At 44.5% G+C, this 115343-nt stretch carries 108 protein-coding genes, 1 pseudogene and 1 riboswitch (2 of these 110 cut by a window edge); of the genes and pseudogenes, 78 read left to right on the top strand and 31 right to left on the bottom strand.

Going from position 1 to position 115343, the window contains the following annotated elements:
• A protein-coding gene (gene gpsA, locus BM736_RS16615) for an NAD(P)H-dependent glycerol-3-phosphate dehydrogenase (RefSeq protein WP_076414193.1) crosses the window boundary here: on the top strand, positions 1–40 show its final stretch. It extends 980 nt beyond the left edge of the window; 40 of the gene's 1020 nt are visible here — the last part of the coding sequence; the start codon falls outside the window, past its left edge; the stop codon is at positions 38–40.
• 118 nt (positions 41–158) lie between these two features.
• Entirely contained in the window at positions 159–1343 is a 1185-nt protein-coding gene (locus BM736_RS16610) for an NAD(P)/FAD-dependent oxidoreductase (RefSeq protein ID WP_076414191.1), read from the top strand.
• Here the strand turns inward: BM736_RS16610 and BM736_RS16605 are convergent.
• Both BM736_RS16605 and BM736_RS16600 read right to left on the bottom strand, forming a co-directional pair.
• Entirely contained in the window at positions 1340–2392 is a 1053-nt protein-coding gene (locus tag BM736_RS16605) for an AraC family transcriptional regulator (RefSeq protein ID WP_256717926.1), read from the bottom strand. The genes BM736_RS16610 and BM736_RS16605 overlap by 4 nt on opposite strands.
• A complete protein-coding gene (locus tag BM736_RS16600) occupies positions 2374–3264 on the bottom strand; it encodes a diguanylate cyclase domain-containing protein (RefSeq protein WP_076414189.1) in 891 nt (296 codons plus the stop codon). The genes BM736_RS16605 and BM736_RS16600 overlap by 19 nt, the downstream gene beginning before the upstream one ends.
• 396 nt (positions 3265–3660) lie before the next feature.
• On the opposite strand from BM736_RS16600, the gene BM736_RS16595 reads away from it, so the two are divergent.
• The 7 genes and pseudogenes from BM736_RS16595 (at position 3661) to BM736_RS16570 (ending at position 13339) form a co-directional block, all read left to right on the top strand.
• Entirely contained in the window at positions 3661–6399 is a 2739-nt protein-coding gene (locus BM736_RS16595; protein ID WP_076414242.1) for a TonB-dependent receptor, read from the top strand.
• An 11-nt stretch (positions 6400–6410) separates the two neighbouring features.
• Complete coding sequence (locus tag BM736_RS16590) at positions 6411–8261, top strand: phytase (RefSeq protein WP_083700244.1); 1851 nt, start codon at positions 6411–6413, stop codon at positions 8259–8261.
• A gap of 233 nt (positions 8262–8494) precedes the next feature.
• Positions 8495–9811 carry an anaerobic C4-dicarboxylate transporter gene (locus BM736_RS16585; RefSeq protein WP_076414185.1) on the top strand — a complete coding sequence of 439 codons (1317 nt, stop codon included), beginning with the start codon at positions 8495–8497 and terminating at the stop codon, positions 9809–9811.
• Positions 9812–9975: 164 nt separating this feature from the next.
• Positions 9976–10449, top strand: a complete 474-nt coding sequence (locus BM736_RS16580; protein ID WP_076414183.1) for an NlpC/P60 family protein — start codon at positions 9976–9978, stop codon at positions 10447–10449.
• 184 nt (positions 10450–10633) lie between these two features.
• Positions 10634–11167 carry a molybdopterin adenylyltransferase gene (gene mog / locus BM736_RS16575; RefSeq protein WP_076414181.1) on the top strand — a complete coding sequence of 178 codons (534 nt, stop codon included), beginning with the start codon at positions 10634–10636 and terminating at the stop codon, positions 11165–11167.
• Between the two features lie 54 nt (positions 11168–11221).
• Positions 11222–11317: pseudogene (locus BM736_RS25315) on the top strand (molybdopterin adenylyltransferase); the annotation flags it as partial.
• 363 nt (positions 11318–11680) lie between these two features.
• Complete coding sequence (locus BM736_RS16570; RefSeq protein WP_076414179.1) at positions 11681–13339, top strand: methyl-accepting chemotaxis protein; 1659 nt, start codon at positions 11681–11683, stop codon at positions 13337–13339.
• Between the two features lie 33 nt (positions 13340–13372).
• On the opposite strand, the gene BM736_RS16565 is transcribed toward BM736_RS16570, so the two are convergent.
• Entirely contained in the window at positions 13373–13552 is a 180-nt protein-coding gene (locus BM736_RS16565; RefSeq protein WP_076414177.1) for a hypothetical protein, read from the bottom strand.
• A 195-nt stretch (positions 13553–13747) separates the two neighbouring features.
• On the opposite strand from BM736_RS16565, the gene BM736_RS16560 reads away from it, so the two are divergent.
• Positions 13748–14761: a GlxA family transcriptional regulator gene (locus BM736_RS16560; RefSeq protein WP_076414176.1), complete on the top strand. Its 1014-nt coding sequence runs from the start codon at positions 13748–13750 to the stop codon at positions 14759–14761.
• A 56-nt stretch (positions 14762–14817) separates the two neighbouring features.
• Here BM736_RS16560 and BM736_RS16555 read toward each other — a convergent pair whose 3' ends face one another.
• The 5 genes from BM736_RS16555 to BM736_RS16535 form a co-directional block, all read right to left on the bottom strand.
• On the bottom strand, positions 14818–15054 hold the full coding sequence (locus tag BM736_RS16555; protein ID WP_076414174.1) for a hypothetical protein: 237 nt from the start codon (positions 15052–15054) through the stop codon (positions 14818–14820).
• A 57-nt stretch (positions 15055–15111) separates the two neighbouring features.
• On the bottom strand, positions 15112–15363 hold the full coding sequence (locus BM736_RS16550) for a superinfection immunity protein (RefSeq protein WP_076414173.1): 252 nt from the start codon (positions 15361–15363) through the stop codon (positions 15112–15114).
• 76 nt (positions 15364–15439) lie between these two features.
• On the bottom strand, positions 15440–16600 hold the full coding sequence (locus tag BM736_RS16545) for an ABC transporter permease (protein WP_076414240.1): 1161 nt from the start codon (positions 16598–16600) through the stop codon (positions 15440–15442).
• A gap of 76 nt (positions 16601–16676) precedes the next feature.
• Complete coding sequence (locus tag BM736_RS16540; protein ID WP_076414171.1) at positions 16677–17411, bottom strand: ATP-binding cassette domain-containing protein; 735 nt, start codon at positions 17409–17411, stop codon at positions 16677–16679.
• Entirely contained in the window at positions 17404–18975 is a 1572-nt protein-coding gene (locus BM736_RS16535) for an alpha/beta hydrolase (protein ID WP_076414169.1), read from the bottom strand. Before BM736_RS16535 ends, BM736_RS16540 begins: the two co-directional genes overlap by 8 nt.
• A gap of 91 nt (positions 18976–19066) precedes the next feature.
• Between BM736_RS16535 and BM736_RS16530 the strand changes: the two genes are divergently transcribed.
• The 5 genes from BM736_RS16530 (at position 19067) to BM736_RS16510 (ending at position 24326) form a co-directional block, all read left to right on the top strand.
• Positions 19067–19435, top strand: a complete 369-nt coding sequence (locus BM736_RS16530; protein WP_076414167.1) for a GntR family transcriptional regulator — start codon at positions 19067–19069, stop codon at positions 19433–19435.
• Between the two features lie 36 nt (positions 19436–19471).
• Complete coding sequence (locus tag BM736_RS16525; protein WP_076414165.1) at positions 19472–20338, top strand: ABC transporter ATP-binding protein; 867 nt, start codon at positions 19472–19474, stop codon at positions 20336–20338.
• Positions 20335–21660, top strand: a complete 1326-nt coding sequence (locus BM736_RS16520) for a hypothetical protein (RefSeq protein WP_076414163.1) — start codon at positions 20335–20337, stop codon at positions 21658–21660. The genes BM736_RS16525 and BM736_RS16520 overlap by 4 nt, the downstream gene beginning before the upstream one ends.
• Positions 21661–21787: 127 nt before the next feature.
• Positions 21788–23584, top strand: a complete 1797-nt coding sequence (locus BM736_RS16515) for a long-chain fatty acid--CoA ligase (protein ID WP_076414161.1) — start codon at positions 21788–21790, stop codon at positions 23582–23584.
• Positions 23585–23921: 337 nt separating this feature from the next.
• Complete coding sequence (locus tag BM736_RS16510) at positions 23922–24326, top strand: thioesterase family protein (protein WP_076414159.1); 405 nt, start codon at positions 23922–23924, stop codon at positions 24324–24326.
• 24 nt (positions 24327–24350) lie between these two features.
• Here the strand turns inward: BM736_RS16510 and BM736_RS16505 are convergent, their stop codons facing one another.
• Both BM736_RS16505 and BM736_RS16500 read right to left on the bottom strand, forming a co-directional pair.
• Positions 24351–24611: a GNAT family N-acetyltransferase gene (locus BM736_RS16505; protein WP_076414158.1), complete on the bottom strand. Its 261-nt coding sequence runs from the start codon at positions 24609–24611 to the stop codon at positions 24351–24353.
• The gene (locus tag BM736_RS16500; protein ID WP_076414156.1) at positions 24612–25055 is read right to left on the bottom strand and encodes a thioesterase family protein; all 444 of its coding nucleotides are present in this window, start codon (positions 25053–25055) and stop codon (positions 24612–24614) included. It abuts the gene before it with no gap.
• 139 nt (positions 25056–25194) lie between these two features.
• On the opposite strand from BM736_RS16500, the gene BM736_RS16495 reads away from it, so the two are divergent.
• Positions 25195–25968, top strand: a complete 774-nt coding sequence (locus BM736_RS16495) for a DUF4344 domain-containing metallopeptidase (RefSeq protein ID WP_076414154.1) — start codon at positions 25195–25197, stop codon at positions 25966–25968.
• Between the two features lie 65 nt (positions 25969–26033).
• On the opposite strand, the gene mtnC is transcribed toward BM736_RS16495, so the two are convergent.
• Positions 26034–26711, bottom strand: coding sequence for an acireductone synthase (gene mtnC / locus BM736_RS16490; RefSeq protein WP_076414152.1), 678 nt, complete (start codon positions 26709–26711; stop codon positions 26034–26036).
• A gap of 255 nt (positions 26712–26966) precedes the next feature.
• Here mtnC and BM736_RS16485 point away from each other — a divergent pair, with 255 nt between their 5' ends.
• Positions 26967–28166, top strand: coding sequence for an alpha/beta hydrolase-fold protein (locus BM736_RS16485; RefSeq protein ID WP_076414150.1), 1200 nt, complete (start codon positions 26967–26969; stop codon positions 28164–28166).
• 57 nt (positions 28167–28223) lie between these two features.
• Here BM736_RS16485 and BM736_RS16480 read toward each other — a convergent pair whose 3' ends face one another.
• Positions 28224–28730, bottom strand: coding sequence for a hypothetical protein (locus tag BM736_RS16480; RefSeq protein WP_076414148.1), 507 nt, complete (start codon positions 28728–28730; stop codon positions 28224–28226).
• Positions 28731–28873: 143 nt separating this feature from the next.
• On the opposite strand from BM736_RS16480, the gene BM736_RS16475 reads away from it, so the two are divergent.
• From BM736_RS16475 to BM736_RS16455, 5 genes are all read left to right on the top strand, one after another.
• Entirely contained in the window at positions 28874–30148 is a 1275-nt protein-coding gene (locus BM736_RS16475; RefSeq protein WP_083700241.1) for an efflux RND transporter periplasmic adaptor subunit, read from the top strand.
• On the top strand, positions 30141–30848 hold the full coding sequence (locus BM736_RS16470; RefSeq protein ID WP_076414145.1) for an ABC transporter ATP-binding protein: 708 nt from the start codon (positions 30141–30143) through the stop codon (positions 30846–30848). Before BM736_RS16475 ends, BM736_RS16470 begins: the two co-directional genes overlap by 8 nt.
• Positions 30838–33216, top strand: coding sequence for an FtsX-like permease family protein (locus BM736_RS16465; RefSeq protein WP_076414143.1), 2379 nt, complete (start codon positions 30838–30840; stop codon positions 33214–33216). The genes BM736_RS16470 and BM736_RS16465 overlap by 11 nt, the downstream gene beginning before the upstream one ends.
• A 170-nt stretch (positions 33217–33386) precedes the next feature.
• Positions 33387–33860 carry a hypothetical protein gene (locus BM736_RS16460; RefSeq protein ID WP_076414142.1) on the top strand — a complete coding sequence of 158 codons (474 nt, stop codon included), beginning with the start codon at positions 33387–33389 and terminating at the stop codon, positions 33858–33860.
• 191 nt (positions 33861–34051) lie between these two features.
• The gene (locus BM736_RS16455; protein WP_076414238.1) at positions 34052–34615 is read left to right on the top strand and encodes a porin family protein; all 564 of its coding nucleotides are present in this window, start codon (positions 34052–34054) and stop codon (positions 34613–34615) included.
• Between the two features lie 853 nt (positions 34616–35468).
• On the opposite strand, the gene hutI is transcribed toward BM736_RS16455, so the two are convergent.
• Entirely contained in the window at positions 35469–36695 is a 1227-nt protein-coding gene (gene hutI, locus BM736_RS16450) for an imidazolonepropionase (RefSeq protein WP_076414140.1), read from the bottom strand.
• A gap of 219 nt (positions 36696–36914) precedes the next feature.
• Here hutI and hutC point away from each other — a divergent pair, with 219 nt between their 5' ends.
• From hutC to hutH, 3 genes are all read left to right on the top strand, one after another.
• Positions 36915–37616 carry a histidine utilization repressor gene (gene hutC, locus BM736_RS16445; RefSeq protein ID WP_076414139.1) on the top strand — a complete coding sequence of 234 codons (702 nt, stop codon included), beginning with the start codon at positions 36915–36917 and terminating at the stop codon, positions 37614–37616.
• A gap of 109 nt (positions 37617–37725) precedes the next feature.
• Positions 37726–39396, top strand: a complete 1671-nt coding sequence (gene hutU / locus BM736_RS16440) for a urocanate hydratase (protein ID WP_076414138.1) — start codon at positions 37726–37728, stop codon at positions 39394–39396.
• Positions 39397–39398: 2 nt separating this feature from the next.
• On the top strand, positions 39399–40931 hold the full coding sequence (hutH, locus tag BM736_RS16435) for a histidine ammonia-lyase (RefSeq protein ID WP_076414136.1): 1533 nt from the start codon (positions 39399–39401) through the stop codon (positions 40929–40931).
• A 128-nt stretch (positions 40932–41059) separates the two neighbouring features.
• Here the strand turns inward: hutH and BM736_RS16430 are convergent, their stop codons facing one another.
• Positions 41060–41725 (bottom strand): DUF3157 family protein, encoded by a 666-nt coding sequence (locus tag BM736_RS16430; RefSeq protein WP_076414134.1) that lies wholly within the window; start codon positions 41723–41725, stop codon positions 41060–41062.
• Positions 41726–41934: 209 nt separating this feature from the next.
• On the bottom strand, positions 41935–42471 hold the full coding sequence (locus BM736_RS16425; RefSeq protein ID WP_076414132.1) for a hypothetical protein: 537 nt from the start codon (positions 42469–42471) through the stop codon (positions 41935–41937).
• A gap of 194 nt (positions 42472–42665) precedes the next feature.
• Here BM736_RS16425 and BM736_RS16420 point away from each other — a divergent pair, with 194 nt between their 5' ends.
• A complete protein-coding gene (locus tag BM736_RS16420; RefSeq protein ID WP_076414130.1) occupies positions 42666–43931 on the top strand; it encodes a mechanosensitive ion channel family protein in 1266 nt (421 codons plus the stop codon).
• An 87-nt stretch (positions 43932–44018) separates the two neighbouring features.
• Here BM736_RS16420 and BM736_RS16415 read toward each other — a convergent pair whose 3' ends face one another.
• The gene (locus BM736_RS16415) at positions 44019–44645 is read right to left on the bottom strand and encodes a LysE family translocator (protein ID WP_076414128.1); all 627 of its coding nucleotides are present in this window, start codon (positions 44643–44645) and stop codon (positions 44019–44021) included.
• Between the two features lie 121 nt (positions 44646–44766).
• Entirely contained in the window at positions 44767–45318 is a 552-nt protein-coding gene (locus BM736_RS16410; protein WP_076414125.1) for a lysophospholipid acyltransferase family protein, read from the bottom strand.
• A 118-nt stretch (positions 45319–45436) separates the two neighbouring features.
• On the opposite strand from BM736_RS16410, the gene BM736_RS16405 reads away from it, so the two are divergent.
• Complete coding sequence (locus BM736_RS16405) at positions 45437–45859, top strand: SgcJ/EcaC family oxidoreductase (RefSeq protein WP_076414124.1); 423 nt, start codon at positions 45437–45439, stop codon at positions 45857–45859.
• Between the two features lie 57 nt (positions 45860–45916).
• Here BM736_RS16405 and BM736_RS16400 read toward each other — a convergent pair whose 3' ends face one another.
• The 3 genes from BM736_RS16400 to BM736_RS16395 form a co-directional block, all read right to left on the bottom strand.
• On the bottom strand, positions 45917–46684 hold the full coding sequence (locus BM736_RS16400; RefSeq protein ID WP_076414122.1) for an NRDE family protein: 768 nt from the start codon (positions 46682–46684) through the stop codon (positions 45917–45919).
• A gap of 37 nt (positions 46685–46721) precedes the next feature.
• Positions 46722–46844, bottom strand: a complete 123-nt coding sequence (locus BM736_RS25035; protein ID WP_256717916.1) for an NRDE family protein — start codon at positions 46842–46844, stop codon at positions 46722–46724.
• A gap of 323 nt (positions 46845–47167) precedes the next feature.
• Entirely contained in the window at positions 47168–48721 is a 1554-nt protein-coding gene (locus tag BM736_RS16395) for a metal transporter (RefSeq protein ID WP_076414121.1), read from the bottom strand.
• 294 nt (positions 48722–49015) lie between these two features.
• On the opposite strand from BM736_RS16395, the gene BM736_RS16390 reads away from it, so the two are divergent.
• The 3 genes from BM736_RS16390 (at position 49016) to BM736_RS16380 (ending at position 55474) form a co-directional block, all read left to right on the top strand.
• Complete coding sequence (locus BM736_RS16390) at positions 49016–49621, top strand: YhgN family NAAT transporter (RefSeq protein WP_076414119.1); 606 nt, start codon at positions 49016–49018, stop codon at positions 49619–49621.
• A gap of 327 nt (positions 49622–49948) precedes the next feature.
• Complete coding sequence (locus BM736_RS16385; protein WP_076414117.1) at positions 49949–52102, top strand: trehalase family glycosidase; 2154 nt, start codon at positions 49949–49951, stop codon at positions 52100–52102.
• 456 nt (positions 52103–52558) lie between these two features.
• Positions 52559–55474 carry an immune inhibitor A domain-containing protein gene (locus BM736_RS16380; RefSeq protein WP_076414115.1) on the top strand — a complete coding sequence of 972 codons (2916 nt, stop codon included), beginning with the start codon at positions 52559–52561 and terminating at the stop codon, positions 55472–55474.
• A 72-nt stretch (positions 55475–55546) separates the two neighbouring features.
• On the opposite strand, the gene BM736_RS16375 is transcribed toward BM736_RS16380, so the two are convergent.
• On the bottom strand, positions 55547–56110 hold the full coding sequence (locus BM736_RS16375) for a chorismate lyase (protein WP_076414113.1): 564 nt from the start codon (positions 56108–56110) through the stop codon (positions 55547–55549).
• 101 nt (positions 56111–56211) lie between these two features.
• Here BM736_RS16375 and BM736_RS16370 point away from each other — a divergent pair, with 101 nt between their 5' ends.
• From BM736_RS16370 to BM736_RS16350, 5 genes are all read left to right on the top strand, one after another.
• A complete protein-coding gene (locus BM736_RS16370; protein WP_256717915.1) occupies positions 56212–56664 on the top strand; it encodes a flagellar basal body-associated protein FliL in 453 nt (150 codons plus the stop codon).
• 49 nt (positions 56665–56713) lie between these two features.
• Positions 56714–57889, top strand: coding sequence for a 23S rRNA (adenine(1618)-N(6))-methyltransferase RlmF (gene rlmF / locus BM736_RS16365; protein WP_076414111.1), 1176 nt, complete (start codon positions 56714–56716; stop codon positions 57887–57889).
• 48 nt (positions 57890–57937) lie between these two features.
• Positions 57938–58378 carry a GNAT family N-acetyltransferase gene (locus tag BM736_RS16360; RefSeq protein WP_076414109.1) on the top strand — a complete coding sequence of 147 codons (441 nt, stop codon included), beginning with the start codon at positions 57938–57940 and terminating at the stop codon, positions 58376–58378.
• Between the two features lie 206 nt (positions 58379–58584).
• Positions 58585–59124 (top strand): prepilin-type N-terminal cleavage/methylation domain-containing protein, encoded by a 540-nt coding sequence (locus BM736_RS16355; RefSeq protein WP_076414107.1) that lies wholly within the window; start codon positions 58585–58587, stop codon positions 59122–59124.
• A 418-nt stretch (positions 59125–59542) separates the two neighbouring features.
• Entirely contained in the window at positions 59543–60253 is a 711-nt protein-coding gene (locus BM736_RS16350) for an HAD family hydrolase (RefSeq protein WP_076414104.1), read from the top strand.
• Positions 60254–60743: 490 nt separating this feature from the next.
• Here BM736_RS16350 and BM736_RS16345 read toward each other — a convergent pair whose 3' ends face one another.
• Positions 60744–61649: a helix-turn-helix transcriptional regulator gene (locus BM736_RS16345; protein WP_076414102.1), complete on the bottom strand. Its 906-nt coding sequence runs from the start codon at positions 61647–61649 to the stop codon at positions 60744–60746.
• Between the two features lie 61 nt (positions 61650–61710).
• Positions 61711–62556 carry a formate dehydrogenase accessory sulfurtransferase FdhD gene (locus BM736_RS16340; protein ID WP_076414100.1) on the bottom strand — a complete coding sequence of 282 codons (846 nt, stop codon included), beginning with the start codon at positions 62554–62556 and terminating at the stop codon, positions 61711–61713.
• 331 nt (positions 62557–62887) lie between these two features.
• Between BM736_RS16340 and BM736_RS16335 the strand changes: the two genes are divergently transcribed.
• The 16 genes from BM736_RS16335 (at position 62888) to BM736_RS16260 (ending at position 82707) form a co-directional block, all read left to right on the top strand.
• Complete coding sequence (locus tag BM736_RS16335; protein WP_076414098.1) at positions 62888–63358, top strand: DUF3305 domain-containing protein; 471 nt, start codon at positions 62888–62890, stop codon at positions 63356–63358.
• On the top strand, positions 63358–63999 hold the full coding sequence (locus BM736_RS16330; RefSeq protein WP_076414096.1) for a DUF3306 domain-containing protein: 642 nt from the start codon (positions 63358–63360) through the stop codon (positions 63997–63999). Before BM736_RS16335 ends, BM736_RS16330 begins: the two co-directional genes overlap by 1 nt.
• Positions 64000–64240: 241 nt before the next feature.
• Positions 64241–65914 (top strand): 4Fe-4S binding protein, encoded by a 1674-nt coding sequence (locus tag BM736_RS16325; RefSeq protein ID WP_076414234.1) that lies wholly within the window; start codon positions 64241–64243, stop codon positions 65912–65914.
• A 10-nt stretch (positions 65915–65924) separates the two neighbouring features.
• Positions 65925–66641 carry a molecular chaperone gene (locus BM736_RS16320; RefSeq protein WP_076414094.1) on the top strand — a complete coding sequence of 239 codons (717 nt, stop codon included), beginning with the start codon at positions 65925–65927 and terminating at the stop codon, positions 66639–66641.
• A gap of 135 nt (positions 66642–66776) precedes the next feature.
• A complete protein-coding gene (locus BM736_RS16315) occupies positions 66777–66977 on the top strand; it encodes a twin-arginine translocation signal domain-containing protein (protein WP_076414092.1) in 201 nt (66 codons plus the stop codon).
• A gap of 62 nt (positions 66978–67039) precedes the next feature.
• The gene (locus BM736_RS16310) at positions 67040–69889 is read left to right on the top strand and encodes a formate dehydrogenase subunit alpha (protein WP_076414090.1); all 2850 of its coding nucleotides are present in this window, start codon (positions 67040–67042) and stop codon (positions 69887–69889) included.
• A 26-nt stretch (positions 69890–69915) separates the two neighbouring features.
• Positions 69916–70506: a formate dehydrogenase FDH3 subunit beta gene (gene fdh3B / locus BM736_RS16305; RefSeq protein ID WP_076414088.1), complete on the top strand. Its 591-nt coding sequence runs from the start codon at positions 69916–69918 to the stop codon at positions 70504–70506.
• A gap of 58 nt (positions 70507–70564) precedes the next feature.
• Complete coding sequence (locus tag BM736_RS16300) at positions 70565–71578, top strand: formate dehydrogenase subunit gamma (protein WP_076414086.1); 1014 nt, start codon at positions 70565–70567, stop codon at positions 71576–71578.
• Between the two features lie 745 nt (positions 71579–72323).
• Positions 72324–72521, top strand: coding sequence for a formate dehydrogenase (locus tag BM736_RS16295; RefSeq protein ID WP_076414084.1), 198 nt, complete (start codon positions 72324–72326; stop codon positions 72519–72521).
• A gap of 18 nt (positions 72522–72539) precedes the next feature.
• Positions 72540–75407: a formate dehydrogenase subunit alpha gene (locus BM736_RS16290; RefSeq protein ID WP_076414082.1), complete on the top strand. Its 2868-nt coding sequence runs from the start codon at positions 72540–72542 to the stop codon at positions 75405–75407.
• Between the two features lie 29 nt (positions 75408–75436).
• Positions 75437–76006: a formate dehydrogenase FDH3 subunit beta gene (fdh3B, locus tag BM736_RS16285; RefSeq protein WP_076414080.1), complete on the top strand. Its 570-nt coding sequence runs from the start codon at positions 75437–75439 to the stop codon at positions 76004–76006.
• A 99-nt stretch (positions 76007–76105) separates the two neighbouring features.
• Positions 76106–77092 carry a formate dehydrogenase subunit gamma gene (locus BM736_RS16280; protein ID WP_076414078.1) on the top strand — a complete coding sequence of 329 codons (987 nt, stop codon included), beginning with the start codon at positions 76106–76108 and terminating at the stop codon, positions 77090–77092.
• Between the two features lie 891 nt (positions 77093–77983).
• Positions 77984–78181 carry a formate dehydrogenase gene (locus BM736_RS16275; RefSeq protein WP_076414076.1) on the top strand — a complete coding sequence of 66 codons (198 nt, stop codon included), beginning with the start codon at positions 77984–77986 and terminating at the stop codon, positions 78179–78181.
• Positions 78182–78199: 18 nt separating this feature from the next.
• Positions 78200–81055 carry a formate dehydrogenase subunit alpha gene (locus BM736_RS16270; protein ID WP_076414074.1) on the top strand — a complete coding sequence of 952 codons (2856 nt, stop codon included), beginning with the start codon at positions 78200–78202 and terminating at the stop codon, positions 81053–81055.
• An 18-nt stretch (positions 81056–81073) separates the two neighbouring features.
• Positions 81074–81643: a formate dehydrogenase FDH3 subunit beta gene (fdh3B, locus tag BM736_RS16265; protein WP_076414072.1), complete on the top strand. Its 570-nt coding sequence runs from the start codon at positions 81074–81076 to the stop codon at positions 81641–81643.
• An 86-nt stretch (positions 81644–81729) separates the two neighbouring features.
• Positions 81730–82707: a formate dehydrogenase subunit gamma gene (locus tag BM736_RS16260; RefSeq protein ID WP_076414070.1), complete on the top strand. Its 978-nt coding sequence runs from the start codon at positions 81730–81732 to the stop codon at positions 82705–82707.
• Between the two features lie 673 nt (positions 82708–83380).
• Here the strand turns inward: BM736_RS16260 and BM736_RS16255 are convergent.
• From BM736_RS16255 to BM736_RS16245, 3 genes are read right to left on the bottom strand one after another with little or no spacing between them, the layout of a single operon-like run.
• On the bottom strand, positions 83381–84337 hold the full coding sequence (locus BM736_RS16255; RefSeq protein WP_076414068.1) for a glutathione S-transferase family protein: 957 nt from the start codon (positions 84335–84337) through the stop codon (positions 83381–83383).
• Positions 84337–84945 (bottom strand): FMN-dependent NADH-azoreductase, encoded by a 609-nt coding sequence (locus BM736_RS16250; RefSeq protein ID WP_076414066.1) that lies wholly within the window; start codon positions 84943–84945, stop codon positions 84337–84339. Before BM736_RS16250 ends, BM736_RS16255 begins: the two co-directional genes overlap by 1 nt.
• A gap of 40 nt (positions 84946–84985) precedes the next feature.
• Positions 84986–85441, bottom strand: coding sequence for a DoxX family protein (locus BM736_RS16245; RefSeq protein ID WP_076414064.1), 456 nt, complete (start codon positions 85439–85441; stop codon positions 84986–84988).
• A 125-nt stretch (positions 85442–85566) separates the two neighbouring features.
• Here BM736_RS16245 and BM736_RS16240 point away from each other — a divergent pair, with 125 nt between their 5' ends.
• Entirely contained in the window at positions 85567–86463 is an 897-nt protein-coding gene (locus BM736_RS16240; RefSeq protein ID WP_076414062.1) for a LysR substrate-binding domain-containing protein, read from the top strand.
• Between the two features lie 160 nt (positions 86464–86623).
• Positions 86624–87859, top strand: a complete 1236-nt coding sequence (locus BM736_RS16235) for a MalY/PatB family protein (RefSeq protein ID WP_076414060.1) — start codon at positions 86624–86626, stop codon at positions 87857–87859.
• A gap of 122 nt (positions 87860–87981) precedes the next feature.
• Here the strand turns inward: BM736_RS16235 and BM736_RS16230 are convergent, their stop codons facing one another.
• On the bottom strand, positions 87982–89145 hold the full coding sequence (locus BM736_RS16230) for an iron-containing alcohol dehydrogenase (RefSeq protein ID WP_076414058.1): 1164 nt from the start codon (positions 89143–89145) through the stop codon (positions 87982–87984).
• Positions 89146–89340: 195 nt separating this feature from the next.
• Here BM736_RS16230 and BM736_RS16225 point away from each other — a divergent pair, with 195 nt between their 5' ends.
• The 3 genes from BM736_RS16225 to BM736_RS16215 all read left to right on the top strand — a co-directional run bounded on the left by BM736_RS16225 (position 89341) and on the right by BM736_RS16215 (position 92548).
• Positions 89341–90216 (top strand): AraC family transcriptional regulator, encoded by an 876-nt coding sequence (locus tag BM736_RS16225; RefSeq protein ID WP_076414056.1) that lies wholly within the window; start codon positions 89341–89343, stop codon positions 90214–90216.
• Between the two features lie 251 nt (positions 90217–90467).
• Positions 90468–91805: a coproporphyrinogen III oxidase family protein gene (locus tag BM736_RS16220; RefSeq protein WP_076414054.1), complete on the top strand. Its 1338-nt coding sequence runs from the start codon at positions 90468–90470 to the stop codon at positions 91803–91805.
• A 194-nt stretch (positions 91806–91999) separates the two neighbouring features.
• Complete coding sequence (locus BM736_RS16215) at positions 92000–92548, top strand: sugar O-acetyltransferase (protein ID WP_143562414.1); 549 nt, start codon at positions 92000–92002, stop codon at positions 92546–92548.
• A gap of 249 nt (positions 92549–92797) precedes the next feature.
• Here BM736_RS16215 and BM736_RS16210 read toward each other — a convergent pair whose 3' ends face one another.
• Positions 92798–93040: a hypothetical protein gene (locus tag BM736_RS16210; protein ID WP_076414052.1), complete on the bottom strand. Its 243-nt coding sequence runs from the start codon at positions 93038–93040 to the stop codon at positions 92798–92800.
• A 336-nt stretch (positions 93041–93376) separates the two neighbouring features.
• Between BM736_RS16210 and BM736_RS16205 the strand changes: the two genes are divergently transcribed.
• From BM736_RS16205 to BM736_RS16165, 8 genes are all read left to right on the top strand, one after another.
• On the top strand, positions 93377–93655 hold the full coding sequence (locus BM736_RS16205) for a putative quinol monooxygenase (protein WP_076414050.1): 279 nt from the start codon (positions 93377–93379) through the stop codon (positions 93653–93655).
• A 41-nt stretch (positions 93656–93696) separates the two neighbouring features.
• Complete coding sequence (locus tag BM736_RS16200) at positions 93697–94257, top strand: GNAT family N-acetyltransferase (RefSeq protein WP_076414048.1); 561 nt, start codon at positions 93697–93699, stop codon at positions 94255–94257.
• Positions 94250–94690, top strand: coding sequence for a GNAT family N-acetyltransferase (locus BM736_RS16195; protein WP_256717912.1), 441 nt, complete (start codon positions 94250–94252; stop codon positions 94688–94690). The genes BM736_RS16200 and BM736_RS16195 overlap by 8 nt, the downstream gene beginning before the upstream one ends.
• A gap of 484 nt (positions 94691–95174) precedes the next feature.
• On the top strand, positions 95175–96011 hold the full coding sequence (locus BM736_RS16185; RefSeq protein ID WP_076414046.1) for a PfkB family carbohydrate kinase: 837 nt from the start codon (positions 95175–95177) through the stop codon (positions 96009–96011).
• A 333-nt stretch (positions 96012–96344) separates the two neighbouring features.
• On the top strand, positions 96345–97802 hold the full coding sequence (locus BM736_RS16180) for a diguanylate cyclase (protein WP_076414044.1): 1458 nt from the start codon (positions 96345–96347) through the stop codon (positions 97800–97802).
• A gap of 14 nt (positions 97803–97816) precedes the next feature.
• Positions 97817–98329, top strand: a complete 513-nt coding sequence (locus tag BM736_RS16175) for a GNAT family N-acetyltransferase (protein WP_076414042.1) — start codon at positions 97817–97819, stop codon at positions 98327–98329.
• Positions 98330–98339: 10 nt separating this feature from the next.
• Complete coding sequence (locus BM736_RS16170; RefSeq protein WP_076414227.1) at positions 98340–99032, top strand: MOSC domain-containing protein; 693 nt, start codon at positions 98340–98342, stop codon at positions 99030–99032.
• 107 nt (positions 99033–99139) lie between these two features.
• Positions 99140–99466: a DUF4870 domain-containing protein gene (locus BM736_RS16165; protein ID WP_076414225.1), complete on the top strand. Its 327-nt coding sequence runs from the start codon at positions 99140–99142 to the stop codon at positions 99464–99466.
• 109 nt (positions 99467–99575) lie between these two features.
• Here BM736_RS16165 and BM736_RS16160 read toward each other — a convergent pair whose 3' ends face one another.
• Both BM736_RS16160 and BM736_RS16155 read right to left on the bottom strand, forming a co-directional pair.
• Complete coding sequence (locus tag BM736_RS16160) at positions 99576–101486, bottom strand: methyl-accepting chemotaxis protein (RefSeq protein WP_076414040.1); 1911 nt, start codon at positions 101484–101486, stop codon at positions 99576–99578.
• A 364-nt stretch (positions 101487–101850) separates the two neighbouring features.
• On the bottom strand, positions 101851–103500 hold the full coding sequence (locus tag BM736_RS16155) for an electron transfer flavoprotein-ubiquinone oxidoreductase (protein ID WP_076414038.1): 1650 nt from the start codon (positions 103498–103500) through the stop codon (positions 101851–101853).
• 224 nt (positions 103501–103724) lie between these two features.
• A riboswitch (molybdenum cofactor riboswitch) is annotated at positions 103725–103859 on the top strand.
• Between BM736_RS16155 and moaA the strand changes: the two genes are divergently transcribed.
• The 14 genes from moaA (at position 103847) to BM736_RS16085 (ending at position 113702) form a co-directional block, all read left to right on the top strand.
• A complete protein-coding gene (gene moaA, locus BM736_RS16150; RefSeq protein WP_076414036.1) occupies positions 103847–104827 on the top strand; it encodes a GTP 3',8-cyclase MoaA in 981 nt (326 codons plus the stop codon). (Overlaps the previous riboswitch by 13 nt.)
• Positions 104828–105051: 224 nt before the next feature.
• Positions 105052–105579 carry a molybdenum cofactor biosynthesis protein B gene (moaB, locus tag BM736_RS16145; RefSeq protein ID WP_076414034.1) on the top strand — a complete coding sequence of 176 codons (528 nt, stop codon included), beginning with the start codon at positions 105052–105054 and terminating at the stop codon, positions 105577–105579.
• Between the two features lie 138 nt (positions 105580–105717).
• Positions 105718–106194, top strand: coding sequence for a cyclic pyranopterin monophosphate synthase MoaC (gene moaC / locus BM736_RS16140; protein ID WP_076414032.1), 477 nt, complete (start codon positions 105718–105720; stop codon positions 106192–106194).
• A gap of 27 nt (positions 106195–106221) precedes the next feature.
• Positions 106222–106473, top strand: a complete 252-nt coding sequence (moaD, locus tag BM736_RS16135; RefSeq protein ID WP_076414030.1) for a molybdopterin synthase sulfur carrier subunit — start codon at positions 106222–106224, stop codon at positions 106471–106473.
• 1 nt (position 106474) lies between these two features.
• Positions 106475–106942, top strand: coding sequence for a molybdopterin synthase catalytic subunit MoaE (moaE, locus tag BM736_RS16130; RefSeq protein WP_076414028.1), 468 nt, complete (start codon positions 106475–106477; stop codon positions 106940–106942).
• Positions 106943–106977: 35 nt separating this feature from the next.
• Entirely contained in the window at positions 106978–107796 is an 819-nt protein-coding gene (modA, locus tag BM736_RS16125; protein WP_076414026.1) for a molybdate ABC transporter substrate-binding protein, read from the top strand.
• A gap of 3 nt (positions 107797–107799) precedes the next feature.
• Positions 107800–108480, top strand: a complete 681-nt coding sequence (gene modB, locus BM736_RS16120; RefSeq protein WP_076414024.1) for a molybdate ABC transporter permease subunit — start codon at positions 107800–107802, stop codon at positions 108478–108480.
• A gap of 39 nt (positions 108481–108519) precedes the next feature.
• Positions 108520–109638 (top strand): ABC transporter ATP-binding protein, encoded by a 1119-nt coding sequence (locus tag BM736_RS16115; protein ID WP_076414022.1) that lies wholly within the window; start codon positions 108520–108522, stop codon positions 109636–109638.
• 129 nt (positions 109639–109767) lie between these two features.
• Positions 109768–110118, top strand: a complete 351-nt coding sequence (locus tag BM736_RS16110; RefSeq protein ID WP_076414223.1) for a NirD/YgiW/YdeI family stress tolerance protein — start codon at positions 109768–109770, stop codon at positions 110116–110118.
• Positions 110119–110276: 158 nt separating this feature from the next.
• On the top strand, positions 110277–110813 hold the full coding sequence (locus tag BM736_RS16105) for a PepSY domain-containing protein (RefSeq protein WP_076414020.1): 537 nt from the start codon (positions 110277–110279) through the stop codon (positions 110811–110813).
• A gap of 9 nt (positions 110814–110822) precedes the next feature.
• Positions 110823–111500 carry a response regulator transcription factor gene (locus BM736_RS16100; protein WP_076414018.1) on the top strand — a complete coding sequence of 226 codons (678 nt, stop codon included), beginning with the start codon at positions 110823–110825 and terminating at the stop codon, positions 111498–111500.
• Positions 111501–111582: 82 nt separating this feature from the next.
• Positions 111583–112806, top strand: coding sequence for a HAMP domain-containing sensor histidine kinase (locus BM736_RS16095; RefSeq protein WP_179079069.1), 1224 nt, complete (start codon positions 111583–111585; stop codon positions 112804–112806).
• Positions 112807–112840: 34 nt separating this feature from the next.
• The gene (locus BM736_RS16090; RefSeq protein ID WP_076414219.1) at positions 112841–113515 is read left to right on the top strand and encodes a TIGR01621 family pseudouridine synthase; all 675 of its coding nucleotides are present in this window, start codon (positions 112841–112843) and stop codon (positions 113513–113515) included.
• 22 nt (positions 113516–113537) lie between these two features.
• Entirely contained in the window at positions 113538–113702 is a 165-nt protein-coding gene (locus BM736_RS16085; RefSeq protein WP_076414016.1) for a YqaE/Pmp3 family membrane protein, read from the top strand.
• Positions 113703–113779: 77 nt separating this feature from the next.
• Here the strand turns inward: BM736_RS16085 and BM736_RS16080 are convergent, their stop codons facing one another.
• Positions 113780–115343 carry the 3' portion of a TonB-dependent receptor gene (locus BM736_RS16080; protein WP_076414014.1) on the bottom strand. The gene runs 593 nt beyond the window's last position, so only the last 1564 of its 2157 coding nucleotides appear in the window; the start codon falls outside the window, past its right edge; it ends in the stop codon at positions 113780–113782.

Below are 115343 nucleotides of genomic sequence, written 5' to 3'. Positions count from 1 at the left end.
GGCCAGAGAGAAAAAATCTGAGACTGAGGATAACGATTAATCCATTTCTTCAGTTTATGAGAAACAGTAAAAAGGGTGCTAAAATAGCGCCCTTATTTTTTGGTGGTTTTTAAGTAAACGAGCGCCCATAGGCTGCGTGAGTTGTTGAGGTAGAGCAAGTGAAACATCATGATGTAATCATTATCGGAGCAGGTGCGGCTGGACTTATGTGTGCAGCATCAGCGGGTTACCGTGGACGTGATGTACTCGTACTCGACAATGCTAAGCAAGCTGGACGTAAGATATTGATCAGTGGCGGCGGCCGCTGTAACTTCACCAATCAAAAAGTAGAGCCTCTTAACTTTATCTGCAGTAATGGTCACTTTGTTAAATCTGCACTTGCAAGATATCGCAGCAGTGATTTTATAGAGCTGGTTGAGCGACATGGCATTGAGTATCACGAGCGTGATCACGGTCAGTTGTTCTGTAATGATTCAGCGAAAGAGATCGTTACTATGCTGAAGACTGAATGCGAATGGGCTGGAGCTAAAATTCAGCTTAAGACAGAGATTAGTCAGATCGTTAAATTAGAAAACGGTCAGTTTGAATTGTCGACAGATAAAGAGACCTACACCTGTGAATCTTTAGTGATTGCTACAGGTGGCCTCTCAATGCCTAAACTTGGTGCCAGTCCCTATGGTTACCATATTGCTAAACAGTTCGGCCTTAAAGTGCTGCCAACGAGTGCTGGTTTAGTGCCTTTTACCTGGCACAGTGAGCAAAAGCAGAAGTTTGAGCCACTCTCTGGTATCGCTATACCTAGTACAATTACTGCAAAAGATGGCACTCAATTTAGCGAAGCTCTGCTGTTCACTCACCGAGGCCTATCAGGTCCTGCCATTTTGCAGATATCTAATTTCTGGAATCCAGGTGAGTCCATTAGTATTAATCTACTGCCCGGCATCGATGCCCGTGCAGCGATAGAGCTAGTGTTAGCCAATCACCCTAAACAGAGCTTGAGGAATACCCTTGCACACTGGCTGCCAAAGCGGTTAGTTGAAGCTCTTTTTGATGAAGCTTTGCTTAACAAGGCGATGAATCAGCTGGTACATAAAGAGCTAGAACAGCTAGCCGTCGATCTTGAATCGTGGGAGATCTTGATGAATGGCACTGAAGGTTACCGTACAGCAGAGGTGACCTTAGGTGGTGTCGATACTGACGAGTTGTCATCGAAAACCATGGAAGCGAAATCTGTATCAGGGCTCTTTTTCATTGGTGAGGTGATGGATGTCAGCGGTTGGTTGGGAGGGTTTAACTTCCAATGGGCTTGGTCATCGGGTGTTGCCGCAGGACAAGCTGTTTAACTGTTCACTTTTGATAACCAATCTGTAAAGTAGCCTGGTAATTGTCCAGTCCAGCGCTTGAATGAGCGTCTAAAGTTATTGCTGTCTGCAAATTGTAGCTGCTCTGCCACCGCAGTGTTGCTCTCGCCATCTATTGCTAATAGGTAAAGTGCTTGATGAAGGTTCGCTTCATCCTGAAGCTGTTGAAAACTGGTGTTGTACTCTTTTAAACGCCTCTTGAGCGTTGCAGGGCTTATCGTCAGTTTTTCAGCGATATCCGGAAGCGAAGCATGCTGGCCTTTGGTTTGTCTTATCATAGAGCGGATAGCGGCAGGTATACCTATTTTGTACTCTGCGTCTTGTAACTGGGAGCTAGCTTGCCTGTCTGCGAGCTTATACCCGTGTGAGTTCGCCATTTCAAAGCTTTGTTTCTGTAGGTTTTTCTCATAACTGATTGTACATATGGGTTGCTGAAACTTGAGCATATTACCCAAATACTTATGATATTGGTCGATATTTGAAGGCGCTGGGTAAGGTAGCGCAAACTCGGCGTGTAAGGCTTGATGTTTGAGGTGTTTGTAGCTGGATACCAAGCTGGAAAGGGTAAGCTCGATAAAGAAGCGTTGATGAGTGTGCGCTCCGATATCCAGTGTGAAGAGGAGGTGCTGTTTTGTCTCTGTTTGCCAGCGCCACCCCTGTAGCCAAGGCTGACTCAGCCAGTGATACTTTTGCCAATGAGACTCTAGTTGGCTTAAGTCACGACAGCATAGTAAACCATTGGTCATTAAACCACTTTGATTGGGTAGCCACTGTTGACCGAGTAAAAAGGCTAAATCCTCCCCTGGCCATAATTTTTGTGCATTGGCGATCAGCTTAAGCAGCTGCAGCGGGCTGATTTTATGCTGGGCTTTGAGATCCTCAATAAAGATCCCTGTTCCCGATAGCAGTTCAGTGAGGCTAAGTCGTCTTTGTTCAAAGAGTGAGATGAGATTCGATACCAGTAACTGGCTGTCGATGCATTTGTCACTGGCATAGGCGACGGCAAGCAAGGCTAAACGGCCTTTGGCCAATGACGGGCTTGTTTCACCTTTTCCATCTGCAGATTAATCTCAGCAATCAAGGTTTCGGCATCGCTATTTTTATCTGCAGCACTCTGGCGTTGCCAATGCAGCTCTGCGCTGCTTGCTCGATATCCGAGTAAGGCTAAGTTGTGGATGAGTTCACTGGTAATGGCTGTCGCTAAAGCCGGTGAGCATTCTGGCAGCATAAGGATGAACCTATCACCGGCGTAGCGACAGACTAGATCTTGTGAGCGTAATTGAGTTGCGATTAATTGGGCGACTTCGGTTAAGATCTTATCCCCTCGTGTTAACCCGTGCTTTTGGTTTACTGCGGTAAAGTTATCGAGATCTATCATGATGAGCGCTAAGTGATTAACTTGCTTTAAACTCTTACTCAGTTGATGACGCATTGCGCTAGCCGCGTATATTTGTGTGACATGATCAACCAGTTGGTGCTGACGGTAGAACTGCTCTCTGGTTCTGAGCTGCTCATTTATCCTTGTCTGCTCCTCACGCCATAACCACAAACCATAGGTAAGTGTGAGCAAGCCTAAAGGAGTGGGGATTTTTTCCAATAAGTTAAACCACAATGGCAGGCTGGCATTGACAAAAAATTCGTCTAGCAGATCCATAAAGCAACCTAAGCTGTAGGCTAGCAGACCAATCAGTAAGAGTTGCGTCACCTTGCCACCGGGACGTGCTAATAGCACTAAGACAAGCCAACTGATCCCTAGTAGCAGAAGAGCACCTTCAGTGAAGACATCGAGCCAGTCAATCTCTACTAACAGTTTGGTTTGTGCCTGCAGTAAACAAAGGCTTACTAAACCAGTCGATACAATGCAGGATGAAAATAAGATTTTGACTCTGAGTGATCTATTCATGCGTTTAGTTAATCAGCCATTATTACAAACAATGTGACTAGATTAGTGGGCATTTATGACGGCTTAGTGATCGGTTGGGCAGTCATATTAGCTCAGTGGATCCTACTTAATTGCGGAAGGTATTTTTAATATTGGCTCATAAAGTGGTGGCTTGTTACATTTATGGTTTGTATAAATTCAGTTTAATCAATTACTTATAAAGTCTCTGTTGGTTGCTTATTACTCATGTACAGCGATGCAGCGGCTTTATCACCTCAGTCATACGAGCTCACATCGCTAGATCAATTGCATTTATGGCCGTGTTTTGCAGCTGGTTTGAAAACAGCGTCACGGAACTGTCATCTCTCTGCCTTAGGTTTGCCTGCAATTCAGGTAATTAACCAAGGACTAGAACTAATGAAGCAGTTAAGCTCGCTTTCTCCTCTGTATGTCGCGCTATTAGCGACTAGCTTATGTATGCCTTCGGCAGCGTGGGCAGGGCGGATTGAAGGTGCCATTAAAGACGCTAATACTCAACTCCCACTGCAGGGGGCGCTGATCAGTATTGAAGAGCTGAACCTTAGGCTCGAATCTAATCGTGATGGCCGTTTTTTCTTTCCAAAGGTCCATGCGGGTGAGTACACCTTAGTTGCCAACTATTTAGGTGGGCAAACCTATAGAGAGCGAATCACAGTAACTGAAACAGGGATCGTCAATACCCAGATCCAGCTTCAGGGCAAAGGTATCGAACACATTCAGGTTGTCGGTCAACGTGGTGCCCTAAGTAAGTCGCTTAACCGTCAAAGAGCAGCGGATAACTTAGTCAGCGTACTGAGCGCCGATGCCTTAGGGAACTTCCCCGACACCAATATCAGTGAAGCGTTGCAGCGAGTGCCTGGGATTTCAGTAGAGCGTGATCAGGGGGAGGGGCGCTTTGTTCGTATTCGAGGTATGGCTCCGGATTACAATGCCGTTTCGATGAATGGTACCCGTTTACCTTCACCCGAAAGCGATCGCCGTGCGGTTGCACTGGATGTTGTCCCTGCAGACCTTTTGCAATCGGTTGAGGTCTCTAAGACCCTGACGCCAGATATGGATGCAGATTCTCTCGGTGGCGCCATCGAGGTTAAGAGCTTATCGGCCTTCGACCGTGATGATACTTATATGAATGTTAGCGCCGAAGGTTCCTATGATGAGATGACTGAAAGCACTAACCCTAAGTTGGCGGCGAGCTATAGTGATATTTTTGATGACACCTTCGGCGTCGCTGTAGCTGCCAGTTGGTATCAGCGTGATTTTGGCTCTGACAATGTTGAAACTGGCGGAAAATGGGACTTTGATGATCCAGCCTTGCTTGAAGAGGTTGAGCAAAGGGACTATCAGATCAACCGCGAACGACTAGGTTTAGGTGTGAATCTAGATTTTCGGCCAAATGATAATAATGACCTTTATCTAAGAACACTTTATAGCAGCTTTGTTGATAAAGAGAGCCGCAATGCAAACGAGATAAAGTGGGATGAGCCAACATTAGCTGAGAGTCCTGGAGCTGTTGAGGCGACGCGTTCACTTAAGTCTCGTGAGGAGAAGCAAGATATCGCCTCTGTGGTGTTCGGCGGTGAATCAAGGTTTGATAAATGGAGCTTGGACTATCAAGCCAGTTGGAGTCAGGCCAGTGCCGATAAGCCTAGGTATATCGGCGGGGCAGACTTTGAGGGGGAGTTTGATGATGTGGCCTATCAAAATTCAAGAATCCCACATATATCTGCAGCGGATGACTTTTATAGTGCCGATGAGTACTTGCTCGATAAGGTTGAAATTGCTGAATCGAGTGCGGTAGACACTATGGTTTCTGCTCAGTTCGACCTTAGTAAAGCTGGGTCAATTCAGCAGATGCCAGTGGAAATTCAGTTCGGTGCTAAGTACACGGCTCGCCAGAAAGAAAACCGTGAAGATATTTGGATATATGAAGATTTTAACGAGCAAGGGATCACCGACGATGCGTTACTGATGAGCGCCTTTGCTGGTGGTGAGCCAAATTACAATTTAGGACGCTTTGGCCCCTCAATCGATGCGGCACCAGTCTGGGCCTTAGTTAACAGCATGGACAGTGAGCAAGCCAAAGATGATATCGAGTCGCAGATTAATGATTTTGATATCGATGAAGATATTACAGCCGCCTACCTGATGGGGCATATTGATATTGATAACCTTAGGGTGTTAGCAGGCGTTAGATTTGAACATACGGCCATGAGAGCCCAAGGGACAGGCTTTGATGAGAGTCAGGATGATTTTTTCTCGAGTGACACAGATAAAGATTATCAACATTGGCTACCCGGTATACACCTGAATTATAAGTTGAGTGATAAGACGGTCATGCGGGCATCGTGGAGCAATACCATAGTCAGGCCGACCTTTGGTCAGCTAGCGCCAGGCTTTTTAATCGAGCAAGACGATGATGAACTTGAAGCTAGTTTTGGTAACCCAGATCTTGAAGCGCTGGAGTCGATGAATTGGGATTTAAGTATTGAACATTATATGGGGGGGCTCGGAGTCATTTCAGCCAGTGGTTTCTATAAAGATATTAGTAATTTTATCTATGAGGCCGATTTAGCAGGTTATGGAAAATACCAGGGCTTTGATAAGGCAGAAACGTTCACTAATGGTGATGACGCCGAGATCTTAGGTGTTGAACTGGCCTATGTGCAAGAGTTTGGCTTTATGCCTGAGGCGTGGCGCGGGCTTATCTTTACCACTAACCTGACCTTAAGCGACTCAACGGCCAATATTAGTTGGCAGGATGCAGGCACACAGGAGCGCGAGATCCCTCTACCTAGCCAGTCTGAGATGACGGCAAATGCATCTTTTGGCTATGAAAACAGCTATGTGAGTTTCAGACTATCGGCCGCTTATAAATCAGAATACCTCATAGAGGTCACCGAACTTGATGATGCTAACTTCGACCTCTACCAAGATGCGCATACGCAATGGGATTTTGTGGCGAAAAGCTATCTTACCGAAGATATCACCTTGTACTTTAAAGGCATTAACCTCACCGACGAACCTTTTTATGCCTATACAGGCCATAGCCGCTATAACGCGCAATACGAAGAGTATGGCCGCACGTTTCAGCTAGGTATTCAGTTCATCAACATGTAGAGCACAGAAAAATGAAAATAATAAAACCAGTTAATCCCCCTATGGCAAGTTGGTGCACCTTGATGCTGTCAGCTGCCTTGATGATAAATCCAGCCTTAGCTGACGAGGAAACAAGGGGAGTGGGCCCATTGGCGGGCAGTGAAATGGCAAAGTGGCAGCATGGTTTCGTGTTTGCCAGCGAGCAGCAAGGCTTGGTGCTTGAAAATAATAACAAGCTCACCAGCATAATGCCGGGTCAGTTTGAATACCTGAGTATCTTTGAAAATATTGGACTCACTTACGATACCCAAGTGGATCAAGTGCAGGGCATTAATCTGAGTCTGACCAATGCTTATCGCTTCCCCTTGCTACCTAAGCGGTCATTTCAGGTTGAGTGGTTGTGCTTACAGCCAAGAGCTGTTGATAACAATCTATATGCCTGGATTGGTGATGATGAAGGGCGTGCAGAGCAGTGGTTACTCATGTCAGGCAAGCAGTGGCAACCGCAACTGATGCGTGGCCTATCTGTCACTTTGGGGGCAGTAAAGTGCGCTGTCGATACTCGTGAGCAGCTATATGTCATAGATAATCAACAGGGGCTTTGGCGTTACCCAGCTGCACCTCATATGCCTGCCGAATCTGAGTTGGTAACAGCGCTGCCTGATAACCAATTAACAGGTCTGGTTTTCCATGACAATCAGCTTGTCATGCTCGATGAAGAGGGGCAGATTTTTAATCAGCAGGGTGAGGTTATTGCTAATCCTTTTGATGATCTGCAATCGCTGGAGAGCCTGTATATAGATGGTGACAGTGTTTGGGCATACTCAGATCATAATGATCGCTTCTATATGCGAAAGTGGCAGGGAGTGGCTAATAAAGCGCTAAGTTCAGGCGCTAGTGCTTCACAAACTCAAATTATCGAAGTGCCGACAGAGGTCGAAAGTGATATTGCAGATCGAGCCGGCGATACCATGGATGATCCCGCAATTTGGGTGCATCCCAGTGAACCTGAAAAAAGCCGTATTCTCGGGACGAATAAGCGTTGGGGTTTGCTGAGCTTTAATATGCAGGGACAACAAATACAGCAGATTGGGGCTGGTCGGGTTAATAATGTCGATATTAGGCAAGGTGTGCAGTTGGGGGGAGAAAGCCGAGACTTAGCCATAGCCAGTAATCGAGACCGCAATAGCCTGAGTATTTTCGACATCAATGAGCAGGGCGAGCTGACTCAGTTAACCGAACAAGCCACTAGTTTGAATGATATCTATGGCCTCTGCTTATACCAGCCTAAAGAGGATGAGCTATTTGTTTTTGTTAATGAAAAGTCGGGTGTTATTGCGCAAATTGCATTGCAATGGCAAGACAATCATTTAAAGGCGACCGAAGTAGCAACGTATCGCGTGCCGAGTCAGCCAGAGGGGTGTGTGGCGGATGATAAGCGGCATAAACTCTTTCTTGGTGAAGAAAATGAGGGGATTTGGTTGTTCGATTTGGCGGATGCCAACCCGCAAGCATCTGCCAAGATGATCATTAAAGCTGGTGGGCCACTGGTTGCTGATATAGAAGGGCTTTCTCTGTATCAGCCTGGTGATGAGGCTGGCTACTTAGTGGTGTCCAGTCAAGGTAATGATAGTTACTTACTCTATGATAGTGCGCCGCCATTTGCATATGTTGATCGCTTCAGAATTGGAGTTAACGCCCAACAAGGCCATGACGGTAGCGCTGAAACGGATGGTTTAGATGTCACATCAAGTGCCGTTGGTAGTGGTGTATGGGCCCAAGGCATGATGGTGGTACAAGATGGCCGTAATCGTATGCCAGATGAGAATCAAAATTTTAAATGGGTGCCCTGGAGTGCTATTACGTCTGCGTTAAAGCTGTAGAAAATGGCAGGGTAAGGTTCATTGTTAATGGTCTTATCCTGCTTAGTTCACACTTCTAATCATGGGGTTAGCTTTTAACTGATCCTTATCTCTTTCCTGAAATTCATCTCTACCTAGCCCCAGTATTGCCATGTATAACTTTAATATACAGGGATGTCATAAAAAAACTAACTCACTAAGGAAGGCGTACCCTATGCGCTAGTACTGCGCGATCGTTTAAAAGGAGATTTGTGATGTTCTTCGTTCATATGATGTTACTGTTGGCGGTGATCTTTGTGGGGATCCGTCATGGTGGAATAGCCTTTGGCCTCTTGGGTGGCTTAGGGGTTTCAATATTGGCGTTTGTGTTTGGTATTGCGCCGGGCTCACCGCCGATAAACGTGATGCTGATTATCTTGGCCGTGGTTGCCGCTTCTGCAACACTTGAAGCAACTGGCGGGCTTAAGTTACTGGTTCGTTTTGCCGAACGTTTGTTGCGTAAACACCCAGAACATATCGTCTTTCTAGGGCCTTTATGTACTTACTCTCTTACTGTGTTAGTCGGTACAGGTCACTCTGTTTATCCACTGCTTCCTGTGATTTATGATGTGGCTTACAAAAAAGGTATCCGTCCAGAGCGGCCTCTTGCCATCGCCACTGTGGCATCTCAGATGGGCATCACCGCCAGCCCAATTGCTGCTGCCGCCGCTGTGGTTATCGCGACCTCAATGGAAAATAATTTAGATATTGGTTTGATTGATGTCTTGATGGTGACGATACCTTCTACCTTGATTGGTGTGCTCGTTGCTTCTGCTTGGAGCTTAAAGCGTGGTAAAGATCTCGATAAAGACCCTGAGTTTCAAGCACGTTTAAAGGATGATGAGTTTAGGGAGAGTTTGATTGACCCTGAAATTGAATCTAGTGATAAACAAGCGGTAGAGAAAACCGCTAAACGTGGTTTAACGGTATTTTTGTTGGGGATCTTATCGGTCATTATCATTGCCATGTTTAACAAGCAGTTGCTGCCAGAAGGTGTGGGAATGTCGGTGGCGATACAGTTTATGATGCTGTCTGTGGGCGGTATTATTTTACTGAGTACCAATATCTCACCTAAAAAGATCGTCAACAGCAATGTATTCACTGCCGGGATGACGGCGGTGATCATTATCTTTGGTATCGCTTGGCTCAGTGACACGATTATCGGTCATCATAAAACCTATTTGGTCTCTATGGTGAGCGATCTTGTTAACCTCTACCCTTGGACCTTTGCGATAGCGATGTTTGTGGTATCTGTTTTCTTGAAGAGTCAGGCAGCGGTATTAACTATCATGTTGCCGCTTGGTTTCTCATTAGGTATTCTGGCCCCAGTATTAATCGGCGTATTGCCTGCTTGCTATGCTTACTTTTTCTTCCCGTTCTACCCAAGTGATCTCGCTGCAATAAGTTTTGATCGCTCAGGTACAACAAAGATTGGTAAATATGTCCTCAACCATAGCTTTATTATGCCTGGGTTTATCGGGGTGCTTACTGCGACTGTGATTGGTTACTTCCTCTCAATTACTATTAATTAGTTATCCATTAGATTTGTCCTTGCCAGCAAGCCGGGGAGTGGGTTGAACTCCCTGGTTTGTTTTGATGGCAATGACAAATCATCAGCACTTCACTTTCTGTTAATGTCTCGAGTGTTAATATAGCCGCTACTATTGATACTACTTCACTCATTTCGAGGCTAGCCTTGCTTAGAACTCTTTTTTGTCTCACCGTTTTTGCTCTCTTAGCTGGATGTTCTAGCCAACTCCCTGAGCAGCCGAGTAGAGGCTCTGCTAACCATAGTGCTTATAGTCAAAGCTTAGAAAAAAAGCTGCTGGCTTATCATAGTGAGTGGAAAGGCACGCCTTATCGTTATGGCGGTATGAGCAAGCGTGGTGTTGATTGCTCTGGCTTTGTATTACTTGCGTATAAAAGTATTTTAGGAAAACAGTTACCGCGTACAACCGAGAAGCAAAAAGATATTGGCCATAAGGTGTCGAAGAAAAACCTGAAAACAGGTGACTTGGTCTTTTTTAAAACAGGCTGGTCGACTCGTCATGTCGGTATCTATCTGAGCGACTCGAGATTTATGCATGCTTCAACGAGCCAAGGTGTGATGATCTCTCGTTTAGATAACAGTTACTGGAAGAGTAAATATTGGCTTTCAAGGGGCTTGTAGCCACTCTGATAAGTGACTAAATATCATCTTATTCGTCCCAAGTGGCTAGCTTGCTCTCTTTTTCACCATAGAGAGTGCAATTATCAAGTTTAACTTTAGCTGTTTATGCTACTTTATAGCCCATATTGAGCTGACTAGTTAGCTCTGGAACCTATATTGCCTACTTGATGTAGAGGAGAAGATAATGAGCAAAGCAAAAATCGGTATTGTTACCGTCAGTGATAGAGCCAGTGCTGGTGTTTATGAAGACCTTTCTGGTAAGGCGATTATCGATGTTCTTAATGAATACCTTACCTCAGAGTGGGAGCCTGTTTATGAGGTTATTCCAGATGAAACTGATGTTATCTCGGCAACACTAATTAAGATGGCTGATGAGCAAAACTGTAGTCTTATTGTCACTACAGGTGGCACAGGCCCAGCTAAGCGCGATGTGACTCCAGAAGCTACTGAAGCTGTTTGCGATCGTATGATGCCAGGTTTTGGTGAGCTAATGCGCGCTGAGTCTTTGAAGTTTGTTCCTACGGCCATTCTTTCTCGCCAGACAGCGGGTCTTCGCGGCGATTCATTGATTGTAAACCTGCCAGGCAAGCCAAAGTCGATTCGTGAGTGTCTGGATGCAGTATTCCCCGCTATTCCTTACTGTATCGATCTGATGGATGGACCTTTTCTTGAGTGTGATGAGTCAGTCATCAAGCCATTCAGACCTAAAGCTAAGTAAACTGCTTAAGTAGTATTCGGTAAACAGTAGAGTGTGTTTAGATACACGCTCTATTTTCCAGCTATCCCTTACTGTATCGATCTGATGGACGGACCTTTCCTTGAATGTGATGAGTCAGTCATCAAGCCATTCAGACCTAAAGCTAAGTAAACTGCATTAGTTGTATTCGGTAAACAGTAGAGTGTGTTTAGATGCACGCTCTATTTTTCCCCTGCCATTAGCCTTAAAAAGAGCTCAATACCCTGTTTTATTCTCTCTATTACTCCTATCTAGACATTATCTCGACAACAAGCTAAATCACTCAGCATACAGTGAAAATCTAATAAACTAACTCTTTATAAGTATGCTTTTATATAAGTACGAGCTAATAAGTGAGCGATTTATATATTTTCACATCTTTTTAGCTGTTTCGTACAAATAAGTATCATCTGTTTTACTTTATTTGTTTTACTCTTAGCTAGCAAATGATGGCCTATACTTTTTTGAGGCTGATTGAGTTTTTAGGAGAATGGAATGGCGTTTTTATCTTCATGGAGCATCAAACGTAAGTTGATGACAGTGATGTTAGTTTTTGGTTTGGCAGGGGTGACGATTCTAGTAGACGTTATTATTAATACTAATTTTGTGACTGATAAGTTTAATGAGTACGATCAGGCTGGTGTAAATAGCCAAAAATATATCTTATCTATTAGTCGAGACATGAATTACGTTTCTCGGTTGTCACGCAGCATCATGTTGGGGGATGACTTCAGCAAAAATTACTCCCTGTTAGATACGCGTATTAGTGATATTTATGGCCATTTCGATAACCTTGAATCTTCTTTAAAGCTTGTAACTGATACCGATGCCAGAAATAACCTTAATCGATTAGTTGGCAACTCTAAAAATGCGACTAAGACATTTCTTGAAGATGGCCGCGCTCGTATGTTGCAACTTAAATCTGTCGATCGTACCCCTGAAGTTTTACAGCAAGCTTGGGAGTCGTATCGAAAAGGTGCCAGTCCATTTGCTAATAAGGCAAGAAGCAGCTTTAAAGAGTTAGTGCAGGCGGAAGATAGCTCAAGAGATGCGATTCAGCAGGCTGCTATCGCCTCTATGGCTGATATGAAGGTACAGTTGATTGTCATTACTATTGCCTCATTTGCTTTAGGTGGTTTGATACTGCTGCTTGTGATGCGCACTATGATTCATTCAGTACAAACACTTACTCGTTCGATAGATGAAATCGAGAAAAACTCAGACCTTACTCGAAGAATTGATATTACATCTGGAGATGAGTTCGGAACATTATCACGCGCATTTAACCTGATGCTTGATAAGTTTCAGGCCAGTATTAATAGTGTGTCTAATACTTCGCAGCAACTGGCACTATCAGCGCAAGGCATGGCTGAGGTAACCTCTGTGACGGCAACTTCGGTACAAACTCAGAGACAAGAGCTTGATATGGTGGCTACAGCCATGAACGAGATGACGGCCACTGTTGTTGAGGTTGCTAAAAATGCTAATGATGCAGCCGATGCTGCTAATCAAACAGATAGCCAATCAAAAGATGGCATGAACGTCGTCAATAATACTGTTGAAACCATAGTGGGTTTAGCGGCCGAGATTGAGAGTGCTGCCGAGGTGATTCAAAACCTCGAAACAGACAGCAACCAAATTGGCACTATTCTCGATGTGATTAAGGGGATCGCTGAGCAGACTAACTTGCTGGCATTAAATGCGGCCATTGAAGCTGCAAGAGCGGGTGAGCAAGGCCGAGGCTTTGCGGTTGTTGCCGATGAGGTGAGAACTTTAGCCAGCCGGACTCAGGAATCTACCGAAGAAATTCAGGCTATGATCGAGAAACTCCAGGGTGGGGCTAAAACAGCGGTAAATGTGATGTCAGATAGTCGCAAATATGCCGATGACAGTGTGAGCCATGCTAAGTCAGCAGGTGAAGCGCTACATATGATCACTGAGTCTATCGGTACTATTACTGAGATGAATACTCAAATTGCTACAGCAGCGGAGGAGCAATCTGCAGTGTCAGAGGAAATTAACGCTAATATCGTTAATATTAATCATGCCGCTGAAGAAGCTGCCGAAGGGGCAAACTCAACCTCTACCGAAAGTGAGCGCCTGGCCGAGATGGCTCAAGAGCTGCAACAGCTGGTTCAGCAGTTTAAGATCTAATGTTTAAGATATCATTGATATCGCAGTCGCTTTTTATGCACCCTTCTTGATGATCTGATAGGCGCTATACCCAGTAAATATGAGTAAGCTGGGTATAGCGACTAAATGAGCAAAGATATTTGGCTCGGTAGTAAAGTGCAGCCAAAATAGTAAAGTCCAACTTATTCCTAGATAACTCAAACTCAATGTTAGGTGCTTCTTTGCTTGAGACATAGTCTTCTCCCACTACTCGTTATTAATTTTGCTGCATTTAAAGCTGATGAATGTTGTTCTCAACATCAGGCTTAACTTCTGTTGATAAGTATAAAAACTAGACAAACTCAATAAAAGTGTCATTATTGACAAAATAAAGGTCAAAAGTGACATTTGCCTTAATCGTTAGATAATGACTGCTCGAAGGAGTTAGAGATGAAGAAGATTGTTATTTTGGCTGCGGGTAATGTTGTCGCTGGTGGTGTGGTCAGTTTTCTTGATGTCTTTAGTTTCACTAATGCCTATTGGCGCAGGATGAATCCAGATGCGAATGAAGATCTGTTTCATTGTCATGTGGTATCTCCTGACGGTAAGCCTGTAAATACCAATCAGCATATCCAAATTCCCGCTATTGGTTTTGATAAGCCAGAAGATATCTTAGATGCCGATGCTGTGATTCTAGCTTCTGCTTTTGTTACCGGTAGAGAGGAGTTTCAACTTTATCTCAATGACTTTATGCCTCTGTTTGAGCCTTTGAGGTTATTTGCTGACAGTGGCAAGCCAGTAGCGGCTTACTGTTCAGGTACCTTAATGCTGGCAGCCTCTGGTGTGCTCAACCATAGAACTGCAACAACAGTATGGTGGCTCAAAGAGATGTTCGAACGTAATTTTCCCCAGGTAAAGCTCTGTATGGATAAGTTGGTTATCTCTGATGAACATATTCATACCGCAGGGGCAACCACGTCTAATTTAAGCTTAGCCTTGCATATCATAGGCATTCTTGTTGGTGAGCAAGTTGCACAGCAGATGGCAAAAATTTTGTTGATCGACCCAAACCGCTCTTCACAACAGCCTTTTATGTCGATGGATCTGTCTGTTGGAATTAACAGCCATAAAGATGAGCTGGTTATGAGCATTCAAAACTGGATGCAATCACATATGGCGCAGAGCTTTCTACTAGATGATATTGCAGAGAAGTTTGCTGTGGGCAAGCGGACTATGATCAGGCGGTTTAAGAAGGCGCTCAATGAAACGCCCGCTAGTTATATGCAAAGGCTGAGAGTCGATGAGGCAAAACGATTACTTGAAACAACAGAGCTTGCACTGGAGCAGATAGTCGATCGAGTTGGCTATGAAGATGTGAGTTCATTTAGAAAGCTGTTTATTCAGCTGACGAGTCTATCGCCTAGGGCTTATAGAGAGAAATTTAATACCCACGCCTGCTGTTGATGCTATGGTCTGGTCAGCAGGATGGGTAGTGATGAGCAATATGAGAGGAAGCTAAGCTAGAGGGCATTAATTTCCCGTTTGAGATCATAGCTGTTATCGGTAACGATTTTCTCAAGGGTCTGTACTCTAACTTCTAGGTGGCGATTTTGCTTCCTTAGCAGTTCGAGTTCATCTTGATTGATGTCAGCCTTGGTTACTTTTTTTAGCTTGAGGTATTGTTTAAACCCCTCAGTAAATGTCACGCAGGCAATTGAAGCGATCATGACAATCATGATGATGAGTTCTTTTTCCATGTCGAATACTCCTTATGTTTCTCTTGACCTAGTTGCAGTCTAAGAGCTGTTGATCATTTAAGATGAGGCTTTTTCCTGTTTAGCGTACTTGTCGATAACCTTGCCCGTAGTCGCCCAGACAATGACGCCTCCCCAAGCGATAAGGGAAAACCCTGCTGGAATACAGGCAAGCAGAATTAGCTTGAAATGTTTACGGTTAAACATGAGCGCGAGCATTGCAGGTAGAAACCAGAGAAGCAGGACTGCTGCTGCAACTAGTGCAATAAAAGCATAATTTTCGCTGGCCAATACCTTATCGATAAATTCCATTTTTACTCTCCTTGTGATCTTATGGTGATTGATATCAGCCCAGTGCAATTTATGCCCTGGGCATTATCCTGTTTATCTATAAACCGAAGACGATTTTCTCACTCTTTAATGAGCGCTCCATACCGAAGGTCAGTCCTACGGCAATGATTAAAGTGGTCAGTGAAGAGAGGAGTAGCTGCAACATAGGGATCTCGCGGCCTTTGATAAAGGCGATGAGTGCTTGTTGCTGCCCCGATACGGGTAACCACTGTAGGGTGTCTGGTGCAATATTGTAGCTGGCTGCCATGGATAGCATCATAGGGACTATGAGGACTAACGTTAGGTATGACTGCGCCTCTTTAAAGGTCTTAGCCATAAAGGATACGAATAGCTGTAGGCTGGCAGCCATCATAGCAATAGGTAATCCAATCAACAGCATAAGTAAAATAAAGTCTGTGCTGATACTGACGGTAAACCCTAGCTCCTGCCAAGGTACGAAAGCATAGGATATTTTGGATATTATTAGCGTTAACAGCAGACCGAGCATAGCAAATACCGTTACGGCAAATACCTTAGCTAAAACGATACTGCGGGTTGATACTGGATGGCTAAGAAGCAGAGATAACGAATTACGCTCACGTTCACCAGCACTTGTATCGATAGCTAGATTCATTCCAGAGATAAATACCGCATAGATCATCGTCATGGTCGCGACACCTAATATCACGCCACCTTTAGAGTCTGGCGTAGCTTCATCTTCGACATTGACTTTAATCGGCTGGACAACTCTAGGGTCGATGCCTCTGGCAATTAGACGTAAGCTGCCCATCTCTGCACTGTACGTTTGCAGGTTGCGTTCGAGCCTACGAATGGAGTTTTGTAGTTTCTCGTTAGAGTTATCGGCAATAAGGGTGATTTCAGCGCTTAACCCTTTTGCCATCAGGGCTGCGTAGTCATCGCTAATCACTAGGCGGATATCTTTAATATCCAGCTTTTTACCATCTTCATCGGTTGCCTGGCTATCACCATGAGTTATTCCCTGGCTTGATAGGTACTTGATTAAGTCAGGGGCATTGTTGCCATTTTCAATCTTAATATTAAGATCTTCCGGGCTAGACATCTGACCGATCAGCAGCATAAACATGCCGCACATCATCAAGGGCGTACCGATAGCATAATAGAGGCCAGCCATTACCGAACGCTTATCTCTAGCTGCATCGATAAGCTCCTTACGGACCATAGTTATTATCTTATTCATCATGCTGCTGTACCTCTATAGCTTCCTGCTAACCCGTTAAACCTACACACAAATCTATATGTAATCATTGTGTTCATCATGCTGCTATTCCTTCATCCGTGCCGATCAATTTAATAAACGCATCCTCTAATGAGTCTTTGCCTGTTTGTTGGCAAAGCTCTTCTGGGCTGCCTATGGCAACAACTTTTCCTTCTGCCATGACGATGACTTGATCACACAGTGCGGCAACCTCCTGCATGACATGACTAGAGAACAACACACAATGGCCTTGATCTTTCAGTGCTTTTAACAAGTCCCTTAGCACTCGTGTACTCATTACATCTAAGCCTCGGGTTGGCTCATCGAGTATGATATTGGTTGGCTGGTGGACAATGGCTTGCGCTAATGCTGTTTTCATACGTTGGCCTTGTGAAAAGCCCTTACAGCGGCGATCAGCAATATCATCCATATGCAGTTGAGTTAGTACATTCGCTGTCGCGGCTTTAGCATCTTTGCGAGACAGACCGTTAAGCTCTGCAAAGTAACTGATATATTCTCTTGGCGTTAAGCGCTCATAAAGACCAAATGGGTCTGGGAACAAACCCAGTTGCTGCTTGGCTGCTATTGGTGATTTAGCCACATCGATACCATCAATCTCAGCAATACCTTTGTCAGCCTGTAATAGTCCGAAAACCGTTCTTAAACAGGTTGTTTTACCTGCACCATTTGGCCCGAGTAACCCGGTAATCTGGCCATCTTTCGCTTCGAAGCTGAGATCATTGAGTGCCTGAACATCGCCGATATGTTTTGATAGGTTAGATACTTTAATCATGACTCGCTCCTTGTGTAGCTACTGCTTGGTCCGTTGAGGGGATCGCTTCAACGGTACTCGCATTGAGGTAGAAATTACGACTTACGTCCTTGTTTAGGCACTCGCCATCAATCTCGGTTACGCTACCTGTTTCGACAAGCTCTGCGATAAGGTCATTACCACATGATTGATGCGCAACACCGTGAGTGGCATAGGGAGCAATAAAGTGTTTAGCCTTGGTGAGCTTTTCCATGGCTAACTCACCCCAGCTTGGTGGCGTAGCTGGATCGAGCTCTCCCGACAATACCAATGTCGGAATATCACTACTGATAGGCTCAGAGAATGACTTATCTACCGCAGGCATATTCCAAATCGCACATGACTGCTCGAATGTCGTTACCATCTCCTTGCCAAAGTAGGTCGCATTAGCTGCATCTCGCTCAGCGGTTGTTAGACGCTGCCAGTCTTCACCACAGATCACAGAGGCATGCATTCCCATGGCGATACCTGTGCTATCAATTGTGAGCGCATACAGGCCTAAAATTGGCTGGAAGTTATCTTTGGCAGCTTCACTGATTGCATGGGGAATAAGTGCGCGGACATTAGGCATATAAAGGGCCATTCTTATCGCCCCCATAAACTTTGCACGGGTCATCGTTAATTGTGTCGCTTCACCTGTTAGCGGGTCACGTACCTGACTGATAGTGGGCGCTATGGTGAGTTTGGCATCAATACTCTCAAGGTCAGTTTTTAAGTGAGGAAACTGTGCCCCACAAAGTGAATTACTATTACAGTCCTCAATGAGTAGGTCGAAGGCGCGGCTGATGGCATTACCTATTGCCAACACACTTTGCTGCATAGGAACAACACCATCGATGGTGACCGTGGATAATACCTCTGGATAGTGACGCTGATACAGCTGAGCCATACGTGTGCCATATGAGATGCCATAAATATCTAGTTTTTTATAACCAAGGTGCTTACGTACAGCCTCAAAATCTTCAAGTGCATTTAAGCTACCATATTGGGTAACATCGGCGTCGAGCTCATCTAGGCAAGCTTGGGTTTCTGTCGCTACATCAAAGTCAGCTTCATTGATTGCTAGGGCGCTCTCAAAACCGTCACCTTCACAGTTCAAGATATTAGAGCGGCCAGTGCCTCGCTGATCGATCAACAAGATATCTTTATTCTGGCGGACTTTACTAAACATGCGATTAAAACCTGCCGCATTATCTATTGCCGATTGACCGGGTCCACCTGCTATGGCCAAAAACGCTTCTGAGTGGTCGCTATTTTTGATTGCTGGTAGTACAAGGTAATGAATTTTTATCTGCTTACCATCTGGTTTTGCTGCATTTTCAGGAACAGAAATAAAGCCACAGTTAAGCTGTTCTGACAGGCCGTCTACATAGCAGGCGCTATCTTTCTGGAGCGGTTCATCTTTAGCAGGTGAAGCTGCAAAAGCGGGCAGGCTGAGAAGCATGCTGCTAATAATAAGTGTGCTGACAAGCGTCATGAGTGGCTTTTCCTTAACTAATTTTATGGTCTCAGAGGTTTCAGACCTTTCTGGCTTTCCATATAGCATACTGCCTATTCCTTACTTGAATATTATTCAATCTATGCTAGATTATTACTGTATCGGTGTATCAATGTATTAATACAGTATCTAAAGGCTAATGTTAGAACTAATAAATGTCAACCCCAGTAGTGGCGAACCCATATATCGGCAATTAAGCGAACAGATCGTGCGTTTGATTGTGGGTGGCCAACTAGAAACTGATCAGGTATTACCTTCTGTAAGGCAGATGGCTGAGCATCTATCAGTAAACCCTATGACGGTATCGCGAGCTGTGCAGCAGCTTGTGGAGCAAGGCTGGTTGGAGAGGCGCCGTGGGCAACCGACAAGAGTGGCTAAGCGTGAAAGCTGTGAACCAACCTCCAGCGCTCAGTTGTTAAAACCCCAAGTTGATGACCTTTTGTCGCAGGCAAAACAGTTAGGTATAAGTCAGCAAGAGCTTAAAAAATTGATCGACAGCTGTTGGTAATACAGTAGAGCAGAATTAGCATAAAGGATTGAGCAGATGGATATGAATGAAGCCCCCATACTTGAGTTTAACAAGGTAACCAAACACTTTATTGCCAAGGGTGAAGTTGATAAAACTGCCATCAAGGAACTCAGCATTAAGCTCTATCCTGGTATGGTTGTTGGGCTGTTAGGGCAAAATGGAGCGGGTAAATCTACTTTAATGCGTTGTGCGCTTGGCATTATCGAGGCGAGTTTTGGTGAAATCACCATTTTAGGTGAATCAGTCAGTCAACTCAGCTCTAAAGCTAAGTCTCAAATAGGTTATGTCCCTCAACAACCTTTCGGCTATGAGGGTTTTAGCGTTGCTAGGGCTTTAGATCTACACCGTAGTTTTTATCCTGAGTGGGATATTGAGTTAGAGAGGGAGTGGTTACAGCGCTTCGACTTAGATACAAAGCAACAGGTACAGCGACTCTCTGTGGGTCAGCGTCAATCTCTAGCGCTAATTATGGCGATGGCTTACCGCCCCAAACTGCTTATTTTAGATGAGCCTGTAGCCAGTTTAGACCCTATCGCAAGACGTAAGTTTATGGCCGATCTGTTTGACTTGGCACTCGAGTCGGGCTCAGCAGTTTTATTTTCATCTCATATCACCTCAGACTTAGAGCGCGTAGCCAGTCACTTAGCTTTGATGAAAGAGGGCGAACTGCTGCTCTTTAAAGAGATTGACTCAGTAAGAGAGGAAGTTAAGCTGCTCACTCTGCCTACAGGTGAAGTACTCCCTATAGAGTTAAATGTCCTAAACCGTACAGCTGATAAGGTGCTGGTGGATAACTTCTGCTCAAAAATCTGTCCAAGCGATAGTAAGATTCAAGTGGAGTCGATGAACCTTGAGCAGTTGTTTATGGAGTTTCACCGATGAGCACTTTTTATCAAAATCAGCGAGTGAAAGAGGGAGGAGGTGTTAGTGCAAGTTTATCCCTGTTAACTCGCCGCCTGTCCGGTGCGACTCGACTATGGTTTTATGATGTGGGTTGTGCCAGCTTCATGGGGGCTGCGTTATTGGGCTTGTTGATGCTCATTCCCATTTTTTTGTTTGAAAAGTTTGTTGTTGTCCCGCTCATTATCAGTATGATCCAAGTGTCTGTCTCTGTTGCAGTTGCTTGGCAACTGAACCGCTTATCGGCGACGGAGTGGTCATGCTTGGTCCCTGAATATCGGCATAATATCTATTTTCAATCTGTGCTTATTTGGGGCGTTAGCCTACTATTGGGTTCAGGCCTCTGCCTCTATATTGATACTCAAGGTGCACTTTCGCAGTTAGCTATTGCCACCACATTAGGGCTTGGTTTTATCTACTTATGCCTGATAAAACCATCGACTTACTATCTATCTATTGTGCTCTACCTCTCCCTTGTCACGATTGAAACTGTGACGAGTGTTATACCGCCAGTCCTATTGCTACTCCTGCCAGTTATCTCCCTCGTATTAGCTTGGATGATTTGGCAAAAGGTTCTAGTGAGTGGCTGGCATCCAGATGCGAGAACTATCTATCACAATGCCTTAGAGATGGGTGGGGTTTGGTTACCCAGCCAAAATTCCTACCGTTATATTGCAAAACTTGAATCAAGTCTCCACCCATTAAACTTTTTTATGGGGCCGCTATTGAGCATGCTGATCATTGCTATGCCTCTATTTACCATTGCAGTTGCTTTGATCGCTTATTTGTTTGGACTAGATGTGCCTGTGCTATTTTTATTGGTGCAGTTCAGTGGCGTAGCTTGCGTCATGGTGCACTGGAGCAGAATACAGAGATGGCAAGCTGTTGAGGCCTTGTATATGTTGCCAGGCTTTAATGGCAAACAGGGAATGATAGATGCCTTTAATCGAGCTCAATGTAAGCTGTTATTGCTGTTAACCCTCATTATGGTGGTGACGGCTGCGGCGGTTTCTCTGGTTAACCCTGCTATTACAACAGCTATCTGGCTTCACTTTGTGCTGAGCTCCATTTTTGGTTGTGGCTTTATTTTAGGTGCAGGTAGTGCATGTAAAACGACATTACAGTTGTCGGCGACTATGCTGATTATTATTGCCCATTCAGCTTGGGTTTCGAGTAGTTTACGCCTGTTGACTGAAGAATCTCATGTTTGGCCTTGGTTAGCTGGTGACCTGATTTTTGTTGTTATATCTATGCTAACACTATGGTTTGGCAGCAAAAGGTTGTGGAAAGGTGATCTGGTCTAACCACTTTAGTTATAAAAAACTGTGCGCCAGATAACAAAATTTGAGCAAATGCTCTTATTTTTTTGAGGCTGTTCTAGTAAAATGCCCCCAAAAGCGGAACAACTGTACGCTAAAAAGGTCCCAAATTATGTCACTCGAGCAATATCATGTTACACGTCTACTTAAACAGCAGAGCCAGGAACTTGGCGATGCTATCGCGCTCGAAGGATTCGAAATGGCGGCCCCATGGCATCAGGTAAGCTGGAGCGCATTTGATAGCATTAGCACTAATATTGCTCAAGCTCTGATTCATTTTGGCGTAGACGTTCAAGATCGTGTGGTTATTCTTGCGCAAAACTGTCCTCAGTGGACCTGTGCTGATATTGCTAGCTTAAAATCTCGCTCAGTTGTTGTACCTATCTACCCGACCAGTACGTTTGAGCAGGCCAGTTATATTGTTAATGACGCCAAGGCTAAACTGATTTTTGTCGGCGATAGCGAGCAATACAAGATGGCATGTAAGCTTGCTACAGCCTGTAGTAGCCTAATGAAGGTCATAGTATTTGATAAGTCTGTCACCTTGGTAAGTGGTGCTGAGCATTACTACTTCGATGACCTCATCGCTCAAGCGTATCCAGCAGAGACCTTAACTGAGCTAGAGCAGCGTCTTAATGATGCAAATCTAGATGATCTACTGACGCTAATCTATACCTCTGGCACAACAGGCGATCCAAAAGGCGTAATGCTTGATTATCGCAACATCGCCTCTATGGTTAAGCAGCACGACAACTTCCTGCCGTTTACGCCTGGTGATGTATCACTGGCATTTTTACCACTAAGCCATGTTTTTGAGCGAGGCTGGACCTTTTATGTACTTTGTCGCGGTGGTCACAATGTCTACCTGCAAAATCCAATGGCTGCTAAAGAAGCGATTGCTATCGTTAAGCCTCACACCTTATGTGTCGTGCCTAGATTCTTAGAGAAGGTATACAGCGCTGTACAGGATAAGGTTATTAAGGCACCAGAGCTTCGCCAAAAGATGTTCACTTGGGCTATGTCAGTTGGACACAAGCAGTCAGAAGTTGGCCAAGGCCGACATAAAGCTTCATTGGGCTTAAGCTTGCAGTGGAAACTTGCCGATAAGTTAGTCTTCAGTAAACTGAAGCAAGTTTTAGGTGGTCGCCTTAAGTTTATGCCATGTGGTGGTGCTGCACTGGATCCAAATGTAAGTGCCTTCTTCCAGAGTATTGATGTCCCTGTGTTGTGTGGTTACGGTATGACAGAAACCACAGCTACAGCGACCTGTAATACCCTTGCTAACCGTGTGCCAGGCTCAAATGGTTGCGTTATTCCTGATGTTGAGATCAAGCTAGGTAAAGATAACGAGATCATGGTGCGTGGTGACACTGTAATGCGTGGTTACTACAATCGCCCACAAGAGACTGCTGAAACCTTTGAAGACGGTTGGCTAAAAACCGGTGATGCGGGTCGAATTGATGAGCATGGAAACCTGTTTATTACCGACCGTATCAAAGAGTTGATGAAGACCTCTAACGGTAAGTATATTGCGCCGCAGCGCGTTGAAGGTAAGGTGGGTTGTTGCCCATTCATCGAGCAAGTTGCCATAGTTGCAGATGCTAAAAACTACGTATCTGCACTGATTGTCCCAGCCTTTGAAAACCTTGAAGCTTGGGCCAAAGAGAAAGGGATACACTATGAGTCGCCAATGGAGTTACTGCGCCATACGCATGTGATTGAGCATTTCGAACAGCGCCTTAAGACACTACAGAGTGAACTTGCTGGATTTGAAAAGATTAAAAAATTCACCTTATTGCCAGAAGCATTTTCGATGGAAGCGGGCCTGATTACTCCGACCATGAAGTTGCGCCGCAAGGTGATTTACAACAAGTATGCTTGTGAGATCAATGCAATGTATGCTCGATAGGACTAAAAGGTATAGCGCTTAGTAATGGTGCTTTATAGAAAAAGGATGCTCAGGCATCCTTTTTTGTACATGGAAGTACTTATCCCCGGAGTACAGGAAGTACTAGGAGGGGGTTATGTCAGAAACATTTATGTCACTTTCCCATGGATGGAGAGAAAGTGACTTTGTGCATGGCCATAAAAAACTCCCTCAGTCTTACTAGAACTTAAAACCTTCTATCACCCAAGCCTAGAACCTAGAGATAGCTAGCCATCCTTCGTTGATTGCATCGCAACAAAAACTTAGTTAACGTCAGCGGTACAAGAAAAATAAGATCGATAACAATAGGATGTTTACTGTGTCAGAGACCTTTTTTAGTATAGAGATCCAGCCAAGATTTAATGAAACCGATGCGTTAGGTCATATCAATAATACAATTTTACCTGTGTGGAATGAGGCGGGAAGAACGCCAATATTTAAGATTTTTAATCCAAGTTTAAACTTAGCTAAGTGGGACCTTATCGTGGCAGGCTTTAATATCGCTTATCTGTCACCGACCAATTACGGTAGTCCGGTAACCATAAAAACCTGGGTTAGCCGTGTAGGCACGAGCAGCTTTGAGCTGACGCAGCAGAGTTGGCAGAAAGGTAAAAAGACCTCTGAGACTAAAACGACGATGGTGCATTATGATTACAATTTAGATAAGAGTCAGCCTATCTCTGATGAAGTGAAGCTGCAGTTACTCAAGCTTACTGGTGACTAGCTGACGTGAGTTGCGCTTGGTTGACTATTGATGCTTGGGCGATAAAAACTTTTGCACATACCAGCAGCTAGCTTCTACCTTGAGGTTAGCTGAGCTAGCCCAGCGCAATCCAAACCTAACCAGCTTCTCGGCAAGCCCTTGCCCACGTAATGTATCTGGCACAAAGGTGCTGCTGAAGTTAACTCGGTCATCATAAATCTCATAAATTAAAACAGCTTGTTCCTGCTCGATATCGATGACGAACTTGTGTTCATTTTCAATGTGTTTAACTTTTATCTCAACCATTTACGCCTCTCTCTTCGCTTCTTCATGGGCTCTTAGCGCGGATAATAGTTCAGGTGTTAGCTCAGCCTTTTTACCCGTTTGAAAGTTAAACATCACAACTTGCGAGTGACCTAAGGTGGTAATAGCCTGCTGAGCTTTACTAAATACTGTGTAGTGCATCATAAAGCGATCGGCTTGAATATCACTGATCTTAACGCCAACTAACAGGGTGTCAGGGAAAGTGACAGGGCGTTTATAGCGAGCATGGTTATCGCTAAGCACTGGCCCTACTTTACTGGTTTGTAGATCTGCTAATAGGTTTATCTGATTGAAAAAGTCTATGCGAGCAGTTTCAAAATATCTGAAGTAGGCTACGTTATTAATATGCTGCAGGGCATCCATCTCACCCCAGGCGACAGATATTTCGGTATTAGCTGGGTGCTGAGCGATAAATTTATCTAACATCTTGCCCTCTGTCATTATTAGAACGAACTAGTAAAATGAACGGTTAAAACGATCGTTTAACTTTGGGCCAGCATAACAGTATGCCATAGTGGCAACAAGCTGTTGTGAAAGGTATTAGAAGCAAAAAGAGGAGCTGTATATGAGTCAGGTAGAGCGCCACATACCTATATTTGGCATATTCGTCATCACTGTTGTCATGATAATGAGCGTAAGCGCTAATGCCGCAACAGCTAAATTTAACCTGGTGAAAAATACAGAAGAAAAACAAGCTCGGGCACTTATCGAGCCTATATCGAAACAGATGTTGGCTCTTTTTGATGAGCAACTACCTATGCAGCATGCATTAACTGTGGTCTACGGCGGTGAAGACGGTCCCTTATTTGATCCGGAAACGAGTCAGATTCTTATCCCTTATCAGTTCATCAGCCAAGTTTACGGGCGTTTTCATCATGATAACTACCAAGAGACAGGAGTGAGCCCAGAACAAGCAACCAGTGACGCCCTAATGCACACTTTAGCCCATGAATATGTTCATGCTTATATCTATGCTAATCAGGTGATTGTATTAGGCAAAGAGGAAGATGCCGCTGATACTCTTGCAACATTATTACTGATAAATTCGTTTGAGAATGGTGCCGATATTGCCATGAGCGCCGCTGATCTTTTTGCCTTGGAAGATGAAGATATAGAAGCCTTAGATGATGATCATTTTTGGGATGAGCATAGTTTAGACGCCCAGCGATATTTTAGTACTTTATGTTTAATTTATGGCAGTGATCCAGAGAAGTACTCGAGCATCATCTCTAAAGCTCAGCTTGAAATAGAAAGAGATAGCTATTGTGAGGAGGAGTATTTTAGACAAACAGAAAACTGGGACAGGCTAAATGCACGTTATGGCGTTCCAGCAAAATAGTTAGTGCTTAAAAATAGACACAAAAAAGCACTCGATTAAGAGTGCTTTTTTATCAAAAAATGTTTCTAGAAGGTTAGCTCTGCAAAGCTAGTGATCTGCTTATGGCTGCCAGTGCGCTGCTCACTTGAGCGAACCATCTGCATGGTACGCATACCTGCTTCTTCAGCCGCTTTTAGCTCTTCAACCACATCAGAGATATAAAGCACCTGCTTAGGTGCTAGGCTGATGGTATTGATGATGTTGCAGTAGGCCTGTTTGAAAAGCTTGTTACCTGTACGGGTATCGAAGTGGCCATCAAACTTAGGAGTTAGGTCGCCGCCATCACTGTGAGCAAACAACAGTTTTTGCGCTTCAGCAGAACCTGATGAGAAGCTGTAAATGCGCATGTTTTGCTGCTTTAACCCATCGATTGCTTCAATGAAATCTGGGAAAATATGCCCAGTGAACTCACCTTGAGAATAACCTTGTTTCCAGATTAGTCCTTGCAGAGTTTTGAGCGGCGTTGCTTTACGGTCTTCGGCAACCCATTGCTGTAGGATCTCAGTTACACGTTCGAGAGAGGCATCAGGCTCAAGCGCAATGTCTCTGACATCACAGATGCAGTTTTCAACTAATACATTGTGCTCATTTTCTTTTAGAAAATCGGGGAGTGCCTTGGCTGAGTAAGCAAAAAGCGTGTCTTTAATAAAGCTAAGTTCGGTCGTTGTACCTGCTGTATCTACAACTATGGCTCTGATACCCATGATTACTCCACAATGTGTCTGAAATTGTTATTTCAGTTACTGATAACGATATTTTCATTGCCGATCCTAAGCTGAATTGCCCGCTATTGCTAGCTTAATCGGTGAGCAAACTGTATTAAATTTACCAAATAAACGCTTTAAACAAGCCTCTTGGCAGTAGCATGATCTACTTCCTACTAATTTGAGTGTTTTTAAAACGATCTATAGCGTGTTAGGTTCGATGACTATCACTAATTTCATGGAAGATAATCACAGATGATTAAGCAGTTTATTGTAGGTCTAGCCTTAATGTTAACGCTTGGAGTTTCTGGTGCTGATAGCTATGCACAGAGCACTTCGCCAAATGACTTGAACACTACCCTTAATGTCAATTCCCCTTTACTGGAAAAGCCTATCTCTTTCACTGTCACTCTGCCACCGAGTTACTTAGAAAAAAATGATAAGCGCTATGTGGTTATGTTTGATTTTCACCCTCGTAGCCATGCTTACTTAAACGGTATGCATGATTGGATGAGTCATAATGGCGAGTGGCCCTGGCTTGAAACCATAATCATTACCGCTCCTGATGGTGATGAACAGCTAGGAAAACTCAAAGAATTGGCGATTGAGGAGCGGGGGAATACGCAACTGCTCGATTTTATGCAGCAAGCGCTGTTACCTGCAATCGATAAACAATACAGAACCAATGGTTTTCGCATCATGAATGGCTTTACAGGTAACGCGGGACTGGGTTTATATACCTTAATTAACCGCCCTGAGCTGTTTAATGCCTACTTCGTTGCTAGCCCCGTTTTGAGTAAAGACTTTGCCTATGTCATCAAGGATGCACCCAAAAAGCTTGCCGCAATGAAAGGTAAACCACGCTTTTTGTTTATGAGTACCAGTGACTCAAGCTTCGAGCAGAGACAGCTTGAAAGCTTTGCCACTATGGAGCAGACAATAAAAGATAATGCGGTTCCCATGTTGGATTATCATATCAGACGCTTCGATGGCACCTATTACATGACGCAACCAATTCTCGCCACAGCTTATGGTATCGAGTTATTGTTCAATGATATCCATCAGGTACTAACTGCAGACTCTGAAATCTCACGACAAGGCCCGCAAGTGATACTCGATCATTATAAATACCTCTCTGATGATAAATATGGTTTCGAGGTGCCCGCCACCGATTCTTTGATTGCTTTGGCCGAAGCTGAAACAGCGAATGGCTCTCTCGATGCTGCTGAGAAGGGGTTAGCCATCTTTCAGTTAACGGTTAAGAGCTATCCAGATTCTCCCACGGCTCATGATGCCCTAGCGGCTGCTTATGCGGATGCTGAAGAATTTGAGCTAGCGATTAAACATCAAAAGTTGGCTTTGGATAATACTCAACACCCATTTTGGATTAATAGATATTCTGAGCGTGTAAACAAGTATCAAGCAGCTATAGATGAACGTTCCAATAATCTATAGCGCTGTTACCTCAAAGTATTCGATATTAGATCCAATACTTTGAGGCTGCCTATTCGCTTAATAAGTGGTGTAACTTCTTGAGTTTTCAAGGCTGCTAAGAACAGACTTAAGAGTGGCATCTTTCAGTTTTAACTCAGGATCCATTGCCTTAAATTGCTCTAACATAGGCTCGGGGAGGTTATCGTAAAGAATCAGAAATTCACGATCGAGTTTTAGCATAGGTAGTGTTTTAGCGAGATCTTGGTTAGTTGTCGAAAACTGACTGGTCTCTTTAGTCCATTGATTTGTCAGTGTTGACCAGACTGCTTGATCATCTAAGGTCAGCAGATAAGCTTCGGCATCTTGCTTGCTGAGGAACTGCTGCTTTTTGGTGTTATATATGTATAGGCCCGGAAATCTATGTTGCTCCTTGGAGTTTGAAACGATATTTAGAAATTTAGATTTAACTCCGCCACCAATGGGAGTTACTTGACTGTTATTGGTTTGTGCATATGAGATAGGGCTGAAAATAACAATAAAGGGTAGCAAGAAATTAAGGCTGAACTTGAGTGGTGAGATATACATTTAACATCCTTATTAAAAGTTATATAGCTTGAAGATTTTAAAAGCTAGCATGTTCAGGGTCATAGTCAAGCCTTCATAAAATACCTTGTAACTTCTAGTTTTTGTTTATATTGTTATTAATCGTCTAAATTAAATGGAATTTTATGATGTTTGAGATCCCTAAGGATAGGAGTCGAAATAGCAAAGTAGCTTGGTTTACTTTTGTTATATCGATAGTCGTGATTTCACTATTTTTGATTTTTTTTGCAGGTAATCAAGCCTTCTCATCAGACAAGGTTCATCAAAACTCCCCTATTGATGAAATTATCACTTCCCCTCTCAATGTTACCGTTTCTGGTTACGGAAAATTTGTCCCAAGAATTCAACGCGGTATTAATGCCTTAAGTGGCGGTCATATCGTCGAAGTATTTAAAAAGCCAGGTAGTTTAGTAAAAAAAGGCCAAATTATATTAAGCCTTAATAATCCAAAACTTGAACGCCTGATGGAAACCAGTGAGTTAGCCTTATTAGAGGAGCAAGCTAATCAGCAACGAATTATTGCTGAATCAATTCAGGCGCTCGATGACCAGCGAGGCCAGATTCGCTTAGCTAAGGTGAGGTTAGCATTAGCTGACGCTGAGTTAGTGGCACATAAAAAGCTTAAAGATAATCAGGTCATTTCTACGCTGGATCTACATAAGGCCCAAGTAGCATGGGAGCAAGAGGATGCTATTTTGCAGATGGAACTCAGCCGCTTACAGACGCTGAAGAAAACCCGTAAGGCCATTGATGACTCAGGTCAGTATCGATTGGAAAAAGCCATTAAGCAGCGAGAGCTGTTAGTCTCAGAGGTTGAACAACTCAACATTCGCGCCAGTATGGACGGTATGTTAACTGAGTTATCGGATGATCTTGATATTGGTAGACGTGTTGATGAAGGTCAGGCAGTAGGCATGATCGCTGATCTTTCCTCCTATTATGCGCGTATTAATATTACCGCATCCGATGCCGAATATGTGAGTTCAGGTTTAGTTGCTCAAATTCAGTTTAAAGGTGTTGAGATATTTGGGCAGGTATCAAGAGTTGAACCAACCGTTAATAATGGCAGCGTTGAAATTGATATTAGTTTTAATAATAAACTTCCAGCGGCGGTTAGACCAAATATAGATGTTAACGCCAGCATAGAAGTCGCAGATCATAAAAATATATTAGTGGTAAATAGACCTGTTGGTGTTATTCGGCCTCATCGTGAATATTCACTGTTTGTTTTAGATGAGGCGGGTGAGGTATTTCTGCTACGTAGTATTAATGTGGGTGATATAGCGGGTGAACAGATGCAGGTGTTAGATGGTGCTTACCAAGGGGAGCAGATTTTAACGCGAGTTCCTAAGCATCTAGCTAGTGTCTCTCAAATTATGGTGGCTGATATTTATGAATAACTGTGTAATTGAACTCAAAGGCCTAAATCGGTCATTTGTTAATGGGGCTGGAGAGAACCATGTTTTAAAGCAGATTGATTTTACGGTTCATAGTGGCGATATGGTCGCTATCTTGGGTCAGTCTGGCAGTGGTAAGTCTACCTTATTGTCGATTATGGGGTTGCTCGATATAGCCGACAGTGGTCAGTACCTTCTCTGTGGTCAAGATGTTAGCACTCTATCTACTTACCAGCTCAGCCAGCTGCGAAATGGGCATATAGGCTGGGTGTTTCAAAATTTCAATTTGATTGCCGACATGACGGTCACTGAGAACCTAACGGTACCTTTGCGCTTTAATCAAACTATTAGTCGTGATGACTATGAGGCAAAGATCGATGAAGTACTTCGCAAGGTCGGTTTAGCGGATAAAAAGTCATTTTTCCCTGCTGAGCTATCAGGCGGGCAGCAGCAAAGAATCGCAATTGCTAGGGCACTTATCTGTCAGCCAGATATTATTTTATGCGATGAACCAACGGGTAACCTCGATTCTGCCAATTCTGACAATGTGATGGAGCTACTTAGTGGCCTACACCAAGAGGGGAGAACGGTACTGATTATTACCCATGATCCAGCTGTTGCTGCTTATTGCCATAAAGCATTTAAAATTTGTGATGGTGAGATTCAACCTATTCCATTGCAGGAGTTCAAGCATGCTGTTTGATCTTGCATATGGTTGGCGCAAGTGGCGAGGTCAACGTGGGATATGGTCGATATTGCTGCTAAGTTTATGTCTCTTTTGCAGCTTGATGGGGTTTGTGATTAACCTTTTTTGGTTACTTAATAGTGACCGCCCCCAATGGGTAGGTAGTAATCAACCAATAGTGACCATTGCTAGTAAAGACTTGAACAGTAACCTGCAACCAACTTCAGGCTTTGAAGTTGATTTGATGCTTGGAGTGTCTGGTGTCGAGCGGGTAGCAACCATTGCCACCAAGCGCAGTGCTATAACCCTAGGTTTGCAAGAGTTGCCTAGGTTAACGATTGGATTTTACTCTCAAAGCGCTATTGAGCTACTTGCCTTACCTGCACCATTTTCGTTGGCAAATTTTGAAGCTAAACGAGGCATAGTGTCACAACAATTTTGGCAGCAGCATTTTGAGCCATCGGCTTCGTCACAGCAAGACGCATTATATTATCGTGATAGTCCATTTTTAATTGCTGGCAGTGCCCCTATTTCTATGAAAAAGCTCGGCGATATGGAGATCGACCTCTGGTTACCCGATACCTTTCTGCAGCTAGGTGTGCCTGAGCAGTTTGATGATAATCCTGATGTATTTTTGAAGACTCAAGCCAACCGTTATGGTTTTGCGCAGCTATCACAGAAACAAGATTTGGAGCAACTTCAGAGCGCCTATAGGAACTTAAAACAGCAGACTCCTAGACCGGAAGGTGGCTTTGTTGATCACCACTTTCAGCCATGGTTAATCGAGGGCGTAGAACTGAACCCTAATGGCCGTGATGTTCTACAACGTCAGGCGTGGATATTACTGCTGTTATTGGCAGGCTTTGGTTTTATTATTTTTAGTGGCATCGTTTCAGCCTATACACAGCAAGGTATTGTTAGGCGATCTGAGATGAGCCTTAAGATAGCCCTTGGTGGCGATAGTAGAACTTTGGTTTATCAGTTGCTAAAAGAAAATATTGTTGCATTGGCTTTCGTGGGTATTGTTAGCCCTATTATCGGTTTTTTAGTGGTTCAATACGCAAGCAGTATTACTGTATATGAGCAATATTTTAATCAGGGGGTTAATTTTAATTTCTGGTTGTGGCTGTTTGCGCTTTTTGTCTCTCTGGGCCTGTTTATGGTTTGTGCGTTAATGCCATTGAAGGGGGCCATAAAGAGCACCTTTTCGCGGGGTAAGCAGGGGCATATGACTAAAGCTCAACAAAGAGCTACGCGGTTTATTTTGTTATTACAACTCGTGGTTATTACTGGGGTTAGTGTACTTTCCTTAAGCTTAATGTCTGACGAGTGGCGTAAATATAGTTCGGTTGAGATTGCTGACGATATCTTAAGCTTTCAACCTAAAGCCAATGGCAGTTTAAGTTTGATCATGAGTGCTAAACAGCTCAATGGTCGATGGTCGGTTGCAGGTAATCAGTTAGCATTGTCATCAAGACAATTTACCCAGCTTGGTGCTCAGTCATTAAAGTATCAAGTGGAGAGTGGTACCAGTTTAGAGAAGCCGATAAATGGTCTGTATGTTTCTGAAAACTATTTTAGTTTATTAGGTGTTCGACTCGCTGCCCCAGGAGACTTGCTTGAAAATAGTGTAATGCTCAATCAAACCATGGCGTCTCAGCTCGCGAATGAGTTGGGCTTAAGCAGTTGGCGAGCGACAAAAGGGTTAACGCTTAAGGTGTCAGGTTTCTATTATGAAAAGCAGGTTCGTATTGCAGGTATAGTTACTGACCAGCCTCATTTCGGGATAGCGCAAACTGTTAAGCCGCTAATTTATTTGAATCTCAAAGATCAAAATCCGCTTCTTGCCAACCGTATTGCACCCGTTTTTTACTCCAAAGGTGGAGATAAAGCCGCGATCTCATCCCACCTAAATGATTGGGCTTCGTTGCAATCACCTAAATTGAGTTATAGCGAAGGCAATACGCTAGTACAACAAATCGTGGATACCGATGCCGCTGGTAAGCTGCTGTTTTTAACCTCTAGTGTAATGGCCTTACTCATTATCGCTTTGGTTGTGTGTACGCTATACAACAAGTTCAGCTATTCAGTGAAAAGCGAGCAGATGAAGTGGGCTGTGATGCTAGCTGTCGGAGGACAAAAGCAAACTTTAATGCTGAGTATGGTGTGGCTGAATCTAGGGTTAACTATGCTTGCCATCGCGATCAGTATGTCCATCAGCTTTATGCTCGACAATTATAGTCAGGCATCTATGGGGGTTTCTCTATTACAGCCGCTCGTGTGGGCGGGGTGTGTCACTTTAAGCCTACTCTTTATTATAACTATTACCTTATGGGCGGCTAGAGGTGTGCTAAAGCAAAATATAAGCACCTTATTAAGGTTGTAACCATAATGGATAACGGCTCGTTGAAGTTAATGTGAGTATTAGTTGTCGCTTTGTCGCTTTGTCGCTTTGTCGTTGTTTTTGTTTTACGTAATGCATTCTTGTACCCTAAGCACATATTGTAAGGCTAGCAGTTAGCTTTTGTTGTCAATATTGTTCAAAGGAGTTGGCGAGTGGAAAATGCAAAATGGGTTACAAAATGGCAAGGTTTTAAAGGTGGGATAGTTACAGTTGCCAGATATCTGCCTGCGTTCATTTTGGGATTGTTTTTAGTCGAAGCGAATTTGCAGTTATTCAGTTATACAGCAAACCATATGTTGAGATACTTACAGTCAGTGCCAAACTATCATGAAAATAGTATCGAGAATCTCTGGCTGATCTTGCATGATGTCACCCTCATTGTTTTTCTGTCCTTTGTCTTCTATTTTAGCTATCGAAAGTTGCTAGCAAAATTTCCCGACAACCTATTATCTACCTCGCTAATGCAGTTCCCCATGCTGTTCGTCTGCTTTTTGCTTATATCGCCAACATTCGACTTTAGTACCTTACTTGCTAGTCATACATCGGTAACCCCACTTGTTGCTTCAACCTCCGTGTTATTGCTTTATGGTTTAAACAGACTGATGAAGCGTAAAGAAACGCGCTAGCGGCAGCCTCCTTGTTATTGGGAAGATGATTGTTAGCGCTCAATTTCTTGAAAATAACTCATCATACTTGTGGCACTTTTGGTTGATAAACTTTGTCTTTATGTTTGTAAGAAGTTAATATGCTTGTGTTTTTAAGGATAGCTACTGATATTTGGTTTGATATTGGTAAATTGAAACATATAGGGATAGCAATGAAATTCAATACTCTGTTGACCATGCCTCTTTTAACAGCGGCCATATTACTCATCGCACCAACTTCAGCCTTTGCAGCGAAAGACCTAGGCTTTTACTTAGGTGGTCAGGCAAATAACACTAGCATAGAAGATAATATCGGAACCTTTGATGAGTCTGCGATAGGGCTAGGTGTGTATGGTGGTTATAATTTCAATGATAGTTTCGGCCTTGAAGCCAGCATTTTCGCAACCGACAGCTTTGTCGATGAAGGCGATTTTCGTATGGCAGCGCTGAGCATCTCACCTGTTGTTCGTCATGCGTTTACAGATAGCGTTACGGTTTACCTTAAGGCAGGCTTAGTCATCAATAACACTTACAGTGATGATGACGATAATGATGAGAGTTACAAAGGAACAGGTTGGTTGTTTGGTGCCGGTGTTGATGTCACCTTAACTGAGTCTCTTGCGCTTCGCCTGTTTTATGAGATCAATGAGACAGAGCCTGAATCAGGTGAGCTAGATATGTATTACGCCGATATTAGCCTAGTCCAGTATGGGGTTGGTCTACATTATCGATTCTAGTTTATGCTGCGATCATAAACTTAATCAGTTTGAATTTTCCAAACTTCGTTTGGATTGATAGTTACTGTCATGGCTGCAACAGCCTCTTATCGCTTTTCTCTGATAAGCATGTCGGTCTAACGACCGAAGAAAGTCGTGGGTTTTCCACCCACACCCGACCAAGGAGGACTGCTCGTCCTTATCCTCCTTGGAACCACCATTACGCCCCGGCGAAGTTACATGCATTAAGTACGGGCCTCTGTGTTTATGGATCAATCGCTAACACTTCCGATGGAGCATCCTGCCCCCCGAAAGTTAACCCGACATCCATGTCGGTCTCACGCCATCTATTCCAACACCCATCGGCAACTTCCAACGGGGAATAGTTGTCGTAAATATTTACATTGGTTAGTCATGATCATGAGTTTCGCTGCTAATCATAAAAATATAAGTTCCATTGAGATTGGCAGATCTTTCTGGGTATTAGTTAACGGGTATTTATGAATTAGATTTGACGAGATAGTAAGTCAGTGCAGATACGGCTGCGAGTTTCGGTTTCAGAGATGAAACCGTAAAGCGGCCAGGGATGGTTTCACAGCGTCTCGCAGAAGTATCTGCACGTAAGCCCACGGCAGGTGATAGGTAACATTATGGGTAAATGTTAAAATGAGCATTCATGGAGTGATAGAAGATTCGCAAATAAGGTCGTTTATTCACATCCATGTGATCACGACATTCGCATGTCCATATGCAGCACCTGCTGCAAGCAATTGATAACCATGAGGTCATGGTTATCAATTGCGCTAGCTAAATACCTGACCCTTTAGGGCTACAGCAAAAGCGATTTAACCTCTATCGTTAGAGAGGTGATAAATCACTGATGGATAAGGTGTCCAGCTTTAACTACCTCAATGCAAGTCCCAGCTCCGTATGTGTAGGCTAGCTCTGCTGGGGTGCTGATATCCCACAGACAGAAATCGGCTTGCATACCGACTTCTAGGCAGCCAACGTTTTCCTCAACGCCTAAGGCTTTAGCCGCATTTAAGGTCATACCTTGTAAGGCTTCTTCTGGTGTTAAGCGGAACAGGGTACAGCCCATATTGAGCATCAATAGGCTTGAGCACAATGGCGATGAGCCAGGGTTGTAGTCACTGGCGAGCACCATAGGAACCTTGTGTTTGCGTAGTAGCTCTATAGGCGGCATCTGGGTTTCACGGAGGAAGTAAAATGCACCAGGGAGCAAGGTCGCGCAGGTTCCACTTTTGCTCAGCGCAATAACGCCAGCTTCATCTAGGTACTCGATATGGTCGACAGATTTGGCGCCTAGTTTAGCCGCCATGGCTGAGCCGCCTAAGTTAGAAAGCTGTTCAGCGTGTAGCTTAATATCGAGTCCAGCTTTTTTAGCCGCGCTAAGTACGCGTTCTGTCTGCTCGACACTAAAGGCGATGTTTTCGCAAAATACGTCGGCGGCATCGGCTAAGTCTTCTGCTATAACAGCAGGAAGCATCTCATTGATGACCATGTCCACATAGCCTTCGACATCATCTTTATATTCTGGCGGAATAGCATGAGCACCGAGAAAGGTGGTTTTCACATCGACGTGATGATGCTTACCCAGCTCTCGGGCTACGCGCAGTAGTTTGAGTTCTGTTTCAGTATCTAGGCCATAGCCAGACTTTATCTCAACGGTGGTGACACCCTCTTTAGCTAGCGCATTGAGGCGCTTACGACCTAGTTCAAATAACTCAGTTTCACTGGCCTCACGGCAAGCTTTAACGGTTGAGATAATACCGCCACCGCTGCGTGCTATCTCCTCATAGCTGGCACCTTGAAGTCGTAGCTCAAATTCATTGGCACGGCTGCCAGCAAACACTAGATGAGTATGGGCATCAATAAGTCCAGGGGTGATCCAGCCACCTTTACCTCTGTAAACTGGCGTTGACAAAACATCAAACTCTGGCAGTTCAGAACGTGGGCCAACCCAGATTATCTTGCCCTCTTTTACTGCTATTGCGGCATCTGTTATCGCACCATAAGGTGCTGAAACAGAAGGAGACATAGTCGCCACATTGACGTCAATCCAAACCTGATCCCAAGACATACTTTTCCCTCACTTTTTCAGTGTTGTTATTCTTGCTGTGTTTTGTCTGCTCAATACTAAATAAAATAAAGTTTGTGATCCAACTTGTATTTACTTGTATATACAAGCTAGGATTATAGCGGTTAATTTAATCGTTTGAAAAGCGTTATTGGTCGAAGACAAGTTCCTAGATTCTAGAAGCTAGGTCTACATACCGCAAAATATGAGTAAAGGATTGCTATGGCAACGCCCAAGTTTGCAGAGATTAAGCAGTATATTTTAGCCCGCATCGAATCTGGTGAGTGGGAGGAACATAGCCGTGTACCTTCAGAAAATCAGATGGCTGAGCTGTTTGAATGCAGTCGAATGACGGCTCGCAGGGCGTTAACTGAATTGACCGATGACGGCGTGCTTGAGCGCACTCAAGGTTTAGGTACCTTTGTCGCTGAGCTTAAGTCTCAATCTTCAATGATGGCCATTCGCAATATTGCCGATGAGATTAAAGACCGAGGCCATGGATACAGCGTTAAGCAGCTTGAGCTAACTCAGATTGAAGCCATAGCGCCGATTGCTATCGCGCTGGGGCTCGAAACAGGCAGCCCGGTTTATTACTCGGTACTGGTGCATTGCGAGCAGGGCTTGCCGCTGCAACTTGAGGAACGCTTTGTTAACCCTAGGCTAGTACCTGATTACCTAATACAAGATTTTACCGTTCAGACGCCCCATGAATATCTCTCTCAAGTCGCTCCGCTTACTGAAGCGAGGCACACCTTAGAGGCGGTGATTGCTAATGAGCATAATCAGCAATACCTCGAGATAGCGGCCACTGAGCCCTGCTTACAAATTTTACGTCGTACCTGGTCACGCCAAGGTGTGGTGAGTTACGCCAAATTGATCCACCCTGGGACGCGATTCCGTCTCGGTGGTCACCTGACTTTTTAAAGCGCTACTTTGTAGGGCTTTAAATGCCGCTAGTCGGCGCAGAAAGATAATAAAAACAAGTAAAACTAACGTTAGCAACACAAGACAAATTGATACGAGGTTTTTCAAGATGGATAAGAGACACGACCCAAGCCGTCGCATTATTGCCCCACACGGTAGCAAGCTTAGCTGTAAGAGCTGGATGACAGAAGCGCCGATGCGCATGTTGATGAATAATCTACACCCAGATGTTGCTGAACGCCCAGAGGACCTAGTTGTCTACGGTGGTATTGGCCGTGCAGCCCGTGATTGGGAATGTTACGACAAGATTGTTGAAGTACTCCAGCGCCTTGAAGAAGATGAAACCTTGATGGTGCAGTCAGGCAAGCCTGTCGGTGTTTTCAAGACCCATAGTAATGCACCTCGTGTGATTATCGCTAACTCTAACCTAGTACCACACTGGGCAAACTGGGAGCATTTCAACGAGCTCGATAAGAAAGGTTTGGCCATGTATGGTCAGATGACAGCGGGTTCTTGGATCTATATCGGCTCGCAAGGTATTGTTCAGGGGACTTATGAGACTTTCGTGGCTATGGCTAAGCAGCATTTTGGCGGCTCATCGGCTGGCAAGTGGATCTTAACCGGTGGTCTAGGTGGTATGGGTGGTGCTCAGCCTCTAGCGGGGACTATGGCGGGTTACTCTGTGTTGACTTGTGAAGTCGATGAGACCCGTATCGACTTCCGTCTACGTACTAAGTACGTTGATAAGAAAGCGACATCGCTTGATGAAGCATTAGCTATGATCGATGCAGCTAACAAGAGTGGCAAGCCTGCTTCTGTTGGCTTGTTAGCCAATGCTGCCGATGTGTTTGCTGAGCTGGTGGAGCGCGGTATTACTCCTGATGTGGTCACCGACCAAACGTCTGCACACGACCCGCTGAACGGTTATCTGCCACAAGGCTGGACACTTGAGCAAGCGGCCGATATGCGTAAGAAAGATGAAGCTGGTGTCGTTAAGGCTGCTAAGCAATCTATGGCTGTTCAAGTTAAGGCTATGCTAGCGCTTCAAGCGGCAGGCGCTGCAACCACCGATTACGGTAACAATATTCGTCAGATGGCTTTTGAAGAGGGTGTTGAAAACGCATTCGACTTCCCAGGTTTTGTACCTGCCTACGTGCGCCCACTGTTCTGTGAAGGTATTGGTCCATTCCGTTGGGTGGCGCTTTCTGGCGACCCTGAAGATATCTATAAGACAGATGCCAAAGTTAAAGAGCTAATTCCTGATAACCCACATCTGCATAACTGGTTAGATATGGCGCGTGAGCGTATTGCCTTCCAAGGATTACCTTCGCGTATCTGTTGGGTTGGCTTGAAAGACCGTGCTCGTTTGGCACTTGCCTTCAACGAAATGGTTAAAAATGGTGAGCTTTCAGCTCCTGTCGTTATCGGCCGTGACCACTTAGATTCTGGCTCTGTTGCTAGTCCTAACCGTGAAACTGAGTCTATGTTGGACGGCTCTGATGCTGTTTCAGATTGGCCATTGATGAATGCATTGCTTAACACGGCAAGTGGCGCGACTTGGGTGTCTCTGCATCACGGTGGTGGTGTCGGTATGGGCTTTAGCCAGCACTCAGGTGTGGTGATTGTTGCCGATGGTACCGATGATGCGGCTGCTCGTCTTGGTCGAGTGTTGTGGAATGACCCAGCAACAGGTGTGATGCGTCATGCTGACGCGGGTTACGATATCGCTAAAAACTGTGCAAAAGAGCAGGGCCTAGACCTGCCGATGTTGGAGAAGTAAAAATGAGCCATTTAGTATTAAAGCCAGGCACTTTGACCCTGTCACAAATTCGTCAAATCAGCCGTGAAAAAGTAAGCTTAACCCTTGCTGATGAAGCGGTTGCAGATATCAAAACTAGCTCAGGTATCGTGCAGAAGATTATCGATGAAGGCCGAACAGTTTACGGCATCAACACAGGTTTTGGTTTGCTTGCTAATACCAAGATTGAAGACAAAGATCTGCAGCTACTGCAGCGCTCAATTGTATTATCTCACGCGGCAGGTACTGGTCAGTACATGCAAGACGCGACAGTACGTTTGATGATGGTTCTTAAGATTAACTCATTAAGCCGAGGCTTCTCAGGTATTCGTCTTGAGGTGATTAACTTCCTAATTAAGCTAGTTAATGCTGAAGTTTACCCATGTGTACCAGAGAAAGGTTCTGTAGGCGCATCGGGCGACCTAGCACCACTATCACATATGAGCTTAACACTGCTTGGTGAAGGTGAGGTTAGCTACAAGGGGCAGATTATGTCTGCTAAAGAGGGTCTTGAAATTGCAGGACTTGAGCCTATCGAGCTTGCTGCTAAAGAGGGCTTAGCCCTGCTTAACGGTACTCAGGCATCAACGGCATTAGCACTTGAAGGCCTGTTTAATGCAGAAGACCTATTCGCTGCGAGCTCTGTGATTGGTGCGATGAGTGTTGAAGCGGCTATGGGTAGCCGAAGCCCGTTTGACCCACGTATTCATGCGGCTCGCGGTCAGAAAGGTCAGATTGATTCTGCTGCTCTGTTCCGTCACCTATTGGGCGAAGAGTCTGAAATTAGCTTAGATCACGCTAACTGCGAGAAGGTTCAAGATCCTTACTCACTACGTTGTCAGCCACAGGTACTCGGTGCGTGTTTAACGCAGATCCGTCATGCAGCAGAAGTGCTGGGCACCGAAGCCAATGGTGTGACCGATAACCCGCTCGTGTTCCAAGATACTGGCGATATTATCTCTGGTGGTAACTTCCATGCTGAGCCTGTTGCTATGGCCGCTGATAACTTAGCGATTGCACTATCTGAGCTTGGCGCGATAGCTGAGCGTCGTATCGCACTGCTTATCGATCCTAACCTGTCTAAACTGCCTCCATTCTTGGTAGATAACGGCGGTGTTAACTCAGGCTTTATGATTGCTCAGGTAACTGCTGCAGCACTGGCATCTGAGAACAAGACCTACGCACATCCAGCGTCGGTAGACAGCTTGCCAACATCGGCAAACCAGGAAGATCACGTCTCTATGGCGACCTTCGCGGCGCGCCGTCTACGTGACATGTCTGAAAACACTCGCGGCGTATTAGCCATTGAGCTGCTTGCTGCGGCGCAGGGCTTAGATTTCCGTGCTCCTTTGCAACCTAGTGTTGCTGTTGCTAAGGCGAAAGCGGAATTACGTGAGTTGGTTTCATATTACGATAAGGACCGTTACTTCGGCCCAGATATCGAAGCCTCTACAGACTTGCTACTGACAGCTAGTTTTAATAGCTACCTACCAGCCGGTGTTTTACCAAGTTTGTAAATTTACAAAGTTACTAGGTTCTAGTTCCTAGGCCCTAGAAACATCAAAAGCCGGCGTATCTATGCCGGCTTTTTGTTTATTCTCTTCCTAGGCGCAGCCTCTACTAGAGGCTCGCTCCTTCTCTAAGATCACATTCTAGAGTCCATTTCGCCGATCTTGAGGCTTAATAACTGTTTTGACCATTGGTTAACATCTACGCCTTCTATCCAGAAGGTTCTGCTTTGGCGGTGTTCGCCCTTACGTAAGTAAGTCTCTGCCGATCTAAATATCGCTTTCCATACCTTGATCGTTTCGGTCTTAAGTTTTCTGCCTGAGTCATCGTATAGGGTGACATCCATCTCTATTAACACGTAGTGCTCAGAGCTGGTACTGGATAAATCGAAGGTCAGGCCAAGGCGACCGTCGTCATCCCACTGAGCGTTAGCAAAGCTCACTTTTACACCTGCCTTGGCTGTCGACTTGAGTAATTCAGCCTGAGCGATAGCGCTAGCTGACATTGACTGGCTACTTGCTGTAGTCGCTGGTGTGGACGCTTTGTTAGCAACTGAGATAGTCGTTGATGTCCCTGCTGCAATCGCTGTGGCTGTTGGTTTATCCGCCTCAACGGCTTTATCTGCATCCGTAGGAGCGGTTTCGAAGATCACATACTCCCAAGTAAAGTCGTCATTGAGACGCACTTTGGCACCATTTTCTAAGGTAACAGTCGCTAATGTTTCGGTTGCTGCAAGTGCTAAACCGGGCAGAGTGAGCAGCAGTAGAGTAAAGGAGCTTAATAACGATAGACGTTTATGCATGAGAATTAACCTAATGAAGTAGATTGCTTGGGTTGATAACAATCAATTATACATGTGTGAGATAGTTTTACATGAGATAGGTTAATTCTCACGCTTTCTTACTGCAAAGCTGGGTAATTTACACTGCGGGTAAAAAGAGAGAACGACTCACATAGGAGCCGTTATCTTGTTTATTCATTACAATATGCTTGGCTGGTATTTATCGAAGGTTACATTGCCCAGCCGATACTGAACACTGCAGTCTCAGTGGCTGAGTTATAGCCTGTACTCAGCATTAAGCCGAAATCCATCATATATCTTACGCCTATTTCACCACCCCAAGTTGTCTCTTTTTCCTCTTCCCAAACCGGCTCACCATCGACGATATAAGGGACGATATTACTGGTGTAGTGAGATTCGTTATTATAGCTAGTGGCACCACCATAGATGCTAAAGTTACTGGTTAAGCTATAACTGAGGCCGAAGCGCCATAGGGTGTCTTGGGTGTATCCTTCAGCGGGTTCAGTGACATCCATATCGTCTTTGCTGCTTTTGGCATAACCAATATAATAACCCCATTGGGCATAATCACGATCATAGTGATAGGGGGACAGGGTAATACCATACATATCTATTGCTGCAGGAACATAGTCAGCAGTTAATCCGATTTTAGGCTTAAAACCAGGATTTGGATCTTCAGTTGGAATATTGGCAAATGCCTGTGAACTTGTGGCTAAAAGTACCAACATGAATAAATATTTTGTCATCTTCCCATCCAATTTCTGACTTTAGTGGTGGATTGTTGTTAAACTTTAAGCAACAGTCAATATGAGACGCTAAAAATTCTTATAAAAGAGACGTTTGTGTTTATATTGTTTATTGTTTGTATCTTGTTTTTAGGTTGGCTGGTCATTTTTTAACAAAGCTTTTTTATATTGGTACTTGGTAAGGATTAAAAATAGTGGATCAAGAAATTAGGCTACAGATCTCAAATTGGCTATCGACTTGGGGGATAAATACGACCCCATCTGATGGCGTCTCAACATCTGTGATGGTTTTTGCAAGTATTGTCATCGCTATGCTGGTTTATCTGTTCGTGAAACGTGGCGTAGTGCGAGCGATGAATATTGTTATCCAACGTTCAAAAGTGAGTTGGGATGATATTTTCATGGGGCATAAGGTGTTGGAGAAGTTTGCCATCATAGTCCCGACATTGGTGTTGAGTATCTTGATCCCGCTGGCGCTGACCGAACATGCTTTGCTGAGTAGCATGACTCAACGTCTGCTGAGTGTGACTATCTTGGTGCTGTTAATTCGCGCCGTGTATAGCGCATTAGATGCGGCCAATGAGATTGCAGATGTAAATTTAGTCAGCCGTCGTCTGCCGATAAAGAGCTTTGTGCAGCTGTTTAAACTGTTTTTGTTCTTTGTTGCCATCATAGTATCTATATCGATAATTGCTAACCAATCACCGGTCTACTTCCTAAGTGGTTTAGGTGTGATGACCGGTTTGGTCATGTTGGTCTTCAGGGATACGATTCTTGGCTTCGTTGCTGGGATTCAGCTAGCGGCAAACCGAATGGTAAGCCCAGGTGACTGGATCCAGATGGACAAGTATGGTGCTGACGGCTCCGTTGAAGAGGTCTCTTTAACCACGGTCAAAGTACGTAACTGGGATCAGACAATTACTATGATCCCTGCCTACGCTCTAGTTTCTGATGCCTTTAAAAACTGGCGTGGTATGTCTGAGTCAGGAGGTCGCCGAATTAAGCGTTCGGTACTTATTGATATCCACTCTATTCGTTTTCTTACTGAAGAGGAGCGTCAACGCTTATCTAAGGTTAACTGCTTGAAAGAGTATATGACGCGTAAGAGTGAAGAGTTGAACGACTTTAACCTAAAGACACCTGATGCGGATATGCCAGTCAATAGTCGTCATTTAACTAATATTGGTACGTTTAGAGCTTATTTGAAGGAGTTCGTGTCGAACCATGACAAGGTTCATAAAGATATGACCTTACTCGTAAGGCAGTTGGCTTCGACTAAAGAGGGAGTGCCGATAGAGATCTATATCTTTACTAACGATACGCGCTGGGCCATCTATGAAGATATCCAAGGTGACATATTCGACCATGTATTTGCCATATTGCCTGAGTTTGGCTTACGCGCATTTCAGGGGCCAACAGGCTCAGACATTCGGAGTTTAAGGGAAGGTGCTAGTTCCTAGATTCGAGCTACGAGCTACGGGAAAAAGGGTGAACGTCACTTTCATCACTCGCAGCTCGCTATCTCTGTCTTGAGTTTAAAGCTCACTCTAGCTCTCTCGTGTGACTAATATTGCAGCAAGTGCGACAAACACTCCGCCACTGGTTCTGTCGAACCAGTGAAGTTTATTGCTGGTTTTCAACCTGGGTGCTAGCACACTAGCCATACTGGCGTAGATCATCACAAAGCTGAAATCTACCACTGCCCATGTGCCAGCAAGAATGGCCAGTTGCGGGCCTTGTGGGGCGGAAATATCGATAAACTGCGGAAATAGAGCGCCAAAAAAGAGTAGATCTTTAGGGTTGCTTATTCCCACTAGAAAAGCCTGTTTGAACATCTGCTTTGGGGTGCCCTTACTCTTAATATGCTGCAGATCCAGCCCCTGTCCACTGGCTTTGGTGAGTAGCAGCTTTATCCCGAGGAATATCAGGTAAGCTGCGCCGCAATATTTCAAGATAGTGAAGCCATATTCAGTAGCACTGAGAAGCGCACCTAAACCCGCAGCGGATGCCATCATCAAAATGAGCGCAGAGGTGATGCTACCGAAAGCGGTTGCTAAAGAGCGAGTTTTACCAAAATGAATACCATGGCTCATCGATAACACTGCCATGGTGCCTGGCGACACTGCGATTAATAGGACGGCAAAAAAGTAGAGTAACCAGGTATCAAAGTTCATGGCAGTCTTGTTAACAGGCTAAATAATGGCGGCACTATAGCCGCCACTTGTTTAATGAACAAGCTATTTATGCAATATCCAATTATCGAGATTTGATGCTTGTGCGCCACTCAGTAACAACTTATCGAGTAAAGTCTGGGATCGCTTTGGGATGGCGCCCCTCAATGGAACGGTAAAAGCTAATAATCTGCTTCATATCGAATTCCATGTCATCACTGGTTTCTAACCCGTTTGGTATGACGACAGTTTTGCTACCGAAGTTGAGCCCTACGGTAACAATGGGAACACCAGCCTTACTGGCAATATGGTAAAAACCTGTCTTCCAGCGTTTTACTGGGCTTCGGGTTCCTTCAGGGGCTAAAGCAAGCGAAAAGCTGGGATCGGTTTGGTACAGATGCACGACACCGTCGACTAAGTTGTTGCTTTTTCTTCTGTCCACAGGCGTTCCACCTATGGCTTTAAAAAACCAGCCCCATGGCGGTATAAACAGTTGGTGTTTACCAAGAAAGTTGACCTTCGCCCCTAGGGCTCCACGGGCTAATACGCCAATGATGAAATCCCAGTTACTGGTATGTGGGCCGACGATTGCAAGAAATTGGTGTTCAGTGGGCAGTGAGCCTGAAATTTTCCAGCCTGAAAGCTTTAAGATAAATTTACAAAAAGATTGAAACATAAATACTCAATGCTATGTCATGAAGAGCCTCGTCATGATGATATTCATCAAGGCGATAGTTCATTAATTAAGGTACTATAGTAATATTACACCCTATATTGAAAAAGTGGATAACACCATGTTTAAAAAAGGACTTACAACTCTGCTTATGGTGTTTGCATTCAGCGCCAATGCGGTACCAACAGATGAGATTGCCCAAATTTTGTCTGAGCAGGAGGCCGCATGGAATCGTGGCGATCTTGATACCTATATGCAAGGTTATTGGAACAACGAGAAAATGCGTTTCGTATCGGGGAACAAGTTCCGTTACGGCTGGGAAGAAACACTCGCAGCTTATAAGCGGAATTATCCGGATAAGGCGACGTTAGGTGAGCTAAAATTCACCATTAAAGAAACAAAGATGTTGAGCAACTATGCGGCTATTGTCGTTGGACGCTGGCAGCTTACGCGGCCTAAAGACAAGCCCAATGGCGTATTCACCTTGCTTGTTGAAAAAATTGATGACCGTTGGGTGATTACCCACGATCACACATCAGATTAGTATCTGTTCTTTACTCCCATACTCAAGTGTCACCTCTCTGTATACGGCACTTGAAGCCTAATTATTCGTTTTAGCTACCCGGAATGTTTGCTGCCCTAGATTACGTCCTTTGCCGTCATATCGGATCTCAGTAAAGTGTGTGTTTTGTTGGCTGTCTTGAACAATAATTGTCGTTGAACGAGTGCCATACTCTGGGTGTTTGATATAGATTGAGGAGAGTAATCTTTCCCATTCCAAATCTATACCCGTCTGCGGTAGTTCAGAGTCTTTAGCACGGGTTTCATCTTTCATTATCGCTAATAGTGCATCTATATCTGGCTCATCGCATTGGGAGATTGACGCTTTGAGCGCTTGCGCACCTTGGGCCATCTTAGGCCAAATATCATCGATCGCACCATTACTGATGGAGTGAAAACCATTGGTTAACTGGGTGGTATGTCGCTTTTTACTGTTAAAGCAAAAGAGTGACTGCGCATTACCAAAAATAAGGTTAAAGGGGTTGTAGTGTTCGCTATGTTCACTGAGCCAAGTTGGAGTGAGAGGGCTATCTGGATGAAGTGCCTTTAATACTAACTCTCCTCTGCTCCGCATCTGATCTTGTTGCTGTAATGGATCCCTTATATTTGTGAGCGCAGAAAAATCTCCCTGTTTATTAATGCCTAACCAAGTGCCGCCAGCTTCGAGATCTCTACCCGCCAGTAATTCGTTTTCTGGTGGCCAGAAGTGCGCTTGCTCGGTGGGGCGGTGATGAAACTCATCGCGGTTCGCACATACGATTAACGGATACTTAGGGTGTTGGTTTAAAGCAATAAACAGAATACACATAGGGCTCAACTCTAGAGGAGTGTTATTACACGTTAATCTATTTTTGGTTGAAGTGGAATTTATCTAGTTGAAGATGATGAAACTCATCTATTGCAGAATCAGCACATACGATTAAGGGATACTTAGGATGTTGGTTTAAAGCAATAAACAGAATGCACATAGATACTCGCGTTAGCTAATCTTTGTTTGAATTTAAACCTGATTGTGCTCGAAAGCCATTTATTTGCAGCTTTTGACAAGGAAAGAGCGAAGAAGGCTGTGAATTACGAGATGCGAGGATAAGCCAAGAAAAAGCTAGAGACAGTAAAGCATAGTGGCAATGAATGGTCTCACTAGGTCATTCTGAACTTGTTTCAGAATCTAGTCTTTGTGGGCGACAGTCTAGATCCCGGCTAAAAGCATCGCCGGGATGACAAGCTCGCAGTTCGCGACTTGCTTAGCGCTTGAGCTGCTTTGATTGATAGCTTACTTAAAATTTCAGTCTTAGTGTTTATGCTCGCCATGACTGTGACTGTGCGCATGGGCTTTATCTTTAAGTAGCATGATGCGAGCCATAAACTTGCGAGGGCCTAAGCGGAGTAGGCTGGCGGCAAATAGCCCAGCTAAGATCACTATCGAAACTATACTAATTGGCTCAGGGATAGTCAGTACACTATGCCATTGTGGTTGGAACATAGCTGTGAATGCTAAACAGGTAATGATTAACCCAATAACCAGTGCTCTTTGTACCCAAGTCATGAGCTTAAGTTGCGCCAAGTTGAAGATAGGGGCTGCAATTAGAGCTAACATCACCGCAGGCATACTCCAGCCACTATAAGCTAAAGAAAGAGCTAAGACTGCGCCGCCTAAGTTGCAGAATCGCATTGGTAAAAACAGCACCATCAATACGATAACTTGAGTGATCGGATTCTCTAGTGGCACAGAAGGATGACCGATAAGATTCGCTAGCACTAGGCTGAGTATGATCCAAGGGGCGCTTCTGTCTATGATATGAGCAAAACCAAATCGTAACGGAGACTCGGGTATCGACAGATGAGGATCCGTAGGTTCGACTCGGCTATAGCTGAGTAAGACACCGATAACCAGCAAGCTAATGATTTGGAATAAGGCAACGAGAGGCCCTAGCAATAATGCTGTAATGATAAGAGCTTCAGGCCCCGCGAGCCGCTGTAACCAGCGCTTACCTAAATGAGAGCTTTGTGGTGATAAACCAAACTTAAACCTCAATCCGGCCACTGCATAGCTAAGTAGTAGTACAGGCGCTAAGGTGGTCACCCAATCTACTAGTTGTTCTGTGCTGTGGTCATGGTGGTGATGTTCATGGCCGCCCGAATCAAACATGAGTAGTAAAAATAGCAAGCCGATACCCAGTAAGCTGCCTATGCCTGCATGATATTCATGCTTTTCTGGATGCTGGCTACTGCTCTGTTCTGGTGAGTGATGATCATGGGGTTGATGTAATACCACATGTAAAATAGAGCCTGTGACAAAAGCCTGTAGATAGACGGTATTGTCTAGGCTTAGCTGAGTAAGCATCTGCTCCCCAGCAAAATAACCTACGCCTGTCAGCACCATCATGGCGGCTAACACGGCCATAGCCCAGCGACTGCCTACTTGTGGTTTCACCAGCCACCAGATGGCTAAGCCCACAGGTAGTCGATGTAATATGATGCCTAACGCCAGCAATATCGAGGTATCATCTTGTTGTGCCAATACCATGGCTCCACCATCTGTGATGGTGTGCAGTAGCAAGCCTGCTATGCCCAAGGTGAGAGTTAGGTTGTGGGTTACTTCGGAATAGCGGTGAAAAAGCTTTTCGCTGGCCGTGGGGCCCCAGATACCTATGATGACGAAGATGATGGCAAGAAAGCCACCATGCTCAAGTAGCTCAGGTAAAATATGCAGCAGCACAAGCCCGCCCAGTGATACGAATATAAATCCGTCCAGGCCTTTTTGTAGCCCGTTCTCAGTCGAAAAGAATCGATAGAAAATTGGACCTAATAATAGTGCGATACAGCTGGCTAAGAGATAGAGCATGATTTGTTAAGCTGGAACCAAAGAAAAACGACGAGATAGTATACCAGTTTCTGCAAAATAAGCAGGTTAGGTCGCATTATTTACATCCAATGTGATAATTTCTCAATTTTTAGCGCATTTTGCACATCCTATAAGCAATATCTATGTTGAAGTTTGCCTGATGCACTGCAACAACAGAGAATAAATCTCCTCACCTTGTGACTTTTTGTGTGAAATTGTCTATCTGTTTGTTTCCAAATGGTTATAGAATATATAGACAAACCCTTGCGTTAAAACACCAGGCAATAAACCTCTATGGATACCTTCTCAGCCGCAGTAATGCTATTTCTTATCATGGATCCACTCGGTAATCTGCCAATTTTTGCGTCAATCCTAAGACATATTGAGCCTAAGAAAAGGCGCCGAGTACTGATAAGAGAGTTACTGTTTGCGCTTGGTATTATGTTGTTATTTCTCTTTGCTGGTGAAGCGATCTTAAATTTCCTCAATTTAAAATCTGAGTCTGTCAGCATTGCGGGCGGTATTATTTTATTCCTCATCGCAATCCGTATGATTTTCCCTCAACCTGGTGGTGTCGTTGGCTTAGCGGCGGGTGAAGAGCCGTTTATTGTGCCTATGGCTATTCCTTTGATGGCTGGCCCTTCTGTATTGGCTGCACTTATTTTACTGGCTCACACCGATAGCAGTCGAATGATGGATTGGACGGTAGCCTTACTAGCAGCGTGGGGAGCGAGTGCTGTTATCTTGATGTTCTACAAGGTGTTCACTAAGGCTCTCGGCGAGAAGGGTTTGACTGCCGTAGAGCGTCTAATGGGCATGGTACTGGTAATGATATCAGTGCAGATGTTCCTTGATGGAATCGCTAGTTATATGGCTCATCTTGGGCAGGCTGCTCAGTAATCTATGCGCTAAACCTTAGTTCAATCGTATCGTCATTCTGAACTTGTTTCAGAATCTAGTTTTTCATTCGGTAGAAGGGTTTTGATTTAAAAAGCTGGTTCCCGGCTAACAGCATCGCCGGGATGACTGTATTAATATTTTGCGGCTGAGCTTGTTTGTTAGCCTTATCTTAACTGAAGCCTGTTCTACAGCAGGGCAGCCTAACCTTAGTCGATCGGCTTGCATCAAAATTCACTTACCAGCATACTCTTGGATATTGTATTCAATTGTTTATCACACCTTATCGTTGGATGAACGGTTCTATTTTTATCAGGGATAGGTATTTTTATGCTTTCTTGTCTTCTAGTGTGCGTCGCGGGCCTATCGGCTATAGATTCTCCTTTATATCATGATCTTTTGCCCTATCAAGGGACGCCAGTTTCCATGGAGGAGCGTGATAACAAGGGCAATCTTAGTATTGCTGCGACCTATGTTGATCAAGGTGCTTGGCATGGGTTCCACCTACCCGATAGTGAGGAATATTATGGTAGCTTTACTGGGCCACTTTTTATTGCTCAAGAGTACAGCTTACACCTGAGTGACAGCATACAGAGATTAGTACTGAAAGAGGCTGAAACTGGCCTAGAGCGAGATTTTTCAACGGCTCAGCGGCATAAAATTTACAGTCGACCTGATGGCCTGTATCAAGAGTATACCTGGGCAGACGTTACAGTCTCATTGAGCTTAGGGTTTAGCGATAACCGCACTTCAGTGGTGACCACTACGCTGACCAATCTATCCAACAAGGCGCAGCGCTGGCAACTCGTTTGGTCTGGTCAGCCATTTCAATCTCACCTTAAGCTGGAGGACTACCAACTTATAAAGCAAGTTCAGCAGTGGCAAACTGGTATTGCTTGGACGTTGAACCCAGTTATGGATACCTGGAACATACAGCTAGCTGACGCGAGCTTTGAGCTGTGGTTTGGACCTAAGGTGGAGATAACGGTTAACAAGGATAATAGCTATAGCGCTAAAAGCGCAGCGATTGAGCTCAAGGTTGGCCAGTCAGTTGAGCTATTAACGGCGCAGAGATACTTTCACACTCAGGATGAGCGACAAGCTAGTGGTGAGATAAACTGGCTACAATCCCAGGCATCCTTGGATGACAACCGTCAGAGATGGGAGCAAAGGCTCAATAGCGGTATTCAACAAGGGGAGAGTGAGTTTCGTCAACTTGCCGCCAAGAGTATGGTGACACTCATCCATAATTGGCGTAGTCCAGCTGGCGCCCTGAAGCACAATGCAGTGACACCGTCGATTACTTACAAATGGTTTAATGGCGTCTGGGCTTGGGACAGTTGGAAGCAGGCTGTTGCTTTGTCTCATTTTGATGTTGAGCTCGCTAAATCGAATGTGCTGGCAATGTTTGATTATCAGTTTACCGCCGAGGATATTATTCGCCCTCAAGATGCCGGTAACCTTCCCGATGCTATTTTCTATAACCAAGATCCTGCCCGAGGTGGAGAGGGAGGTAATTGGAATGAGCGCAACGGCAAACCACCATTGGCTGCTTGGGCGGTATGGGAGATCTATCAACAGAGCAAAGACCTGGCCTTCGTTGCCCAGATGTACCCTAAACTGGTTAGCTATCATCAGTGGTGGTATCGCAATCGAGATCATAATCGCAATGGCTTAGCTGAATATGGTGCCAATGTGCACCCTGCACATATTAAAGAGGGAAAATTAGATAGGGCTGCCATCATAGAAGCAGCTGCTTGGGAGTCGGGTATGGACAATGCCCCTAGGTTCGATGATGACGTCAGTGTACAGGTATTAGAGAACTTCAATGATAAGGGGGAGCTGATTGGTTATTCACTGTCCCAAGAGTCAGTAGATCTCAATGCTTACCTTTTTGCCGAAAAAGAGATTTTAGCCGATATGGCTGCGTTGCTTGACCGTAATGATGAGGCCAAGACCTGGTCTTCAGCTGCAATTGAGTTAAAGAAGCAGATCCGCAGTGAAATGTTTGATCTACAAACTGGTTTTTTCTATGACCTCAGGTTTAATGCGACAGACAGCTTTTTGATGACCGAATCAGGTAAAGGTGTTGAAGGCTGGTTGCCACTTTGGGCGGGGGTTGCAACAAAAGAGCAGGCGAAGGTGATGGTTGATAAGCACCTTAAACCACAACAGTTTTCTACTAAAATCCCTTTTCCTACGGTGAGTGCAGATAGCCCTAATTTTGCAGCAACCCAATATTGGCGAGGACCTGTTTGGCTTGACCAAGCGCTCTTTGGTTTACTTGGTTTACAGCGATACGGTTATCATTCTGAGGCCAAAACCTTAGCGACAAGATTGGTAGAGCAGGGAGAAGGTATTCTTGGTCAGTCGCCAATTAGAGAAAACTACGATCCACTCACTGGCGATGGCTTACATTGTACTAACTTCAGTTGGTCAGCCTCTGTGTTGTTGTTGATCTACCAAGATTGGTTGAATAAATAGTCTTTAAAAATGATTTTTTAGTGAATATCGGTACGGCTAAGTCATTGTTTAGGCTATATAGATTGATAAATCTAATAGTTTTCTGAGGCTTAGCGTTTATCACAGTGTTTAACTCTGTAAATCATACTTTTTTATTGTCATTCAACTGAAACAACTGTTACTGTTTTGTTCTGTTCATGTTGTTTTCGGGCATTTAGCGTGTTTACCTTTTCAATTGAGTGCTCGGGCGTTGTAGAGCTTACTCTACTTATCTGCTTTGTACTCTTTCGGGTTATATCAGTTAGCTGAGGTAGCCCTTTAGCTCGTTAGCGTAAACCTCGTTGTAGTTTTATGCCTCCCCGTTGGGATAGGTCTAAACTTAAAGCCAGATTGATGAACTTGAATGCCGCAGGGCTTAGTTTATCCGTAACAAACAACAGATATTTAAGTAGAAGAAGTCAGAAGGAACTCATTAACATGAAGAGTGGCAATAGTATCTCTCCGCGTTCAATACTCAGCATGTCATTATCTCTGCTGTTAGGTGTTGTTGCGTCATCAAGCGTTATCGCTAAGCCTTTAGAGGCAACAGATAGCGTATCAGCAGATATTGGCACCTTAGCCGATGCAGGGGTGATCAATAAAGAGCAGATCTTGTATTGGTTGATTAAACGAGGTGAGATTTCAGCATCAGCATCAGAGGATGATAAGCGTGCTGCGGTTGATCGCTTCACCCATAGAGCGACGACTTTTCAAAGCAAAGGCCGCCTTTTAGAAGCACAATTTGAAAAAAGCAGACTTAAGTCTGTAGCCCAGAGTAAGGCGTTACAGCGTAACTCTATCTCTAAGATGGACAGATCTGTCGGTATACTCGCCGATGCCGATATCTCTAAAACCGTTAAAGTGCTGGGGGTATTGATCGATTTTCCCGATCTGCCGTTTGATAATAATCGACTCTCCGCCAGTGATACGCCTATGTACTACCCAAGCTATCCCGTTGAACATTATAAAGACCTGATGTTTTCAACTACAGGTTTTGCCGGTCCTCAGGGGCAAAACCTAATGACTGGGTATCAATATTACCAAGCTGAGTCGGGTGAGCGTTTCTTCTTTACTGGGGATGTAAAAGGCTGGTTTACTGCAGCTAATAACGCCGCTTTTTATGGCGGTAACGATCCAGATAGTAATGACGATGACAAAGCCGTTCCCGATCTGGTTAAAGAAGCGGTAACTATGGCCGTTGCTGGCATGACAGCTGAAGAGCTTGCCAGTTACGATGTTGAAGATCCTTTCGATATTGATGGTGACGGCAACTTTGATGAGCCTGACGGCAATATCGATCACGTGATGCTGTTTCACTCAAGTATCGGCGAAGAGGCGGGTGGTGGTGTACTTGCTGATGATGCTATCTGGTCACATAGATTTTTCGTTTATACTGGAAATACGCCTGGTTATACCATTCCCGGCACGGGCAAAAAAGTATTTGGTTATACGGTGCAGCCAATTGATGCCGCTGCTGGCGTAGTGGTCCATGAGTTTGGTCATGACCTCGGGTTACCTGACGAGTATGACACCACCAATTCAGGCGATGGTTCACCCGTTGGCTCATGGTCTGTGATGTCTGGCGGCAGCTGGACAGGTGCTATTGCGGGGACGGTACCGACAGGTTTTAGCCCTTATGCACGTACTTACCTGCAAGATAGGTACAAGGGACGTTGGAGCAATGAGCAGGAGGTGTTACTGAGTAGCATCGGCGCTAGTGGTCTTGATGTTCAGTTGAACGAAGCGGTTAATCATTCACTGGTTAACCAGCTATCTATTCCGCTGCCTTCAGCAACTATCCCGTTTAAGCAGCCCTATGCTGGTAGTTATCAGTATTATTCTGGCCAAGGTCATTTGATCAATAATGCGCTGTCATTTGAGATAGATCTGCCAAGCGCAGCTCAGTTAACCTTAACCATGAAGGCGCATTGGAATATTGAGTTAGATTACGATTACGCTCAGTTGATGGTTGATGGTGTTGTTATTGCGGGTAACCATACTAAGGCAAGTAACACTACCAATGCTGCTCGGGACATCATCACTGGTAACTCAGGTGATATCAATGGCGCAGAGGGCGCGAATAATTGGGTTGATTTGGAATATGATTTAAGTGCTTACGCGGGAAGGGCGAATACTCAGATAAGTATCGTGTATATTACTGATCCTGCTGTTGGTGACTATGGTTTTGTGTTCGATAACTTGCAGATAACCGATGGCACTAGCGTGATTTATAGTGATGATGCTGAGACTGAAAATACCATGACCTTGGCAGGCTTCTCACGTATCGACAGTGAGCGTCCAGGCGCTGATCGCCGTTACATCGTGCAGCTTAGAAGCCACAATGGTGTAGATGCAGGGCTAGATAGTCACTCCTATGAGCCTGGTGTATTGCTTTGGTTAGAGGACTTTAGCTATGCCGATAATAACTCGAGCACACATCCTGGTTCTGGTTTAATCGGCGTTATCGATGCCGACCAAAACTTGATTGGTAACTATGGTACTAGCACTCAGATCCGTGATGCGACCTTTAGCATGTTTAATCAATCGAGCTACTTTGAGGATGATCACCTGAGTTCAGTCTCACTATTCGATGACAGCTTAGATTATAGTGCGCCAACTAAGCCTCAATCTGGCATCATTTTGCCTCAGATAGGTTTGACCATGGAGGTCACAGCACAGAGCGCTGACTCGTCAACGGCGACAGTTAGGTTTAACTATAATGGTGTAACGCCTCCACCGCCGCCAAGTTCTGACTTGTCATCAAGCTTTACTATGACTCAGGAAGTGCCTGGAACAGTGACATTCACAGCATCTGTTGAGGGGGGAGATGGCAATTACACCTACCTATGGAACTTTGGTGACTCAAGTGCAACAAGTGCAGAAGAGATGCCAGTATACACCTATGCAGACTCTGGCAGCTACTTAGTGACTTTGACTGTGACTGATGGACAAGGTGCGAGCGTTGAGAGCATGCAAGCGGTGACCGTTTCTCTACCTGTAGCGCCAATTGCTGGCTTTACCTTTGTGACGAGTGATTTGAGTGTCACTTTTACCGATACCACAACTGGTGGTGAAGGTGCGATGAGCTATTTGTGGAATTTCGGTGACGGACAGACAAGTACCGCTCAGTCGCCTACTCATACTTATGCTTCAGCTGGTAGCTATACTGTGATGATGACAGTGACAGACAGCCTTGGCATGGAGAGTAGTAGAAGCAGCTCGATTACTGTCACTGCGGCAGTGGTTACAACACCAGTGGTCACACCGTCATCAGGTGGTTCAGGTGGCGGTAGTTTAGGTTGGATAACACTCTCTTTATTAGCGCTTGTTGGACTAAGAAGAGCGCGTCGTTAATTGCATCTGTTTTGCACTGACAATAAAAAACGCCCTGAGGGGCGTTTTTTATTGTTGAGTATTTAAACTGATTTACAACTGTTCAATGAACTGGCGAGCTGCGGGAAGAAAGGTTTCGCTGACTATCAAATCTTCACCTTCAAAGGAGAAGTATCGACGCCTGCCCCAGAGCTCTTGACTGACAGGCTGATTAAGCGAGCTGGTTAACTCGGCCAGTTTTTCGCATGGGGTGAAATGAGCAACTTCTATTTTCCCTGGAGTAAAGTCATCCGTTGAAAATAGCAACTCACCGAGCGGCCGAGTGCCTAAAGTGAGAAAATCTTTATCTTTTTTTGCCAGTAATGGGCCTGAAATCAATGTGCGAGCAAATATCCAAGGTGTACCATCTAAACAGAGTAGAACTTCTCGTACCCAAGCTTGCTGCTGAGTAGGAAATTCGCCACTAAATGGGGTCAAATTACCTTCACCTAAGATTTTTACCTCAAAATGGGCACAGTGAGATTGCAACTTTTGAGTTAAACTTCCTGTAGAAAGCAACCATTCTGTTAATGGGGATTGGGGCAGTTCGGCGATTTTATCTGGTGAAAACCATTGAATTGATTCACCATAGGGGAAGCTTAACCTAGTCACACTCATCTAATTCTCGGTACAATACTGGCTTGCAAACTGGTGCAGTCTACCATGTCATAAAACGATAGTCAGAAAGATTAGTGGGCATCAAGGAGATACAGTTCAATATGAAAAGGTTCGATATGAAATCACTCTACCTGAAAAGGTTTGCGTCACTGCTGCTCATTTTAATTATGGGCGTCTTTAGCACGGCGAGTTACGCAGAAGATGAGGAGCCAGAAAAAGAGGAGATAGTGGATAACTATGCCTATTATGGATTTGAACCTGATCTGATTACTAACTATATCTCCACCGGCAAAAAGTTAGGCTTTGTACGTATAGGTATCGAGCTCATGGTCAAAGATCCTGAAGACCTTATTGATATAGAACATCATGATCCCCTGTTACGTGCAGCGATATTAGAGATTATGGGGAGCCAGACTTCAGATAAAGTAAAATCTCTCACTGGTCGAGAAGAGATACGCCGTGAGTGTTATGACACAGTGAATAGGCTTATTGAGCAAGAAACGGGTAAGCCATTAGTGGTCAACCTACTCTTTACCAAATATTTATACGACTAACTAAATAATACCGCCGTGAGTGATTCGACTGACGGCATAAGAACCCCCTATGACTAAAGCCGCTCAAAAAAAGCCATCTAAACCTGCTGCACAGCGTCGTTCGCAGAAACCTGCTAAAAAGCCGAATAAACCAGCCAAATATTCAGCGACTACGGTCGACTCAAAGGGCAAAGGGTTACATCAGAGAAACTTACATAGAGATGGCTATGACTTTGATAAGCTAACTCAAGCTTGCCCAGTGTTAACGCCGTTTGTCAGGCCAAATCCTTATGGCAAACTGTCTATAGATTTTGCTGATCCTCAGGCGGTTAAGGCACTTAACTTCGCCTTGCTTAAGTCTGATTATCAAATAGAGTTTTGGGATATTCCGCAGGGATTTTTATGTCCACCTATCCCTGGGCGTGTCGATTACATTCACTATCTTGAAGATCTTCTTCGTGGTGAGTTAGCGCTTGAAGATGAATTGGCACTTGAACAAAGTGGACAAAATGTCCATGCTGAATCTAAGTCATTAAAAAATAGTGGGAAAAATAGTAGATCTTCAACGAAACGTATGAAGATTAATGCGCTTGATATTGGTACAGGTGCTAACCTCATCTATCCCATCTTAGCTAGCCAAGCCTGTGGATGGCGATGTGTTGCCAGTGATGTCGACCCTCTCTCCATTAAAAATGCGGCAAACATCATTAATCACAATAGATGTTTGCAAGGGAAAATAGAAACTCGCCTACAAACCGATCATCAAAAAGTCTTCTCTGGGGTTATCTCTGCGGATGAACGGTTTGATGTGACTCTGTGTAATCCACCGTTTCACTCTTCACTTGCCGAAGCTGCAGAGGGCAGCCAACGTAAAGTGCAAAACTTAGCGGCTAATAGAGCCGCGAAAGGACATGCTTCTAATGTTGACTTAAGCAAGGAGAAGCTAAAGGCTGCAGAGTTAAATTTTGGTGGTCAAAAAGCTGAGCTGTGGTGCGATGGCGGCGAGAAGCAGTTTCTATTGAACATGATCAGTGAAAGTCGTGAGTTCAAGACTCAATGCCTATGGTTTACGAGTCTAGTATCGAAAAAAGAAAACCTTAAATCGAGTTATGCAGCACTTGAAAAAGTGGGAGCGGTTACAGTGAAGACCATAGATATGGCTCAGGGTAATAAGCTCACTCGGGTGTTGGCTTGGAGTTTCTTGACGCCAGCACAAAGAGACTTATGGGCTAAATATCGTAGCTAAGAGTCGAGGTTAAGTGGGTTGTTAGGCGAAGGTTTAAAGGGAGAGATAATGCAGGGATATAGGATTAGTACTGATTTAGTTGAGATGGATATCGATATTATTCATGCTGTTATCTCTGAAAGTTATTGGGCGAAGGGAATACCTAAAACTGTGTTGCAGAAAGCGCTCAATCACTCACTTTGCTTCGGTGTATTTACTGATGTTCAAGATGGCGATAAACAGGTTGGCTTCGGTCGTATGATCACCGACAGAGCCACCTATGCTTATCTAGCGGATGTGTTTATTGTCGATGAGTACCGTGGCCGCGGTTTAAGCAAGTTGCTGATGAATGCGATTGTAGACCACCCAGATCTGCAAGGCCTCAGGCGCATGGTACTTGCCACCCGCGATGCCCATGGACTGTATGCCCAGTTTGGCTTCAAACCTGTACCTAACCCAGAGGTGCTCATGCAGGTTTGGCAACCCAATGTATATAGCGCTAGCGAATAACGTCTTAATTATTTTTAAAAAATTTAATGTAATCCCATCAATGATATTGGCTAGCTTGTTGAAGTTCGTTGCTTCAATCTTGTCTAACGCCTGTCCGGCGAGGATTATACAAACACTTCTGTGATTACATTGGCTTTGAATATCAATTCTATTTAAGATAGCCAAGTTAAGTAGTGCAACCCAATGTTGTTTAAAAGGATCTTATAATGCAGTTAGGTATAAATGTAACGGGTAATCATAATAGCTTGAAGCAAAAAGGCTTTACCTTAATTGAGCTCGTCATTGTGATTATTATATTGGGTATTTTGGCTGTCACTGCAGCTCCTAAGTTTATCAATCTGCAATCAGATGCAAAAATCTCAACGGTTCAAGGCATAAAAGGGGCGATTAAGTCTTCACTAGACTTGGCACATTCGCGGGCAGCCATAGATGGTGTCGAAAAAGATGATCGAAGCGTTATCGATTACAACGGTGAAGATATTGAGATGAAGCTCGGTTACCCAGAGGCCTTCGGTGAAAATGGTGGCGGTGGCTTACGTGAAATGCTTGAAGTGGGCGAAGAGGTCGATTTCTGCTTCGGTAGCGGCTCTTGCACACCAAATGTATTAGTTGGCTCATCAAATGTGCGCTTTGGTTATTTCTTGGATGATGAAACCACCAATTGCCATGTCCGCTATATCGAGCCAACAGGAACGGGTGGTTCAGATACCACCTACACGCTGGAAGAAGACCTCACAGGTTGCTGATGTTTTGTTGAGTGAAAATGTCACTCTATTCTCTAATCAAGCTTCGCTTGAGCAACACAGTTAGACTTTATCTAATAACTTGAGATGAGTGGTGCAATCACTCATCGGCTTTGCTGCCGTTACCTCTCACTCCTGCAACGGAATTTGGGAGTGAAAATCAGTTTATCTATATGTTGTGATATAGCGCCTGCGGCTCACAAGTATGTATTCTCTATATATTTATTGACTGATTTTAAACTGCTTCCCTCACAAAGTGAGTAAGATCAATATTTGATTATGTATTGGGTATTATTCATCATTCTAGCCGTATCGACGGCTTGTTAAAATCTGTTAGCTAGCATAAATTCAACTCAATTCAGTGCATCAAGCGTTGCAACTTGGATGACTTATTTTAGATCATTTTTGATAGGATAAAAGTATGAAGCTAGATGCAGTATTGTGGGATTATGATGGAACGTTGGTTAATTCTGTACCTAAAAATATAGATATTACCAAGACAATTTTATCTATTGTTGCACCACATTTAACGGGTGATAATTTGCCTAAATATCTGCATAGCGAAGAACTTTATCATCAGGCAAATCATGCCGCTAGAAACTGGCAAGAGCTATATGTTGAATATTATGGTTTGTCCGATGCTGAGATGATTCAAGCTGGCAGTATGTGGGCGGAGCATCAAGAGAAGAATCAAACACAGGTTAACCTCTTTAATGGCATAACCAAAATCATAGACAGATTCTCTGACATTCATCATGGGATATGTTCACAAAATTCGCAGAGAAATATCCGCAATGTTCTTGAATTTCATGGTATTAACAAGCCATTTAAGGCCGTTGTGGGCTATGATGACGTCTCAAACGGCAATCAAAAGCCTCAAGCTGATGGTGGAATTCAATGTCTAGAGAGCATATTCGGCCACACCAATAGCCAACTATTGATGTATATCGGCGATCATGAAGCTGATACACAGTTTGCCCGAAATCTAGAGTCAGCCCTCGGTGGGCAGGCTAAAGTTATCTCTGTGGCCGCAGCCTATAGTCGAGCAAATCCATCTACTTGGACTGTTCAACCTGATCACATTGCCACAAATGTTGAAGACCTCTCACCTATCATTGAAAAGTACTTGTAATGTTCTATGTAAAATATGGAATTTAGCCTTTAAATTATTGATGCCAAATCGAAGAGGTTAATAATCGGGTGTAGATAGGGCTGCGAGCTTAGATTTCAAGGTGAGGCTTCACTTAGTGAAGCTCTTCGAACGAGAGGCAAGGATGCCGAACTGGCTTTTAAACATGGAAGTTTTTTGTCATCAAAGAGCCTACAAGGCCAAAAGTGTTCCCTACACTTTTTAGCATTCCAGCCATCCATGGCAGTCAGATGTATTCACGGCGTCTCGCAGAAGTATCTGCACATGAGCCTGCTGCAAGCAATTGATAACCATAAGGCTATGGTTATCAATCAAACTTGCTAAGTATCAATAACGCCAGATACAAAAAAGTTACTTCAACAATTGTTAACCCAAAATCCCAAATAGCGTTAGCGCCGAATAGGCCGCAGGCCGTCGATCAGCGCTGCGTCGTCTTAGCTCTACCTGCCTCGCACCTAGCCCCTCAAACCTTCTAAGAGGGATTCCAGAGTAACTTGCCGCAATCCGTCAGATCATACCCGCCCAAAGTAGAGGCCAATTGACGTGTCTGAGTACTCGATATCATATCGAACAGGTGCTGTAGTTGGCGTCTGAAGTAGATCCCTTGGGGCATGACAAAATCGAATGACTCAGTGATCAATGGTACGAAGCTTAGGCCACTTTCCATGGCGACTGACTGACAGCCGAAACCTATGTCAGCATCGCCGCGGGCGATAAAGCCTGCTAGTTCGCGCTCACTATAGGCGGTGACATTAGCGTTAAGATGAGAAAGGGCGGCGCCCTGTTTCATTAACCAATGCTCTAGGTGTTGCTGGCTGCCTGCTCCCGCTTGTCTGTCGACCCATCGCCATGGAAGTGAGACAATCTTGTCCTCTTCTTGGCAGCGTTGATGCATGTCTTGGCGCATCATTAGACCTTGATTACGAGTATAGCCGTGGATCATCACCCACTGTTGATGGTTAGGGTAACCCTTCAATAGCGCCGGATGACGAATATTTCGCTCCTCTACACTGCCCCAATGTAAGGTACAGACATCAGCATAGCCTCGTGAAAGGAGGTCGAGTCCTAATCGTGAGCCTGTTGAACTGTAGCTAATCAGGTCGCTCTTGCCTATTTGGGTCATTAGACGAGATACCAACATAGACAGCAGAGGATCATCGCTGCCTGTGATATGCATACGATCAGAGAGCATGCCGCTATGGCATGAGTCCATTACCCAGCGGTCGATTAAAATTTTAGGAAATAGCCACTTACCAGTCACCTTAGTCGCAGGTAGTATGCGGTCGTTCGCCATTGCGTAGACCTTTTTTTCATTAAGATCTAAGTATTCAGCGACCTGTTTGGCGCTCATATAGACGAGTTTACTCGGCTCTGTCATTGCTGTTTCCATTGCTCATTGCACAAGAGAAAGTGTCTCTCTTCACTTGCTGGTTTATTCATTATGTTTTTGTTGGACGCTTAGGTGGGACTGCGTCGAATTCGATATTTTCGGCACCATTATAGATAAGGAAGTGCTTGCCCTTAGCTCTAGCTATCATGGTAATACCTAGCTTTTGAGCGAGCTCTAAGCCCATCTGGGTCGCGCCACTGCGGGAGAGGACGACAGGAATGCCCATCTTGGCGACCTTAATCACCATCTCAGAGGTTAAACGACCTGTGGTGTAGAAGAGTTTATCTTCACCTATGGTCTCTTTTAACCACATCTCTCCAGCCAGTGTGTCTACAGCATTATGACGACCAACATCTTCGACAAAATCGACGATCTCATCTTCTTTACATAGGCCACAACCATGTACAGCACCTGCATTTTTGTAGGTTTCGTTATATTCACTAATGTTCTTTAGCAGGGCGTAAAGCATGCTCTGCTTTATCTGCGGGCTGGGTAGATTGATCTCATCGAGGCCATCCATAAAGCCACCATACACAGTGCCTTGACCGCAGCCTGAGGTCACAGTCTTCTCAGATAGCTTTTCATCTAAGTCAGCAGTGCTCTCTTTAGTGATAATAGCGGCTGAGCTAACTTCCCAGTCGACAATGACTGATTCAAGTTTGTCTAGATCTGAAATAAACCCTTGGTTTTTCAAATAACCTAGCGATAGTGCCTCTGCTCTAGCCCCGAGTGTCATTAGCGTCACAATGGGTTGCCAGTTGAGATAAACCGTTAAAGGACGCTCACAGGCAATATGTTTATCGACCTGCTCACCATTTTGATCGATGGCCTTTACTGCGATGGTTAATGGCACTTCAGTCGCTGTTCTTATCAAGCTGTGGTTGTGATTGCTCAAGGTTATAGACTCACTGTAAAAAATATCGGATATAGCTTAGCAATTATTGTACCTAGGTGTTGAAGAGTAGGGGGAATGCGTGATCTCTCGCATCGGGGGGAGTTAAAGCGCCCTATTATGTCCTACTCAAAATGGCACACAGGACAAATTGTCCTACTCTTAGTATGGAATTAATGATCCAGCGCAATTTTCTTTTATAATTTTGCTGGCACGCATATTGCTTGCTTATAGGTATCGGACGGGTATTGATGCTTAGGTTGCTGCAGTACTCGTAATTTAGCCAGCTTGTTATTGATCGCGATAAGTTGGCTACAAGTAAGGTGGAAACTGAATGCAACATACCGAAAGCGAATGGCCCATGCACGTTTCTCTTAAGAGAATCGAAAAGCTCGTTGGGCGCTGGACTTCTGTAAGCTGGGAGCTAGATCAAATATTACCCGCGAGTCATGAAGCCCCTGAGAATTCAAATGTTGTTCTACTTGAACTACATAAAGATGAGCGAGCGAGTTACCGTCTGAATTTAGATATGGACAACGCCATGTTGTACATAGTGTGCGATGAACTTGAAGATGGTACTTGGGTACCGGCGAGAATATCTGCCGATCAAAATGTCGCAGCAGGCTGTCTCGAAGGCGATACGCCAGTATTAAATCTACCTATGCCACAAGCTGTTGCTTGCTGGATCGAAGCCTTTATTACTCGTCATGGTGAAGTTGAGATATGTGCGCATCGTCGTAAGCATGTTAATCGCCGTAAGAATGAAGGTCCAAGTGCTAACCATAATTTTGAGCAGAGACGCTAATGAGCGATAAACCAAGTGGATTTTTCTCTCGTTGGAATCAGCGACGCCAAGAGGTCGAAGATGAAAGACTGGCCGAAGAAGCTGATAGCCAAAACCTTGAGAGTTCGGTTGAGCTAGCTGAGACCGAAAATCAGCAAACACCAGCTCAAGAGCTTCAAGACGAGAATCAAGTTCTCACCGCAGATGACCTTCCTGACCCAGATAAAATTGAGGTCGGTGGTAGCTTCGCCAGCTTTATGGGCGCTAATGTCGACCCAACGGCTAAAGCAGCTGCTTTGAAGGCGCTATGGAAGCAGCCGCAATACAATGAGATTGATGGCTTGCTTGAGTATGCGCTGGATTACAGTAATCAGCCTAAATTGAGTGCTGAGCAGTCCGCTGAGATAGCTAAAAAAGTCTTCCGCCACGTGACCAAGAAAGAGGAGGAAGTTGAAGCTGAAGAGCTGGAGCTTGCTCAAGAGGTTGAGGGTCATACAGATGGTGCTACCGGCGAAAATACAGCTGACAATGCTGTCGCCTCAAATAGCAATGAACCCAATTTAGACAGTGAAGCTGCTGAGGACATTTTGGACATCAAGAGTGATGACTTGTCCCAAAATGCACCAGATTCTAATAGTGATACAAAAGACGCGGTTGTTTGAAGTCATTTTAAATAAGTTTAATAACCACAGAATTGGTATGTGAATTGCTACCTTATTTAGCAAAAGCTAGAAAAGTTAAGCAGTAATCGGCAATTAAGTTGGCCCTGATGAAGCCAGCAAATTGAAAGAGATCACTAGCCGGAATCGAGTATATCTGCATAGATATCTTGAGGCGTAAAGAGATAGTGACCAAGTCGATGGCAACAGCCAAACTGTTCAGGAACGCAACGTGAGCATAAATTTGAATAATGATACCCAAGTTGAACTTCAAGGAGTTCGACAGCAGGTGTTGGCGAACACTCAAGTTCTTCAGAACCTGATCCCGCCAACAGTTAGCTACACCACTGAGGGCAACGTCCTTGTGATTGGGCCAGAAGATCTGGCTCGTCTTGCGGCAGCTAGACTCGCCAATATGGGCAAGGTAGCGATATTAGCCAATGAGGCGATCACCAGCCAAGATGAAGACCATCTTGAGAAGGTGATGACTTCAGCTGAAGATGTTGAAAGCTTCTATAACAAGCTTGTCGAGATTAAAGGCTTCCTAGGTCAGTTCCAGGTTAAAGTCGATTCAGGCTCTGAGACAGATACAGCAGTCATTGATTTAAGCTTAGTGGCTATTCGCAAAGCGCATTTCGACCTTATCTTAGATTTGAGTCAATCACCGTGTGTTAATCTTGAGATGCTTCCTCCTGGCTACTTCTATGTCGGCCAAGATACAGCAAAGCTTGATGATGCTATCAATCAGTTGCCAGACCTTATCGGTCAGTTTGATAAGCCTAGATACGTTAAGGTGAATAGTGAGCTTTGTGCCCATACCCGTAATGGTATCGATGGTTGTAATCGTTGCTTGAACTTCTGTCCTGCAGATGCGATTCAGAGCATTGATAAGATGATCGAGATAGACCCTTATCTTTGTCATGGTGCAGGTAGTTGTACCAATGCATGTCCTACTGGTGCTATCAGCTACGATCTTCCGACGCCTCAAGCGTTACACTCATACCTGCATAAGCTAGTCACTCGCTATAGTGAAAAAGCACAAGTTGCTCCAGTCATACTGTTCCATGATGAAGCGAATGGTGCTGCACTCATCACAAATGAGCTTCCAGGCTCAGTGATTCCGGTTGCGCTTGAAGAGATCACTGTTGCGAGCATGGATCACTGGATGTCATCTCTAGCATGGGGAGCGTGTCAGGTTCTTGTTTTGAATACTGCCGCGACAGCACCAACGCTCACTCAGATGCTTGAAGGCGACCTTAAGTTAGCTAACGACATTCTTGATGAGATGGGTCAACCACAACGTATCTCGCTAATTGATGAATCAACTATTGGTGATTTGAGTGCATTGCTTGAAGCAAGCTCAAGCTGGCCTGTAATTGTACCGGGCGAGTTTGCTGCAACGACTAAGCGCAGCACACTGTACGCAGCGATTGATCACTTAAATGAGCAAGCGGCCTCAGTTGAGAGCTGTTTGAGTCAAAGCAATCTTCCTTATGGCAAGGTCAGCGTCAACAAAGATAGCTGTACCTTATGTCTATCTTGTGTTTCAACCTGTCCAACGCAAGCTCTTACCGATGGTGGTGACAAGCCTGCACTTAATTTTGTAGAGCAAGACTGTGTGCAGTGTGGCTTATGTGAAAAAGCCTGTCCTGAAAATGCTATCAGCCTGACTTCGCAAATGAACTTCGATAAAGCCGAGCGTCAAGCCTGTAAAACCTTGAAAGAGGAGGAGCCGTTCGAGTGTATTCGTTGTGGAACTCCTTTTGCCACTAAATCCATGGTGCAGCGTATGCAAGATGTGATCGGTGGACATAGCGCGTTTAGTGCTAACACAGAGCGTTTAAAGATGTGTAGTGACTGCCGTGTGAAAGATATGTTTGAAGACATCCTTCAAGATCCTGAAAAGCAACTGCGATAAGAGTTAAGCCATGACCGAATTAGTAAGAGAAGTATCAGAAAACGATCAGTTAAGAGCCGACATCTATCAGCTATTGGCCGCGCTGTTGCGCAGTCAGCCAAGTGCAGAGTTGCTACAATTTCTTGGCAATCTTGAACTTGATGCTAGCGACGACAGCGAGATGACCAAAGCTTGGTCTGCGGTTAAGTTAGCCTCAAATCAGTTTAGTAGTGAACAGTTAGAAGATGAATATTTCAAAATATTCTACGGTGTAGGCAGCGGTGAGATCATGCCTTACGCAAGTTGGTTTATGACTGGTTCATTGATGGATAAGCCACTGGCTATGCTGCGTCAAGACTTGATGCAACTTGGCTTTGAACGCGAAGAAAATGTGAAAGAGCCTGAAGATCATGTTGCTGCACTTTGTGAAGTGATGGGGATCTTAATTCTTGAGGCTCCTGGGTACCGTCAACTAGGTTTCTACCAGCGCCACATCGGCAGTTGGATTGACCGTTTCTGTACCACTTTAGCGGCTACGCCAAGCGCTGCTTTCTACGCAACTGTTGCACAACTTGCTAAAGCGTTCTTTGAAGCTGAAGCCAATGAGTTTGAGCAACTACAACTTGATATCCCAGTTAACTGCCCAGGCTCTGAAGCCGCTCAGGCAGAGTCTGAGAAAAATGAAGCTGAAGCTAAAACAGAAGAAAGTGCAAAGATTGAATCGTCTGGCCGCGAGCTTGCCTCGTAACTAGCCGGTTGATTATGTATGCCAGCCTGTTTCTTGGGTTGGCATAATGAAAACGGAGGGAGTATCCCTCACCAAATAGACGGGTCATCTGTTATTGACCCACATTACAACACCAAGTGAAAACTAGGAGACACTATGAAGAAGCAAGCTTCCGACATGGGTCGTCGTCAACTGCTAAAAGCATTAGCAGTGGGCAGTGCGGCTGGCGCCGTAGCGACTGTCAGTGGACAAGCTCTTGCGGCATCACCAGCTGTAGCACCGACTACAGAGAAAGGCGATGGTTATAAAGAGACTGATCATGTTCGCAGTTATTACGCATCATTGCGTGGAAAGTAACTGTAGCTTTTAGATCTGATTAGTAATTAAGTTTGTTAAATCAATAAGATTAGGAGTGTGTGATGCGACTAACTCGCAATACAGGCCAGGCAGAAACGGCTAGCAAGCCAGCCTTAGGTCTAAACCGTCGTCAGTTCCTTCAGTCTGCAGGTCTTGCAACTGGTGGTATTGCTGCGGCATCAATGCTTGGCGCAGGTATGATGCGTAAAGCTGAAGCGAAAGAGGTGCCACATGATGCACCAACTGAAGTAAAGCGTACTATTTGTTCTCACTGTTCTGTGGGCTGTGGTATCTATGCTGAAGTTCAAAATGGCGTATGGACAGGTCAAGAGCCTGCGTTCGATCATCCTTTCAACGCTGGTGGTCACTGTGCTAAAGGTGCTTCACTACGTGAACATGGTCATGGTGAGAAGCGTCTAAAATACCCAATGAAGCTGGAAGGCGGAAAGTGGAAGAAGATCTCTTGGGATCAAGCGATTGAAGAAGTAGGTTCAAAGGCGCTTGATATTCGCAAGGAATCAGGTCCTGATTCAGTATTCTTTATGGGTAGTGCTAAGTTCTCTAACGAGCAAGCTTACATGTACCGTAAATTCGCAGCTATGTGGGGCACCAACAATGTCGATCACTCAGCGCGTATTTGTCACTCTACCACGGTAGCCGGTGTTGCAAACACTTGGGGCTACGGTGCGCAAACTAACTCTTTCAACGATATGCGTAACTCTAAGGCGATGATGTTCATTGGGTCTAACCCATGTGAAGCTCACCCTGTTGCGATGCAGCATGTACTTGAAGGTAAAGAACGCGGTGCGAAAATCATCGTTGTTGACCCAAGATTCACCCGAACTGCAGCTAAGTCTGATGAGTTCGTGCATATCCGCCCTGGTACAGATATTCCATATATCTATGGTCTGTTGTGGCACATCTTCGAAAACAAGTGGGAAGATCAAACTTTCATTGACCAACGTGTATACGGCATGGAGAGAATCCGTGAAGAGGTCGCTAAGTGGAATCCTGCTGAAGTTGAACTTGTTGCTGGTGTACCTGAAGATCAGATGCGTCGCGTAGCTAAGCTACTTGCAGAAACTAAGCCTGGTACTGTTGTTTGGTGTATGGGTGGTACTCAGCATCACGTAGGTAACGCTAACACGCGTGCTTACTGTATCCTTCAGCTTGCCCTAGGTAACATGGGTGTGTCTGGTGGCGGTACTAACATCTTCCGTGGCCACGATAACGTACAGGGCGCAACCGATTTCGGTCTGCTGTTCGATACACTACCTGGTTACTACGGTCTTAAGACTGGTTCTTGGAAGCACTGGTGTAATGTTTGGGATCTTGATTACGAGTGGGTTAAGAACCGCTTCGACCAACAAGAGCACCTAGGCCAAGTGCCAATGAACTCTACAGGTATCCCATGTTCTCGCTGGCATGATGGTGTACTTGAAGATAAGTCTAAGATTGCTCAGAAAGATAATATTCGTATGGCCTTCTTCTGGGGACAATCAGTTAACACTGAAACCCGTGGTCGTGACGTACGTGAAGCACTGAACAAGATGGACACAGTGGTTGTTGTCGATCCATACCCAACAATGGCGGGTGTAATGCACAACCGTACTGATGGTGTGTATCTGCTTCCTGCTGCTACTCAGTTTGAAACTTACGGTTCTATCTCAGCCTCTAACCGCTCACTACAGTGGCGCTCACAGGTTATCGAGCCTTTGTTCGAGTCTAAGCCTGATCACGTGATCATGTACAAGCTCGCTAAGAAGTGGGGCATCGAGAAAGAATTCTGTAAGCATATTAAGGTTAATGGTGATGAGCCGTTGATTGAAGATATGACGCGCGAATTTAACCGCGGCATGTGGACAATTGGTTACACTGGTCAGAGCCCAGAGCGTTTGAAGATGCACCAGGAAAACTGGGGTACTTTCGATATCAACTCTCTAGAAGCACCAGGTGGCCCAGCTAAAGGCGAGACTTACGGTCTACCTTGGCCATGTTGGGGTACACCAGAGATGAAGCATCCTGGTTCTCAAATCCTTTACCGCACAGGTCGTGAAGTGATTAACGGTGGTGGTAATTTCCGTGCACGTTACGGTGTTGAGCACAACGGTAACAACATTCTTGCTGAAGGTTCTTACTCTAAGGGTAGTGAAATCCAAGATGGTTACCCAGAGTTTACTGCAGACATGCTTAAGCAACTTGGCTGGTGGGATGACCTAACAGCTGAAGAGAAAGCGGCTGCTGACGGTAAGAACTGGAAGACTGACGTATCTGGTGGTATTCAGCGTGTGGCTATTAAGCATGGTTGTATGCCTTACGGTAACGCTAAAGCACGTTGTATCGTTTGGAACTTCCCAGATGATATTCCTTTGCACCGTGAGCCACTTTACACGCCTCGTCGTGACTTAGTGTCTAAGTACCCAACTTATGAAGATCGTATGGTTGCTCGCCTACCAACGCTTTATAAGACAATTCAGGAACAAGACTTCGCTAAAGACTTCCCAATAGCACTGACCTCTGGTCGTCTAGTGGAATATGAGGGTGGTGGTGAAGAGACTCGTTCTAACCCTTGGCTTGCAGAGCTTCAACAGGAGATGTTCATCGAGATCAACCCTGAAGATGCTGCAGATCGCGGTCTACGTGACGGTGATGATGTTTGGGTTCACAGCCCAGAAGGCGCCAAGATTAAAGTTCAGGCTATGGTTACACCGCGTGTTATCGCTGGTGAGTGTTTCATGCCGTACCACTTCGCGGGTGTATTCGAAGGTGAAAGCCTAGAGAAAAGCTACCCAGAAGGCACCGTACCTTATGTTATCGGTGAGTCGGCAAACACAGTATTAACCTACGGCTATGATGTGGTAACGCAGATGCAAGAAACTAAAGCATCACTTTGCCAAATCACTAAAGCCTAACTGAACTTGATGAGGAGATAGCCAATATGGCAGTCATGAAATTTTTGTGTGACACCAAACGCTGCATCGAGTGTAACGGTTGCGTCACAGCTTGTAAGAACGAAAACGATTCCGCTCTTGAGTGGGGCATTCAACGTCGCCGCGTAGTAACCATCAACGATGGTGAGCCAGGTGAAGCATCTATCTCAGTGGCATGTATGCACTGTACTGATGCACCTTGTCAGGCAGTCTGCCCAGCAGATTGTTTCTACCGTACTGAAGACGGCATAGTACTTCACAACAAAGATACTTGTATCGGTTGTGGTTACTGTCTATATGCATGTCCATTCGGTGCACCTCAGTTCCCTAAACAGGGTGCTTTTGGTAGCCGCGGTAAGATGGATAAGTGTACTTTCTGTGCCGGTGGCCCAGAAGAGAACTTCTCAAATGCTGAACGTCAGAAGTACGGTGCTAACCGTATCGCTGAAGGCAAGCTACCTATGTGTGCTGAGCTTTGTGCGACTAAAGCATTGCTTGCTGGTGACGCTGGTGTGGTATCGGATATCTATAGAGAGCGTACTGCTTCTCGTGGTAATCCTGGCAACATTTGGGGTTACACCCCAAAGACTGGCGTATAGGGCCAATAGAGCTGTGAGTCAAACTCACAGCTCATTATTAGTCCCATAAGGAGTGACTATGTTATTAAAATCACTGCGTAGCCTGTTTGCTTTGTTGGTTTTACCTTTAGTGTTGACCTTAGGCCTAGGTATGAGCTCGACAGCAATTGCTGCCGATGGTCAGACTAGCCAACAGATGGCCAATGCAAAAACCAGCGATGCTGATCTGTGGCGTGCTGTAAAAGCAGGAGACTCAGGTTTTACTACTGCGCAAGGTGTTGAAGCTAATGTGCTAATTAATGTTGCGGGCAATCAAGGTAAGGATATTAAGAATAATTATCTGACTCCTGCGATGGGCTTAGCAGTATTAGGTGTATTTGGTGCTTTCGTTATTTTCTATTTTGTTAATGGTCCATCTAAGTTACATGGTGGGTTCTCTGGCAAGATGGTACTGCGTTGGTCTAAGGCTGATTTGTGGATCCACTGGGTTCTAGCAATATCATGTCTTACGCTGATCTTAACGGGTATCAGTATCATGACAGGTAAACACATTATTCAACCTTATGTGGGTGAAGGTGTGTGGGCTGCATTGATCAATGCGAGTAAGTTTATCCATGACTATGTGGGTCCAGTCTTTATCGGTGCTTGGATATTGTGTGTCGTTAAGTGGATGCCTCTGCAGACATTTAAGATGTACGATCTTAAGTGGTTCCTCGTGGTTGGTGGTTACATCAACTTTGGACCATTCAAAGGTAAGCACCCAGATAGTGGCTTTGCCAATGCTGGTGAGAAGATGTGGTTCTGGACCTTAACTGTGTTCGGACTATTTATCAGTATCTCTGGCATCATGCTAGTTCTTCCAGGTTTAGATCTTCCTCGTGAAGCCTCTATGTTGGCACTGTTAATACATGCAATCAGTGCGATCATCATCATCGCCTTTACTATTGTTCATATTTGGATGGCAACAGTACTGAGTGAAGGTGGTATGGAGTGTATGGTTTCAGGTTACTGTGATGAAACTTGGGCTGTACAGCACCACAACCTCTGGTTCGATGAAATCAAAGAAAATGGTACTTTAGAGTACAAAGATTAAGCTTTAGTTTCGAGCTACGAGCTACGAGCTACGAGCTGTAAATCATAAGTAAAGCGCCTCGACTGGTAACAGTCGGGGCGTTTTTTTACATGGATGTAATTATCCCCGGTTCACATGGATGTGAAAGGAGGGGGTTTTTACATGGATATTCCTGTTATTAAGCGTTATCCCCGGTAAGCAGGATGCCTAGTGAGGGGATTTGAACATGGATATTCCTGTAATGAATAGTTATCCCCGGTAGGCAGGATGCCTAATGAGGGGAGCTGTATGTGGGTATACAAACCCCCTATCAATTTCGGTGTTTTTTGATTTGATCACTTTCCTACCTTAGCGCAATCATTGCTTCGCGTTTTGCACCTTTTTCCTACTCAATTTTAACCATTTTAGTGCCCACTAAGTTGCATCATTTTTCACCAAAAAATAACATTAGTAACCACTAATTTTAAGCGGGGTTAAGTGCCATTTAAGCTTGATTTAAGGCGGTTTTTTGCAATTTGAACTGTGTAACATTTCCCCATTTTGGGCATGAGATACCGAAAGTTAAATTACCCTAGATCAATATTTATCAGCGTGTTTTTGACTAGGTTGAGGGTGAAACTTCTGGAGGGCGTTGGTAGCTAGTGAAAGGTGAATTTCACCTCATTATCTGAAACAAAAAAGCAACATTCAGTTTGAAGTTTTTTTGGGTAACGTCATCCAATTTAAATGCCCTAAAAAAAGGGTCAGTTCCTCAACGGGAGTAATGATGAATAAGCAACAGCCAGATCTAAATCGTAGATCACTGCTGAAAGCACTCACTATCGGTGGCACAGCCACAGTTGCACTTGCTGCTACTGGTGTTAACGCTGCTCAGCCAACAGAAAGAAATATCAGCACTAAAGGTGCTGAAGGCTACCATGAGACTGCGCATATCCGCAGCTACTACAACAGCTTGCGTAGCTAATTTAGGAGAGTTTAATCGATGCAATTAAATCGTAAATCTACCGAGACGGCAAAAGTAGAGAAGTCATCTCTAGGCATTAATCGTCGTCAGTTTATGAAGCAAGCAGGTATCACATCTGGTGGTATTGCTGCTGTTTCTTTCTTAGGCACAGGCATGATGCGTAAAGCTGAAGCCAATGACATTCCACACAGTGCACCAGTTGAAGTGAAGCGTACTATCTGTTCTCACTGTGCTGTAGGTTGTGGTGTTTACGCTGAGGTACAAAATGGTGTTTGGACTGGTCAAGAGCCTGCTTTCGATCATCCATTCAACTCTGGTGGTCACTGTGCAAAAGGTGCCAGTTTGCGTTATCACACACACTCTAATAAGCGTGTGAAATACCCAATGAAGCTTGTGGGTGGTAAGTGGAAGAAGTTGTCTTGGGAGCAAGCGGTTAGCGAAATTGGCGACAAGATGCTTGAGATCAACAAGACATCGGGTCCAGATTCTGTTTACTTTATGGGTAGTGCTAAGTTCTCGAATGAGCAGGCATACATGTACCGTAAACTTGCGGCTATGTGGGGCACTAACAATGTCGATCACTCAGCACGTATTTGTCACTCAACGACAGTTGCAGGTGTTGCGAACACTTGGGGTTATGGCGCACAAACCAACTCATTTAATGATATTCGTAATGCTAAAAATATCTTCCTGATCGGGGCTAACCCGGCAGAGGCGCATCCAGTAGCGATGCAGCACATCATGATAGCTAAAGAGCGTGGTGCAACGATTACAGTTGCTGATCCTCGTTTCTCTCGCACGGCAGCACATGCCGACATTCATCTACCGCTTCGCCCTGGTACCGATATTCCATTGGTATACGGTCTAATGTGGCACATCTTCGAAAATGGCTGGGAAGATAAAGACTTTATCCGCGCACGCTCATTTGGCATGGACAAGATCCGTGAAGAGGCCAAGCGTTGGACTCCTGAAGAAGTTGAAAATGTAACGGGTGTGTCGAAGAAAGATGTTTATGCTGCGGCGAAACATATGGCGACGAATCGTCCAGGTACAGTGATCTGGTGTATGGGTGGTACTCAGCACACAGTGGGTAACGCTAACACACGTATCTACTCAATCCTCCAGTTAGTATTGGGTAACATGGGTATTCAGGGTGGTGGTACTAACATCTTCCGTGGTCATGATAACGTGCAGGGCGCGACCGATATGGGTCTGCTGTTCGATAACCTGCCTGGTTACTACGGCGTAGCAAAAGGTGCTTGGGAGCATTGGGCACGCGTATGGGATCTACCATATGAAGATGTTAAGGCACGCTTTGACCAACAGGCTTACCTAGGCCGTGAGCCAATGACTACACCTGGTATGCCATGTTCACGCTGGCAAGATGGTGTGCTTGAGCAAACAGATAAGTTAGCGCAGAAAGATAACCTACGTCTTGCTTTCTTCTGGGGGCAATCTGTCAACACTGAAACGCGTCAGATGGAAGTCCGTGACGCACTCGATAAGCTCGAGACAGTGGTTGTTGTCGATCCATACCCAACAATGGCTGGTGTAATGCATCGTCGTAAAGATGGGGTTTACCTGCTGCCTGCAGCAACCGTGTTTGAAGGTGAAGGTTCAGTTAACAACTCTGGCCGTAGTGCACAGTGGCGTGAGCAAGTTGTACCGCCAATGTTTGAGTCTAAGAATGACCTTGAGATCATGTACCGCATCGCTAAGCATGTGGGAATTGCTGAGGCTTGGACCAAGCATGTGAAAGTTGATGGCAATATGCCAAATCCTGACGACATCATGCGTGAGTATGCTAAAGGCATGCGCTCAATCGGTTACACAGGTTGGAGCCCTGAGCGTATTAAGGCTCATACCATGAACTGGGGCGACTTCTCTGCAGAAACACTGGAAGCACCAGGTGGTAAGAACAAGGGTGAGACTTACGGTCTACCTTGGCCATGTTGGGGTACACCAGAGCAGAAGCACCCAGGTTCACAGATTCTTTACCGTACAGGTAAAAACGTTAACCAAGGCGGTGGTAACTTCCGTGCTCGCTTCGGTGTTGAGTACGAAGGTGAGAACCTACTGGCTGAAAACTCTGCATCTGTTGGCGCTGAGATCCAAGATGGCTACCCACAATTTGATGACAAGATGCTCAAGCAGCTTGGCTGGTGGGATGAGCTGACAGCTGAAGAGAAGAAGCTTGCTGAAAACCGTACTTGGGCGACAGATTTAGGCGGCGGTATTGTACGTGTAGCACTGGCACACAACATGATGCCTTACGGTAACGCGAAAGCACGTTGTCGTGTATGGACTTTCCCAGATGAGATCCCAACTCACCGTGAGCCGCTATATACGCCTCGTCGTGATCTTATCGCTAAGTACCCAACTCATGACGATATGCAGGTTCATCGTCTGCCGACCTTGTTTAAGACACTTCAAGACAAGGTGATCAGCGATAACTTAGATAAGAAGTACCCACTTATCGTATCTTCTGGTCGTCTGGTTGAGTATGAAGGCGGTGGTGAAGAATCACGTTCAAACCCATGGCTTGCAGAGCTCCAGCAGGAGATGTTCATTGAACTTCATCCTGGTGATGCTGTCGATCGTGGTATCCGTAATGGTGACGATGTCTGGGTTGAAGGCGCCGAAGGTGGTCGTATCTTAGTGAAAGCTATGGTTACCAATCGCGTATTACCTGGCCAAACTTGGATGCCATACCACTTTGCAGGTGTGATGCACGGCGAAGAGCTTAACTACCCAGAATCTGGTGGACATAGCACTAAGCCATACGTTATCGGTGAGTCAGCGAATACCGTGATGACCTACGGATATGACCCTGTGACTCAGATGCAAGAGACCAAAGTATCTCTGTGTCAGATCGAAAAAGCATAACTGCAGATTAAGCTAGGAGAAATGCCACTATGGCTACAATGAAATTTATGTGTGATACCAAGCGCTGCATCGAGTGTAACGGTTGTGTCACAGCATGTAAGAACGAAAACGATTCCGCTCTTGAGTGGGGCATTCAACGTCGCCGCGTAGTGACTATCAATGATGGCGAACCAGGTGAAGCATCGATCTCAGTGGCATGTATGCACTGTACTGATGCGCCTTGCCAAGCAGTGTGTCCAGCTAACTGTTTCTATCAAACAGAAGATGGGTTAACACTGCACAACAAGGATACCTGTATCGGTTGTGGTTACTGTCTCTATGCTTGCCCATTCGGTGCACCTCAGTTCCCTAAGCAGGGCGCTTTTGGTAGTCGTGGCAAGATGGATAAGTGTACCTTCTGTGCGGGTGGCCCAGAAGCCGATCACTCAGATGCTGAGCGTCGTAAGTACGGTGCTAACCGTCTTGCTGAAGGCAAGTTACCTATGTGTGCTGAACTGTGTGCGACTAAGTCGCTACTTGCGGGTGATGCTGAGGTTATCTCTTCTATCTACCGTGAGCGTGTGACATACCGTGGTTCAAATAATGCTATCTGGGGCTAATAGGTCTGCTACGCATCTCTATTGATACCACTGCGTGATGTATACATCACGCTAAAATTCCACGCTGTGGTAGCACAGTGTGGAAGATAAGGATTTAATATGAACAGATGGTTCAAACAGATAGGCTTAACCATAGCAATTGCAGTGAGCATGATGTTCAGTGCTCTAGCATTTGCTCAAGCCGACCCTGTACAGACTACTGCCACAGAGGGGCAGATCTGGTCACACCTTAAAGCGGGTGTTACCGGTGAAACTACCTCACATGGCGAGTTCCACAATCAGCCGATCAATACCTATGATCTGCGTGTATTAGAGCTAAGAAGTGACCTATTAGCGCCGGCCTTGATGGCGGCACTATTTGGCATGATCATTATCTTTGTTGTTTTCATCAAGATAAATGGCATCTCTAAGTTACATGGTGGTTATTCAGGTAAGCTGGTTTATCGTTGGTCTAAGTTTGATGTATCGATTCACTGGCTAGGTGCTATACCTTGTCTACTGCTGATATTAACGGGTTTAGTCCTGTTATCAGGGCGCTACTTTTTCCAGCCTTATATCGGTGAAGGTTTCTGGTCTGGTTTGGTCTATGCTGCCAAGCAGATCCATGACTTCATGGCGATACCTTTCATGCTCGGTTGGGCTTTGATGGTAGCACTTTGGGCTAAAAATCAGTTGCCTAAGATGTATGACATCAAGTGGATGATGGTTGTTGGTGGTTACATCAACTTTGGTCCATTTAAGGGTAAGCACCCTGATGCTGGTTTCGCTAACGCCGGTGAGAAGATGTGGTTCTGGGCCTTTGCCCTATTTGGCCTCATTATCTCAGTGTCTGGCATGATGTTGCTATTCCCGAACTTGTTCGATGTAAGCCGCACAACGATGCTAATCGCACTCGCACTGCATTCGATTAGTGCGATTGTTATCTGTGCTTTCTCTATCGTACACATCTTCATGGCAACGGTTATGTCTGAAGGTGGTATGGAGTGTATGGTTTCAGGTTACTGTGACGAGACTTGGGCAAGCCAGCACCACAACCTTTGGTTCGATGAGATCAAAGCGAATGGTACGCTGAAATACAAAGACTAAGCTGCGAGCTATAAGTCTTAAGCTGTGAGTCATAAGTAAGAGCGCCTCGACTGGTAACAGTCGGGGCGTTTTTGTTTTCAGCCTTAAACCTGCTACTTCATTAGGTTGGTATAACCCATAGTCTTTGCCTGAAGTAGTTAATATAGCTATTTTTATGGTAAATATTGTGCAGAGTTTTAGCGGGTCATGCAGTGCAAGCTTCTAAATCAAGGATGATTTAGTAGAGCCTATAGGGATATATTTACGGCGACTTGCAGGTGCATGTTAGCTAAAGCTCCCCTTTAGGGAGTAATTTTAAAGCCACCTTCTGCGGCAGATGGATTCTTTCTATATGGACATGTTTATCCCAGATAAACCGAGAGGTAGAAGAAAGGGGAGAGGTTGACAGTTGGAGCCTCGTTTTTATGGTCTTGTATCTTGTTTTGCTCCAGCCTCTGCTTAATCATTGCCTCGCACCTCGCACCTCGCACCTCGCACCTCGCACCTCGCACCTCGTCACTTTAACTCTCCCTATATTAGCCTTGACGTAATTGATAATGCTTATCAAAAACTTCTCACTTTCAATACGTTAGATGATACAAGCTTGTTACAACTGCTTGATGAATTTTTGCTTAATTCAGCATGAAAATGAGTTCACAGAGTTTTAAGAAATTTGACAGGCTTAACAATTTGCCAATTAAGCCCAATTTCTTACTGTGCTACATCGACTCAGATCAATCTTTTTTGTGGCTGCTTTACCTATATTGCCGGGGCAATTTACTGGGTGTTTGTATAAAAATACAATTTGGTTCGAATGAATAACCACCGTTAACAGTTTGTTTACGTGTGTTTCGGTTCCAATCTTGATTTTGAACATTCCTAATATTTAACGATTCCTTTCTAGGGGTAAGAATGAAGAAGCAACAGCCTGATCTGAACCGCAGATCTTTGCTGAAAGCACTAACCATAGGTGGCACAGCAACAGCTGCTCTTGCCGTTACTGGTGTAAGTGCTGCTCAAGCAACAGAGAGCAATGTAAGCGCCAAAGGTGCTGATGGCTACCATGAGACTGCACATATCCGTAGTTATTACAATAGCTTGCGTAGCTAATTTAGGAGAGTTCGAGCGATGCAATTAACTCGCAAATCAAACGAGGCACCTAAAGTCGAGAAAAAGACTCTAGGCATTAGCCGTCGTCAGTTTATGAAGCATGCAGGTATCACTTCTGGTGGTATTGCAGCAGCTTCACTTTTAGGCACTGGCATGATGCGCCGTGCAGAAGCTAAAGATATTCCACATGATGCTCCGATCGAGATCAAGCGTACTGTATGTAGTGCTTGTGCGGTAGGTTGTGGTCTATACGCTGAAGTTCAAAATGGTGTTTGGACAGGTCAAGAGCCTGCATTTGATCATCCTTTCAATGCTGGTGGTCACTGTGCTAAAGGTGCTGCACTGCGTGAACATGGTCACGGTGAGAAGCGTCTTAAATACCCAATGAAACTTGTTGATGGCAAGTGGAAGAAACTATCTTGGGAGCAAGCTTTCAACGAAGTTGGCGACCAGATGCTAGATATCCGTAAAGAGTCAGGTCCTGATTCACTTTACTTTATGGGTAGCGCGAAGTTCTCGAACGAAGGTTGTTACATGTACCGCAAATTTGCGGCTATGTGGGGAACCAACAACGTCGATCACTCTGCACGAATCTGTCACTCTACCACGGTAGCCGGTGTTGCAAACACTTGGGGCTACGGTGCGCAAACTAACTCTTTCAACGATATTCAGAATGCTAATGCAATCTTCTTCATTGGGGCAAACCCAGCTGAAGCGCATCCTGTTGCAATGCAGCATATCTTGATAGCGAAAGAGAAGAACAACGCTAAAGTCATCGTGGTTGATCCACGTTTCTCACGTACTGCTGCTCACGCCGATCTACATTGCGGACTTCGCCCAGGTACTGATATTCCATTCATCTACGGTATGCTTTGGCACATCTTCGAAAATGGCTGGGAAGATAAGACATTTATCGAACAGCGCGTGTTCGAGATGGAAACTATTCGCGAAGAAGTGAAGAAGTTCCCACCTAAAGAAGTCGCTAACATCACAGGATGTAGTGAAGAGGAAGTTTACCAAGCCGCTAAGATGATGGCAGATAACCGTCCTGGTACTGTTGTTTGGTGTATGGGTGGTACTCAGCATCACGTTGGTAACGCTAACACGCGTGCTTACTGTATCCTTCAGCTTGCGCTAGGAAACATGGGCGTTAAAGGTGGTGGTACTAACATCTTCCGTGGTCACGATAACGTACAGGGCGCAACCGATTTAGGTCTGCTGTTTGATACGCTACCTGGTTACTACGGCCTTAAGACAGGCTCTTGGAAGCATTGGTCTCATGTATGGGACCTAGAGTTTGATTGGGTTAAGAATCGTTTCGATCAGAACGAGTACCTAGGTCGCGTTCCAATGAACACTCCTGGTATTCCATGTTCTCGCTGGCATGACGGTGTACTAGAGACACCTGAAGCACTGGCTCAGAAAGACCGTGTTCGTATGGCATTCTTCTGGGGTCAATCAGTTAACACTGAGACACGTCAGCGTGACGTGCGTGAAGCATTAGATAAGATGGACACTGTTGTTGTTGTGGATCCGTTCCCAACTATGGCTGGTGTTATGCACCGTCGTCAAAATGGTGTTTACCTACTTCCAGCAGCGACTCAGTTTGAGACTGAAGGTTCAGTATCTAATTCAGGTCGTAGCCAGCAGTGGCGTGAAAAGGTTATTGAGCCATTGTTCGAGTCTAAGACCGACCTTGAGATCATGTACCGCCTTTCACAGAAGCTTGGCTTTGCTAAAGAGTTCACTAAGCGTATTGCTAAAGACGCTAATGACGTGCTTGTTATCGAAGACATTACTCGCGAAATTAACCGCGGTATGTGGACTATCGGTATGTCAGGTCAAAGCCCTGAGCGTTTGAAGATGCACACTCAAAACTGGGGCACCTTCAGCAACAAGACGCTTGAAGCAACCGGCGGCCCTGCTAAAGGTGATACTTATGGTCTACCTTGGCCATGTTGGGGTACGCCAGAGCAGAAGCATCCAGGTACTCAAATTCTTTATAACACACACAAGCACGTGCTTGAGGGTGGCGGTAACTTCCGTGCTCGTTACGGTGTTGAGTACAAAGGTAAGAACCTACTTGCAGAAGGTAGCTTCTCTAAAGGTGCTGAAATCACTGACGGTTACCCAGAATTTACCTCTGAGATGCTTAAGCAACTTGGCTGGTGGGATGACCTAACAGCAACTGAGAAAGCTGAAGCCGATGGCAAAAACTGGAAGACCGATCTTTCTGGTGGTATCCAGCGTGTTGCAATGAAGCATGGTTGTATCCCTTACGGTAACGCTAAAGCGCGTTGTATCGTATGGACATTCCCTGATCAGGTTCCTGTTCACCGTGAGCCGTTATACACGCCTCGTCGTGATCTGGTTTCTAAATATCCTACATATGCTGATATGCAGGTTCACCGTCTACCTACGCTGTACAAGACGATTCAAGACAATGACAACTCAGCTCAGTACCCACTAGCCTTGACCTCTGGTCGCCTAGTTGAGTACGAAGGTGGTGGTGAAGAGTCTCGTTCTAACCCATGGCTAGCAGAACTTCAACAGCATATGTTTGTTGAAATTAACCCTGCAGATGCTGCTGATCGCGGTATCCGTAACGGTGACACAGTATGGTTAGAAGGTGCTGAAGGTGGTCGTATTAAGATCCAAGCTATGGTGACTCCACGCGTTAAGCCTGGTGTAACTTGGATGCCTTACCACTTCGCGGGTGAGATGCACGGTGAAAGCCTGGCACCTAACTACCCTGAAGGTACAGTACCTTATGTGATTGGTGAGTCAGCGAACACTGCATTGACTTATGGTTATGACCCTGTGACTCAAATGCAGGAAACCAAGTCTTCGCTTTGTCAGATTGAGAAAGCGTAAGCTAGGAGAATTGCCGTTATGGCTACAATGAAATTTTTATGTGATACCAAGCGCTGCATCGAATGTAACGGTTGTGTCACAGCATGTAAGAACGAAAACGACTCAGCACTTGAGTGGGGCATTCAACGTCGCCGCGTAGTGACTATCAACGATGGTCAACCAGGTGAAGCATCTATCTCAGTGGCATGTATGCACTGTACCGATGCACCTTGTGAAGCAGTATGTCCAGCTAACTGTTTCTACAAGACTGAAGATGGCTTAACACTACACAATAAAGATACCTGTATCGGTTGTGGTTACTGTCTATATGCTTGTCCGTTTGGCGCACCTCAGTTCCCTAAGAAGGGCGCTTTTGGTAGCCGCGGCAAGATGGATAAGTGTACTTTCTGTGCGGGTGGTCCTGAAGAAGATCATTCTGATGCAGAGCGTCAGAAGTACGGTTCAAACCGTATCGCTGAAGGTAAGCTACCTATGTGTGCTGAGCTATGTGCGACTAAGTCGTTACTTGCGGGTGATGCAGAGATTATCTCATCTATCTTCCGTGAGCGTGTTGCATACCGTGGCTCTAAAAATGCGATTTGGGGTTAATCTTTCAAGATTAACGACTCAAACGTATTAAGCCAAAATGTTCGCGTCGAGTCAGCTTGGCTCGGTGCGACAATTGAGGATGTAATATGAACAAATTGTTCAAACAGATAGGCTTAACTTTAGTGCTGATCTTCAGTGCTATTGGTTTGGCTCAAGCTGGCTCTGCTGAGCAGCCTGTTGCTACTGATGGCCAGATCTGGTCACAGCTAAAAGCAGGGGCTACGGGTGAAACTACCTCTCATGGTGAGTTCCACAATCAGCCAATCAATACCTATGATCTTCGTGTGCTTGAGTTACGTAGTGACCTATTAGCACCTGCTTTAATGGCAGCGCTATTTGGCATGATCATCATCTTTGTATTGTTCATTAAAGTGAATGGTATCTCTAAGCTACATGGCGGGTTTTCCGGCAAGCTAGTATACCGTTGGTCAAAATTTGATGTATCTATTCACTGGCTTGGCGCTATTCCGTGTCTGCTATTGATATTGACAGGTCTTACTCTATTGGCCGGACGCTTCTTCTTCCAACCTTATTTACCTGAAGGTGTATGGGCTGGTTTTGTATATGCTGCTAAGCAAGTACATGACTTTATGGCTATTCCTTTCATGTTAGGTTGGGCGCTGATGGTCACCTTATGGGCTAAGAACCAGTTACCAAAGATGTACGACATCAAGTGGATGATGGTTGTTGGTGGTTACATCAATTTCGGTCCATTCAAAGGTAAGCACCCTGATGCAGGTTTCGCGAACGCCGGCGAGAAGTTGTGGTTCTGGGCATTTGCTATCTTTGGCCTAGTTATCTCTGCTTCTGGTATGTTGCTGCTATTCCCGAACTTGTTCGAGCCTAGCCGTACACTAAGCTTAATCGCACTAGTGCTTCACTCTGTGAGCGCAATCATCATTACCGCGTTCTCTATCGTACATATCTTCATGGCAACTGTTATGTCTGAAGGTGGTATGGAGTGTATGGTTTCAGGCTACTGTGATGAAACTTGGGCAAGCCAGCATCACAACCTTTGGTTTGACGAAATCAAAGAGAATGGCACGCTTAAATATAAAGAGTAAGTTCTGCTGAGCTACGAGCTACGAGCTACGAGCTACGAGCTACGAGCTACGAGCTACGAGCTATAAGTGATAAGTAAGCACCCTGTTAGTTAACTAGCAGGGTGTTTTTTTATGTGAGGATAACCAAGTGGAATACTCATTGGTTAACTTGGTGAGTTAAGCTTTCGATATTTGGTCAACGCTTGAAACCCCTTCGCATCCATTCTATCTATTGCCTGTTGTAGGTATTTTATCTGGATATATAAATGTCGTGATCACATGGGTGTGAATACGACCCTATAAGGCCCCTCGCTGCATGCATAGAGTGAAAATGGCATATTCATCTTATGGGATGGATATGCCACTTTTATTTTCAGCCCTAAACCACTTACTTCAGTAGGTGGTTATCATCTATAGGCTTTGCCTGAAGTCGTAAATAGAGCCTTTTTATACCGAACTTTGTGCAGAGGTTTAGTGAATAGTGCAGTGCAAGCTTCTAAATCAGTGCTGGAACTGTTCCATACATTTACCTGCATTCCCTGCCATCCATAGCGGTCAGTGATTTAGTAGAGCCTATAGGGATATATCAACGGCGACTTGCAGGTGCACAGTAACTAAAGCTCCCTTATAGGGAGTCATTTTAAAGCCACCTTCTTTAGAAGGTGGATTATTTACATACCATTGGAGAGGTGGGTTAAAGACTTTCCCTCCCATGAGGAAGGTTAAAGTCCTCTTTGGGTCCAATGGGTACCACGCCGGTGGGATTGATCATCAGGTGGCTGGCATAGTAATGGGTTTTGATATGTTCAAAACTTACTGTGTCTGCGACTCCTGATACTTGGTAGAGCTCGCGTATATAACCACTGATAGCAGGGAAGTCGGTTACTCGTTTAAGGTTGGTCTTGAAGTGGCCAAAGTAGACGGCATCGAAACGGATTAACGTCGTAAATAGTCGCCAGTCAGCTTCAGTTATCTGCTCACCAACGAGATAGCGCTGCTGAGTTAATCGTTTTTCCAGCCATTCTAGGGAGTCGAAAAGGCTGTAACAGGCCTCTTCATAGGCTTGCTGCGTGGTAGCAAAACCTGCACGGTAAACACCATTATTTATGGTGTCGTAGATGCGGTCGTTCACGCTATCAATCTCTTGTCGTAGCGCTAGCGGGTAATAATCTGCAGTGTTGCCAGTTAGCGAGTTAAATGCCGTGTTGAACATGCGGATTGTTTCAGATGACTCGTTGCTGACTATGGTTTGTGTATGCTTATCCCATAGCACTGGTACAGTCACTCGCCCTTCATAATTGGCATCGCCTTTTAAATACAGCTGATAGAGAAAGTTAAACTCGTATAACGGGTCATTCAGCTCCCAACCATTTTCCAGCATGATAGGTTCAACAACGGTCACGTCGATATAATCTTGAAGTTGCTTTAGCTCACGAAAAATCAGGGCGCGATGGGCCCAAGGGCAGGCCAATGACACGTAAAGTTGGTAGCGTCCCTTCTCGGCTTTGAAACCTTTCTCACCATTAGGACCTGCTTCCCCATCTGCAGTTATCCAGTGTCTGAAGCTACTTGCCTGACGGCGAAAACTACCGTCACTGTTTTTGGTGTCATACCATTTATCGACCCACTTACCGTTTTGTAAAAGTCCCATTATGCTGCCCCTGCAGTTTCGTCGGAAAAAACTGATAGAATTAACATATCTACCTGCTGTTTAGCATCTGCAATGACCTGTTCCGGCGAGCCTTTCGAGCCGCTGACATGGATATGAAACACCTCTTTAACTCCAATAAATTTACAGATATGTTCAAGATAACCACTGGCATAATCCATCTCACTACCGATAGGTGTGCCGCCGCTGCCAGTGATGATGAAAGCGCGCTTGATGTCGAGTAAGCCAACTGGGCCCTTATCGGTATAGCTAAAGCTAACACCTGCACGACAGATAGCATCAATCCACTGTTTCAGTGAGGCTGGAATGCCAAAGTTATACATAGGTACCCCGATCACTAACGTATCTGCGCTGTTTAGCTCATCAACCAAGCTTACCGAAAGCGACAGCTGTTCTTGCAAGCTAGCTCGCTGAGTATCATTTGAACCGTGAACATCCATTAGATCTTGAGCGCTGATTGGAGGTAATGCTTGTTTTGCTAAATCTCGGGCTATGACAGGCATAGCTAACGCATCAGTTAGGTATTGGCCGACAATGCGAGTATTTGAGTCTTTCAACCGTGCACTGCTATTGATGTGTAATGTCGTCATGTATCTAGCTCCAGATATTGAGTAATTGGGTCTTTGTTCGTTATTTAGCTAGCCTTTGCTGCAGCATGCGGTCGCCACTTAAGCTACCAGCACCTCTAAAGACGAGTCCTAAGCTAATGACAAGTAGGGCTAAGCCAAACTCATAGCCGTTATTAGACATAAATAGCCCGTTTTGCAGATGCACACTGACGATGGCAACCAGCATAGTGATTGCCAGCACTAAGGCGGCTGGGCGCACAAATAAACCTAGTATTAGTAAAACGCCGCCGAAAAACTCTGCACCGCCTGCAAGCGCAGCCATCAGTAAGCCTGGCTCGAGCCCAATTGAGGCCATCCAACCCGCCGTGCCATCTAAACCATATCCACCAAACCAGCCGAACAGTTTCTGACTGCCGTGTGCGGCAAAAATTACCCCTGCACCAATACGAAGTGGCAGGGTATCTAGCCCTTTGGCTGTTTGTGTAAGCTTGTGAGTTAGTTGAGTCAGGCTTTTCATGGTTCGGCTCCAAATTTTGTGTGATTACCTAATTGATGAAACCATTGTAATGGTCACAAAAATTACAATAACCCCTATTTGTTGTTTAGAATGTTCTAAAAATTAGAACTATTGATGGAGTCGCTATGCAGAGAAATCCGATCACGATAGAGGTGTTACAAATTCTCGATGCGATTGAGCGTCGCGGTAGTTTCGCGAAAGCGGCAGAGGAGATGAACAAGGCGACTTCGGCAGTTTCATATGCGGTGCAGAAGCTAGAAGAGCAGTTAGATATAGCCCTATTTCAACGTCAGGGTCGTCGCAGTGTGTTAACTCCTTCAGGCCAGCTCATATTGGATGAGGGGAGGGAAATAGTGCAAGCCACCACGCGTTTAGCCAGTAAAGCGAAGGAGGTTGCTACAGGCTGGGAGACACATATCAGCATCGCTATCGAGTCACTCAAGCCTTATCCAGTATTTTTTACTGTGTTGAATGACTTCCTTAAAGAGCATCCTAGTATTGAGATTGATGTGAGTGAGTCGGTTCTCAATGGTGGCTGGGAGGCTCTCGAGCAAGATAAAGCCGATTTGATTGTTGGCTCACCTGGCCCCGTTCCCTTACAAAAGGGCTACCGTGCAATTCCTTTAGCATCTGTGGATCTATTGCCAGTGATTGCTTCTCATCATGAATTCGCTGATCTCATCGTACAGCCTGAGAATATTGAGATGCTTTTGCCTAAGGTCCGCCGCGTTATCACCCATGACACATCAGTCACTGATATTCGGCGTAGTGCAGGCTTGAGTAATGAAGGTAGAAGGTTTTATGTACAAACTATAGATCAAAAGCTCGAAGCCATTTTGGCTGGGATAGGTATAGGGCACCTACCTAGGCTGCGAGTGCAACAATATATAGATAATGGCCAGTTACGCCAGTTACCTCTTATAGAGGGGCCTGTTTGGGATAATTTTATCGCATGGAAAATCAGTAACAAAGGTAAGGGACTACAGGCGCTTACTCAAAAGATAATTGCCGAGCTAGGCTAAGTCGCTAATAGACTGTCATAGGGGAGAGGCTTTGTGCTAAAAACGCTGTTTGGAAGATTGGCGCGTTAATGTGTGCAAAATTTTGCATCTTTTTTTGAGTCCCCTCGTCTTCTATTAGATTGTTGAGCTTGAATCCAAAAAATCTAATTAGGAGTGTCATATGTCTTCGTTTAACAGCACATCAACTTATGGTGAGAACAGCTTTATCAAAAGCCAACCTGAGATGCTGAATAGTTTTTATAACACCAGTGACCTATTTCCATACTGGGTTGCAGATATGGATTTTCAGATTGCAGAACCAATTACGCAAGAGCTTGAGCGTTTGGTTAATCGAGGTGTCTATTCATATGAGTTTAAAGAGAAGCATATCTTTTCTGCGATTTCGGATTGGTATGACAGACGGCATAATGTCACTCTATCTAAGCAAAGTTTTGTACAGGTTCCGGGAGTCTTATCCGGTATCGCTTTATTGTTAAGATTGATGACTAACAAAGGTGATGGTGTGCTTATTCATACGCCTGCCTACCATCAATTCGCCAATTTAATTGAAAAAGCTGAGCGCCAAGTAGTTAGAAGTGCGTTAGTCAGCAATGGCAAAAGTTACCAGATAGACTTTGAAGCTTTAGAGCTGCAATTACTGCAGCGAAATGTCAAAGTGATGATATTTTGTAACCCTCATAATCCTACTGGTAGGGTTTGGACTCGAGTTGAGCTGGCTAAGTTAGTCGAAATATCACAACGTCATAATGTTTTAATTATTAGTGATGAAGTGCATGCTGATATTGTCTACGACGGTAATGAGTTCACTAGCTTAACAAGCTTTGACTATCATAATGTCATTGCGCTTATAGGGTCCCCGGCAAAGACTTTCGGTATGCATAGTATTTCCAATGGCTATATCTATACCAATGATAAAACAATGCTCTCTCAAATAAAGTCAGATGTTTCTGCTATGTACCTAGATCATGGAAACGCATTGACTACTTTCGCCACGATTGCTGCGTTTGAAAAAGGTGATGAGTGGCTAGATGACATGCTTATTTACTTAAAGGAGACTGTTAACTGGGTAACCCAATACTTAGAGGCTGAACTCCCCCAGATAAAGCTCTATAAGCCAGAAGGTACCTACCAAATCTGGTTTGATTTCACTGGCCTCAATTTATCTGAAATACAGCTTAATAACTTGATTTTTAAAGAAGCAAAAATGGGGCTAACACCTGGGAACTGGTTTGGTGCTGAAGACTACAATTTTATGAGGATGAATATCGCCACTTCCCGCGATAACATAATAAAGTCGTTTGAGTTACTAAATGAAGCAATAAAATCTGGTATCACTCAGTGCATACCAGAAGGTGAAACTTGTCAAAATAGGCAGCAAACATCCTCGTGTTGTTAGGGCGGAGTCATTCCGTGTGAATGGGCAAAAGGTATGCTGTTGTGATAACTTGTAAACACACCCAAAGCATTATTGGCTGGGTGTGTTTTGTTGCATTATAAGAGCTGAGGTGACGTTAGATTTTACCAAGCCATCTCTAAAATTTCTCGGCTGATATCTAAGTCTAGATCGCCAGACTCTGATAGCGCGGTCATACCGTGGGCTTCTAGTGCATCGATGACACTAGAGATTTGCTCTTTAGTGACATCATGATCACGCAAACGGGTCTTGAGTCCTACTTGCTGGAAGAAGTTCTCTGTTTTTACTATCGCTTGCTCTACACGGGCTGCTTCATCACCTTCTGTGATATCCCAAACACGCTCTGCATATTGGAGCAATTTAGCCTGCTTTTGTGTGCTACGAATACGCCAAACAGATGGTAATACAACAGCAAGTGTTTGCGCATGATCGATATTAAACAGAGCTGTGAGCTCATGACCTATCATGTGAGTGGTCCAGTCGAAAGGTACCCCGACACCTATCATGCCATTGAGTGCAGAAGTCGCACTCCACATAAGGTTAGCTCGTGCTTGATAGTTTTCAGGCTCGGCCACAGTAACTGGGCCAATTTCGATGAGCGTACGCATGATACCTTCGGCCGTTCTATCTTGTACTCTGGCATCCACAGGGTAGGTCGCATATTGCTCAAGTACATGAACGAAGGCATCAACTACACCGTTAGCCACTTGGATTTTAGGCAAGCTAAAGGTCAGTGTTGGATCCAGCAATGAGAATGTTGGGTAGATGCTTGGGTGATTGACTGGAAACTTACCACCTTGGTAACTGATGACACCAAAGGCGTTCATCTCAGAACCCGTTGCGGGTAAAGTTGCGATGGTGCCCAATGGTAATACGTCTTTACTGTCTAAAGGTACAGGCGCAAAACCATGAAAAAGTAGGCTGCTCGCATCGCCTTCATGTTTGGTTGCTAGGGCAATGAATTTAGTGCCGTCCATGACTGAACCGCCACCTACGGCTAATAGAAAGTCGACAGACTCTTCGCGAGCAAGTGTCGCGGCTTTAGCTAAGGTTTCAAACTTAGGGTTCGCTTCTATGCCGCCAAACTCAACAATGTGGCGTGACCCTAGCGCAGATAGCACTTTATCTAGTGTGCCAAAACGTTTTACGCTACCGCCACCATAAGTCACCATGACTCTAGCATCGGCTGGGATGAGTTGATCCAGTTCTGCGATTCTATCTTTACCGAAGACGATATGAGTAGGATTTCGATAGTCAAAATTGAGCATGGTCATAACCTATTTTATTAAGCTGTAAATTCTTAGGCTAATATTAGTCAAATTTGACAGTATAGGAATACACATTGCTGGACACTTCTTGCCTATTTCTATCTATTTTTACTTTAAAACCTCGATTTATGGCTATTTTGATGCTTTTTAGCATTTATAGGGTATTATTTTGTCATTATAGTTGAGAGGTGGTTTATGCAAGGTACAGCCCATTTAATGGCCGCGTTAGCGCATGAAGAGGGGATGAATGACACTGCACTAGATGGGGTTAAAATATTTCGCTGCTCGAAATATGCAGAGCCTGGCCCACTGTGCTATTACCAAGGTGTGCTCATTGTAGGCCAAGGGAAAAAGCGCGTGTATCTAGATGATAATGTATTCGATTACGATACGAATAATACCTTAGTGATGACGGTCCCTATGCCGGTGGAGTGCGAGACATTTGCTACGCCCGAAGAACCTGTACTCGTGTTAGTCGTTGATATTGATCTGCCGCAGCTTAATCACTTGATTCGAGTCATGGATGCACATTATCAACTTCCTACAGACATAGGTGAGTCCCATCTGCCTGGCTATTTTATTGCTGATAATAGTGATGATATGAACAATTGCGTGGTGCGTTTATTAGAGGCATTACAATCTCCGCTTGAGGCGGAAGCCCTTGGCCAAGCATTGCTGCAAGAGTTGCTATTTCGTTTGCTTGAACAGCCTAACTCGGCGCCTTTATATGCGCTTTCAATGAGTCATACTCGTTTGTCACGCATTGATAAAGCATTGAGCTTCATTCATAAAAATTATGGATCTAGTATCGAAGTGGAGCAACTTGCCAAATTAGTCAGTATGAGCCCTTCAGCTTTTCATCGTTGCTTTAAAGAGGTAACCAGTTGCTCACCGATACAATATTTGAAGAAAATCCGTCTTAATAAGGCAAGAGATCTATTGCAGCAGCAGGGGCTTAAAGTTAAAGATGCTGCGCTCGAAGTGGGCTATGAGAGCGCTGCGCAGTTTAGTCGTGAATTTAAGCGCTACTTTAAAAAAAATCCTGGAGAGATTATTCATCTCCCTAGGTAGTTTGGCTGAAGGAGAAGGTTAATGAGTGCTAAGAGATTGAATGAGTTAACAAGAGTGTAAATTCGCAAGAGCTAAAATATGATCTGCTTAACAAATTGGTAGTGAAAATCTAAATTGCTGTTGTAAGTTATAACCAGTTCACGTTTTGCCTATAACTAAAGTGATACTTTTGTGCGGCCAATATAGGATGTGCCACTCTTTTAAGTTATTACGTCCCTGACCTTTTCAAGCCAGTCTCAGATAGGAATTTTATGTCATCAATTATTCAACCCAACGGCAGTGAGATTATTAAGCCCTATCAGGCGGATATTACTGTTCCAAACTGGATGCTCGGCGCGATGGAGCGTGTCATGCAGTTTTATGTGGACAAGAATCTGAGACTTGATACCCAATCTGCAGATATGATGCCTACGCCAGTCGAAGGCAAGAAATATATGCTTTATGCACATATTCCTTTCTGTCATACCCTTTGCTCATTTTGTACTTTCCATCGCTTCCTTTTTAAAGAGGATAAGGCACGTGCTTATTTCATCTCGCTACGTAAAGAGATGGATATGGTTAAGGCCTTAGGTTATGACTTTGAGTCTATGTATATTGGTGGCGGTACGACTACGGTACTGGAAGATGAGCTTGCACGTACGATTGAACATGCAAAGAAGCTGTTTCCAAGTATTAAAGAGGTTTCTTGTGAGTCTGATCCACAACACTTAGATAGCCCTGGTTTTAAACAGCTTGAAGGGCTTGTTGATCGTATGTCTATTGGGGTTCAGAGCTTTAATGATGACATCCTGACCATGACTGACAGAATCGAAAAGTTTGGTTCAGGCCAGCAGACATTTGATAAAATCATGGCAGCTAAAGAGCTGTTTCCGATCATTAATGTCGATCTTATTTTTGGCTTCAGGGGCCAGACTGATGAGATCATTCAACATGATCTCGATATGGCTTCAAAGCTGGATCCGCGCCAGATCACTACCTATCCACTAATGATCACACATCAGACTCGTAAGAGTGTGAAAGGCAAATTGGCGGCATCTCAGGGAGATATGGCACGTCAATATCGTCAAATTCTTAATAGCTTAAATGGGCAATACAATCAGTTGTCTGCTTGGGCTTTTGGCAAGACTGATAATGAAGGTTTCGATGAGTATGTCATCGATTATGATGAGTACTTAGGCGTCGGTTCTGGTTCGTTTAGCTTCTTGGATGATACCTTATACGTAAATAACTTCTCCCTACGTAAGTATCATGAAAACATTGCAGCTGGCCGAATGGGTGTTGAGCAGCAGAAGAACTACAGTAAGAAAGATGTGATGCAATATCGCTTCCTGCTAGGCATGTTCTCTGGTCGTTTATCTCGTAAATACTTCCGTGAGACCTTCGGTGTTAATTTAGATACAGCTCTGTTCAAAGAGATGACATCTATGAAGGCGATTGGTGCGATTAAGAATGATCCGAGCGATCCTGATAACTTGATTGTCACCGACAACGGTAAGATGATGGGCTTGCTGATGATGAAAGAGTTTTATTCAGGCATGGACAATGTGCGCGCTCAACTGCGTAAGCCATTAAAGCCATGTGATATGTAATTGCTAGTATTGTTTACCGATTGATTAAAGGCTGAAGTGATACTTCGGCCTTTTTTGCTTTATAGCCTAACTCTACTCGCTTTATAGGCTGAGTATTTGGGGTCTTGAATCGGTTGATGTCGATTGGTATTTGATGATTACCGAATCGAAAAAGTGAATATTTATTGCGGTGACTTTTGATTGAGAAGGTAAATATGAGCGAAAAATTGAAGATGTTAGCGGGTGAAAATTTTCTGGCAAATGATGACGAGCTAGCTGCAGATAGGTTGAAAGCCAAACAGTTATGCCATCAATTTAATCAATTAGCACCCGATCTAAAGCTGGAAAGTGAACGCTTAATTTGTCAACTATTTAACCGTTGTGAAAGCCATACCATAGAGGTGCCATTTTACTGTGACTATGGTTTCAATATCTCAGTAGGAAGTAATTTTTATGCCAATCACGGCGTGATAATTCTTGATGCCGCACCTGTTCAAATAGGTGATGATGTGCTTTTAGCTCCCGGCGTAATGATCACAACGGTGACACACCCTATAGATGCACAGAAGCGACGCTTGGGCCTAGAAAGTGCGCTACCTATTACTATCGGCAACAATGTCTGGGTTGGTATGGGGGCTAAAATATTGCCTGGCGTCACCATAGGCGATAATGCCGTTGTGGCTGCTGGTGCTGTAGTCGTGAAGAATGTCGCTAGTAATACTGTGGTAGCTGGAGTTCCAGCGACTTTATTGAGACCGATTTGAATGTGATAGGAGAAAAAAGCTAGCAAATCCTTTTGCTTGAATGAACATCATCTAATGTACTTGTTGTTAGATTAGCAAACCATCTAGGGGAGTTAATCGCTGCCAGGGGATTAATTACTCCATGAATAGAGGCTAATGTATTAGCCAAATAAGATGAATAGAGAGCAGCTCGCTTTTGTCTCATTTTTACCTCTATTTATTATCTTTTTAAATTAACTAGCTGTATTTTAATTGGAAATTACTTTTTACTTAAGCTGAACGGTCCTTGGTGAGCTTTTGCTGTGATCTTGTTGTCATGCTCGTGGCTGTAGGACCTATGTGAGGGTTTAGACTTATCTCGAGTTGAATGAGCTCTTTACGTATTTGCTGAATGAAAGGGTCATCATAGTTGAGACTTTCAAACTCTTTGAGGCAACGCTGATAGCGTTTAAGCTTATTTTCTGGGGTACCAACAAGATCCAATATCTCGTCGAAATGAATAATTGATTCCATTACTAATTCCTACAACTCCATCCTTGGTGTAAGTTGATTTTACAAAACTAGCTTATTGGCATAATCATATTTTAGTAAAAAAAAAGCGCTAACATCATTGAAATAAATATAATGTGCCGAAAAAACAATAGGTTGGGAATGCCTTCTTATAATACCGCTAAATGATGCTTATGATCTCTGACATCTGCTTGAGAGATCTCTTACATGACGATTAGAACTTTTAACTTATTAAAAATATACATGTTATTGTAAAGAGGATAGTTAGATCTATTGAAAAAAAATCTGTATCAGGTAGCTTTGCATGTACAAATCGTGATTAAAGGTATGGAGGCCAAGATGATTGTGCGTATTGGGGAGTTTCAAGCAGCCGATGGGAAAAGTGAACAACTCTTTAGCTTTCTTCAATCTCTAACGGACTATATTACGCATTCTAAGGGATGTGTCTCTTATGATGTACTACGTAAGCATGACAGCCCTGGAGCCTTTGCTGTCATCGAACGTTGGCTTAGCATTGAGGCACATAGAGCCTCAGTTGATAACTTTCCTAAAGAGTTGATGGAACAAGCTATGCCACTATTTGCAGGTGCCCCAAAAGGGAGCTATTACCTGTCCTGAACGACCTGTTATAGCGTACAGAATTACTGGAGCCGTGAAATATGGAAGTCCTTTTTCAGACAGAGCGTATTATCTGTCGTGAGTTTGAAAGCCAAGACCTGCAAGCTTTTGCTGATTACCGCGCTTTACCTGAGGTGGCAAAGTATCAGAGCTGGAGTGAATACAGTTATCAAGATGCCTTGTCTCTCTTTGAAGAGATGAAGAAAGTGCCTTTTCCTACAGTGGGTCATTGGTTTCAGTTAGCGATCACAACTAAGGTATCTAATAATTCGGAAGACAGCCAATTGTTGGGCGATCTTGCTGTACATTTTATTGATGAACAGCAGATAGAGATAGGTTTTACATTTGCGCCTGATTTTCAAGGGCAAGGATTTGCTTCTGAAGCTGTTTTAGGCTTGCTGACTTACCTTTTTACTAAGCTAAAACCACATCGAGTGGTAGCAACTACTGATGCTGACAATGTCCCTTCATGGTTGCTACTGGAACGGGTTGGCTTTAGAAAAGAAGCGCATTACATTGAAAATGTCTTTTTTAAAGGTGCTTGGGGAAGTGAGTTTCAATATGCCATGCTAGCTTCAGAATGGAGGCCTTCACTTGGCTAATGATAAACCTGAGCTCATTGCTAATCTAATTGTGATTCAAGAAGTTGCTCAAGTCGATGATTTTATCAGGTTAAGGGAAATCTCTGGATTAACTCCTAGGCCTAGAGGCGCTGTTGTAAAAGGTCTGCCAAGGAGCTTATATGGTGTACACATTAAAGTATGTAGTCCAAAAGCTAAGCTTCAGACGATTGCTATGGGGCGCGTTGTCGGTGATGGTGCATTGAATTTTGAGATTGTTGATGTGGCAGTCGATCCTGAGTATCAAGGGCAAGGGCTGGGACGTGAAGTGATGCAGCAGATTATGAACTATCTAGATCGCGAGGCACCAGAGGGGGCTTACATCACCTTAATGGCTGATGTGCCTGCCTTGTACGAAAAGTTTGGATTTAAGCTCAGTCGCCCAGCGAGTGAAGGCATGTATATTGTAAAATAGTCCTCTTTACTGTTACTTGCCCCTCTCACAATTCAATAAAATAATTATTGCTCAATGGTTTAGCTAAGTAATGATTTGTCATTTCATCATAAGTTTTTCTTGAGTCTTGCTGTTAAAGTGAAGCTGCATTGAGCGCTTTATTACCGCTATTGTATACCAATCAGTATAAAGGTGTGATCGCTCTGCGAGAGTTTAGCGCTTCTGAGGCAAGACAACGAATGTAGGGCATAGTTGCTCTACGTTCAAGTTCGTTAACACCGCATCAGAACCGCTAAAACTCGCCCCTTGGGAGCTTTTTTGGCTGCCTATTTCTTCGTTGAATAACCTCACAAGGGATCACCATTGCATCATCTATTCGCCTCGAATTAGTTTGCCAAAAATAGTTCTGAGTAGATCACTTTCTTATACTGATTGGTATTAACGTTAGCTGTAGGGCAAGAAATCCCTTACCATCAATTTATGACAACATTATTGCGATAACCTTATGGCTAATATTCTTTTGGTTGCCAATTTGAACTGTGACCGTATTTTACAACTAGATAAACCCTTGCAGACTGGTGGGCGATTTCATTATCAAGATGGTGGTCAACGTTTAGGTGGTGGTGGCGCTAACACGGGGCTGGGTTTAGTTTGGGCACAGCATAGGGTTGCTTTAGTGAGCCAGGTGGGCCGAGATAAAATTGGTGATTGGTTGTTGGCCGAGGCGAGCACACAAGGGATAGAGTGTCAGCTCATTCAGCGCCATGAAGAAACAACCAACGAGATGTTATTGGTGATGACCCCAGATGGTGAACGCACGATAATTCGGCCCCAAAGGCCAATATTCGAGTTAGCTGCGCCGCCTATATGGCCACAATGGGATGCTGTCTACTTTAATTCATCGGCAGAAGGCGCTGTGAGTTGGGCTAAAACAGCGTTGAAAAGTTGTTTGGTCTTTGCGCAGCTGGCAAAGGATGATCGTCCAAGGCCTTGTCATATTTTAATTGCTTCTAAAACGGATATGCTAGGCAGAAGTACACTTTCTCCATGGCAATATGGTCTGAGCATTGCGGGTGATTCTTTGAAGTATTTTATTGTTACCGACGGTGCTGACGGAGCCTGTGTTTATACTGATGCAGGCATTGAGAGGGTTGAAGCTATTCCTTCTGAGGTTGTTGACACTACCGGCGCTGGCGATGCCTACGCTTCAGGCCTAATCCATGGAATGACTACAGGATTGACGATAAAGGAGTCAATGAGAGAAGGGGCACAATGGGCTGCATTTGCAGTCGCGACTCAAAGCTCTATTCCAGGAGAGGCGTTGAAGGCATATCTCGAATAAAGGCGACATTGCGCTTAACTAGGTGTCATAAATATCTCATTTTGGCGCCATACCACTGTAACCTTATCGATTTATTCTAGTTTGGTAGATTGAGTGTTCCTTCTTGATGCTAGTTTTATGCGTTTTTATCATATGTTTGCCCTGTCCCCCAACAGGGCTTTTTTTTACATTTTGTGAGTGACTTTCCATGTCATTGCTAACGTCACCGAATTCAATGTTCTCTTTTATCCCAGCTAATTAGGTGCCAAAACAACTTATTTCAGGTTAGTATTCACTAAGTTGTTACATTTGTAACGCACCGCTTATTGAAATGCTGTCATTGGGTGAGAATGTATGGGTAACACAGTTTGGAATGATAAGAAGAAGTTTATATGGATACTAACCATTCTGTTGTTAGGGGCATTTGTTTTAACGAGTAGCATCAGTTACCAAGTCGCCCATGATTCTTTAAGTGAGCAAATTGAGCAAAACTCCCTCCCGCTGACCAGTGATAATATTTACTCTGAAATCCAGCAAGATCTTTTACAGCCTATCTTTATCTCCTCCCTCATGGCACAAGATACCTTTGTTAGAGATTGGGCGATTAACGATGAAGAAGACTCTAGTAAACTGATTCGTTACCTAAAAGAGATCCAAGATAAATATGACACAGTGACCAGTTTTTTTGTCTCAGAAAAAAGCCGCAACTATTACCACTCAAGCGGGGTTTTGAAACAAATTGAAGATACAGCGACTGAAGATGCTTGGTATTTCAGGGTGCGTTCACTGCCTAAGTCTGAAAATTATGAGATCAATATCGATCCTGATTCGGCCGATAAAAATAGAACCGTTGTTTATGTTAATTATAAGGTTTTTGATTTCGAAGGTAACTTTATAGGTATTACCGGGGTTGGTTTAGCTGTTGAGAAGGTACAAAAACTCATTGAGCTCTATCAGCAAAGATATAATCGCCATGTATTTTTTGTCGATCGCGAGGGACGTGTGACATTGAATGGTGATAAGTATCAAGGCGCAAGTTCATTACAAGAGACGCCCGGTTTAGACAAGTTTGCTACCAGAATACTAACGAGCCCAAGTGCCTCAATTACTTACTTAAGAGATGGCAAGACAGTTTATTTGAACAGTAGGCTAGTATCAGAATTTAAGTGGTATCTGGTGGTTGAGCAGGAGGAAGTAGAGGCTGAGCGAAAGTTACTGACGACATTCTGGGGTAACTTATTAATAAGCCTGTTGGTAACCTTAGGGATACTGATAATCGCTAACCTCACTTTAGGCCGTTATCAACGTAAGCTTGAGCATATGGCGTCGACTGACAAGTTAACTGGAGCGGCAAACAGGCAAGTCTTCGAGGAGTATTTTCACAAAGCCTTAGCGCACGCCGAACAGCAGCAAACATTAGTTTCAGTACTCTTACTCGATATCGATCATTTTAAGTTAGTTAATGATAACTATGGTCATAATATTGGTGATCTTGTGATTAAGACTGTGGCTAATATCGTTAGTAATCAATTGAGAGAACAAGATATTGTTTGCCGATGGGGTGGTGAGGAATTTCTACTTTTATTACCGGAAATAGAACTAAGCCAAGCTGCGGATATCGGTGAGCGTATCCGAGGGGCAATTTCACAGCGTAAAATTCGGGTTAATGAGCATGAGCTCAGTGTGACAGTGAGTTGTGGTATTGCTCAGTACAAATCACATGAGAGGGCTGTAGAGCTCATTAATCGGGTTGATACGGCGCTTTATCAAGCGAAAGAGAGCGGGCGCGATCAAGTGGTATTATCCCATTAAAAAATAGGCTTAATATGAAGCAGGTTGCTGTAACTGATCGGCTTATTTTGCGTGAATTTAGTCCGCAAGATGCCAAAAGCTTTTATCTATTAAATTCAGATCCTGAAGTGGTTCGTTTTACTGGTGATGTCGCTTTTGACTCCGTTAAGGAGTCTGAACAATTTATTGAAACCTATTCCGAGTATGAGCTGCATGGATTTGGTCGCTGGTCACTGATAGATAAGGTGACGGGGGAATATTTTGGGTTTTGTGGTTTACGACGAGATCCTATCACTCAAGAAGTGGATTTAGGCTTTAGGCTACTTAAATCGGCCTGGGGTAAGGGCTTTGCTTATGAAGCTGCTTGCGCGGCACTCAAAATAGGTGCTCAGCAGTATGGCGTAAAGCAGTTTGTGGCTAATGCTATGAGAGATAATCAAGCCTCAATAAAGCTACTGGAACGATTAGGCTTTACACCCATGGAAGCAAAAAATGGTGATAGTCTGTGGTTAAGATTTGTATTAGCCTATGATATTGAAATCATTTAAGGGTAGTTTGATGTTGAAACAATTAATGGTTAAGCGTTTATCAGGTTTATATGTGGGGGAAGAGTTTAGCGAAACATCTGGTATTAGTAGTGGTATAGCTAATAAAAGATCTTCAGCATCGCTTATCGTCGAATTAGATAAGGTCAGTGGTGACCGACAGGCAGATCCCAAACATCATGGTGGGCTCGATAGAGTTTTACATCACTTTCCACGGGAGCATTATGGTCAATATCGCCGCTGGGACATGATGACGGGGTTTAGAGATGCCCCTGCAATGGGCGAAAATATTAGCAGTGTAGGTTTAGATGAGACCCAAGTGAATATTGGTGACATCATCACAATTGGTGAAGTAGAGCTACAAGTCACACAGCCGCGATCGCCCTGTTTTAAGCTAAATACTCAGTTTGGCCATAAAGAGTTTGCCCTAGCTATGCAGACAAGCGGTTTATGTGGTTGGTTTTATAGAGTCTTGGAGCCTGGGGTGATTAACTTGAGTGATAGTATTTCCCTTAAAGAGCGCCGTACAGATATCAGTGTTAGACAGGCTATGGCCCTCTATTTTTCGACCGAATTTGATGAGCAAGGCTATGAGCGCCTGGCGTCATGTGAGGGGTTGGCTGCATCTTGGGTCAACAGTTTACAGCGCAGGCTTGAGCGTAAAAAAATTGAAGATTGGCAGATGCGTCTCATCGGCCCAGTTTAATATCGTATTCACGTTACAGTATTATTTAAGTTATTTTTCAAGGAGAGAATCGAGTGACAGAACAAGCAGAAGATCAGATACAAGCGCTTAGCCAAGATGACAAAAATATGGGCATTGTGGTGCATGTCGCTAGTTTTGCTGGGTATTTGATCCCTTTCGGTAGCATACTTGGCCCATTGATAGTCTGGTTAATGAAGCGTGATGAGATCCCATTTGTCGATGAGTGTGGTCGTAACTGCCTGAACTTTAAGATAAGCATGCTAATCTGGGTGATGGTGAGTTTTGTACTCATGTTTGTTGGTATCGGTTTTATCCTTATTGGATTACTGGCAATTATTGATATTGTATTGACCATCATTGCAGCGATGAAGGCCAGTGAAGGGGTCTGCTATAAATACCCCTTATCAATACAGTTTTTAAAAGCCCGCAATTAAGGCTGATCAATATCGTGCCGAAGTTCCTAGGTACTAGCACCTAGGAACTTAAGGCTGTTATCAGCGGTTTTAACCAGTAAGAATGATCAAGTATTTGTGGTGGTTGGTATTACACCTTAAACCCAGCGACTAATGTATCGAGACGACTGGCCAGTTGATTCAACGATTGGCTAGCATTCGCTGCAGCATGAGCGGTATCAGTTGTTCTTTGTGTGATATCGTTAATTTCTGTGACATTACGATTAATATCTTCTACTACAGTGGATTGCTCTTCTGTCGCCGCTGCCACCTGAATATTCATATCTGTAATATGACCAATCTGCTCACTAATACCAGACAGTGACTGACTCGCTTTATCTACAGCAGTTACCCCCTCTAATGAGCGAGTTCGGCTTTGGGTCATCGCATCGACAGCACGTGCGGCTTCTGACTGCAGGTTGTCGATCATACGCTGCACCTCATCGGTAGATGCTGCTGTTCTTGAGGCAAGATCGCGCACCTCTTCAGCGACAACCGCAAACCCACGTCCCGCTTCACCTGCTCTTGCTGCTTCAATAGCCGCATTAAGTGCGAGTAAATTGGTTTGATCTGAGACTGCGCGGATCACATCTAAGATGCTGCCGATTGAGGTCGTGTGGGTGGCTAAGGATTCAATCACATCACCAACCTGTTCAACATCATTCGATAGTTGGTTAATCGTCTCACGGGCACTAGTAACGACAATCTGGCCTGTATTGGATTCGCTATCGGCCTCTTTCGCCGTTTCAGCTGCTTGTGCTGCATTGCCGGCAATTTCATTAACGGTAGCGCCCATCTCATTAATGGCTGTAACCACCATCAAGGTCTGATCTTTCTGCAACTGACTATCGTTTAAGGTTTGTTGGGCTTGGCTGGCAACATCTTTCGCCGATTGACTCAACTGCTCACTGGTTTCAGTGACTTCAATAATCGATGACTGGATCTTACTAATAAAGCTATTGAAGCCCTTAGCTAGCTGAGCGAGCTCATCATCACCTTTCACTGGTAGACGTTGGCGAAGATCGCCTTCTCCTTCACCGATATTTTGCAGCATATTTGCGACTTTAGAGATAGGTTGGCTAATAGAGCTGGCGACAAATACTGCAATCGCAATGAGTACGAGTGCAATAACTAAACCCCAGATGAGGATCTGATATGCCGACTCTTCGAGCATGGCAAAAACTTCACTCTCAGGCACTTGAGCCACTAAATACCAGTCCATAGAGGGGATATAGCTACTTGCTACCAGCATGGTTTGGTTATCAAGCTCAGTCTTAGTTAGCGTGAACTCACCTTTATTAAGGAGTTGGCTCGTCTGCGTTTGATAAATGCTATTGAGCTTTCTGCCAATTTGGTACGTATCACGATGTAACTTTACTTCGCCACTGGCATCGACCAGGTAAACAAAACCACTTTGCTCAATCTTGAAGGAGTTAAGTAGGTTCACCATATCATCTAGTGACTTAGCTAAACCGACTAAACCACGCCCATAGGGCTGTTGATAATTGATAAATAGCTTAACTTCACCATTAGACTCAGTGAACACATTGAGCATGCGCTCTTGGCCACTATTTTTATAGTTAAAAAACCAGGCGTCCTGACTTGGGGTTAACTCTCTTAAGAAACCATCTTGAGTATAATAGGCTGCACTGTCTCTATCGGCGAAGGATGCTTGCACCAGATCGTATTGGCGAGTGATCTTTTCTAGTTGATTAACGACTAAGGCTTCATCTGATTGTGGTCTGTCGTTTTCAAGCCATTGCAGTAACATTGGGCTGTTGGCTAGCTGCTCGGCGGCATTCATAAGGCTTGAGATATCAATCTCTACCTTGTTGCGGATCTGCAGTAACATATTTGGCAGTTCAGAACTCAACATACGTTGTTCAATGACCTGTTTTGCACTTCTTTGGCTGAGGACACCAACGAGTATGGTGGATAGCAGTACGGCAAGCGTAACCGTGAGTAATATCTTCTGTTTGATCGTCAGTATATTTAGTTTCATATTGTGCAACTTGCTTGTGTCTGAAGCGAGTGATTTAGGCTTGAGTGACAGAATGATAAAGTTGTTAATGGGCTCTGTTAGCGTAGCCCTTACAGACGATAAACATTTCTCTTGTTCTAAACTCTTGTTCTAAATAGTGGCTTCAATGCTGTTGTGAACAGGGGATCTCATGCAATCGGCTTTGGGGCTGAATGCTTAGATTGTTTTGTAGGATACTGACTAAGCGTTTAGATATTTAAGTAACGCTTTTATTAGAGGCGGCGATTATGGTTATTTTTTAGCTTAAGTGCAATCTGTTTTTTACAAGTTTGTATGATATTTAGCATAAAAAACGCGCCGTTAACGGCGCGTATTAAAAAGCTAATTACATATTAGGGTAGTTAGGGCCGCCACCGCCCTCTGGTGTGACCCAAGTGATGTTCTGGCTAGGGTCTTTGATATCGCAAGTCTTACAGTGAATACAGTTCTGGCCATTAATCACAAACTTGTTTTCACCTTCCTCTTCGATGACCTCGTAGACGCCAGCAGGACAATATCGCTGTGCCGGTTCATCGAACTTCACTAAGTTGATATCGATAGGAATACGTGCATCTTTGAGGCGAAGATGGCAGAGCTGATCCTCTTCATGGAAAGTATTAGACAGGTAAACCGATGACAGTTTATCGAAGCTGAGTTTGCCATCAGGCTTAGGGTAATCAATCTTATTGTAGGCACCAACTTCTGCCATCTGTGCATAATCTGGCTGCTCATCTCGCAAGGTAATAGGGAACTTACCACCAAACCAATTTTGATCGATAAAATTAAATGCGCCACCTAGGTAAGTCCCGAACTTGTGCATAGCAGGCCCGAAATTACGTGAACTATGAAGCTCATCCTGTAACCAGCTTTTCTCGAAGCGTTCGTTATAACAGTTGAGATCTTTACCACCATCGACACCAGCTTGAAAAGCATGGGCAATGGTTTCGGCGGCAAGTATGCCGCTCTTCATCGCAGTATGAGTGCCTTTGATCTTAGCGAAGTTTAGCGTGCCGGCATTACAACCAATGATCAAACCACCCGGGAAGGTCATCTTAGGTAGCGAGTTCAATCCACCTTTAGTAATTGCGCGTGCACCATAGCTTACCCGCTCTCCACCTTCTAAATGCTTAGCAATAACGGGATGCGTTTTATAGCGCTGAAACTCATCAAAAGGACTAAGATGTGGATTTTTGTAGTTAAGGTCGATAATCAGGCCGACTGCAACTTGATTATCTTCTAAATGATACAGAAAGCCTCCACCAGAGGCGCCTTCGGTCAGTGGCCAGCCACCGGTATGAACCACTTTGCCCTGTTCATGCTGCTCACTTGGGATCTTCCAAATCTCTTTAAAGCCAAGTCCATAGTGTTGTGGTGTCTTACCATTATCTAGATGAAACTTTTCGATGAGCTGTTTACCTAAGTGTCCACGACAACCTTCACTAAATATGGTGTATTTAGCGTGAAGCTCCATACCTGGCTCATAACCATCTTTAGGTTGACCATCTTCGCCGACACCCATATCACCAATAATGATCCCTTTTACGCTGTTATCTTCGTGATAAAGCAGATCACTGGCAGGGAAGCCTGGGAATATTTCGACTCCTAGCTCTTCAGCGCGCTCAGCTAACCAACGTGAGAGGTTACCGACACTGATGATGTAGTTACCGTCGTTGTGCATGGTTTTAGGTACAAGAGCGTTTGGCATCAGACGAGAGTTCTGCTCTGAACTCAACATATAGATCTCATCTTCAGTAACCTGAGTGTGTAGTGGAGCGCCTTTTTCTTTCCAGTCACTGAACAACTCTTCGAGCACTTTGGGCTCGAAGACGGCTCCTGAAAGAATATGGGCACCGACTTCGGAGCCTTTCTCTACAACACAAACAGTGAGCTCATTGCCACTGTCTTGAGATATCTGCATTAGTCGACATGCGGTTGCTAAGCCTGCAGGGCCTGCGCCCACTATGACGACATCGAACTCCATCGATTCGCGTTCCATCACTTCACCTCTAGGTCACATTTCCCCGTTAAACGGGTGTTTTAATCGTTCCCCCCACCATACCTGATATTTACGTAATCGCACAGAGAATAAACGGTGATATTTGTCTCTATGAATGCGATAAATGGTGTGAGCAGTGTCACAGAATGTTAACGCTTGAATGATCATGAGCAATAAATACACCTTTATAACTAGGGATTGAAGACAAAAGCACCTATAATTACTCACTGACGGTTCTCCGAGCTTTTTGTCCTACGTCATCAGATAAGGACTTTAAGCCGTGGCAATAACGCCACCGGGGTGTGAAAAGAAATGATCACACCTCCCCTTACTTGGAAAGGTGATCATGTCTCAACTACAAGACAAATTTGGTCGAAGGTTTCACTATTTGCGAATGTCAGTGACTGATGTTTGCAATTTCAAATGTACTTATTGCCTACCTGATGGCTACCGCCCTAATGGTCGCTCTCAATTTCTTGCGCTTAGTGAAATTGAAAATCTCGTGGGTGCATTCTCAGAAGTAGGTACGCAAAAAATCCGCATTACTGGCGGTGAGCCCTCCTTGCGTCGTGATTTTACCGATATTATTCGGGCTGTTGCCGATAATGATAAAATCAAGACTATCGCTACAACGACAAACGGTTATCGGTTAGAGAAGCATGCAAAAGAGTGGTATGACGCTGGCTTGAGACGTATTAATGTCTCTGTTGATAGCTTAGACCCACGTATGTTTTATCAGATCACTGGTGAGAATAAGTTTGATGAGGTTATGCGGGGTATTGATGCGGCACTCGAAGCGGGTTTCGAGCGAGTCAAAATCAATGCCGTGTTGTTGAAGGGCTTAAATGATAAAGACCTCCCTAGGTTTTTGCATTGGATTAAACATACACCTATAGATCTTCGTTTTATCGAATTGATGGAAACGGGTTTAGGTCATGACTACTTTAAAGCCCACCACCTTGCTGGTGCTGATATTCGCTCTCAGCTCGTTGCTGATGGCTGGAGTCTAGATGTCGCAGCGGCTGACGATGGCCCTGCGCAAAACTTTAGCCGAGATGATCATAAAGGGCGTATCGGTCTGATCATGCCCTACGACAAACATTTCTGTGCCAGTTGTAACAGGCTACGTGTATCGGCCAATGGTAAGCTTCACCTGTGTTTGTTCACCGAAAATGGTGTCGATCTCAGAGACCTTTTACAGCATGAGAATCAAAGGTCTGAGCTTGTTGAGCGCCTTCATGGTCAGCTTGCTGCTAAAAAAGAAACGCACTTCCTTCATGATGGTATAACCGGCGTGACTCAGCATTTAGCRTCGATTGGAGGCTAAAGGTTAGAGGTTCAAGTTGTGGAAAAAGAAACCACTAACTTTGAGCATTATGACGGTGTGACTCAACATTTAGCGTCGATTAGAAGTTAACTGTTTGAATCATCTCCAGCTGTCACTGTAGAGCAACGATTTACATTCGTATCATGACCTAGTGCAAAAACCTTAGCCTAGGTCATAGGTATAATATCTCAATTTTTCGAATTACTACCAAGCAGAGAGTCATTATGGGCCACTGTACAACGAGTAAGTTTGTTCCGTTAAATATTGCTGTATTAACCCTATCCGATAGCAGAGATTTGAGTCGAGATACTTCAGGGCAATTTCTCGAAGATAATTTGATTGAAGCGGGCCATAACCTGATTGACCGTAAGCTGATTAAAGATGATAAGTATCAGATCCGCTCAGTGCTTTCACAGTGGATTGCTAATGATGAAGTTCAGGTCATTATCACTACAGGTGGTACAGGCTTTACGGCGCGAGATAACACCCCTGATGCAGTAAAACCACTCTTTGATAGAGAGATTGAAGGTTTTGGTGAGCTATTTCGCCATATTACTTTTACTGAGCTAGGGACGTCTACTGTTCAGTCTAGAGCATTAGGTGGTTTTGCCAATCAAACGGCTATCTTCTGTTTGCCTGGCTCTACAGGTGCTTGCCGTACTGGATGGACAAAAATTCTTAAAGAGCAACTCGATGCCACCCACCGTCCATGTAACTTTGTGATGCATGTAAAGAAGCCTGTTGGTGAGTAGAGCTGAATGCCTATGCCTTTTGCCCATGTCGCTAAGTGCTGCATGTGAAATAGAGGGTAGGTGAGTAAATTGAATCAACTGAAATAGTGCCTCGTGAGGCATTATCTATACAGAATAAACAGATTAAGGTTTAAATCGATGAGTAGTGAATTTACCCATATCAATGCTGACGGCAACGCCCATATGGTTGATGTAACTGAAAAAGCGGTTACAGAGCGCGAAGCAAGAGCTGAAGCTTTCATTGAGATGGCACCAGCAACACTTGAGATGATCATGAGCGGCAGTCACCATAAAGGTGATGTGTTCGCCACTGCACGTATCGCAGGTATTCAAGCAGCGAAAAAAACATCGGATCTCATTCCGCTGTGCCACCCACTGATGCTAACTAAGGTTGAAGTTGAGCTTGAGGCGCAGCCTGACCTAAATCGTGTTCGTATTACCAGCCTATGTAAATTGTCGGGTAAAACGGGTGTAGAGATGGAAGCATTAACAGCCGCTTCAGTAGCCGCGCTGACGATTTATGATATGTGTAAAGCGGTACAGAAAGATATGGTGATCTCCCAGACTCGCTTGCTTGAGAAGCGTGGTGGTAAGTCAGGTCATTTCAAGGCGTAATCGGCTCCAGTTTTAAGGTATTGAAAGATGATAAATGTTCTGTTTTTTGCTCAGGTTCGTGAGCTTTTAGGTGAAAGTACCCTTGCTGTAGAAGCAAATGAGTTAACCTCGACTGCAGAAGGCGTGCGTGCTCAACTTGCAGCTAAAGATGATAAATGGGGCAAAATATTGGCTTCAGATAAGCTTTTAGTTGCAGTTAATCAGACGATTAGTGGTTGGGATACACCTGTTGAGGATGGTGATGAAGTTGCATTCTTTCCACCTGTAACCGGAGGTTAATGTGGCTACAGCATTAAATGAAGTAAGAGTTCAGACTGCTGACTTCAGTGTCCCTGAAGAGTATGCATTGATTGCAGGTGATAACAGTGATGGTGCTGTTGTGACATTTGTGGGCAAGGTACGTGATTTTAATGATGGCAGTGTCGTTACCGATCTGACGTTAGAACACTATCCCGGTATGACCGAGGCTGTGTTAAATCAAATTGCTGTAGAAGCTCGTGAGCGTTGGCCTCTGAATAATGTCACGATTATCCATCGCGTTGGAACGATGACACTGGGTGAGCAGATCGTGTTTATTGGCGTTACGAGTATGCACCGTAAAGCTGCTTTCGCTGCCTGTGAGTTCCTGATCGACTTTCTTAAGACTAAGGCGCCATTTTGGAAGCTAGAAGCTGGAGATAAAGGCGCGAATTGGGTCGAAGCAAAAGATGCAGACGAACAAGCCGCTAAGATGTGGGATAAAAAGTAATTTCAGTTTGATTTTATTGAGTTAAAGGAAAGGGAATGATGCGCTGGATAAAGTGGTTCGCTACTTGTGTTGTATCTATTGCTAGCTTAGTTGCAACACCCGTAATGAGTAATGATGTTCCTGCTATCGCGGCGGCATCAAATATTAAGTTTGCTCTTGATGAGATTGCCAGTCAGTTTACCCAAGATACGGGTGAAAGGGTGAGGATCTCTTATGGCTCCTCAGGAAACTTTGTTGCTCAGATTAAGCATGGCGCGCCATTCCAACTTTTTCTCTCCGCCGATGAGAAGTATATTTACCAGCTTAGCCAATCTAAGGCGATTAGTGATGAAGGGGTTCGATATGCAGTGGGTAGATTGGCCATTGCAGCACCTAACTATTCACCACTCAAGTTAGATGCAGAGCTTGAAGGGGTCAAAACGCTGCTTAAATCAGGTGACCTACAGCGATTCGCTATCGCCAACCCTGACCATGCTCCCTATGGTGAGCGAGCTCAAGAGGTGCTCGAAAGTCTGGGGTTATGGGATAGCATTCAACCTAAGCTGATTTTCGGGGAAAATGTTTCTCAAGCTGCCCAATTTGCAGTAAGTGGCTCAACACAAGGCGGTCTTATTGCCTTATCACTAGCGATAGCCCCGCAGTTTAAGAAGATGGGTCACTACGTCGTAATACCTGAAGAGCTGCATACGCCACTTAATCAGCGTATGGTGTTGACTCCGAAAGCCGGTGAAACAGCCAAGCATTTCTATAGATATATTCAATCAGACAGTGCGAGAAAAATATTCTCTGACTTTGGCTTTGGTTTACCTCAAGTTGAAAAAGAAGCGGATAAAACTGCTGATATAGGTCATTAATCTATGGATTGGGAAGCGCTGTGGTTATCCATAAAGCTGAGTAGTGTCACCGTTTTAATCTTGATCCCTTTCGCTATTTTGGTAAGCAGATATCTGGCTTACCATCAATTTACAGGTAAGTCCTGGGTCGAAGCCTTGATCATGGTGCCATTAGTGCTGCCGCCGACGGTGATTGGTTATTACTTGCTGGTTGGTCTAGGTAGTCAGTCTTGGCTTGGGCGATTCCTTGAGCAGGTTTTAGGTCAGCAGCTGGTATTTCACTTTTCAGGACTGGTTGTGGCCTCCATTATCGTTAATATCCCTTTTGCTATTCAGCCGATACAACGTGCTTTTGAAGCGGTACCGCAAGATGTACGAGATGCTGCTGCATGTTGCGGCATGAGCCGTTTAAAGGTGCTGTTTAAAATAGAGTTACCTATGGTTTGGCCTGGTGTGCTAACCGCGCTAGTACTGTGCTTCTCTCATGTTTTAGGAGAGTTTGGTGTGGTTCTAATGATGGGTGGCAACATTGCTGGTGAAACTAAAACCGTTGCTATCTCTATTTACGACAGTGTGCAGGCGTTTGATTTTGCCAGTGCCGGACAGATGTCTTTGGTACTGCTGCTGTTTGCCATTACTGTACTTGCACTGACAACCAGTATGTCTAGAAGACTAGGGAATGCCCATGGCTCAAGACACAGCTGATTTTGATCGTCACTTTAGGCGCGTGCAAGGGAGTTACAGATGCAAGATATAGCTGATCTCTATTGCCGAATTAAACAAGAAAAACATATCAAGCTAGATGCCGAATTTACCTGTAAAGCAGGGGAAGTCTTGGCTGTTGTTGGCCCATCTGGTGGTGGTAAGTCAACCTTACTTAGAATGATTGCTGGTTTGAATCAACCTGAATCGGGTGACATTCATTATGGTGACCGAGTCTGGTATGACAGTGACAAGAGGCTCAGCTTATCCCCGCAAGAACGCCATTTAGGCTATGTGCCGCAGCACTTTGGACTGTTTCCAAATCTGACCGCGATTGAAAACGTGATGGCGGCGCTGGATCATATTCCGAAATCTGAACGTAAAAAACGTGCAGAAGAGTGGCTGGAAAGGGTTAATTTACATGGATTACCGGATAGGTTGCCAGCCAACCTGTCAGGTGGTCAAAGACAGAGAGTCGCCCTTGCCAGAGCCTTGGCTCGTGAGCCGTCGGTATTACTACTCGATGAACCTTTCTCGGCGGTAGATAGAGAAACCCGTGAACGCCTCTACTTGGAGCTTGCTAGGCTCAAAGAGCAACTTGCTATCCCAGTTATCATGGTGACCCATGATCTCAATGAAGCCCTTTTGCTGGCCGACAAGATGATCTTGATCAGTCAAGGCAAGCTACTGCAGCAAGGTAAGCCCCATGAGGTATTAGTTCGTCCCCATAATGAGGCCGTGGCTAAGCAGATGGGGCTGAGAAATATCTTTGATGCTCATGTGGTTGCGCAGGAGGAGGAGCGACAGATAACCTGGCTGAGGTTTGGTGAGCACCTCATCGCGAGTACCTATTTTGAACAGATTGATATCGGCACTAAAGTGCGTTGGGTTATTCCCAATCAAGGTGTCAGATTTAACTCAATCACCAAAGGTCGCCTGTGTCGTAGTTTCAATAAATTAGATATTAAAATCGAATCTATGCTTACCATGGGAGAGAGCGTCAGGATCATTGCCTGTGTGAAGGGGGTTCGCCATAAAATTAATGCAGAGGTACCGCTACATCTCGCCAAAAAGCTCAAATTGGAAAAAGGCGTTGAAACAACCGTTGCGCTTAAGTCTGAGCTTATTCATATCTTAGAGGCGCATCAGCCCCATGAGTAGTTAATTAACACTAAAACCTGCTTAACCATAGTGTGGCGCTCTATTTATGATCAAACATTAATCTTGATTCCATCTGGGCTTTATAGTCATCAGCCTAGAATTGCTATTAATTTAAAAGGGGATCAAGATATGCCAAAAAAACTTACTGGTTCAATTATTCTATCCTGTGTTCTCACACTGCCAGCCTTTGCTGCGTACAATGGCCCTGGCGTCAGTTCTCACGTTAAAACCGCTGCGGATGCTAGTGAGGCGAAAGACGATACCCCAGTTGAACTGACTGGGCACTTAGTTAAGAGTCTAGGTGATGAGAAATATCTGTTTCGCGATACGAGTGGCGATGTAGAAGTTGAGATAGATGATGCCTTATGGCGTGATATCGAGGTTTCAAGTGATACTACCGTGACGCTCAAAGGTGAAGTGGATGACGAGTGGCAAGGTATTGAAATCGAAATTGACAGTATCGCTTTGGTTTCCGAATAGCTAAGACTCTCTATCAAGAAGCCCTTGTTCCGTCTAGTGACAATGTGTGAGTTGGATAGCAAGGTTTTAAAGATAGATATTTTGTAAGTACAATTGAATTAACTGTTTTTGATTTAATACGATAATATATCGGCATCATAAGTTTTATTGGAGGAGCCATGGCTCGTTGGCTAGCTAGTTTAGTGCTGTTTTCTGCTTCAGGTATCTCTGCAGCAGCTTGGGCAGAAGACTCCATCATGACACTGCTTTCTGATGAGAGTAACCTCACTCCGCAGGCATTTTTACAGCAAGTCGAAACTGAGTACCCTGGAACGGTTGCCGAATTTGAAATTGATGTTGAAAATGGCGAACTAATCTATGAGCTGAGTATTATAGATACTCAGCTCAAAACCATTACTGAGTTTGAGTTCAGAGCTAAAGATGGACGTTTGGTAAAGCAGCAGGTTGAGTCATTAGAGGCTGATGACCGTGACGAGCTGATTGCTGTAAATTTAATGGAAGATAAATCGCTCTCATTTTCTAGCTTAGTGAATAAAGCGATGTCAGCGAGACAGGCCTATATTCTAGAAGCGCAATTAGATCATGATTTAGGTATTAGCTACCTTGAGCTTAAGCTAATCGATGAAAATGGTAAGAGCAAAATTGCATTCGATATTGAGAGTCTGCGCCCTCTACCTCTGCTTAAATGGGATTAATGAAATATCATGAAGATACTACTTGTTGAAGATGATGCGACCACCATCGAATATGTGGTTAAAGGCTTTATTGAGCAAGGACATAATATTGAGACGGCTAGCGATGGCCATCAAGGGTTGTTGCTTGCGACAAGTATGAAGTATGACCTGATAATTCTCGACCGTATGTTACCTCAGCTTGATGGCTTAAAGGTACTTGCTGCGCTTAGAGCGACAGGAAGCCAGACACCTGTGTTGATTCTTTCCGCATTGAGTCATGTTGATGAGCGTGTGAAAGGGTTACGTGCTGGTGGCGATGACTATATGACTAAGCCATTTGCGTTTTCAGAACTGCTTGTCCGCGCAGAGAAGCTGATGCAAAGAGGTCAATCTCAGCCAGCAGAGACTGAGTTATCTGTGGGAAATTTAGTGATGGAGCTACTGACTCGTAAAGTGACCTTAGATGGTACTGAGTTGATGCTGCAGCCTAAAGAGTTTCAGCTGCTGAAATATCTAATGGAACATCCTAATCAAGTGATTAGCCGAACCTTATTATTTGAAGCCGTTTGGGATTATCACTTCGATCCACGTACTAATGTTATCGATGTACATATCGCTAAGCTCAGACGTAAGTTTGAAGAGTTAGGTTTTGGTGAGCTGATCGAGACTGTTCGAGGTGCTGGCTATCGCCTCCGTCAAGGGCATTAAGCCATATCAGAGTAGTGCCTGGCGTATCACCATTATCTTTTCGGCGCTGGTTACTCTCATTATCGGCACGCTCCTGTTTGGCATGTATAGGCAGCTCATGAATGAGCAGGAGCTACAAACTGATCAACACTTAGCTGCAGAGAAAGCTCGCTATCAACAGATGGCGCTGACCTTAGATAGAAGAAGTTTTGCTATCCAGGTAAAATCGGCTGATCCCAAAACGGCTCTGGTGGTTTGGCGCAACTCATTCGACCTTGTTGGGGCATTAAGCTTAATTCCTGACGATATGCCTCTGTTACCTCAAACTCGTGAATTTCCGATCTTAACCGGTGGTCCCGATAAGCTGCATATCTTAACGGGTGGCTTAGTTGTTACTCGCTACGGCCCAGTATTAATTGCGACTCGTACAGACCAGTTAGGCACCCTGATTGAGCGTTTTGTTAATGCTGCAATAACCGCATTGATGCTAACTATTGTGCTTACCCTGGCACTGGGTTACCTGTTCTCTAAGGCCATTTTACGCCGATTGGTACAATATAATCGCTTAAGCCGCTTGATTGAAAAAGGGGAGTACTCAACACGTTTACCTGTCAGTTGGCGACAAGATGAGTTTGATATGTTGGCGCGTAAGTTTAATGGCGTACTCGATACATTGGAGCATAACCTAACTGCGGTGAGGGGAGCGACAGACAACATAGCCCATGATCTACGTACTCCGCTGTCACACCTTAGAATTGGTCTAGAGCAGCTGCCCGATAAAACTTCTCAAGAGTTACCAGAAGCTTGTGCCATCCTCACCGAGGAGCTAGATCACTGCCTAGCAACGTTTGATGCCATGTTGTCTTTAACTCGAATAGAGGAGGGGCAGCAAACACTTGAGCTTCAAGAGCTGAGTATCAAGGATATGTGTGAAGATCTGTTTGAGATGGCCGAGGCAATGGCTGAATTAAATGGGCAGACGTTGGTGCTATCAACAGGCGAAGACACCTCAGTGACAGGTGACAAATATCTGTTATTTCAGGTGCTATTTAATCTGGTTGATAATGCGATTAAGTATGCGGGTGAAGGTGCAAAGATAGAGATAATACAGGTAGGAAAAGAGATACAGATCCGTGATAACGGTCCTGGAATTCCTACTGAAGCTAAAGATAAGGTGTTTGAACGGCTAGTGCGTTTAGACCCTAGTCGTCATAATAAGGGCACAGGTTTAGGTCTGTCTCTGGTTAAAGCGATTCTTGCCAGACATAATGCTCAAGTTACCCTGAGTGATAATCAGCCTGGGTTAGTGGTTAGTATTACATTTTAATTAATTCAAAGAGCCAGAAGTTATGTCCCAGCCTATGTACGAGATCATCGCAGATGAGCTTGATTTTATTGTTATAGCAAAATCCCATGATGTTCATTTTCATAGTCAAGATGGCTCTGCTGGAGTGATGGCCAGTGTCGAGAAAGACCTTGATATAAAACTGTTTTCAGTGCATCGCTTGGATACTATGACCTCTGGTTTACTCCTGTTTGCCAAGAGTTCTGCGGTAGCTGCTGAATTTACTCAGTTGTTTAGTGAGCATAAGGTTCAGAAGTATTATCTGGCATTAGCGCCTGGTAAGCCAAAGAAGAAGCAAGGTTGGGTGATAGGGGATATGGCAAAGGCCAGACGTAGTATGCATAAGTTGCTACGCACTACCAATAATCCTGCGATCACTCAGTTTTTCTCGCACTCAGTCGCAGAGGGCTTACGTCTATATCTACTTAAGCCACACAGTGGCAAGACCCATCAACTTAGAGTTGCCTTAGCAAGCATAGGCGTACCCATTTTAGGTGATGGACTCTATGGTGGCGCGCAGGCCGATAGAGGTTATCTACATGCCCTCAGCTTAAGCTTCTCTTTTAGAGAAGTTGATTATCAATATTTAAGCTTTCCAACTGCTGGAGAGGAATTTACTGGTCTTAGTGTGATAAAGCAGTTGCAAATATGGTCAGAGCCTGAGAAGTTAGATTGGCCTAAACGTAAATGAAGAGATTAAAGGAGATTTTTTAATGGACACAAACAAACTACTTCTGGTTGTTATCGCAATCTTGCTACCACCTGTGGCGGTTTTCTTAAAGTCAGGTGTCGGTAAAGACCTGCTTATTAACATCGTCTTGTGTTTACTCTTTTTTATACCTGGTTTGCTTCACGCATTATGGGTCGTTACTAAGTAGCCCTATACCGAATGGTAATAAAAACGCAGCCAGTGGCTGCGTTTTTTGTTGGTTTTAAAATGGCTTATGAAATCGCGCTAGAATGGCATTGTAAAGCCGATCGTGGCAGTGCGACCCATTCCTTTAAAGTAACGCGTATCTTTACCCACTGTTTGAGAGTAGTAGGTGTAGTAATCTTCATTCAATAGGTTTTGAATCCCAATACTTAAGGTGCCGTTATAAACTGGAATGGCCATCGAAGCATCGACTGTAGTGTAACCGTCGAAGCTTGAGTAGATCTCATCATTGGCATCTTTGAAGTCTTTATCCATAAAGAAGTTGGCCTGTATGCGAGTTGAGATATCGTTGTCGAAGTTATGAGTCCAGAATAAGTTGATACGGTTTGGTGAGATATTCGCACCATCTAAGTCAGTATCGACAGTTTGATCGTCATTTGAGTCATACTCGCCATTTTGTATAGCGATATTTACGCCCACATCATCATTATCACCAATATAAGCGGTGATATTAGACTCAATACCTTCGATAACACTCTTCTCGCGTTTAACGACAAAGGCACCACTGCCATCTTCCTTCTCTACCATACGGCTACCGTAGTCAGTAGATGAGCGGTAGTAGGCGATCTTGGCAATGAAATATTCTCCCTGATAATCAGCGCCAAACTCTATATTGTCAGTCACGATTGGTGTTAGCGCGAGTGAATCATCGATACTTGGATTTTCACCTGGGAAGCTATCGCCATCACGGAGAACGCGACCAATATCAGGCATGCCGAAACCTTGATTAAAACTAGTGTAGAGTCGAACCGATGAGTTGAGTTGATATGAAGCACCAATATTAAATAGGGTTTCATTGAAGTCTGGAGAGCCGCCCTCAATATGCTTATCACCATAGCCATACATGGTCTTGTAGTCATCGACTTTTAGTTTGGCGTATTCATAACGCACCCCGCCAGATAGGGTTAAGTTATCGATAAGATCATAATCTACTTGTGCATAGGGAGCGATATTTTCGTAAGTACTTTCAGGTACCCAAGAGATGCCGCTCATAACCATATCTTGCTCTGTAGTATCGCTAAAAATATCGACACCATAAGCTAGGTTAACACCTGAGTCAGCGATATTGTTGGCGATCATAGAGGCTTTCATGCCCCACTTAACTGACTTATTGCGTGACTGCTCATAATAGAGAGGCTCATCATTTTCACCGGTACCACATACCGTGACTTGGTCGCTACCCTCCATGCTTGGATCGTAAAAGTCAGACCAACAGCCACCGCCATATACGGCTTCAAAGTTTTGATTGAAAAACTGCAGGTGCATCTGCTGACCGGCAATATTTTCATGAGTATAAGTCAGGCTGGTGGTCGTAACTTGGTTGTTAGCGGCGTCCCAAGGCTGATCTTGCTTGATGGCCCCGGTAGGAATGTCGTTTTCTTTATCACCTTTAACGGCCATATAGTCGCCGTTGTTTTCCATATTATAGTGATTGATCATAAACTCTAGACGGGACTCATCGAAATTGTGCCCAAGCTTAAGAAATAGATCGGCACTTTGGCTGTCCATTGACTCGCCTTGAGTGGTGTCTACGCCAATCATCTCATCGTTGGCATCATAATAGACGCCATTGTTGCGGTAGCTG

The sequence above is a fragment of the Shewanella sp. UCD-KL12 genome, assembly GCF_001957125.1.
Lineage (GTDB): Bacteria > Pseudomonadota > Gammaproteobacteria > Enterobacterales > Shewanellaceae > Shewanella.
Note: the sequence above shows the minus strand (reverse complement) of the source record. Positions and strands in the feature narration are given on the sequence as shown.

Bases quoted from the DNA above. Each gene is read 5' to 3' on its own strand.
- BM736_RS16600 (WP_076414189.1), bottom strand. From the start codon at position 3,264: ATGAATAGATCACTCAGAGTCAAAATCTTATTTTCATCCTGCATTGTA.
- BM736_RS16595 (WP_076414242.1), top strand. From the start codon at position 3,661: ATGAAGCAGTTAAGCTCGCTTTCTCCTCTGTATGTCGCGCTATTAGCG.
- BM736_RS16590 (WP_083700244.1), top strand. From the start codon at position 6,411: ATGAAAATAATAAAACCAGTTAATCCCCCTATGGCAAGTTGGTGCACC.
- BM736_RS16585 (WP_076414185.1), top strand. From the start codon at position 8,495: ATGTTCTTCGTTCATATGATGTTACTGTTGGCGGTGATCTTTGTGGGG.
- mog (WP_076414181.1), top strand. From the start codon at position 10,634: ATGAGCAAAGCAAAAATCGGTATTGTTACCGTCAGTGATAGAGCCAGT.
- BM736_RS16570 (WP_076414179.1), top strand. From the start codon at position 11,681: ATGGCGTTTTTATCTTCATGGAGCATCAAACGTAAGTTGATGACAGTG.
- BM736_RS16565 (WP_076414177.1), bottom strand. From the start codon at position 13,552: ATGTCTCAAGCAAAGAAGCACCTAACATTGAGTTTGAGTTATCTAGGA.
- BM736_RS16560 (WP_076414176.1), top strand. From the start codon at position 13,748: ATGAAGAAGATTGTTATTTTGGCTGCGGGTAATGTTGTCGCTGGTGGT.
- BM736_RS16555 (WP_076414174.1), bottom strand. From the start codon at position 15,054: ATGGAAAAAGAACTCATCATCATGATTGTCATGATCGCTTCAATTGCC.
- BM736_RS16550 (WP_076414173.1), bottom strand. From the start codon at position 15,363: ATGGAATTTATCGATAAGGTATTGGCCAGCGAAAATTATGCTTTTATT.
- BM736_RS16545 (WP_076414240.1), bottom strand. From the start codon at position 16,600: ATGAATAAGATAATAACTATGGTCCGTAAGGAGCTTATCGATGCAGCT.
- BM736_RS16540 (WP_076414171.1), bottom strand. From the start codon at position 17,411: ATGATTAAAGTATCTAACCTATCAAAACATATCGGCGATGTTCAGGCA.
- BM736_RS16535 (WP_076414169.1), bottom strand. From the start codon at position 18,975: ATGCTATATGGAAAGCCAGAAAGGTCTGAAACCTCTGAGACCATAAAA.
- BM736_RS16530 (WP_076414167.1), top strand. From the start codon at position 19,067: ATGTTAGAACTAATAAATGTCAACCCCAGTAGTGGCGAACCCATATAT.
- BM736_RS16525 (WP_076414165.1), top strand. From the start codon at position 19,472: ATGGATATGAATGAAGCCCCCATACTTGAGTTTAACAAGGTAACCAAA.
- BM736_RS16520 (WP_076414163.1), top strand. From the start codon at position 20,335: ATGAGCACTTTTTATCAAAATCAGCGAGTGAAAGAGGGAGGAGGTGTT.
- BM736_RS16515 (WP_076414161.1), top strand. From the start codon at position 21,788: ATGTCACTCGAGCAATATCATGTTACACGTCTACTTAAACAGCAGAGC.
- BM736_RS16505 (WP_076414158.1), bottom strand. From the start codon at position 24,611: ATGGTTGAGATAAAAGTTAAACACATTGAAAATGAACACAAGTTCGTC.
- BM736_RS16500 (WP_076414156.1), bottom strand. From the start codon at position 25,055: ATGTTAGATAAATTTATCGCTCAGCACCCAGCTAATACCGAAATATCT.
- BM736_RS16495 (WP_076414154.1), top strand. From the start codon at position 25,195: ATGAGTCAGGTAGAGCGCCACATACCTATATTTGGCATATTCGTCATC.
- mtnC (WP_076414152.1), bottom strand. From the start codon at position 26,711: ATGGGTATCAGAGCCATAGTTGTAGATACAGCAGGTACAACGACCGAA.
- BM736_RS16485 (WP_076414150.1), top strand. From the start codon at position 26,967: ATGATTAAGCAGTTTATTGTAGGTCTAGCCTTAATGTTAACGCTTGGA.
- BM736_RS16480 (WP_076414148.1), bottom strand. From the start codon at position 28,730: ATGTATATCTCACCACTCAAGTTCAGCCTTAATTTCTTGCTACCCTTT.
- BM736_RS16475 (WP_083700241.1), top strand. From the start codon at position 28,874: ATGATGTTTGAGATCCCTAAGGATAGGAGTCGAAATAGCAAAGTAGCT.
- BM736_RS16470 (WP_076414145.1), top strand. From the start codon at position 30,141: ATGAATAACTGTGTAATTGAACTCAAAGGCCTAAATCGGTCATTTGTT.
- BM736_RS16465 (WP_076414143.1), top strand. From the start codon at position 30,838: ATGCTGTTTGATCTTGCATATGGTTGGCGCAAGTGGCGAGGTCAACGT.
- BM736_RS16455 (WP_076414238.1), top strand. From the start codon at position 34,052: ATGAAATTCAATACTCTGTTGACCATGCCTCTTTTAACAGCGGCCATA.
- hutI (WP_076414140.1), bottom strand. From the start codon at position 36,695: ATGTCTTGGGATCAGGTTTGGATTGACGTCAATGTGGCGACTATGTCT.
- hutC (WP_076414139.1), top strand. From the start codon at position 36,915: ATGGCAACGCCCAAGTTTGCAGAGATTAAGCAGTATATTTTAGCCCGC.
- hutU (WP_076414138.1), top strand. From the start codon at position 37,726: ATGGATAAGAGACACGACCCAAGCCGTCGCATTATTGCCCCACACGGT.
- hutH (WP_076414136.1), top strand. From the start codon at position 39,399: ATGAGCCATTTAGTATTAAAGCCAGGCACTTTGACCCTGTCACAAATT.
- BM736_RS16430 (WP_076414134.1), bottom strand. From the start codon at position 41,725: ATGCATAAACGTCTATCGTTATTAAGCTCCTTTACTCTACTGCTGCTC.
- BM736_RS16425 (WP_076414132.1), bottom strand. From the start codon at position 42,471: ATGACAAAATATTTATTCATGTTGGTACTTTTAGCCACAAGTTCACAG.
- BM736_RS16415 (WP_076414128.1), bottom strand. From the start codon at position 44,645: ATGAACTTTGATACCTGGTTACTCTACTTTTTTGCCGTCCTATTAATC.
- BM736_RS16410 (WP_076414125.1), bottom strand. From the start codon at position 45,318: ATGTTTCAATCTTTTTGTAAATTTATCTTAAAGCTTTCAGGCTGGAAA.
- BM736_RS16405 (WP_076414124.1), top strand. From the start codon at position 45,437: ATGTTTAAAAAAGGACTTACAACTCTGCTTATGGTGTTTGCATTCAGC.
- BM736_RS16400 (WP_076414122.1), bottom strand. From the start codon at position 46,684: ATGTGTATTCTGTTTATTGCTTTAAACCAACACCCTAAGTATCCGTTA.
- BM736_RS25035 (WP_256717916.1), bottom strand. From the start codon at position 46,844: ATGTGCATTCTGTTTATTGCTTTAAACCAACATCCTAAGTATCCCTTA.
- BM736_RS16395 (WP_076414121.1), bottom strand. From the start codon at position 48,721: ATGCTCTATCTCTTAGCCAGCTGTATCGCACTATTATTAGGTCCAATT.
- BM736_RS16390 (WP_076414119.1), top strand. From the start codon at position 49,016: ATGGATACCTTCTCAGCCGCAGTAATGCTATTTCTTATCATGGATCCA.
- BM736_RS16385 (WP_076414117.1), top strand. From the start codon at position 49,949: ATGCTTTCTTGTCTTCTAGTGTGCGTCGCGGGCCTATCGGCTATAGAT.
- BM736_RS16380 (WP_076414115.1), top strand. From the start codon at position 52,559: ATGAAGAGTGGCAATAGTATCTCTCCGCGTTCAATACTCAGCATGTCA.
- BM736_RS16375 (WP_076414113.1), bottom strand. From the start codon at position 56,110: ATGAGTGTGACTAGGTTAAGCTTCCCCTATGGTGAATCAATTCAATGG.
- BM736_RS16370 (WP_256717915.1), top strand. From the start codon at position 56,212: ATGAAAAGGTTCGATATGAAATCACTCTACCTGAAAAGGTTTGCGTCA.
- rlmF (WP_076414111.1), top strand. From the start codon at position 56,714: ATGACTAAAGCCGCTCAAAAAAAGCCATCTAAACCTGCTGCACAGCGT.
- BM736_RS16360 (WP_076414109.1), top strand. From the start codon at position 57,938: ATGCAGGGATATAGGATTAGTACTGATTTAGTTGAGATGGATATCGAT.
- BM736_RS16355 (WP_076414107.1), top strand. From the start codon at position 58,585: ATGCAGTTAGGTATAAATGTAACGGGTAATCATAATAGCTTGAAGCAA.
- BM736_RS16350 (WP_076414104.1), top strand. From the start codon at position 59,543: ATGAAGCTAGATGCAGTATTGTGGGATTATGATGGAACGTTGGTTAAT.
- BM736_RS16345 (WP_076414102.1), bottom strand. From the start codon at position 61,649: ATGACAGAGCCGAGTAAACTCGTCTATATGAGCGCCAAACAGGTCGCT.
- BM736_RS16335 (WP_076414098.1), top strand. From the start codon at position 62,888: ATGCAACATACCGAAAGCGAATGGCCCATGCACGTTTCTCTTAAGAGA.
- BM736_RS16330 (WP_076414096.1), top strand. From the start codon at position 63,358: ATGAGCGATAAACCAAGTGGATTTTTCTCTCGTTGGAATCAGCGACGC.
- BM736_RS16320 (WP_076414094.1), top strand. From the start codon at position 65,925: ATGACCGAATTAGTAAGAGAAGTATCAGAAAACGATCAGTTAAGAGCC.
- BM736_RS16315 (WP_076414092.1), top strand. From the start codon at position 66,777: ATGAAGAAGCAAGCTTCCGACATGGGTCGTCGTCAACTGCTAAAAGCA.
- BM736_RS16310 (WP_076414090.1), top strand. From the start codon at position 67,040: ATGCGACTAACTCGCAATACAGGCCAGGCAGAAACGGCTAGCAAGCCA.
- fdh3B (WP_076414088.1), top strand. From the start codon at position 69,916: ATGGCAGTCATGAAATTTTTGTGTGACACCAAACGCTGCATCGAGTGT.
- BM736_RS16300 (WP_076414086.1), top strand. From the start codon at position 70,565: ATGTTATTAAAATCACTGCGTAGCCTGTTTGCTTTGTTGGTTTTACCT.
- BM736_RS16295 (WP_076414084.1), top strand. From the start codon at position 72,324: ATGAATAAGCAACAGCCAGATCTAAATCGTAGATCACTGCTGAAAGCA.
- BM736_RS16290 (WP_076414082.1), top strand. From the start codon at position 72,540: ATGCAATTAAATCGTAAATCTACCGAGACGGCAAAAGTAGAGAAGTCA.
- fdh3B (WP_076414080.1), top strand. From the start codon at position 75,437: ATGGCTACAATGAAATTTATGTGTGATACCAAGCGCTGCATCGAGTGT.
- BM736_RS16280 (WP_076414078.1), top strand. From the start codon at position 76,106: ATGAACAGATGGTTCAAACAGATAGGCTTAACCATAGCAATTGCAGTG.
- BM736_RS16275 (WP_076414076.1), top strand. From the start codon at position 77,984: ATGAAGAAGCAACAGCCTGATCTGAACCGCAGATCTTTGCTGAAAGCA.
- BM736_RS16270 (WP_076414074.1), top strand. From the start codon at position 78,200: ATGCAATTAACTCGCAAATCAAACGAGGCACCTAAAGTCGAGAAAAAG.
- fdh3B (WP_076414072.1), top strand. From the start codon at position 81,074: ATGGCTACAATGAAATTTTTATGTGATACCAAGCGCTGCATCGAATGT.
- BM736_RS16260 (WP_076414070.1), top strand. From the start codon at position 81,730: ATGAACAAATTGTTCAAACAGATAGGCTTAACTTTAGTGCTGATCTTC.
- BM736_RS16255 (WP_076414068.1), bottom strand. From the start codon at position 84,337: ATGGGACTTTTACAAAACGGTAAGTGGGTCGATAAATGGTATGACACC.
- BM736_RS16250 (WP_076414066.1), bottom strand. From the start codon at position 84,945: ATGACGACATTACACATCAATAGCAGTGCACGGTTGAAAGACTCAAAT.
- BM736_RS16245 (WP_076414064.1), bottom strand. From the start codon at position 85,441: ATGAAAAGCCTGACTCAACTAACTCACAAGCTTACACAAACAGCCAAA.
- BM736_RS16240 (WP_076414062.1), top strand. From the start codon at position 85,567: ATGCAGAGAAATCCGATCACGATAGAGGTGTTACAAATTCTCGATGCG.
- BM736_RS16235 (WP_076414060.1), top strand. From the start codon at position 86,624: ATGTCTTCGTTTAACAGCACATCAACTTATGGTGAGAACAGCTTTATC.
- BM736_RS16230 (WP_076414058.1), bottom strand. From the start codon at position 89,145: ATGCTCAATTTTGACTATCGAAATCCTACTCATATCGTCTTCGGTAAA.
- BM736_RS16225 (WP_076414056.1), top strand. From the start codon at position 89,341: ATGCAAGGTACAGCCCATTTAATGGCCGCGTTAGCGCATGAAGAGGGG.
- BM736_RS16220 (WP_076414054.1), top strand. From the start codon at position 90,468: ATGTCATCAATTATTCAACCCAACGGCAGTGAGATTATTAAGCCCTAT.
- BM736_RS16215 (WP_143562414.1), top strand. From the start codon at position 92,000: ATGAGCGAAAAATTGAAGATGTTAGCGGGTGAAAATTTTCTGGCAAAT.
- BM736_RS16210 (WP_076414052.1), bottom strand. From the start codon at position 93,040: ATGGAATCAATTATTCATTTCGACGAGATATTGGATCTTGTTGGTACC.
- BM736_RS16205 (WP_076414050.1), top strand. From the start codon at position 93,377: ATGATTGTGCGTATTGGGGAGTTTCAAGCAGCCGATGGGAAAAGTGAA.
- BM736_RS16200 (WP_076414048.1), top strand. From the start codon at position 93,697: ATGGAAGTCCTTTTTCAGACAGAGCGTATTATCTGTCGTGAGTTTGAA.
- BM736_RS16185 (WP_076414046.1), top strand. From the start codon at position 95,175: ATGGCTAATATTCTTTTGGTTGCCAATTTGAACTGTGACCGTATTTTA.
- BM736_RS16180 (WP_076414044.1), top strand. From the start codon at position 96,345: ATGGGTAACACAGTTTGGAATGATAAGAAGAAGTTTATATGGATACTA.
- BM736_RS16175 (WP_076414042.1), top strand. From the start codon at position 97,817: ATGAAGCAGGTTGCTGTAACTGATCGGCTTATTTTGCGTGAATTTAGT.
- BM736_RS16170 (WP_076414227.1), top strand. From the start codon at position 98,340: ATGTTGAAACAATTAATGGTTAAGCGTTTATCAGGTTTATATGTGGGG.
- BM736_RS16165 (WP_076414225.1), top strand. From the start codon at position 99,140: ATGGGCATTGTGGTGCATGTCGCTAGTTTTGCTGGGTATTTGATCCCT.
- BM736_RS16160 (WP_076414040.1), bottom strand. From the start codon at position 101,486: ATGAAACTAAATATACTGACGATCAAACAGAAGATATTACTCACGGTT.
- BM736_RS16155 (WP_076414038.1), bottom strand. From the start codon at position 103,500: ATGGAACGCGAATCGATGGAGTTCGATGTCGTCATAGTGGGCGCAGGC.
- moaB (WP_076414034.1), top strand. From the start codon at position 105,052: ATGGGCCACTGTACAACGAGTAAGTTTGTTCCGTTAAATATTGCTGTA.
- moaC (WP_076414032.1), top strand. From the start codon at position 105,718: ATGAGTAGTGAATTTACCCATATCAATGCTGACGGCAACGCCCATATG.
- moaD (WP_076414030.1), top strand. From the start codon at position 106,222: ATGATAAATGTTCTGTTTTTTGCTCAGGTTCGTGAGCTTTTAGGTGAA.
- modA (WP_076414026.1), top strand. From the start codon at position 106,978: ATGATGCGCTGGATAAAGTGGTTCGCTACTTGTGTTGTATCTATTGCT.
- modB (WP_076414024.1), top strand. From the start codon at position 107,800: ATGGATTGGGAAGCGCTGTGGTTATCCATAAAGCTGAGTAGTGTCACC.
- BM736_RS16115 (WP_076414022.1), top strand. From the start codon at position 108,520: ATGCAAGATATAGCTGATCTCTATTGCCGAATTAAACAAGAAAAACAT.
- BM736_RS16110 (WP_076414223.1), top strand. From the start codon at position 109,768: ATGCCAAAAAAACTTACTGGTTCAATTATTCTATCCTGTGTTCTCACA.
- BM736_RS16105 (WP_076414020.1), top strand. From the start codon at position 110,277: ATGGCTCGTTGGCTAGCTAGTTTAGTGCTGTTTTCTGCTTCAGGTATC.
- BM736_RS16100 (WP_076414018.1), top strand. From the start codon at position 110,823: ATGAAGATACTACTTGTTGAAGATGATGCGACCACCATCGAATATGTG.
- BM736_RS16095 (WP_179079069.1), top strand. From the start codon at position 111,583: ATGTATAGGCAGCTCATGAATGAGCAGGAGCTACAAACTGATCAACAC.
- BM736_RS16090 (WP_076414219.1), top strand. From the start codon at position 112,841: ATGTACGAGATCATCGCAGATGAGCTTGATTTTATTGTTATAGCAAAA.
- BM736_RS16085 (WP_076414016.1), top strand. From the start codon at position 113,538: ATGGACACAAACAAACTACTTCTGGTTGTTATCGCAATCTTGCTACCA.